This is a genomic window from Geomonas agri (genome assembly GCF_020179605.1).
GTDB lineage: Bacteria > Desulfobacterota > Desulfuromonadia > Geobacterales > Geobacteraceae > Geomonas > Geomonas agri.
Genome location: NZ_JAINZO010000002.1, coordinates 342,679 through 454,974, shown reverse-complemented (window position 1 = coordinate 454,974; position 112,296 = coordinate 342,679). Strand labels below are relative to the sequence as shown.

The 112,296-nt window shown below is 62.9% G+C and carries 109 protein-coding genes, 2 pseudogenes and 1 riboswitch (2 of these 112 cut by a window edge); of the genes and pseudogenes, 84 read left to right on the top strand and 27 right to left on the bottom strand.

Annotated elements, in window-relative coordinates:
* On the bottom strand, positions 1-1,545 hold the 5' portion of the coding sequence (locus K7R21_RS13460) for a SulP family inorganic anion transporter (RefSeq protein WP_224983815.1). The gene continues 39 nt to the left of window position 1, outside the view; only the first 1,545 of its 1,584 coding nucleotides appear in the window; the start codon lies at positions 1,543-1,545; its stop codon lies off the left edge, out of view.
* A 527-nt stretch (positions 1,546-2,072) separates the two neighbouring features.
* Here K7R21_RS13460 and K7R21_RS13455 point away from each other — a divergent pair.
* Complete coding sequence (locus K7R21_RS13455) at positions 2,073-2,843, top strand: DUF5020 family protein (RefSeq protein ID WP_224983814.1); 771 nt, start codon at positions 2,073-2,075, stop codon at positions 2,841-2,843.
* Between the two features lie 194 nt (positions 2,844-3,037).
* Entirely contained in the window at positions 3,038-4,120 is a 1,083-nt protein-coding gene (locus K7R21_RS13450) for a class I SAM-dependent methyltransferase (RefSeq protein ID WP_224983813.1), read from the top strand.
* Between the two features lie 3 nt (positions 4,121-4,123).
* Here the strand turns inward: K7R21_RS13450 and K7R21_RS13445 are convergent, their stop codons facing one another.
* Together K7R21_RS13445 and ercA are read right to left on the bottom strand one after the other, a co-directional pair.
* Positions 4,124-6,199, bottom strand: a complete 2,076-nt coding sequence (locus K7R21_RS13445) for a hybrid sensor histidine kinase/response regulator (RefSeq protein WP_224983812.1) — start codon at positions 6,197-6,199, stop codon at positions 4,124-4,126.
* Complete coding sequence (ercA, locus tag K7R21_RS13440; protein WP_224983811.1) at positions 6,183-7,343, bottom strand: alcohol dehydrogenase-like regulatory protein ErcA; 1,161 nt, start codon at positions 7,341-7,343, stop codon at positions 6,183-6,185. Before ercA ends, K7R21_RS13445 begins: the two co-directional genes overlap by 17 nt.
* A 428-nt stretch (positions 7,344-7,771) precedes the next feature.
* Between ercA and K7R21_RS13435 the strand changes: the two genes are divergently transcribed.
* On the top strand, positions 7,772-9,853 hold the full coding sequence (locus K7R21_RS13435) for a methyl-accepting chemotaxis protein (protein WP_224983810.1): 2,082 nt from the start codon (positions 7,772-7,774) through the stop codon (positions 9,851-9,853).
* A gap of 44 nt (positions 9,854-9,897) precedes the next feature.
* Here K7R21_RS13435 and cowN read toward each other — a convergent pair whose 3' ends face one another.
* Positions 9,898-10,620 (bottom strand): N(2)-fixation sustaining protein CowN, encoded by a 723-nt coding sequence (gene cowN / locus K7R21_RS13430; RefSeq protein ID WP_224983809.1) that lies wholly within the window; start codon positions 10,618-10,620, stop codon positions 9,898-9,900.
* A gap of 381 nt (positions 10,621-11,001) precedes the next feature.
* On the opposite strand from cowN, the gene K7R21_RS13425 reads away from it, so the two are divergent.
* Genes K7R21_RS13425 through K7R21_RS13415 form a run of 3 tightly spaced genes read left to right on the top strand, consistent with a single transcriptional unit; the run spans position 11,002 to position 14,856 of the window.
* Positions 11,002-11,799, top strand: a complete 798-nt coding sequence (locus K7R21_RS13425) for a substrate-binding periplasmic protein (RefSeq protein WP_224983808.1) — start codon at positions 11,002-11,004, stop codon at positions 11,797-11,799.
* A gap of 23 nt (positions 11,800-11,822) precedes the next feature.
* Positions 11,823-12,593 carry a substrate-binding periplasmic protein gene (locus K7R21_RS13420; RefSeq protein WP_224983807.1) on the top strand — a complete coding sequence of 257 codons (771 nt, stop codon included), beginning with the start codon at positions 11,823-11,825 and terminating at the stop codon, positions 12,591-12,593.
* Between the two features lie 16 nt (positions 12,594-12,609).
* Entirely contained in the window at positions 12,610-14,856 is a 2,247-nt protein-coding gene (locus K7R21_RS13415; protein ID WP_224983806.1) for an ATP-binding protein, read from the top strand.
* A gap of 14 nt (positions 14,857-14,870) precedes the next feature.
* On the opposite strand, the gene K7R21_RS13410 is transcribed toward K7R21_RS13415, so the two are convergent.
* Positions 14,871-16,457, bottom strand: a complete 1,587-nt coding sequence (locus K7R21_RS13410; protein WP_224983805.1) for a 4Fe-4S binding protein — start codon at positions 16,455-16,457, stop codon at positions 14,871-14,873.
* Positions 16,454-17,335 (bottom strand): DUF362 domain-containing protein, encoded by an 882-nt coding sequence (locus tag K7R21_RS13405; protein WP_224983804.1) that lies wholly within the window; start codon positions 17,333-17,335, stop codon positions 16,454-16,456. Before K7R21_RS13405 ends, K7R21_RS13410 begins: the two co-directional genes overlap by 4 nt.
* A gap of 300 nt (positions 17,336-17,635) precedes the next feature.
* On the opposite strand from K7R21_RS13405, the gene K7R21_RS13400 reads away from it, so the two are divergent.
* The 5 genes from K7R21_RS13400 to K7R21_RS13380 all read left to right on the top strand — a co-directional run bounded on the left by K7R21_RS13400 (position 17,636) and on the right by K7R21_RS13380 (position 20,781).
* Positions 17,636-17,818, top strand: a complete 183-nt coding sequence (locus tag K7R21_RS13400; RefSeq protein WP_224983803.1) for a MerR family transcriptional regulator — start codon at positions 17,636-17,638, stop codon at positions 17,816-17,818.
* Between the two features lie 146 nt (positions 17,819-17,964).
* Positions 17,965-18,507, top strand: coding sequence for a MerR family transcriptional regulator (locus K7R21_RS13395; protein WP_224983802.1), 543 nt, complete (start codon positions 17,965-17,967; stop codon positions 18,505-18,507).
* 90 nt (positions 18,508-18,597) lie between these two features.
* The gene (locus K7R21_RS13390) at positions 18,598-19,023 is read left to right on the top strand and encodes a four-helix bundle copper-binding protein (protein ID WP_224983801.1); all 426 of its coding nucleotides are present in this window, start codon (positions 18,598-18,600) and stop codon (positions 19,021-19,023) included.
* A gap of 60 nt (positions 19,024-19,083) precedes the next feature.
* Complete coding sequence (locus K7R21_RS13385) at positions 19,084-20,280, top strand: hypothetical protein (protein WP_224983800.1); 1,197 nt, start codon at positions 19,084-19,086, stop codon at positions 20,278-20,280.
* A gap of 51 nt (positions 20,281-20,331) precedes the next feature.
* The gene (locus K7R21_RS13380; protein WP_224983799.1) at positions 20,332-20,781 is read left to right on the top strand and encodes a YbhB/YbcL family Raf kinase inhibitor-like protein; all 450 of its coding nucleotides are present in this window, start codon (positions 20,332-20,334) and stop codon (positions 20,779-20,781) included.
* Positions 20,782-20,846: 65 nt separating this feature from the next.
* Here K7R21_RS13380 and K7R21_RS13375 read toward each other — a convergent pair whose 3' ends face one another.
* On the bottom strand, positions 20,847-21,254 hold the full coding sequence (locus tag K7R21_RS13375; RefSeq protein ID WP_224983798.1) for a bacteriohemerythrin: 408 nt from the start codon (positions 21,252-21,254) through the stop codon (positions 20,847-20,849).
* Positions 21,255-21,345: 91 nt separating this feature from the next.
* On the bottom strand, positions 21,346-21,714 hold the full coding sequence (locus K7R21_RS13370; RefSeq protein WP_224983797.1) for a hypothetical protein: 369 nt from the start codon (positions 21,712-21,714) through the stop codon (positions 21,346-21,348).
* Positions 21,715-21,920: 206 nt separating this feature from the next.
* On the opposite strand from K7R21_RS13370, the gene K7R21_RS13365 reads away from it, so the two are divergent.
* Together K7R21_RS13365 and K7R21_RS13360 are read left to right on the top strand one after the other, a co-directional pair.
* Complete coding sequence (locus tag K7R21_RS13365; RefSeq protein ID WP_224983796.1) at positions 21,921-23,027, top strand: lipid II:glycine glycyltransferase FemX; 1,107 nt, start codon at positions 21,921-21,923, stop codon at positions 23,025-23,027.
* A gap of 120 nt (positions 23,028-23,147) precedes the next feature.
* Positions 23,148-23,345, top strand: coding sequence for an ArsR family transcriptional regulator (locus K7R21_RS13360; protein WP_199390277.1), 198 nt, complete (start codon positions 23,148-23,150; stop codon positions 23,343-23,345).
* A 167-nt stretch (positions 23,346-23,512) separates the two neighbouring features.
* Here K7R21_RS13360 and K7R21_RS13355 read toward each other — a convergent pair whose 3' ends face one another.
* Genes K7R21_RS13355 through K7R21_RS13345 form a run of 3 tightly spaced genes read right to left on the bottom strand, consistent with a single transcriptional unit; the run spans position 23,513 to position 26,126 of the window.
* Entirely contained in the window at positions 23,513-25,147 is a 1,635-nt protein-coding gene (locus K7R21_RS13355; protein WP_224983795.1) for an ArnT family glycosyltransferase, read from the bottom strand.
* A complete protein-coding gene (locus tag K7R21_RS13350; RefSeq protein ID WP_224983794.1) occupies positions 25,119-25,412 on the bottom strand; it encodes a lipid-A-disaccharide synthase N-terminal domain-containing protein in 294 nt (97 codons plus the stop codon). Before K7R21_RS13350 ends, K7R21_RS13355 begins: the two co-directional genes overlap by 29 nt.
* Positions 25,413-26,126 carry a glycosyltransferase family 2 protein gene (locus K7R21_RS13345; RefSeq protein ID WP_224983793.1) on the bottom strand — a complete coding sequence of 238 codons (714 nt, stop codon included), beginning with the start codon at positions 26,124-26,126 and terminating at the stop codon, positions 25,413-25,415.
* A gap of 224 nt (positions 26,127-26,350) precedes the next feature.
* On the opposite strand from K7R21_RS13345, the gene K7R21_RS13340 reads away from it, so the two are divergent.
* The 43 genes from K7R21_RS13340 (at position 26,351) to flhB (ending at position 64,996) form a co-directional block, all read left to right on the top strand.
* Entirely contained in the window at positions 26,351-27,352 is a 1,002-nt protein-coding gene (locus tag K7R21_RS13340; protein ID WP_224983792.1) for a [citrate (pro-3S)-lyase] ligase, read from the top strand.
* Entirely contained in the window at positions 27,349-27,612 is a 264-nt protein-coding gene (gene citD / locus K7R21_RS13335) for a citrate lyase acyl carrier protein (protein ID WP_224983791.1), read from the top strand. Before K7R21_RS13340 ends, citD begins: the two co-directional genes overlap by 4 nt.
* A complete protein-coding gene (locus tag K7R21_RS13330; RefSeq protein ID WP_224983790.1) occupies positions 27,613-28,089 on the top strand; it encodes a PPC domain-containing DNA-binding protein in 477 nt (158 codons plus the stop codon).
* On the top strand, positions 28,089-29,009 hold the full coding sequence (locus tag K7R21_RS13325) for an HpcH/HpaI aldolase/citrate lyase family protein (RefSeq protein ID WP_183350205.1): 921 nt from the start codon (positions 28,089-28,091) through the stop codon (positions 29,007-29,009). The genes K7R21_RS13330 and K7R21_RS13325 overlap by 1 nt, the downstream gene beginning before the upstream one ends.
* Positions 28,996-30,534, top strand: coding sequence for a citrate lyase subunit alpha (gene citF, locus K7R21_RS13320; protein ID WP_224983789.1), 1,539 nt, complete (start codon positions 28,996-28,998; stop codon positions 30,532-30,534). The genes K7R21_RS13325 and citF overlap by 14 nt, the downstream gene beginning before the upstream one ends.
* Complete coding sequence (locus K7R21_RS13315; RefSeq protein ID WP_224983788.1) at positions 30,509-31,003, top strand: citrate lyase holo-[acyl-carrier protein] synthase; 495 nt, start codon at positions 30,509-30,511, stop codon at positions 31,001-31,003. Before citF ends, K7R21_RS13315 begins: the two co-directional genes overlap by 26 nt.
* Positions 30,993-31,808 carry a triphosphoribosyl-dephospho-CoA synthase gene (locus K7R21_RS13310; RefSeq protein ID WP_224983787.1) on the top strand — a complete coding sequence of 272 codons (816 nt, stop codon included), beginning with the start codon at positions 30,993-30,995 and terminating at the stop codon, positions 31,806-31,808. The genes K7R21_RS13315 and K7R21_RS13310 overlap by 11 nt, the downstream gene beginning before the upstream one ends.
* Positions 31,809-31,853: 45 nt before the next feature.
* The gene (locus K7R21_RS13305; RefSeq protein ID WP_224983786.1) at positions 31,854-33,056 is read left to right on the top strand and encodes a phosphatase PAP2 family protein; all 1,203 of its coding nucleotides are present in this window, start codon (positions 31,854-31,856) and stop codon (positions 33,054-33,056) included.
* A 2-nt stretch (positions 33,057-33,058) separates the two neighbouring features.
* Entirely contained in the window at positions 33,059-33,799 is a 741-nt protein-coding gene (locus K7R21_RS13300; protein WP_224983785.1) for a methyltransferase domain-containing protein, read from the top strand.
* Positions 33,800-33,939: 140 nt separating this feature from the next.
* Complete coding sequence (locus K7R21_RS13295) at positions 33,940-34,833, top strand: ATP-binding protein (RefSeq protein ID WP_224983784.1); 894 nt, start codon at positions 33,940-33,942, stop codon at positions 34,831-34,833.
* 244 nt (positions 34,834-35,077) lie between these two features.
* Positions 35,078-36,421: a TolC family protein gene (locus K7R21_RS13290; protein WP_224983783.1), complete on the top strand. Its 1,344-nt coding sequence runs from the start codon at positions 35,078-35,080 to the stop codon at positions 36,419-36,421.
* Positions 36,418-37,515, top strand: coding sequence for an efflux RND transporter periplasmic adaptor subunit (locus tag K7R21_RS13285; protein ID WP_224983782.1), 1,098 nt, complete (start codon positions 36,418-36,420; stop codon positions 37,513-37,515). The genes K7R21_RS13290 and K7R21_RS13285 overlap by 4 nt, the downstream gene beginning before the upstream one ends.
* Positions 37,516-37,527: 12 nt before the next feature.
* Positions 37,528-40,743, top strand: coding sequence for an efflux RND transporter permease subunit (locus K7R21_RS13280; RefSeq protein WP_224983781.1), 3,216 nt, complete (start codon positions 37,528-37,530; stop codon positions 40,741-40,743).
* 22 nt (positions 40,744-40,765) lie between these two features.
* Positions 40,766-41,197, top strand: a complete 432-nt coding sequence (locus tag K7R21_RS13275; RefSeq protein WP_224983780.1) for a C-GCAxxG-C-C family protein — start codon at positions 40,766-40,768, stop codon at positions 41,195-41,197.
* 20 nt (positions 41,198-41,217) lie between these two features.
* Positions 41,218-41,430 (top strand): YgaP family membrane protein, encoded by a 213-nt coding sequence (locus K7R21_RS13270; RefSeq protein WP_224983779.1) that lies wholly within the window; start codon positions 41,218-41,220, stop codon positions 41,428-41,430.
* Positions 41,427-42,257, top strand: a complete 831-nt coding sequence (locus K7R21_RS13265; RefSeq protein ID WP_224983778.1) for an MBL fold metallo-hydrolase — start codon at positions 41,427-41,429, stop codon at positions 42,255-42,257. Before K7R21_RS13270 ends, K7R21_RS13265 begins: the two co-directional genes overlap by 4 nt.
* 26 nt (positions 42,258-42,283) lie before the next feature.
* Positions 42,284-42,670, top strand: coding sequence for a rhodanese-like domain-containing protein (locus K7R21_RS13260; RefSeq protein WP_224983777.1), 387 nt, complete (start codon positions 42,284-42,286; stop codon positions 42,668-42,670).
* A gap of 209 nt (positions 42,671-42,879) precedes the next feature.
* Positions 42,880-43,917, top strand: coding sequence for a sensor histidine kinase (locus tag K7R21_RS13255; protein ID WP_224983776.1), 1,038 nt, complete (start codon positions 42,880-42,882; stop codon positions 43,915-43,917).
* Between the two features lie 129 nt (positions 43,918-44,046).
* Positions 44,047-44,409 carry a response regulator gene (locus tag K7R21_RS13250; RefSeq protein WP_199395781.1) on the top strand — a complete coding sequence of 121 codons (363 nt, stop codon included), beginning with the start codon at positions 44,047-44,049 and terminating at the stop codon, positions 44,407-44,409.
* The gene (locus tag K7R21_RS13245) at positions 44,406-44,915 is read left to right on the top strand and encodes a chemotaxis protein CheX (protein ID WP_404813655.1); all 510 of its coding nucleotides are present in this window, start codon (positions 44,406-44,408) and stop codon (positions 44,913-44,915) included. The genes K7R21_RS13250 and K7R21_RS13245 overlap by 4 nt, the downstream gene beginning before the upstream one ends.
* An 11-nt stretch (positions 44,916-44,926) precedes the next feature.
* The gene (locus K7R21_RS13240; RefSeq protein ID WP_224983775.1) at positions 44,927-45,931 is read left to right on the top strand and encodes a response regulator; all 1,005 of its coding nucleotides are present in this window, start codon (positions 44,927-44,929) and stop codon (positions 45,929-45,931) included.
* 174 nt (positions 45,932-46,105) lie between these two features.
* Positions 46,106-48,193, top strand: coding sequence for a tetratricopeptide repeat protein (locus K7R21_RS13235; protein WP_224983774.1), 2,088 nt, complete (start codon positions 46,106-46,108; stop codon positions 48,191-48,193).
* A 114-nt stretch (positions 48,194-48,307) separates the two neighbouring features.
* Positions 48,308-48,730: a flagellar basal body rod protein FlgB gene (gene flgB / locus K7R21_RS13230; RefSeq protein ID WP_224983773.1), complete on the top strand. Its 423-nt coding sequence runs from the start codon at positions 48,308-48,310 to the stop codon at positions 48,728-48,730.
* Positions 48,730-49,167: a flagellar basal body rod protein FlgC gene (gene flgC / locus K7R21_RS13225; protein WP_216508717.1), complete on the top strand. Its 438-nt coding sequence runs from the start codon at positions 48,730-48,732 to the stop codon at positions 49,165-49,167. The genes flgB and flgC overlap by 1 nt, the downstream gene beginning before the upstream one ends.
* Before the next feature lie 16 nt (positions 49,168-49,183).
* Entirely contained in the window at positions 49,184-49,498 is a 315-nt protein-coding gene (gene fliE / locus K7R21_RS13220; RefSeq protein WP_224983772.1) for a flagellar hook-basal body complex protein FliE, read from the top strand.
* A 17-nt stretch (positions 49,499-49,515) separates the two neighbouring features.
* A complete protein-coding gene (fliF, locus tag K7R21_RS13215; protein WP_224983771.1) occupies positions 49,516-51,087 on the top strand; it encodes a flagellar basal-body MS-ring/collar protein FliF in 1,572 nt (523 codons plus the stop codon).
* Between the two features lie 29 nt (positions 51,088-51,116).
* Positions 51,117-52,109: a flagellar motor switch protein FliG gene (gene fliG / locus K7R21_RS13210; RefSeq protein WP_199395774.1), complete on the top strand. Its 993-nt coding sequence runs from the start codon at positions 51,117-51,119 to the stop codon at positions 52,107-52,109.
* A complete protein-coding gene (locus K7R21_RS13205) occupies positions 52,096-52,812 on the top strand; it encodes a FliH/SctL family protein (RefSeq protein WP_224983770.1) in 717 nt (238 codons plus the stop codon). The genes fliG and K7R21_RS13205 overlap by 14 nt, the downstream gene beginning before the upstream one ends.
* Positions 52,799-54,127 carry a flagellar protein export ATPase FliI gene (gene fliI, locus K7R21_RS13200; protein WP_224984904.1) on the top strand — a complete coding sequence of 443 codons (1,329 nt, stop codon included), beginning with the start codon at positions 52,799-52,801 and terminating at the stop codon, positions 54,125-54,127. Before K7R21_RS13205 ends, fliI begins: the two co-directional genes overlap by 14 nt.
* A gap of 95 nt (positions 54,128-54,222) precedes the next feature.
* Positions 54,223-54,663, top strand: coding sequence for a flagellar export protein FliJ (gene fliJ, locus K7R21_RS13195; RefSeq protein WP_224983769.1), 441 nt, complete (start codon positions 54,223-54,225; stop codon positions 54,661-54,663).
* A complete protein-coding gene (locus tag K7R21_RS13190; RefSeq protein WP_224983768.1) occupies positions 54,660-55,157 on the top strand; it encodes a MotE family protein in 498 nt (165 codons plus the stop codon). Before fliJ ends, K7R21_RS13190 begins: the two co-directional genes overlap by 4 nt.
* A 98-nt stretch (positions 55,158-55,255) precedes the next feature.
* Positions 55,256-57,271, top strand: coding sequence for a flagellar hook-length control protein FliK (locus K7R21_RS13185; RefSeq protein ID WP_224983767.1), 2,016 nt, complete (start codon positions 55,256-55,258; stop codon positions 57,269-57,271).
* 13 nt (positions 57,272-57,284) lie between these two features.
* The gene (locus K7R21_RS13180) at positions 57,285-57,950 is read left to right on the top strand and encodes a flagellar hook assembly protein FlgD (RefSeq protein ID WP_224983766.1); all 666 of its coding nucleotides are present in this window, start codon (positions 57,285-57,287) and stop codon (positions 57,948-57,950) included.
* An 11-nt stretch (positions 57,951-57,961) separates the two neighbouring features.
* The gene (locus K7R21_RS13175; protein WP_224983765.1) at positions 57,962-58,354 is read left to right on the top strand and encodes a TIGR02530 family flagellar biosynthesis protein; all 393 of its coding nucleotides are present in this window, start codon (positions 57,962-57,964) and stop codon (positions 58,352-58,354) included.
* Between the two features lie 99 nt (positions 58,355-58,453).
* Positions 58,454-59,338 carry a flagellar hook-basal body protein gene (locus tag K7R21_RS13170; protein ID WP_224983764.1) on the top strand — a complete coding sequence of 295 codons (885 nt, stop codon included), beginning with the start codon at positions 58,454-58,456 and terminating at the stop codon, positions 59,336-59,338.
* Positions 59,339-59,807: 469 nt separating this feature from the next.
* On the top strand, positions 59,808-60,341 hold the full coding sequence (locus K7R21_RS13165; protein ID WP_224983763.1) for a flagellar basal body-associated FliL family protein: 534 nt from the start codon (positions 59,808-59,810) through the stop codon (positions 60,339-60,341).
* Positions 60,342-60,353: 12 nt separating this feature from the next.
* Positions 60,354-61,331, top strand: coding sequence for a flagellar motor switch protein FliM (gene fliM / locus K7R21_RS13160; protein ID WP_224983762.1), 978 nt, complete (start codon positions 60,354-60,356; stop codon positions 61,329-61,331).
* Positions 61,328-61,633 carry a flagellar motor switch protein FliN gene (gene fliN, locus K7R21_RS13155; RefSeq protein ID WP_199395764.1) on the top strand — a complete coding sequence of 102 codons (306 nt, stop codon included), beginning with the start codon at positions 61,328-61,330 and terminating at the stop codon, positions 61,631-61,633. The genes fliM and fliN overlap by 4 nt, the downstream gene beginning before the upstream one ends.
* The gene (gene fliO / locus K7R21_RS13150; protein WP_224983761.1) at positions 61,630-62,103 is read left to right on the top strand and encodes a flagellar biosynthetic protein FliO; all 474 of its coding nucleotides are present in this window, start codon (positions 61,630-61,632) and stop codon (positions 62,101-62,103) included. Before fliN ends, fliO begins: the two co-directional genes overlap by 4 nt.
* The gene (fliP, locus tag K7R21_RS13145; RefSeq protein WP_224983760.1) at positions 62,100-62,858 is read left to right on the top strand and encodes a flagellar type III secretion system pore protein FliP; all 759 of its coding nucleotides are present in this window, start codon (positions 62,100-62,102) and stop codon (positions 62,856-62,858) included. Before fliO ends, fliP begins: the two co-directional genes overlap by 4 nt.
* A gap of 15 nt (positions 62,859-62,873) precedes the next feature.
* Positions 62,874-63,143, top strand: coding sequence for a flagellar biosynthesis protein FliQ (gene fliQ, locus K7R21_RS13140; RefSeq protein ID WP_199390240.1), 270 nt, complete (start codon positions 62,874-62,876; stop codon positions 63,141-63,143).
* On the top strand, positions 63,144-63,929 hold the full coding sequence (gene fliR / locus K7R21_RS13135) for a flagellar biosynthetic protein FliR (RefSeq protein WP_224983759.1): 786 nt from the start codon (positions 63,144-63,146) through the stop codon (positions 63,927-63,929).
* An 8-nt stretch (positions 63,930-63,937) separates the two neighbouring features.
* Positions 63,938-64,996, top strand: coding sequence for a flagellar biosynthesis protein FlhB (gene flhB / locus K7R21_RS13130; protein ID WP_224983758.1), 1,059 nt, complete (start codon positions 63,938-63,940; stop codon positions 64,994-64,996).
* Between the two features lie 70 nt (positions 64,997-65,066).
* On the opposite strand, the gene glgP is transcribed toward flhB, so the two are convergent.
* Genes glgP through K7R21_RS13115 form a run of 3 tightly spaced genes read right to left on the bottom strand, consistent with a single transcriptional unit; the run spans position 65,067 to position 70,506 of the window.
* The gene (gene glgP / locus K7R21_RS13125) at positions 65,067-67,619 is read right to left on the bottom strand and encodes an alpha-glucan family phosphorylase (protein ID WP_224983757.1); all 2,553 of its coding nucleotides are present in this window, start codon (positions 67,617-67,619) and stop codon (positions 65,067-65,069) included.
* Positions 67,620-67,635: 16 nt separating this feature from the next.
* Entirely contained in the window at positions 67,636-69,003 is a 1,368-nt protein-coding gene (locus K7R21_RS13120) for a sigma-54-dependent transcriptional regulator (protein ID WP_224983756.1), read from the bottom strand.
* Between the two features lie 18 nt (positions 69,004-69,021).
* Complete coding sequence (locus K7R21_RS13115; protein ID WP_224983755.1) at positions 69,022-70,506, bottom strand: sensor histidine kinase; 1,485 nt, start codon at positions 70,504-70,506, stop codon at positions 69,022-69,024.
* 181 nt (positions 70,507-70,687) lie between these two features.
* Between K7R21_RS13115 and K7R21_RS13110 the strand changes: the two genes are divergently transcribed.
* The gene (locus tag K7R21_RS13110; protein ID WP_224983754.1) at positions 70,688-70,870 is read left to right on the top strand and encodes a hypothetical protein; all 183 of its coding nucleotides are present in this window, start codon (positions 70,688-70,690) and stop codon (positions 70,868-70,870) included.
* Positions 70,871-70,873: 3 nt separating this feature from the next.
* Here K7R21_RS13110 and K7R21_RS13105 read toward each other — a convergent pair whose 3' ends face one another.
* Positions 70,874-71,725, bottom strand: coding sequence for an HDOD domain-containing protein (locus K7R21_RS13105; RefSeq protein ID WP_224983753.1), 852 nt, complete (start codon positions 71,723-71,725; stop codon positions 70,874-70,876).
* 150 nt (positions 71,726-71,875) lie between these two features.
* Between K7R21_RS13105 and yihA the strand changes: the two genes are divergently transcribed.
* From yihA to K7R21_RS13045, 12 genes and pseudogenes are all read left to right on the top strand, one after another.
* On the top strand, positions 71,876-72,511 hold the full coding sequence (yihA, locus tag K7R21_RS13100; protein ID WP_224983752.1) for a ribosome biogenesis GTP-binding protein YihA/YsxC: 636 nt from the start codon (positions 71,876-71,878) through the stop codon (positions 72,509-72,511).
* 43 nt (positions 72,512-72,554) lie between these two features.
* A riboswitch (cobalamin riboswitch) is annotated at positions 72,555-72,735 on the top strand.
* Positions 72,736-72,823: 88 nt separating this feature from the next.
* Complete coding sequence (gene cobU / locus K7R21_RS13095) at positions 72,824-73,345, top strand: bifunctional adenosylcobinamide kinase/adenosylcobinamide-phosphate guanylyltransferase (protein ID WP_224983751.1); 522 nt, start codon at positions 72,824-72,826, stop codon at positions 73,343-73,345.
* Positions 73,346-73,390: 45 nt separating this feature from the next.
* The gene (cobT, locus tag K7R21_RS13090) at positions 73,391-74,443 is read left to right on the top strand and encodes a nicotinate-nucleotide--dimethylbenzimidazole phosphoribosyltransferase (protein ID WP_224983750.1); all 1,053 of its coding nucleotides are present in this window, start codon (positions 73,391-73,393) and stop codon (positions 74,441-74,443) included.
* A gap of 19 nt (positions 74,444-74,462) precedes the next feature.
* Positions 74,463-75,209 (top strand): adenosylcobinamide-GDP ribazoletransferase, encoded by a 747-nt coding sequence (cobS, locus tag K7R21_RS13085; RefSeq protein WP_224983749.1) that lies wholly within the window; start codon positions 74,463-74,465, stop codon positions 75,207-75,209.
* An 86-nt stretch (positions 75,210-75,295) separates the two neighbouring features.
* On the top strand, positions 75,296-75,892 hold the full coding sequence (locus tag K7R21_RS13080) for a histidine phosphatase family protein (RefSeq protein ID WP_224983748.1): 597 nt from the start codon (positions 75,296-75,298) through the stop codon (positions 75,890-75,892).
* A gap of 10 nt (positions 75,893-75,902) precedes the next feature.
* Complete coding sequence (locus K7R21_RS13075) at positions 75,903-77,291, top strand: cobyrinate a,c-diamide synthase (protein WP_224983747.1); 1,389 nt, start codon at positions 75,903-75,905, stop codon at positions 77,289-77,291.
* On the top strand, positions 77,288-78,595 hold the full coding sequence (gene thiC / locus K7R21_RS13070) for a phosphomethylpyrimidine synthase ThiC (protein WP_224983746.1): 1,308 nt from the start codon (positions 77,288-77,290) through the stop codon (positions 78,593-78,595). Before K7R21_RS13075 ends, thiC begins: the two co-directional genes overlap by 4 nt.
* 146 nt (positions 78,596-78,741) lie before the next feature.
* A pseudogene (locus K7R21_RS13065) lies at positions 78,742-79,465 on the top strand (energy-coupling factor ABC transporter permease); the annotation flags it as partial.
* A 129-nt stretch (positions 79,466-79,594) separates the two neighbouring features.
* Positions 79,595-79,783, top strand: a pseudogene (locus K7R21_RS20960) (cobalt ABC transporter permease); the annotation flags it as partial.
* Complete coding sequence (gene cbiQ / locus K7R21_RS13055) at positions 79,783-80,541, top strand: cobalt ECF transporter T component CbiQ (RefSeq protein WP_224983744.1); 759 nt, start codon at positions 79,783-79,785, stop codon at positions 80,539-80,541. The pseudogene K7R21_RS20960 and the gene cbiQ, both read left to right, overlap by 1 nt.
* 1 nt (position 80,542) lies before the next feature.
* Entirely contained in the window at positions 80,543-81,403 is an 861-nt protein-coding gene (locus tag K7R21_RS13050) for an energy-coupling factor ABC transporter ATP-binding protein (RefSeq protein WP_404813654.1), read from the top strand.
* Positions 81,404-81,672: 269 nt separating this feature from the next.
* On the top strand, positions 81,673-81,810 hold the full coding sequence (locus tag K7R21_RS13045) for a hypothetical protein (RefSeq protein ID WP_224983742.1): 138 nt from the start codon (positions 81,673-81,675) through the stop codon (positions 81,808-81,810).
* An 87-nt stretch (positions 81,811-81,897) separates the two neighbouring features.
* On the opposite strand, the gene K7R21_RS13040 is transcribed toward K7R21_RS13045, so the two are convergent.
* Positions 81,898-83,340, bottom strand: a complete 1,443-nt coding sequence (locus K7R21_RS13040; protein ID WP_224983741.1) for a transglutaminase-like domain-containing protein — start codon at positions 83,338-83,340, stop codon at positions 81,898-81,900.
* 371 nt (positions 83,341-83,711) lie between these two features.
* Here K7R21_RS13040 and K7R21_RS13035 point away from each other — a divergent pair, with 371 nt between their 5' ends.
* Both K7R21_RS13035 and K7R21_RS13030 read left to right on the top strand, forming a co-directional pair.
* The gene (locus tag K7R21_RS13035; protein WP_224983740.1) at positions 83,712-85,994 is read left to right on the top strand and encodes a sigma 54-interacting transcriptional regulator; all 2,283 of its coding nucleotides are present in this window, start codon (positions 83,712-83,714) and stop codon (positions 85,992-85,994) included.
* A 246-nt stretch (positions 85,995-86,240) separates the two neighbouring features.
* Positions 86,241-86,420: a ribbon-helix-helix protein, CopG family gene (locus K7R21_RS13030; protein WP_224983739.1), complete on the top strand. Its 180-nt coding sequence runs from the start codon at positions 86,241-86,243 to the stop codon at positions 86,418-86,420.
* A 96-nt stretch (positions 86,421-86,516) separates the two neighbouring features.
* Here K7R21_RS13030 and cysS read toward each other — a convergent pair whose 3' ends face one another.
* The 6 genes from cysS to K7R21_RS13000 all read right to left on the bottom strand — a co-directional run bounded on the left by cysS (position 86,517) and on the right by K7R21_RS13000 (position 93,648).
* The gene (gene cysS / locus K7R21_RS13025) at positions 86,517-87,959 is read right to left on the bottom strand and encodes a cysteine--tRNA ligase (RefSeq protein WP_224983738.1); all 1,443 of its coding nucleotides are present in this window, start codon (positions 87,957-87,959) and stop codon (positions 86,517-86,519) included.
* A 169-nt stretch (positions 87,960-88,128) separates the two neighbouring features.
* Positions 88,129-89,817, bottom strand: a complete 1,689-nt coding sequence (locus K7R21_RS13020; RefSeq protein ID WP_224983737.1) for a glutamine--tRNA ligase/YqeY domain fusion protein — start codon at positions 89,815-89,817, stop codon at positions 88,129-88,131.
* A 158-nt stretch (positions 89,818-89,975) separates the two neighbouring features.
* The gene (ispF, locus tag K7R21_RS13015) at positions 89,976-90,452 is read right to left on the bottom strand and encodes a 2-C-methyl-D-erythritol 2,4-cyclodiphosphate synthase (protein ID WP_224984902.1); all 477 of its coding nucleotides are present in this window, start codon (positions 90,450-90,452) and stop codon (positions 89,976-89,978) included.
* Between the two features lie 4 nt (positions 90,453-90,456).
* Complete coding sequence (ispD, locus tag K7R21_RS13010; RefSeq protein ID WP_224983736.1) at positions 90,457-91,152, bottom strand: 2-C-methyl-D-erythritol 4-phosphate cytidylyltransferase; 696 nt, start codon at positions 91,150-91,152, stop codon at positions 90,457-90,459.
* 187 nt (positions 91,153-91,339) lie between these two features.
* Positions 91,340-92,713 (bottom strand): L-seryl-tRNA(Sec) selenium transferase, encoded by a 1,374-nt coding sequence (selA, locus tag K7R21_RS13005; RefSeq protein ID WP_224984901.1) that lies wholly within the window; start codon positions 92,711-92,713, stop codon positions 91,340-91,342.
* Positions 92,714-92,955: 242 nt separating this feature from the next.
* Positions 92,956-93,648 (bottom strand): GntR family transcriptional regulator, encoded by a 693-nt coding sequence (locus tag K7R21_RS13000; protein WP_224983735.1) that lies wholly within the window; start codon positions 93,646-93,648, stop codon positions 92,956-92,958.
* A 145-nt stretch (positions 93,649-93,793) separates the two neighbouring features.
* Between K7R21_RS13000 and K7R21_RS12995 the strand changes: the two genes are divergently transcribed.
* Both K7R21_RS12995 and K7R21_RS12990 read left to right on the top strand, forming a co-directional pair.
* On the top strand, positions 93,794-94,846 hold the full coding sequence (locus tag K7R21_RS12995; protein WP_224983734.1) for a potassium channel family protein: 1,053 nt from the start codon (positions 93,794-93,796) through the stop codon (positions 94,844-94,846).
* The gene (locus tag K7R21_RS12990; protein ID WP_224983733.1) at positions 94,839-95,609 is read left to right on the top strand and encodes a sugar phosphate isomerase/epimerase family protein; all 771 of its coding nucleotides are present in this window, start codon (positions 94,839-94,841) and stop codon (positions 95,607-95,609) included. Before K7R21_RS12995 ends, K7R21_RS12990 begins: the two co-directional genes overlap by 8 nt.
* On the opposite strand, the gene K7R21_RS12985 is transcribed toward K7R21_RS12990, so the two are convergent.
* Together K7R21_RS12985 and K7R21_RS12980 are read right to left on the bottom strand one after the other, a co-directional pair.
* A complete protein-coding gene (locus K7R21_RS12985; protein ID WP_224983732.1) occupies positions 95,606-96,082 on the bottom strand; it encodes a DUF2127 domain-containing protein in 477 nt (158 codons plus the stop codon). The two genes, K7R21_RS12990 and K7R21_RS12985, sit on opposite strands and share 4 nt — an antisense overlap.
* A gap of 14 nt (positions 96,083-96,096) precedes the next feature.
* The gene (locus K7R21_RS12980; protein ID WP_224983731.1) at positions 96,097-96,426 is read right to left on the bottom strand and encodes a DMT family protein; all 330 of its coding nucleotides are present in this window, start codon (positions 96,424-96,426) and stop codon (positions 96,097-96,099) included.
* Between the two features lie 442 nt (positions 96,427-96,868).
* On the opposite strand from K7R21_RS12980, the gene K7R21_RS12975 reads away from it, so the two are divergent.
* The 3 genes from K7R21_RS12975 (at position 96,869) to K7R21_RS12965 (ending at position 102,774) form a co-directional block, all read left to right on the top strand.
* Complete coding sequence (locus tag K7R21_RS12975) at positions 96,869-98,314, top strand: glyceraldehyde-3-phosphate dehydrogenase (protein ID WP_224983730.1); 1,446 nt, start codon at positions 96,869-96,871, stop codon at positions 98,312-98,314.
* 166 nt (positions 98,315-98,480) lie between these two features.
* Positions 98,481-102,032, top strand: coding sequence for a DUF748 domain-containing protein (locus tag K7R21_RS12970; RefSeq protein WP_224983729.1), 3,552 nt, complete (start codon positions 98,481-98,483; stop codon positions 102,030-102,032).
* A gap of 67 nt (positions 102,033-102,099) precedes the next feature.
* Entirely contained in the window at positions 102,100-102,774 is a 675-nt protein-coding gene (locus K7R21_RS12965) for a DUF1318 domain-containing protein (RefSeq protein ID WP_224983728.1), read from the top strand.
* A gap of 407 nt (positions 102,775-103,181) precedes the next feature.
* Here the strand turns inward: K7R21_RS12965 and K7R21_RS12960 are convergent, their stop codons facing one another.
* Positions 103,182-103,655, bottom strand: a complete 474-nt coding sequence (locus K7R21_RS12960) for a hypothetical protein (RefSeq protein WP_224983727.1) — start codon at positions 103,653-103,655, stop codon at positions 103,182-103,184.
* A gap of 131 nt (positions 103,656-103,786) precedes the next feature.
* Positions 103,787-104,482, bottom strand: a complete 696-nt coding sequence (radC, locus tag K7R21_RS12955; protein WP_224983726.1) for a RadC family protein — start codon at positions 104,480-104,482, stop codon at positions 103,787-103,789.
* A 229-nt stretch (positions 104,483-104,711) separates the two neighbouring features.
* Between radC and K7R21_RS12950 the strand changes: the two genes are divergently transcribed.
* Positions 104,712-105,329 carry a DUF47 domain-containing protein gene (locus K7R21_RS12950; protein ID WP_199390205.1) on the top strand — a complete coding sequence of 206 codons (618 nt, stop codon included), beginning with the start codon at positions 104,712-104,714 and terminating at the stop codon, positions 105,327-105,329.
* Entirely contained in the window at positions 105,322-106,323 is a 1,002-nt protein-coding gene (locus K7R21_RS12945) for an inorganic phosphate transporter (protein WP_224983725.1), read from the top strand. Before K7R21_RS12950 ends, K7R21_RS12945 begins: the two co-directional genes overlap by 8 nt.
* Positions 106,324-106,386: 63 nt before the next feature.
* Here the strand turns inward: K7R21_RS12945 and K7R21_RS12940 are convergent, their stop codons facing one another.
* Positions 106,387-106,872 (bottom strand): DUF2062 domain-containing protein, encoded by a 486-nt coding sequence (locus K7R21_RS12940; RefSeq protein WP_224983724.1) that lies wholly within the window; start codon positions 106,870-106,872, stop codon positions 106,387-106,389.
* 146 nt (positions 106,873-107,018) lie between these two features.
* Between K7R21_RS12940 and proB the strand changes: the two genes are divergently transcribed.
* From proB to gpmI, 6 genes are all read left to right on the top strand, one after another.
* The gene (gene proB / locus K7R21_RS12935) at positions 107,019-108,140 is read left to right on the top strand and encodes a glutamate 5-kinase (protein ID WP_224983723.1); all 1,122 of its coding nucleotides are present in this window, start codon (positions 107,019-107,021) and stop codon (positions 108,138-108,140) included.
* 114 nt (positions 108,141-108,254) lie between these two features.
* Positions 108,255-109,541, top strand: coding sequence for a glutamate-5-semialdehyde dehydrogenase (locus tag K7R21_RS12930; RefSeq protein ID WP_404813671.1), 1,287 nt, complete (start codon positions 108,255-108,257; stop codon positions 109,539-109,541).
* A gap of 8 nt (positions 109,542-109,549) precedes the next feature.
* Positions 109,550-110,200 carry a nicotinate-nucleotide adenylyltransferase gene (gene nadD / locus K7R21_RS12925; RefSeq protein WP_224983721.1) on the top strand — a complete coding sequence of 217 codons (651 nt, stop codon included), beginning with the start codon at positions 109,550-109,552 and terminating at the stop codon, positions 110,198-110,200.
* On the top strand, positions 110,190-110,579 hold the full coding sequence (gene rsfS, locus K7R21_RS12920) for a ribosome silencing factor (RefSeq protein WP_224983720.1): 390 nt from the start codon (positions 110,190-110,192) through the stop codon (positions 110,577-110,579). The genes nadD and rsfS overlap by 11 nt, the downstream gene beginning before the upstream one ends.
* Positions 110,576-111,040, top strand: a complete 465-nt coding sequence (locus K7R21_RS12915; RefSeq protein WP_224983719.1) for a 23S rRNA (pseudouridine(1915)-N(3))-methyltransferase RlmH — start codon at positions 110,576-110,578, stop codon at positions 111,038-111,040. The genes rsfS and K7R21_RS12915 overlap by 4 nt, the downstream gene beginning before the upstream one ends.
* A gap of 82 nt (positions 111,041-111,122) precedes the next feature.
* A protein-coding gene (gene gpmI / locus K7R21_RS12910; protein WP_224983718.1) for a 2,3-bisphosphoglycerate-independent phosphoglycerate mutase crosses the window boundary here: on the top strand, positions 111,123-112,296 show its 5' portion. The gene runs 362 nt beyond the window's last position; only the first 1,174 of its 1,536 coding nucleotides appear in the window; the start codon lies at positions 111,123-111,125; its stop codon lies beyond the right edge, outside the window.

Below are 112,296 nucleotides of genomic sequence, written 5' to 3'. Positions count from 1 at the left end.
GAGCCAGAAGGTGAAGGCCATGGCGGCATAGCCGGCAGCCAGGTGCCACACGATGGGCTGGGGCGGCACCAGGGGAGAGAACATGGCGCCCGAGGCGAGTGGCGAGTGGATGATGCCGCACGCGGTCAGGACCGAGCAGAGCAGCAGGTACACGGCGGCCTTGCCCGGGCGGTGGTCGAGCACGTTGGCGAAGGCGGCACCCCACAAGAGCGAGGTGACGATGAAACCGTTGCCGAGGATGGTGGTGGCCTGCCAGGTGGCCAAAAGGTCCCCGGTGAGATCGGCGGCACTCTTGCCCAGTCCGCCCAGCATCTGCCCGAACTCGATGGTGGTGAGGCAGGCGATGACCGGGATAAAGGAGACGGCGACGGCCCGGTAGTGGCTCTGTTTGGTCGCCTCGAAGGCCTGCGCCGTGATCTCGATGCCGATGAAGATAAGGATGGGCGCGACCGCTGCCTCGGGGAGCAGGCCGACCAGGAAGGAGAGATAGCCGGTGACGGCGGCGGCGCCGATGAACAAGGCGGTGGCGACGGTGTATCCGGCACGTCCCCCCATGTCCTTGTAGGCCGGATGGCCGATGTAGGGGCAGGACTGCATGACGCCGCCGCACATCCCGGCGACCAGCGTGGCGACCCCCTCAACCAGCAGGATGTCGCGGGTGTTGTAGTCATCCCCGGCGACCGCGGCGCTCTCGGTGACGTCGACCCCGCCGACAACGGTAGCCAGGGCGAACGGGATGGCCAGCGGCAGGTAGCCGAGCGCCCGGGGGATGCCCTCCAGGAACTCGAGGGAGGGGAGCGGCAGGTACAGGGCAAACCGCGGCGCGGCAAGCGGGGCGGGCGCGCCGCCGGGAAGCAGGCCGGCCGCGCCGAGGATGTAGTAGGCGAGGGTGCCGACCACGATGCCGGCCAGGGCGCCGGGAAGGCCGAGCGGGAGACGGTAGCGCGCCAACAAGGAGATGAAGACGATGCCCAGCGAGAGGAAGCCGACCACCGGTGAGGCGAACAGTTTCAAAAAGGGGAGGTAGGCGATCAGGAGGAGCGCGACCGCGGCGATACTTCCCAACAGGCCCGCGCGCGGGATGCTCCGTCTCAGGGCGGGGCCGAAGAAGGAGGCGGCCACCTTGAACACCCCCATGAGGACGATGGTGGCCATGCCTACCTGCCAGGTGAGGTGGGCGTCTTTGGTGGCCAGGAAGCAGGGCCCGAGGACCCCGAAGGCCATGCCGAAGGTTGATGGGGTATCGAGCCCCAAGGGCATGGCGGTGACATCGCTGCGCCCGGTGCGGCGGGCCAGGCGCCAGGCGAGCCAGGAATAGAGCAGGTCGCCCAGCAGCACGCCCACCGCGCTGCCGGGAAGCATCCGGGACAGGACCAGGTCGCGCGGCATTCCGAATACGCCGGTGAGGATGCCGGCCATGATCACCAGGCCGGACATGTTGTCCAGCATCAGACCGAAGAAGGCGTTGATGTCGCCGGTGGTAAAGAGCCTGGGTTTGTTCTCGTTCATGGGATCGGCCTCCTCGAAGTCGGCCAAAATTGCCATAGTGGGTGGCTCTTTGCAAGATGAATATAGCGGGAGAGGGTCCACGGGAGGGAGTAAGGTGGGGCAATAAGCGCAGGTGTCATGATGGTTGAAAATTAGAACATCCCATCTACAAGTGAAGCTGAAAGAGATGATCCGTAAGGGCCAAAGCTCATGGAAACGCTGATGAGATGGAGAGCCTTGGTATGACCAATTTTTTAGAGTGTTTAATTAGATCAAAAAAAGGTGAACTGCGCCGAAAAACGTGCTAGTTTTACTCCGCTTTTGAAGCGGAAACGTTTGACAAGGTGAGTCGCGCCCGCAAGGGCGCAGCGGTTCGTCTCCTGCGCTGTATCCCCCTTTAGCAGAGCAACCACCCCCAGCCTGCGACTTTCCCCGAAGAGAGTGCCCCTGTCGACCCATACCGGTACGCCCACCGCTGCCCGTCACGCCGCGCTGCGCGTGTACCTCGCGCTGTCGACAATCCCCTGAAGTGCGTTTTTCAGCTACCGACAGGTAGTCAGCATGTACCACAAAAGGAGAGCACCTTGAAGAAGAGATCGATCCGTAGCGCCCTGTCCACCGGCTTGAAAGCCCTGGCCCTCGCCGCCCTGCTGCTGGCGCCTTTCACCGCCCAGGAGGCGCAGGCCGGCATGAGTGTCTGGAACGAGACCAACATCCAGACCCTGTGGGGCGGGCAGTTCAAGAACCCCTACACCGGCAACAAGGGGACCCAGTCCACCATCACCATCGAGCATGCCAACGCCTGGAAATACGGCGACAACTTCCTGTTCTTCGACGTGACCAACGCCGAGAAGGAGAACACCGGCATCTACGGCGAGCTTTCCCCGAGGCTGTCCCTGGGCAAGATCACCGGCCACGACCTCTCCGCACCGTTCGTGAAAGACGTGCTGCTGGCCGGGACCCTGGAAATGGGTCAGGGTTTCCGCAACTACCTCTACGGCGTCGGCTTCAGCCTCAACCTCCCCAAGTTCAACTTCGCCGACCTCAACGTCTACGTGCGTAACGACCCCAAGCAGTCTGGCAGCACCTGGCAGGTGACCCCCTGCTGGCAGCTTCCCTTCACCGTGGGTAAGGCCAACATGATCTTCGAAGGCTTCACCGATATCGCCGGCAGCGAAGGGAACCTCGCCTTCAACATCGACGCGCAGCCCCGCCTGCTTATCGACCTGGGCAAGTTCTGGGATGCCCCCAACAGCGTTTACTTCGGTACCGAGGTCATCTACTGGCACAACAAGTTCGGCGTGTCGGGCGTGAACGAGTTCGCGCCGCAGGCGATGCTGAAGTTCGTGATGTAGGCAGAGATCAATGGACAATTGACAATGGATAATTGACACTTGTCGCCGGTGGCGCAGACGCCGCCGGATATCAAATGGAAAGAGAAGGGGCCGGGATGTTGACGGCCCCTTTTTCCGTGGCTTTTCAGTGACGACATCAAGGTTTCTCATTGGAAGCCTTGCCAAGCCGGTCAACGCACGCTAGAGTCTCCCTCATGCCCGAAAGCGTCCGCCAACACTACGAGCTCTACCCCTACCCGGACTACCCCCTCTTCGCCTCGGTGCGCCGCCGAGATACCTACGCCAACAACCTGGGCGCGCTGTGGTCCCTTTTCAACGGGGAACTGCCTCCTCCTGCCGCACGACGCATCCTCATCGCCGGCTGCGGCTGCTTCGCACCGTATCCATTCGCGCTGGCCAATCCCGGGGTCCCGATCACGGCGCTCGACCTCTCCGAAAAGAGCCTCAAGCGGGCAAGGCTGCACTGCTTGCTGCACGGCGTCTCCGGCATCGACTTCGTGGCCGGCGACCTCTGTGACCCCGCCCTCGTCCCTGGCCCCTACGGTTTCATCGATGCCTACGGCGTGCTGCACCACCTGGAGGAGCCGCAGGCGGGGCTGCGTGCGCTGGCGGCACGGCTGGGCGAGGGGGGAATCCTGAGGATCATGGTCTATAGCCACTACACGCGCCGGGAGGAAGACTCGATCCGGCGGGCACTCAGGCTTTTGAAGGTGGGGGACCCGGAACAGGTGCGCAGGATGGTGCGCCAAAGCGGAAAGGACTCCCGCCTGAGGGGTTTCTTCGAAAAATCCGGGGAGGTTGCCAGCCGCTCCGGGCTCGCCGACGCGCTGCTGCACCCGCAGGTAACCAGCTACCGCATCGACGGCTTGCTCGAGCTGGTAGCGGAGAGCGGCCTCACCCCCCTGCGCTTCGCCCACCGCGGCGCGCTGCCGGAACTGGAGGGGGAGATCACCAGGATCCGGGCCCTGGAAGCTGAGCAGGAGGCGCCGGGAAACTTCGTGCTCTACCTGGGACGCAACTGCGCGGGCCCCTGCGCGGGGGGGCACGGGGTGTTTCGGCTTAACCCGTGCCTTGATGCGGTGCTCGCCCCCTGGCGGTTGGGGCCGCTACAGCTGCCCGGGCGGCTCGGGCACAAAAATGCCGCCCTGGACGGTGCCGAACGGCGCTTCCTGCGCCGCTTCCGCAACCCCGTCCCGGCGGCTGATCTCTCCCCCGGCGAACTTGCCCGGGCTGGCTTCTACGCCGACCGCCTTTTCCTCATGCACAGCCGCGCTTGACCGTCAGGCGTCCAGCATCTCCCGCACCTTTTTCAGAAGCTCCAACGGCCGCACCGGCTTCATGAGCAGTTCCGTCCCTTCCTCGAGCAGATCCCGACTCTTGATGATGTCCATGGTGTAGCCGCTGGTGTAGAGCACGCGTGCGTTCGGGTCGAGCTCCCTGATGGCCTTGCAGGTGTCCTTGCCGCTCATGCCGGGCATGATCATGTCCATGAGCACGAGAGAGATCTCCCTTCCCGACTTGGCGTACTGCTGCACGGCCAACGCACCGTTTTCGGCTATGAGGACGCGATATCCCGCGCCGGTAAGGATCTGCTCCAAAAGGACGCGCAGGTCCGCCTCGTCCTCGACCACCATGATGGTCTCGCTCCCCCCCTTGGGTTGTTCCACGTCTCTCAGGGCCGCCTCGGCGAGGGGACTGGTGACGCTGAGCGGCAGGTAGATACGGAAGGTGGTGCCGATGCCGGGCTCGCTGTAGACGTTGACGAAGCCGGAGTGCTGCTTGATGATCCCGTACACGATGGACATGCCGAGCCCCGTTCCCTTACCCACCTCCTTGGTGGTGAAGAAGGGTTCGAAGATCCTCTTCCTGGTGGCGTCGTCCATGCCGACGCCGGTGTCCGAGATGGAGACCACCGCATAGGGGCCGGGCTCGCCGATGCCGTTGGCCTGGACGAAACCAGGGTCGATGCGCTGCAGCGATGTCTGCACGGTGAGGAGCCCACCGTGCGGCATGGCGTCGCGCGCGTTGGTGGAGAGGTTCACCAGGACCTGCTCGATCTGGTTGGCGTCGATGTCCACCGGCAGGGGATGCCCGGCGAATACGGCCTTTAACTGCACGTCCTCGCCGATGATGCGGGACAGGAACTTCTGCACGTGCCGGATCACCTCGTTGAGGTCCGCGGTCTGGGTCTTGATCACCTGCTTGCGGCTGAAGGTGAGTAGCCCCGAGGTGAGCTGCGCCGCCTTGTCCGCCGCGTCCATGATCCGATCGACCTGCTCGCGGTGCGGCGCCGCCAGCGACTGATCGTTTTTCAGCATGCTGCCGTAGCCCAGGATCACCATGAGGATGTTGTTGAAATCGTGGGCCACCCCCCCCGCCAGCTGCCCGATCGCCTCCATCTTCTGCGATTGCACCAGCTTCTCCTCGAGCTGCTTGCGCTCGGTAATGTCCTCGGCGATGCCCAGCAGGTAGCGGGCCTTGCCCTGCTCGTCGAGCAGCGGGATCTTCTTGGTGCGCAGCACCCGGTCCCCGACCGGCGTTGAGACCACCTCTTCGGGAATCTCTACCAGTTCGCCCTGTTCCAGGGTTTCCCGGTCTTTCTGGCTGAAGAACTCTGCCTGCTCCGCGGGAAAAAGATCGGCGTTACTTTTGCCCAGGATCTCCCGCCTGGTGTAGCCGAGCAGTTCCTCGCCGTACTTGTTGATGGTGATGAAGCGCAGCAGCTGGGCATCCTTGGCGAAGACCATGGCGGGGATGTGGTCGACGATGTTCTTGAGGAACTCCTCGCTCTGGCGCAGCGCCTCCTCGACCGCGCGCCTCTCGGTGATGTCGCGGGCGACGGCCAGGACGTAGGCGCGGTCCCTGAAGTGCATCCGGTTCAGCATGAGCTCGGCCCAGAAGCTCTCGCCGTCCTGCCGGTACAGTTCGGTGACGATCAGGTCGCGCACGTCGGAATCCTCCTCGGTGCAGCGGATCAGCGAGACGGCGGCGGGGTTGTTCTGCAGGTCGGAAAGGTCGAAGAGAGACTTTTGCAGCAGTTCGGTTCGGCTCCACCCCAGCTGCCGGCTGGCAGATTCGTTGAGATCGACGATCCGGCCGGTAACCACCTCGACCAGGAAGATGGCGTCGTTGCTATGGTCGAGGAAGGCCTTGAGGCGCTCCAGTTCCTCCAGGCGCTGTTGCAGCTCGGGGTAGTAGGTCTTGCGCATGGAGGTTTCCCCGAGCCCTGCCAGCTTGCGCTGCAGCGCTTCCAGCGCGTCCTGCGGCGGTGCGGAACCGACGGAGTCGATGCTGTCGGCGGGCTCGGGGGGGGTGTCGGAGTAGCCGGGGGGGCGGGGATCAGAGGGATTCTTCATACACGACCTCGATATCCCTCTTGGAGGCGCGGCGCGGGTTGGTGGCCATGCAGGGGTCCTTCAGCGCATGCTCGCTGTAGAGCCTCAGATCGTCGCGCCCCACCCCGACTTCTGCCAGGGTGCGGCTTACCCCGGCGTCGGCCTTGAGCTTGCGCACGTGGTCGAGGAGGTGCTGTTTCTTCTGGGGTAGGGTGAGTCCGCGCAGGTCCAGCCCGAAGGCCTCGGCGATCTTCTCGAAACGCTCGGGCGCGGCATCGAAGTTGAAGTCGATGACGTGGTCCAAAAGGATGGCGTTGCATTCGCCGTGGGCCAGGTCCAGCGCGCCGCCCAAGCTGTGGGCCATGGCGTGGTTGGCGCCGAGGATGGCATTGGAAAAGGCGAGGCCGGCCTGCAGGCTGCCCATCATCACCTGGCTCCTGAACTCCTCGTTGTCGAGGTTGTGGATGCTGGGGATGAGGTTCGCCGACAAGAGCTTGAGCGCCTCCAGCGCGTGCAGGTCGGTCATGGAGGATCTGGCGGTGGAGACGAAGGCCTCGATGGCGTGGGTCATGGCGTCCAGCCCGGTGCAGGCGGTCAGGTAGGGATCCATGGTGATCAGGGTGACCGGGTCGATGAGGGCGATGTCCGGCACCACGGACTTGCTGATGATGGCGATCTTTACCCTCTCGCGCGGGTTACTGATGATGGCGAACTGGGAGACGTCGGCGGAGGTGCCGCCGGTGGTCGGGATGCAGATGAGGGGTGGCATGGGGGACTTCACCATGTCGACCCCTTCGAAGTCGAGGATGTGCTTGTGGTTGGAGGTGACGATGCCGATACCCTTGGCGCAGTCAATCGGACTGCCGCCGCCTACCGCCACCAGGGCGTCGCAATATTCCGCCTGGTACAGCGCGACGCCGGCCATGACCTCGTCCGCCTTTGGGTTGGGGGTCAGCGCGGTAAAGAGAACCCATGGTACGCCGGCGGCGTCCAGGCTGTCGGTGACGTCCTTGGTCCACCCCGCTTTGACCACGCCGGGGTCCGACACCACCATCACCTTGCGCCCGCCCAGGTTCTTCGCGTAGCGCCCTGCCAACTCGCGGGCTCCCGCTCCGAAGATGAACTCCGGGGCAAGAAACTTTCTCAGTTGCAAACCTTCCGCCATTTCCCATCTCCCTGATCGAAAGATCACTCTGTCATAGCAGATGTTAAGGATCAGCCAATGCGTGGGCAGCCTGTCTAGTTTAGCAGTAATTCTTCTTTTTTACTACGAGAAGCTGGGGCTGTCTTAGTCGTGCCTAATCGGTCATTACGCGGAAAACTTGAGGGTAAATCGGCAGGGGGCAGAAGTTGCGGCAGCCTCAACCACAGATGCCGACGTGGCTGTGAGAGTGGGAGCAGGAGAAGAAACCCCACCATCTCAGTAAAAAATAATATGAATCTAAGTATACGGAATTGCGCGCGAGCAGAGAATGTCACCATGGTCTTGGGAACTTTCGTAAAAATAAGTTCTAAACCTCCCACGTCTTGGGCCGATATCCGGAGACATCGGCTGTCAAAAAGCGAACCGTAACAGTGAATGGGAGGAGCAGGATGGACTTTTTCAGGGACCTGAAAATCGGAAAAAAGCTGTACTCGGTGTTTGCCGTCATCATCGTCTTGGTTGCAGTACTGGTTGCCGTGGCCTACATCAATCTCACGGCCCTTGGCACCGCCAACAGGATGAACGTACACACCTACCAGGTGACCGGCGAGGTGGGTAATATACTGACCGCCCTGGTCAACATCGAAACGGGCGAGCGGGGGTTCGCCCTTACCGGAGAGGACAAGTTCCTGGAGCCTCTCAATGCCGGGAAGGCGGACTTCACCAAGGCATGGGAAGAGGCCAAACGCCTCACTGCCGACAACCCGAAACAGCAGGAGCGCCTGACCAAGCTGCTGCAGTCCAAGGATGACTGGCTGAAGGTCGACGTCGATCCGCTGATTGCGCAGCGGCGCCAGGCAGCGGGGAGCGCCTCGGCCATGGAACAGGTGGTGAAGACGGTGCAGCAGGCGAAGGGAAAGCAATTCATGGACGCCATGCGCGCGGTGCTGGCCGACATGCAGAAAGATGAACTGTCGCTGCTCGCGGAACGGATGAAGACGGCAGAGAGCCTGGAGTCGCGTACCAAGCTGATCCTGGTGGCCGGAGGTATCGTCTGTGCCCTCCTCGCCTTCCTGTTCGCTAAACTGCTGGCTAACGCAATCACCAAACCTTTGGCCAAGGCAGTCGATGCGGCCAACAAGATCGCTGCGGGGGATCTGACTGCGAACCTCGACACCGAGTCTGCGGACGAGTCGGGGCAACTGCTGACCGCACTCAAGGGGATGACGGAGCGGATCAAGGCCCTGGTCCAGGACGCCAACGCGCTGTCGCAAGCGGCGGTGGAAGGGAGACTGGACACCCGTGCCGCTGCCGATAAACACCAGGGCGATTTCAGGCGCATCGTGGAAGGGGTGAACCAGACGCTGGACGCGGTGATCGGCCCCCTGAAGGTGGCAGCGGATTACGTCGAGCGGATTGCCATGGGGGACATGCCGCCTGCTATCAGGGAGGAGTACCGCGGCGACTTCAACCAGATCAAGAGCAATCTGAACCAGTTGATCGAGGCCATCGCCAACATCACGGCGGCGGCCAAGGAGGTAGCGGGCGGCAACCTCACCGTGCAGCTCACCGAGCGTTCCGCCAACGACGAACTGATGCGCTCCCTTTCCAGCATGGTGTCCAAGCTCTCCGCGGTGGTGACCGACGTCAAGGAGGCCGCCAACAACGTGGCAGGTGGGAGCCAGCAGATGTCATCCGGGTCGCAGCAGCTCTCGCAGGGGGCGAGCGAACAGGCAGCGGCAGCCGAGCAGGCCTCCAGCTCCATGGAGGAGATGTCCTCCAACATCAGGCAGAACGCGGACAACGCACTGCAGACCGAGAAGATCGCGGTGAAGTCGGCGCAAGACGCCCAGGAGGGGGGCAGGGCGGTAGCGCAGACGGTGCAGGCAATGAAGGATATCGCCGGCAAGATTTCCATCATAGAGGAGATCGCTCGGCAGACCAACCTGTTGGCGCTCAACGCGGCCATCGAGGCGGCACGGGCCGGGGAACACGGCAAAGGGTTCGCGGTGGTCGCAAGCGAGGTGAGAAAGCTGGCCGAGCGCTCCCAGCGCGCCGCCGCGGAGATCTCGGAACTTTCCTCCACCAGCGTGGAGGTGGCCGAGACCGCCGGACAGATGCTGGACCGGATGCTGCCGGACATCCAGCGCACCGCGGAACTGGTGCAGGAGATCTCCGCCGCCTGCAAGGAACAGGACAGCGGCGCGGCCCAGATCAACAAGGCGATCCAGCAGCTGGACCAGGTGATCCAGCAAAACGCCTCGGCGAGCGAGCAGATGTCGGCGACGGCAGAAGAGCTTTCCTCGCAGTCCGAGCAGCTCCAGGTCACCATCGGCTACTTCAACATTGGCCAGGAGCGCACCATGCACAAGCCGCGCTGGCAGGAGCCGGGGCAGGAGGCGAAGCCTGTGCGGAAGGACGCTCCCGTGAGGACCAAGGGGGGCAAGAGCGCCAAGCTCACCCACGCGGGCCAGTCCGCCGGTGTCGATATCAGCCTCACCGAACTCGACCAGCAGTTCGAAGCCTTCTAGGCGCAGTCATGGCGCGGCAGCCGCAACCGGCTGCCGCGCACCTCCTAGCAACTTTCCCTCTCTACCTGCTCCAGCAGCCTGAGCGCCTCCTGGTCATCGTACTCCTCGAAGATTTCACGGATGTTGTTGATGTAGGAGTGCACCAGGAACAGCTCGTCCAGGCTGCGGCCGCCGTTGTGGTCGGGCTGCCCGACCTGCGCCAGTTTCTCCTTGAACTTCTCCCAAAACGGGTTGCTCTTCTCCGGGGCGTCGATGTGCCGCCGCAGCAGCGCAATCAGCTCCTGCGAGTTCTTGTCCCCCTCGATCCCCGCGAAAGAGACGTAGCGGTCGGGGCTGTTGTGCCGGATCAGGTCCAGGCGCAGCGCGAAGGTGAGGTTGCAGCCGGCCAGCGGGTGGTTGCCGTCCAGCGTCACCGCCTCCTCGGTCACCGTGGTCACCATCATTACCCGCGCCGCACCGCCGGCGAACTCAATGCCCAGTTTTTGGCCCGGCCTGATCTCTTTTTCAGCAGGGAAACAGCCGCGCGCCACCTCGATGATGTTCTCCTTGAGGTGCATCCCGTAGGCTTCGGCCGCGCTGAGGACGATGTTCCTGGTCTCCGTCGGCCGCATACCGACGATGGCCTGCTCCAGCGCCGGGAAGAGTTCGCGTCTCCCCAGGGTCACCGTCAGCGGGCCATAGGTCTCGGTACTGTGGAAGATGGTGCCGTCGTCCAGGGTCCCGATGTAGCTGATGGTGATGGTGTCTCCCATCCTGGCTGTGGCCATTTAGTTTCTCCTTGCTTGGTCGTTTGGGTCGTCCGCGCCCGGTACACGGCAGCGGGAGCCGGAAAGGGAGGTGCAACTCCCGCACCAGTAAACGGTGTACTGGTCTCCCTGTTTTGGGTGGCCGCCGCGTCTGCGCTAAAGGTGCAGCGCCAGGCGCCCGATGTAGTAACGGGGACATCGAGGGCGTTACCGTTTGATTGTGCAGCTCTTGCCCTGGACGTAGGACGTTTGTGACGGGAGCTTTCGATTATCCTGATGGCCGTAGTAATTGTCACATCAACCGTCTGTAACATAAAATGTGATATCTTTATCGCGTAACGTATGAACAAGTCATGAGGAAGTTCCATGTGTAGGGGCAATCTGACAGCGAAAGGGGCGGCTGTGACAGTAAGGGCGAAACAACTACTCACGGCGCTTGCTCTTCTCCTCGCGCCGGCCGTTGTCACCGGCGCTGCTGAAAAGCCTGCGCTGCCGGCGGCCTGCCGGACCGTGGTCTATTCCACCAACCCGCAGTATCCCCCCTACGACTGGAGCACCGACGGCAGGAACTTCGACGGCGCCAGCATCGAATTGCTGAACATGGTGCTGCCGCCGGGGGTATCGGCCAAGCCGGCGCTCTTTCCATGGAAACGATCCATGTTCCTTGCCGAAAGCGGGCAAATCGACCTCCTGGCCAGCCTGCGCATCACGCCGGAGCGCGAGCGGTACCTCGTCTTCACCTCGCATCGTGCCTTTCCCAACCCGATCGTGTTCTTCAAGCGCAAGGATCGGGATTTTCCCTATCGCCAGTGGAAGGACCTCGTCGGTCTCAAGGGGGGGATGAGCGCCGGGGACACCTTCGGGGGCGGTTTCGACCAGTACTGGCGCAGCAACCTGCACATGGAGGAGGCTCCGAGCATGCTGGAGAACTACCAGAAGCTGGACAGCGGGAGGATCGACTACTTCGTAACCAGCCTCTACGCGGGTCAGGCCTTCCTGGCCAAACATCCGACCAGCCACGAGATCGTGCCGGTCCTCCCCGCCATCTCCAACCAGGACATCCATTTCGGCTTCAGCAAAAAGTCGCCCTGCGCGCCGCTGGCGGAGTACGTGAGCACCAGGCTGCGGGAACTCGATGCCAAAGGGGTGCCCCAGAAGCTTTTGAAAAAGCACCTGAAGCGCTACATGGAGGGGTACTGACCGAGGTCGCGAAAGGGGGAGCCATGAACGTTTCGACGATGAAGGCCTGCCTGGTCCTGACCGTACTGCTCTCGCCCGCCCTGGCCGGGGCAGCCCCCGTCGGCTGCACGAGCCTGGTCTATTCCGCCAATCCCCAGTATCCACCCTTCCACTGGGCTGCGGGGAAGGGGTTCGAGGGGGCGAGTATCGAACTGCTGTCCCTGGCGCTCCCGAAGGGGGTGACGGCGCGCCCGGTGGTGTACCCCTGGAAGCGGGTGCTGTACCTGGCCGAGCAGGGAGGGGTCGACCTGGTGGTGAGCCTGCGCAAGACGCCCGAGCGCGAGAAGTTCCTGGTCTTCACCGAGCACCGTTCCTTCCCCAACCCCGCCGTCGTTTTCGTGCGCAAGGACAGGACATTCCCGATGCGTTCCTGGCAGGACCTCAAGGGGCACAAGGGAGCCATCAGCCTGGGGGACAGTTTCGGGGAGGAGTTCGACCGCTACCGGCGCAAGGAACTCGACATCAAGGAGGCCAACACGGTGGTGGAGAACCTGAGGCGCCTTGACGCGGGAAACGTGGATTACTTCATAACCGGAAAGTACCCGGGGACCTACTACCTGGACCGGATCGGAAACGGCAGGATCGTGAGCCTGGACACCCCGGTGACCAGCAGGAGCATCTATTTCGCGTTCAGCAGGAAATCGCCCTGCGCCTCGCTGGTGGACGAGGTGAGCAGGCACCTGGAAGAACTGGAACGGGATGGCACCGCCGACAAGCTGCTGGAGAAGTACATGAAATTCCCCACTGCACCCTAGCCACCGGAGGTTCTCGATGTTGCGCAGTACGTCCCTTTCCTTCCGGATCACCGCCACCCTGGTGGCCGTGGCCACGGTCATCCTGACCATTTTCGCGGCTTCCGCGATAATGATCTTCCGCGACCGGGAGATGGGGAAACTGCGGCAGGGGGTGCAGACTGACGCCGAACAACTGGCGCCAGCGATCGCCTCGGCACTGTGGAACTTCGATAACGCCCAGCTCGACAAGGTGCTGGACGGGGGGATGAAAAACGGCAACCTCTCCGGCATCGTGGTGCACGCCGGCCCGGTCCTGGCGGCGCGCAGCCGCGGAGAGCATTGGGAGACGGTGACCCTGCCGCCGGTGCAAAAGGACACCGACATCGTGCTGCAGGAGCAGGTCTATTACGGAGACGCTCCGGTAGGCACCATGACCATCTCCGCCACCACCGCCTTCCTCGAGAAGGAGCTGCGCAGCGCGACCTTGTACTTCGCCGCCAGCATCGTGCTGCTGGACCTGGTGCTGGTACTGGGGCTGTACTGGATCCTCAAGAGGATCGTGCTGAACCCGTTGCGGCTGCTGCAGGCCTACGCGGTCGAGGTGAGCGGCGCCGGACCGGCATCGTCCACCTCCCTCTCCGGTCTCACCTTCGAGGGGGAGATGGAGGTGCTGCGGACATCCATGGCCAGGATGGTCTCCATGCTGGACGGGCGCTACCGCGAACTGCAACAGGAGGCGCGCCGCTACAGCGAGAGCGAGAAACGCTTCCGCACCGTGATCGATACCCTCCCCGACCTGCTCTGGCTGAAGGATGCCGACGGGGTCTACCTTTCCTGCAACAAGATGTTCGAGCGCTACTTCGGGGCGCCGGAGCGCGACATCGTGGGGAAGACCGACTACGACTTCGTGGACCGGAAAACCGCCGACTTCTTCCGCAGCTACGATCGCCGGGCCATCGAGGCGGGAGGTCACAGCAGAAACGACGAGTGGCTGGACCTTGCGGACGGGGAAAGGCTCCTGGTGGACGTCATCAAGACCCCCATGTACGACATGGAGGGACGGCTGGTCGGGGTGCTCGGCGTCGGGCACGACGTCACCGAACGCAGGCGGGCCGAGGAGGAGAAGGACCGGCTGGAGGGGCAGCTGCACCAGGCGCAGAAAATGGAATCGGTCGGCAGGCTGGCCGGGGGGGTGGCACACGACTTCAACAACATGCTCACGGTGATCCTGGGGCATGCGGAGATGGCCCTGATGAAGTTGCCGCCGACCCACGAGGTCTACGGTAACCTGGAGCAGATTCGCAACGCCGGCAACCGGTCCGCCAACCTGACCAAGCAACTGCTCGGCTTTGCCAGGAAGCAGACCATCGCACCCAGGGCGCTCGACCTGAACGACGCCATCGCCGGTACCCTGAAGATGCTGCAACGCCTGATCAGCGAGGAGGTGCACCTGGCCTGGCACCCGGCACCCCAGCTTTGGCACATCAAGATGGATCCGAGCCAGTTGGACCAGATCCTCGCCAACCTCTGCGTCAACGCCCGCGACGCCATCGGCGGGGTCGGGATCATCACCATCGAGACCGCGAACCGGACCGTCGCCGCCGGATACGCAGGTACCCACGTCGATGCGGTTCCCGGCGAGTACGTGGTGCTTTCGGTGAGCGACGACGGCAGCGGCATGGATAAGGAGACCGTCAGCCACATCTTCGAACCCTTCTTCACCACCAAGGCAGTCGGCGAGGGGACCGGTCTCGGCCTGTCCACGGTCTACGGCATCGTCAGGCAGAACAACGGGTTCATCAACGTCTACAGCGAGCCGGGCAAGGGGAGCACCTTCTCGATCTTTCTGCCGCGCGACCTGGAGCAGGAGGAAACACGCCAGGAGGCGGTGCGGCAGGAGGTGCGGGGTGGGGACGAGACGATCCTGCTGGTGGAGGACGAACCGGCGATCCTTGCTCTCGCCGACTCCATGCTCAAGGGGCTGGGATACCGGGTGCTCGATGCCAGCAGCCCCGCGGCGGCCCTCGCCCTGGCGGAGGAGCACCGCGGCCGCCTGCAGCTTTTGATCACGGACGTGGTCATGCCGGAGATGAACGGGCGCGACCTGTCCGAAAAGATGAAGTCGCGCTGCCCGGCCCTGAAGGTGGTCTTCGTCTCCGGGTACACCGCCGAGGTCATCGCGGAGCGGGGTGTTCTGGACCCGGGCATTAACTTCCTGCAGAAGCCATTCTCCCTCGCGGAGCTGGCCGGCAAGGTGCGCGAGGTGCTCGACGGCGCCACCTGACCTGCGGCAGTGGGCTACGAGCCTCCCCCCGCATATGGGTCGACATAGGGATCACTAACCGGGGGCGCCCCGCTGGAGGAAGCCCCGCCGGAGGAAGCCTTGAGTGGCGTCCGGTCCTTCACCCTGAATACCTCGATGGCCGCTTTACCCTCCAACGGGCAGACGTTTTCGCAGATGCCGCAACCGTTGCAGAGTTCATCCACCACGTAGGGCTGCTGCACGACTCTCTTCACCCCGTCGAATCCGGTCAACTCGACCCGCTCGGACCGGATCGCCTTGCCGGGGATAGGGCAGTGCTCCTCGCAGACGATGCAGTCGATCCTCTTGGCGAAGGGGAGGCAGTGGTTCTTGTCGAAGACCGCCTTGCCGATCACCTGGCGCTGCTTCTCTTCCTTGCCGAGATCTGGAATGGCGCCGGTGGGGCAGACCTGGCCGCACAGGGTGCAGTTGTACTCGCAGTAACCAAGGCGCGGTACCAAGAGCGGGGTGTAGAGCCCCTGCGCGCCGGCCTGGAAGAAGGCGGGGTAGAGTGCGCTTCTCAGGCAGACCTTCATGCACTCGCCGCAGCGCACGCACTTTTTCAGGAACTCATCCTCGTCGCGCACCCCCGGCGGCCGCAAGAGCTTAGCCTCCGCGGCCGGTTCCCGGAAGCGTAATCCCCTTGCCAGGACCACCCCGCCCACCAGTCCCCCGAGAAACACGCGCCGCTCCATCACCGTGCCGACCTGCGGGCGCGGGCCGGCAAACCGGAAGCGCACCCGCTGCGACGGGCAGCGCAGGGAGCACTCCAGGCAGAGGATGCATTCTTCCATTTGCAGCAGGTCCCGGTCAAAGGAGGTGGGGCAGTGTTCGCGGCAGGCCTGGCAGTCGGCGCAGAGCTTCGCGGGGATGCGGCGCAGGGGGCCGAGGCGGGAGACCAGCCCGAGCAGGGTCCCCAGCGGGCAGAGGCGACGGCACCAGGCGCGCCGTTCGTAGCGCTCCAGGAACAGGATCAGCACGAACAGGAGCGCCGATAAAAAGGCGAGCGGGTAGAGGGTTTCCCGGAAGGGGAGGAGGTAATCGCGCAGCAGGCGGTAGCCGGGGTCAAAGAGGTCGCGCCGCTCCCCGATGAGACCGTACAGTGAACGCCAGCCGCCGCGCACCGTGTCCCCGAACAGGGGATGGAAGAAGAAGGTGAGGGCGCGTAAGAGCAGCGCGATGGGGTCAAGCAGGCCGGCCAGGTTCACCCCGAGCAGGGAGGCGATCAAGAGCGGCAGCAGCAGCCAGTACTTGGCCCGTCCGGTGAGGGCGCGGATGGCGCCCACCTTGCGGATCCTGCCGGTGACCAGGTCGAGGATGGTTCCCAGCGGGCAGATCCAGCCGCAGAAGAATCGGCCCAGGAACACCGCCGCGACGAGCACGAGCAGGCCGGGTAAGAGTAGCGGCTGGTACTCTCTCGCCGCCAGCATGGTGCTCGCGGCGGTGAGCGGATTGGCGCGGAAGAAGCCGTTCACCGCGGCCACGATGCGGTCGCTGCCCCGGTACTCGGTCATCAGGAACAGGACCAGGAACAGGGCGAGGAACAAAAGCTGCGAGATGCGGGCGGAGGTTACCTTTTTCACACCCGGACGATCCTCATCTTGTCGAGGTTCATCTCGCCCAGCCCGCGCTGGTACGCGGTGCGGGTCACGGCGATGTCGGCGGGTTTGAGGCCGAACAGGGTGGTTGCGTAGGCGTCGGCGGCGACAATGTCGGTGGAGGCGATCACCCGGTTCAGAACCTTGACGTCGGCGAGGTTGCCCCCTTGCGGGCCATGGGCGGTGAGGATCCTGGTGGCGTCGATCAGGGTGAGGTGAGGGCGGAAGGAGGCGTTCACGTCGGCGAGCGCCTGGTCGATGTTCTTGTGGATGGCCCCGCGGCTTCCCCCCATGATTCCCATCACGTTCTTCATGCCCAGGGTGAGGCGGCTCAGGCCGTGGTGCTTGGCGACCGGGACGTTGATGTAGACGTCGGCGGAGAGCGCCTCGCCGTAGAGTTCCCACTCCTTGAGTACCTTGCCGTTCAGCGCTACCTTCTTGAAGCGCTCCTCCTCGAGGTGCTTCACCTCGACGCCTTTCATGCCGCGCAGGGCTGACTCGATGCCGCTCGAGGCGTAACAGCGGCGCGGGTCGTTACAGGTGCGGTCGAAGACCTTCACCCTTTTCGCCCCCGCCTTCAGGCACTCCTCCACCACCGTCTTCACCACCGTGGGGTTGGTGGTGGCCGCGTACTCCGGCGTGCGGTCCCAGCCGATGTTGGGCTTCACCACTACGGTCTGTCCCGGTTTCACGAACTGCTGCATGCCGCCCAGCGCTGCCAGTGCCTTGCGGGTGATGCCGGCGTGGTCGGTGCCTTGGGCCACGGCCACCATGGGCCCTTGCGCCGCAAACAGGTTGCGCAGCCAACCGTGCAGGAAAAGTGATGACATGCCCAATATCTTGATGAACTGCCGTCTTTCCATGGAGACCTCCCGGCAAAGATGTGAGCGGCGTGACGCCAGCTCTCATTATAGGGGCGTGCGTCGTGAATTCAACGCATGCTGGCGAAAAACCGGCACCGTCCCCGGCGTCAGCCGTCCCGCCCCTGCCCCCGCTCCCAGCTCCCGCTCACTGCGCCTCGTTCGCCCTTGGTCCCGAACCTAGCACGTAGAACGTACGACATAGAAACGTACCTTGCTTTTTTTATTGACCCGTCTACAGCTTCACGGTTTAGTATTCCTGCTGTCATGGCCATGACCCACTAACAGCACAAGGAGACGACTATGAGCAAGGTAACGGTAGAGGAGTGGACGGCCCGGTTCCGGGCGATCGGCCTGGACGACGCGGCCATGGAGCAGTGGCACCGCCTGTTCGAGCGGGAGAACCCGGAGGGGCACCAGGAATTCCTGGAGTGGCTGGGGCTTTCCGCCGAGCGCATCGCCGCCATCCGCAAGCATCACGCTTGACGAAGTGGAGGCTTCCAACATTTCCCCTCGCCCTCCGGGAGAGGGGCAGGGGTGAGGGCGCCGCACAAGCGACATCTCATCTTCGTGGCATCTTCCTCACCGCGGCCCCGGGTTCGCCCGGGGCCGCTTCCTTCGCAGGAGGCATCATGTACCGCATCAGCCAGTTGGCCCGCAAGTTCGGCCTGTCCCGCAGCACGCTGCTCTACTACGACCAGGAGGGGCTCCTGTCCCCGTCCGGGCGTAGCGAGGCGGGCTACCGCCTGTATTCCGAGGCCGATCTCGAGCGTCTGGCCGCCATCGTTTCCTTCCGCAAGGCGGGGCTCTCCGTCGAGGAGACCCGCTCCCTGCTGGAACAGGAGCAGGGGGAAACATCCGTACTCAGCAAGCGACTTGCCGCCATCGGCGCCGAGATCCGTGCCCTGCAGGCCCAGCAGCATCTTTTGGCCCGGATGCTCCGGGTGCAGTCGGAGGGAGGATTCCCCGAAAGCGTGGACAAGGAGACCTGGGTGGCCATGCTGCGCGCCGCGGGGATGGACGACCAGGCCATGGAGACGTGGCATGTCGAGTTCGAGCGGCGCGCGCCCCAGGCGCATCACTCGTTCCTGCTCAGCCTCGGCATCTCGGAGCAGGAGGCGCTGGCGATCAGGGAGTGGTCCGCGGCGGCGGGGCGGCCTGCGTCGGAGCACTAGAACTTCCCTTCCCGCGTTGAATTCTCCAGGCATATGGTTAGAATGTGCTAATTGTTTGTACGCCATTCCAACCAGACCAAGGAGAACTGCATGAAAACAACCGAGATGTTCGCTGCCCACCCCAGAAAACTCACCATGGACGTCACCGCCATCACCGAGTGCATCAACTCGCTAGTTGAGTGCGCGGATGTTTGCACCAGCTGCGCCGATGCCTGCCTAGGCGAGCAGATGGTGCAAAACCTCACCAAGTGCATCAGTCTCAACCTGGACTGCGCCGACATCTGCCAGACCACCTCCCGCATCCTTGCCCGCCAGACCGATCCCGTCCCCCAACTGCTCAGGACCCAACTCGAAAGCTGCGCCGTCGCCTGCCGCCTGTGCATGCAGGAGTGCGAGGTCCACTCCGAAATGCACCAGCACTGCCGTATCTGCCGGGCTACCTGCCAAAACTGCGAGAAAATCTGCCAGGACCTGATCTCGCGCCTGTCCGAGGGAACCAGGACCACCTTCCTGTAACAGTGCAGGGGCGGCTCAGGCCGCCCCCATTCCGAGCCGGAACAAGACCAGGAGGCTGCCATGAGCAAGCTGGCCTGTAACGTCGTTGCCTATCGACCTGACCCGGAATTGCTGGCCGCACGGTTCCAGCCACGCCAGGCGGAGGTGCTACTGGAGCAGGCAGAGGGGCTGCTGGCGCGCGCCGTGGCGGAATTCAGGGAATACGCAGCGCTGGACCGCGCCTGGCAGGAACTAAGCCACGACCTGGAGATCCTAAAGCAGGAACTGGAACTGGACCGGCGGCGAGTGCAAGGGGAGGAACCGGCGGCGGAAGAGCCCGTGTCGGAACCGGCGGCTGCCGAGGCACAGGAAAAGGAAGAGGGAGAAGCAGCACACCACGACACGGAAGGGGCGCCAGCAGAGGGAGCATCCGAGGCAGAGGCTGCCGTAGAGCCCACGGTGGCGGAGGAGCCGACTGCCATAACCAGCATGCTCGAGTTGCGTGGCGAGTCGATCCGGCGCAGGAGGGAGCTGACCGGTCCGGGAGGCCCACTGGCGCTCGATGAGCAGCGCGACCTGGTGCTCGGGCGCCTGTGCCGCGACTACGAGGAGGGGCTGAACCGGGTCGCGGTGGCGGAGGAAGGGTTGCGGCGTATCTTCGGGTACGAGGTGGCGTCGCCGCTCAGTTCCTGGTCGGAAACGCTGGGCGCCTCCCTGGCCAGCAACCTAATCTGGACCAGGAACGCACTTGAATGGCTCGCGCTGTACCGCCAGGGGGAGCAGACTTTCACCCGCGCCTTCTCCGTGCGCGCCTTGATGAACCGCAACGCCTGGGGGCAGTTGCGCCACGCCCGGGACAGCTTTCCGGTGCGACTCCAGGTCCCAAGCGAATTGTTCCAGGGCTTCGAGAACTGCCGCTTCCGCGGCGTGAGCGCGTCGCTGCTCGGCGAGGCAGGCGGAGTGCCGTGGTCGGCGCTGCTGCGGCTCCCCGAGACGGCGTACTACCTGCGGAGCGGGCAGCGGGTGGAGGTGGACCAACGCGAACTCTCAGAGATCATCCTCGGGCGGGTGGAGAACCGGCGTTCGGTGCGCCGCTCCGAGTTCTGCGGCATGGTTACCCACCTCAATGTGAGCCCGGTGGGGCGGCCGGTGAACGAGGGACAATGGCACGTGGAATTGCTGCGGCCGGTGGGTGCGGTAACGGAGCAGTTCGCACAGGTGGACGACCTGGTCATCGAGGTAAAGGTTGCCGCGGTGGCGCAGGGGAGGGAACGATGACGAGGTGTGCCAGCGCATCCGCGCCGGTACAACAGGACAAGGGGGTGACTCATGGAAAAGATGCGGTTGACCAGCCCGGCCTTCCACGACAACGGGCGCATTCCGGCCAGGTACACCTGCGACGGCGACAACATGAACCCCGAGCTGCGGTTCGAGAACATCCCGGAAGGGGCCAAGTCGCTGGCGCTGGTCATGGAGGACCCGGATGCCCCGAACGGGTTGTGGGTGCACTGGATACTCTGGAACATCGGCCCCAGGGTGACGACGCTGGTGGAGCAGGCCGAGCCGCGCGAGGTGGTGATCGGAAAGAACAGCTGGGGGCATAACCAGTACGGCGGGCCGTGCCCGCCGTCAGGGAGCCACCGCTACATCTTCCGGCTCTACGCGCTGGACACCACCCTGGAACTGGCGGGGACCGCCAGCAAGGGGCAGTTGGACGTTGCCATGCAGGATCACATCCTGGCGGAGGTTTCGCTTACCGGGACTTACAGCGAGGGCTAACAGCAGTGACAACCAGGAGAAGGACGAAGGCACCCGGTTACCATCTGCCGGGTGCCTTCTTTCGTTCAGGATTCGGTGCGTTCGTTGAGGTAGTTGGTGAAGGCGCGGTCCGTGTTCTGGATGTGTCCCACCAGCCAATCCTTGAGGAACACCAGGACGTCGATGGCGACGAAGGATTCGCCGGCTTCGGAGCGGTCCTTGAAGTTGTGGACGGAGTTGATGAACTTGCGGTGGGCGGCGGCGTGCGAAGCTGCAGCGGCATAATTGACCTGCGCCATCAGCTGCTCTTCGGTCCCAAAATGGTACTGGGTGTAATCGAGCAGCTCCGCGACCACTTCCCCAAGTTCGTGGCTGTGGTCGTGCATCATGAGTGCTCGATAGCACCGGTTCAGGATATCGACCAACTTGTGGTGATGTTCGTCTATTTGCGGCATGTCCAGGATCAGCGTATCGTCCCACTCTACCAGTATCATTGGTTACTCCACCTGCACCTGTCAAAAATAAACCTACTCAGTTATATTCTTCGGCAGCATCCAGACAAAACTGCAACCCTTTTTATTGTGGCTACTTGAATGCAATCACTTCCAGGTGACCATAGTCCCCCCGTTGTGCCTTGAGGGCGCGCCGCTCAAATTCTTTCTCCCTTCTTTGGCGCGCGACTTCTCCTCCGTCGCCGGTAGCGCCACGCGACAGCGCTCGCTGCAGCACCAGCCCACCCACCACCAGTGAGGCGAGGGCGTACTTACGCTTGTAGAGCAGCCCGAACGCGCCCCCGACCAGCAGCGCCGTACGCGGGTCGCCAAGGAATTCCAGTACCGACTGCAGCCCGAGCTTCAGGGTCAGTTCTCTGACTTGCGGGTTCAGGTTGCCCCGCTGGTCCTCCCGGTAGTTGAGGGGGAGGTCGGCCAGCCGTGCCAGTTTGTCGCTGTTCATGCGATGGCTCCTTTTACCGGGGATAACGACGACGAAGGTTATCTTAACAGCGCCGCCCGGTTCCTCAATGTCCGCCCCCGTTTTTTCACCTATGATCCGGAACGTTATGGAAGAAGGGAGCGCTAAAAGTGCCCCGCTTGACTTCGCGACCATCGCCGATAAAGTGAGGTTTTGTTAATTTACCCGAGGTGCGTGGGGGTATAGCCATGGCTGCCAACGTGCGCAGGGAGCTGGTCGAGGGGACCCTCGGCAACAGTGTCAGCATCATCGATCCGCTTCGTAACCACCGCTGGGACCGCTTCGTACTGCAGCACCCGTACGGCTGGATTACGCACCTGTCAGGCTGGAAGCGGGTACTGGATGCCAATTTCCCCCACATGACCGGTTACTACCTGGTCCTCAAGGATGCGCTGGGAGGGATCCGCGCGGCGCTCCCGGTATATGCCGTGGAGAGCTGGCTGATAGGTCGGCGGCTGGTGAGCATCCCGTTCGCCACCCTGTGCGACCCGCTGGCAACCGAGGCCGCCGACGCGGAGCTGCTGAGCGAGGCGGTGCTGCGCCTGGCGGAACGACTCGGTATCTCCCGCGTCGAGATCAGGACCGCAGCGGCGGCGCACCTGTTGAACCGGGACCGGTTCCACGCGGACTGCCTGCACAAGCACCACTTCCTGCCGCTATGCCCCGACCCGGAGCTGGTCCGGCAGCGCTTCCACCGCAGTTGCGTGCGCCAGCGCATCGCCCGCGCCGAAAAGTGCAACCTTAGTCTCATCCGGGGCAAACGCGAGTCGGACCTCAGGGAGTTTTACCTGCTGCACCGGCTCACCAGGAAGAGGAAAGGACTGCCGCCGCATCCCTACCAGCTGGTAAAGGCGCTCTGGCAGACCTTTGGACCGCAGGGGGTGGTGGAACTGCTGTTGTGCCGCCGGGGGAACGAGACCATCGGCGGACTGATTCTCTTCAAGTACAAAGAGCGCGTCTCCATCGAGTACTCCGCGATGAACGTCCTGCACAACGACTCCAGCCCGGTGCATTTCCTGTTCTGGCACGCCATCCGTGAGGCCTGCCTGGATGGGTACCGGGTGCTCGACTTCGGGCAGACCTCGCAGCACAACAAGAGCCTGATGGAATTCAAATCGCACTGGGGAGCACAGGTCACCGACCTTCCCCATTTCCTCTACCCCAACATCCCACCACGCTCCAGGGCCGAGGGGGAGGAGTCCATCGCCAAGAAATTGTTGCAGTTCGTCTGCAACAAGGCGCCCGATACGGCACTCAGCTACCTGGGCAATTTCTGTTACCGCCACCTGGGATAGCGGCAGTTGGTTTTGAAGGTTTCTCTGCTACCCTTTGTTGCGCCGGGTTAATACTTCTTAACGGCCCGGCAAGCCACCGTGGTTCTGGATCATCCCTGACCGGGATGGAAGGAGGAAGACATGGCCGAGGCAAGAAGGATCCAGATTCAAGAGGCGCGCAGGAAGGTGCAGGCGGGTGAAGCACTCTTCGTCTGCGCATACGACAGCGAGGAGATGTGTGGTGGCATTCGCCTCGAAAAGGCCTGGACGCTGGGTGAGTTCAACGCCAGGCTTCCCGAGCTGAAAAAGGACCAGGAGATCATCTTCTACTGCAATTGACCGCAGGAGCACACGTCTGCCGGTCGGGCAGCTGAATTTGCAGAGAAGGGATACACCAAGGTCTGGGCGCTGCAGGGCGGGGTGAACGCCTGGAAGGAGGCGGGGTACAAATAGGTTCCGCGGACCCGAAAAAGAGGGCCCTCCGGTTATGCCGGGGGGCCCTCTTGTTATTCAGGGGTGGATGCTGCCGGTGTGTCCTTCTTGTCCGGGGGCGCGGCAAGGTAGCTAGCGATACCGTCCCGATTCCACATAACCGCTTGCCTGCTCCGGAAGGGCTGCAGGAAGTAGTAGTACCTGGGGTCGATGTGCTCGGTGTCTTTCTCGTAGGTGATCAGCGCCACCTTGTCGTGGCTGGCCGCGTAGGCGCGGATCTCATCCTTGCCGTTCAGTTCAACCAGGGGTTGGCTCAACCTCCCCAGGAAATGGAATTGACCGTGATACTTGCCGTCGTGCAGCACCTGGTACCCCTCGGCCTGTTTCTGCCGCACCGCCTGGGCGATAGGGTGCAGGTCGTAGCGCTGGTACATCGCGTTGCCGCCAATCAGCACCAACAGGCAGCAGGCCAGGGAGGAGGTGGCCACCTGGTTGAGCAGGGCCGCCATGGTGCGAGGGCGCAGCAGGAAGAGCACCGTCCCGAGCACGATGAGGCCTACCGCGGCGATCCTGATCTCCATGAGGTCGAAGTGCTTGAGCAGTTGACCGTGCCGGATCAAGGACGCGGTGATCAGGCCGGCGCCCAAGAAGAGGTAGAGGCCGGCAATGGGGAGCCGGTAACGTGCTACCTCTCCGTGCTCCTCGCCGGCGCTTTTGGCCATGAGCAGGCTGAAGGTCGGCAGCACCGGGATCAGGTAGTGCACCTGCTTGCCGCTCAAAAGCGAGAAGATCACCAGGCTCCCCGCGCACCAGACCAGCAGCATCCTGAAGCCGGGGTCGGCGCTAAGGCGCTTCCATGCCCGCCAGGCGGGCGGGAACAGGGTCCACGGGAGCAGCAGGGTCGGGATCCAGGGGAGGTACCACCAGATGGGACGTCTGTGCGCGAACGATTTGGCCATGCGGTTCACTGTCTGCCCCCACAGGATGGCACGCCGGTAGGTCTCACTGCCGTAAAGCACGGCGGGCAGGAGCCAGAAGAGCACCACGGCGATCCCGATCAGCACCGAGAGGCCGAGCCAGCCGTACCACTTGCCGGAAAGGCGCTCCTTGGGAACCCAGAGAAAGCCGAGCAGGGCCACCGGGAGGACGTAGACCAGCACCACCGGCCCCTTGGTGAGGATGCCGCCTCCGATGGCGACGCCGAGTTGCAGGTAGCAGGCGAAGCGGTGTTCCCGGGCCGCCGAGATCACGGCCAGCACGGCGACCAGCACCCAAAAGGCCAGCACCACGTCAAACATGATCACGCTGGACCAGAGCAGGTAGGAAAGCATGGAGGCGAGGATGACCGCAGCGTGGCGCGCCACCTGCCGGTCGTCCCACAGCTTCATTGCGATGCGGTGCACCAGGGTGAGGTTGAAAAGGCTGAAGAGGAGCGGGATGAAGCGCAGCGTCCACTCGTTGACCCCGAACAGGAGCCAGTCCAGATCCAGCAGCCAGAAGAGCAGCGGCGGCTTGTGCGAGTAGGGGAGGCCGTTTTGCAGCGGCACGATGTAGGAGTTGTTGTGCCACATCTCCCACGCCACGCCGAGGTAGCGGGTTTCGTCCACCGGGAAGTACGGGAGCCGCAGGGCGAACACGATCACTGGGATGACCAGGATCGCGAAGGGAAGGCGCAGTTCTTTAATCAGCAGGCGAATCGTTTGCGCCATCTTTCTTTTCCTTGTGGATGAAGAAGAGGTTCCTGAGATAGACGGTGGTGCCGAAGGCCTGTCCCAGGATGAAGACCGGGTCTTTGCGGTACAGCGAGTAGACCAGCAGGATCAGCGAGCCGAAGATACTGAAGTACCAGAACGATTCGGGGATGACGCTCTTTCTCTTTCTCTCGGTGGCGATCCATTGCACCACGAAGCGCATGGTGAAGAAGAACTGCCCGGCCAGGCCGATGGCCACCCAGGCCTTTTCCGTTAAAACCATCTAGTCGCACCTCGTGATCTTTACGTTCTTGGCACGCATGCGCAGCCAGCACACCCCGAAGATGTCGATAATGCCGACCCAGAGGCGGTTCAGGGTGCCGTACTTGGATACCCCGGCGGTACGCGGACGGTGGTGCACCTCGACGGAGATGACGTCGCCACCCTTCATCTTGATCAGCGCGGGGAGGAAACGGTGCATGTGGTCGAAGAAGGGGAGCTCCAGGAAGGCGGCGCGGTAGAAGACCTTCAGGCCGCAGCCGGTGTCGGGAGTCTCGTCGCGCAAGAAGGAGCGGCGGTAGGCATTGGCGATCTTGGAACAGATGATGCGCCAGACGTGGTCGTCCCTTTTCTTGCGGAACCCGGCCACCATCTTGAGGTTGGGGTTGTCGCTTGCCAGGATTGCCTCAACCATCTTGGGGACGTCGGCGGGATTGTTCTGGCCGTCGCCGTCCATGGTGGCGATGATGGTGCCGCTGGCCTGCCTGATGCCGGTAGACACCGCCGCGCTCTGGCCATAGGCACGGTCATGCTGGACGACCTTGAGGGAGGGGACCGAGTTCTTCAGGGCGAGCAGTCGGGCATGGGTATCGTCGGTGCTTCCGTCGTCAACGACGACGATTTCACATTCAAACCCGGTGGCGACGATTTCCTGTACCAGGTTCCCTATGTTGTCTGCCTCGTTGTGGGCAGGTATCACGATTGAGATAGTAGTCATAATTCTCTGCTTTTTCAGATGGATACTGCGTTAAATGGGACCAGTGGACAATTCGACAACATAGCACAGCCTATGTGCGATTCATAGCTTTTTCTAACTCTATCCTTGTGCTGCTATAGAGGCGGATCACGTATCCTTACCGGCAGCACCTGCCATGATCAAGCAAAGATGAAAATTTGGTATACGCGGTTACGTTTACAACTGATTGGTGCTAGTCTTTGCGAATGGTTACTTCACTGCTTTCCACCGACGATCTCACACAGGCCCGGGCCTTGTTGGAAGCGACCGGCCTGCAGTTCGAGACACCCTATGACGATATGGTCGGCATCTTCGAGGCCGGGCGGCTGGTCGCCGTTGGCGCCCGGCAGGGGCGCACCCTGAAGATGCTGGCGGTGGCGCCGTCGCACCAAGGGGGGACCCTGCTGGACGAGGTGGTCACCGAACTGGTCGGCCGCGGCTATCAGGACGGGGTCGACTCCTTTTTCGTCTTCACCTCGCCCACCCTGGTGCCCAACTTCGAGACGCTCAACTTCAACCTGCTGGTCGCCACTGGCAAGACCGCGCTCCTGGAGTACGGCGATGGCCTCAAGCGCTACCTCGCCCGCTTCACCCGCCTCATCCGGCCCGGCAACAACGGCGCCATCGTCGCCAACTGCAACCCATTCACGCTGGGGCATCGCCACCTGGTGGAGCAGGCCGCGGTCGCCGTGGACCAGCTCTTCCTCTTCGTGGTCCGCGAGGAACGTTCCCTGTTCCCCTTCGGTACCCGCATGCGCATGGTGCAGGACGGCACCGCCGACCTCCCTAACGTCACCGTGGTGGACACCTCGTGGTACGCCGTCTCCAGCATCACCTTCCCGACCTATTTTCTCAAAGACGGTGACCCCGGCGGGGCCATCCAGATGGAGCTCGACATCATGCTCTTCGCGCAGCGGATAGCGCCGCACTTCCACGTGAAGAAGCGTTTCGTCGGGAACGAGCCCTTGTGCGGCACCACCGCCGCCTACAACGAGACTATGCACCGGATCCTCCCCCCGCTGGGTATCGAGGTGTGCGAGATAGAGAGAACATATGCGGACCAGCAACCTATATCCGCCTCCCGCGTGCGTGACATGCTGCTGCGCGGCGAACTGGAGGGGATCGCGGAACTGGTGCCGGTCAGCACCCTGGACTTCCTCCTCTCCAGCGAGGGGATCAAGATCTGGGACAAGGGAGGAGCGAAATGAAGATCGTGAAGAAGGCGCAGGCCGGGACCATGCAGTCCAGCGACCTGATGGTGTTCCTGGAGCCGGCCGAGACGCTCAACGTGACCATAGAGTCGACGGTCCTCAAGCAGTTCGGGGCGCTGATCCGGGCCAAGGTGGACGAGGTGCTGCAAAAGCATGGCATAGACGCGGGCGAGGTGCGCATCACCGACCGCGGCGCGCTCGACTACGCTATCGAGGCGCGCCTGGAGACGGCCATCATGCGGGCAACGGAGGGGTAAATGGAAGGGCTCTGGTACAAGGAGTGTAGTAACGGAAGGCGCTTCATCATCAAGATTACGCCGGGTGAAAGTCTCACCACCCGGCTTTTGCAATTCGCCCACCTGACCGACGTGCGCTACGCCATGATCGTTTCCGCGCTGGGGAGCGTCAAGAACGTGCGCCTGAGGGGGATCAAGACCGGTGCCAAGCTTCCCATCACCCCGCCGCGGGTCACCATCCACGACATCGAGGGGCCCTGCGAGCTTCTGGGGCTGCAGGGGAACATCGTTCCCGGCGAGGATGACCTTTTGGACTGCCACTTCCACATCATCATGTCCAAGTCTTCGGGCGAGGTGGTGGGTGGGCATCTCTACGACGCCGAGGTCTTCGCCACCTGCGAGATCGTCCTCACCGAGCTGGACGTCTCCGGCGTCGAGCGCCACGTTTCCAAGGTAGGGGGGATCCCCACCATCTATATCGACGAGGAGGCGCCCTGATGGCCGGCTTCAAGCTGCGACGCTCCCTGCTCTACGTCCCGGGCAACATGCCCTCCATGCTCCAGAACATCCCCATCTTCAACTGCGATTCCGTCATCATCGACCTCGAGGACGCCGTCCCCCTCTCCGAGAAGGACGCGGCGCGCCACCTGGTCAAGCGCTTCCTGTTGAACTACACCGACCGCAACAAGGAACTCCTGGTCCGCATCAATCCGCTCGATACCAAGTGGGGCTACGAGGACCTGAAGGTGGTGCTCCCGGCCATGCCTGACGGCATCCGGCTTCCCAAAGCGGATACTCCGGAAATAGTGGAACGGCTGGATACGCTTTTGACCGAGTTCGAGGAGGAGCTGGAGGTTGAGATCGGCCGCTTCGGCATCCTGCCCTCGTTGGAGAGCGCACTCGGCGTCATCAACGCGGTCGGCATCGCCAATAGTTCCGAGCGCATCTTCGCCCTCGCCTTCGGCGCCGAGGATTACACCGCCAGCATGGAGATCGAGAGAAGCCGCGGCGGCGAGGAGCTCTTCAACGCCAGGACCCGCGTGCTCTGGGCTGCGAAGGCCAAGGGGATCCAGGCGGTTGACACCATCTTCGCCGACGTCTCCGACATGGAGGGGCTCAGGGCCGAGACCGAACTGGCGAAAAGGCTCGGCTACACGGGCAAGTGCCTGGTGAACCCGCGCCAGATCGAGGTGGTGCACGACGTGTTCGCCCCCAAGCAGCACGAGGTGGAGTACGCCCTGCAGGTCATCGAGGCGATCCAGCGAGCCCGCCAACTGGGTACCGGCGTCATCGCCCTCGGCGGCAAGATGGTGGACGCCCCGGTGGTGAAGCGCGCCGCCCGCGTGCTGCGCACCGCCTACGCCCACGGCATGGTGGACACCCTGATCGACGAGGAGGCGATACATGGCGCTCAATAGCCTGGGACGGGAGATCCCGGAAAGCTACGCGGGGAAACCGCTCATACCTTATAGCGACCCGTTCGCCCTCCGCCCGCAGGGAAAGGTGGCGGCCCGCCCGCTGAAGCGGGTGAACCCAGGGGCGAACAAGCGCCTCTCATCGCTGCGGGAGGCGATCGAGGCCAGCGGGCTCAAAGACGGCATGACCATCGCCACGCACCATTCCTTGCGCAACGGCGATTTCCTCTTGAACCGGATCGTGGCCGAAATCGCGGCGCTGGGGCTCAAGGGGATCTGGATTGCCTCCTCCTCAGTGCACCCGGTGCACGCCGAGATCATCCCACACATCAAGAGCGGCGTCATCGCCGGCTTCCAGTGCGGCGTGAACGGCCTGATCGGCGAGATGGCCACCAAGGGTGAACTCTCCTGCCCCATCGTGGTCCGGACCCACGGCGGCCGCGCCCGCTCGGTCATCGAGGGGAGCGTGCCCATCGACGTCGCTTTCATCGCCGCCCCCTGTTGCGACGAGTACGGCAACATGAACGGCTACTACGGCCCCTCGGCCTGCGGCAGCCTGGGCTACGCCCAGATCGACGCCACCTACGCCTCCTGCGTCGTCGCAGTTACCGACAACCTGGTCCCCTTTCCGGTGGTCCCGGTCAGCATCCCGCAAACCCTCGTGGACTACGTGGTGGTCGTGGACCGGCTCGGGGACCCGGCCAAGATCGTTTCCACCACCACCCGCGTCACCACCGATCCCGTCGGCCTGCAGATCGCGAGCTATGCCGCGCAGGTGATCGAGGCGGCGGGGCTGTTGCGGGACGGCTTCTCCTTCCAGACCGGCTCGGGGGGCATCTCGCTGGCCGTGGCCGAGAAAGTACGTAACGCCATGCGCAAGGGCTCCATCAAGGGTAGCTTTGGCTGCGGCGGCATAACCGGTTATTTCGTGGACATGCTGGAGGAGGGGCTCTTCTCGGCGCTCATGGACGTGCAGTGCTTCGACCAGGAGGCGGTGCAGTCCATCGGGAGAAACCGCGCCCACCAGGAGATCAGCGCCGACATGTACGCCAACCCCTTCAACGCCGGGGCCGTGGTGAACCGGCTCGACTGTGTCATCCTCGGGGCCACCGAGGTCGACACCTCCTTCAACGTCAACGTGAACACCGAGTCCAACGGCTACTTGCTGCACAACACGGGTGGACACTCGGACACCGCGGCCGGCGCCAAGCTCTCCATCATCGTCGCGCCCTCCATCCGCGGGCGGCTCCCCATCGTCAGGGACCGGGTCACCACCATCACCACACCCGGCGAGACCATCGGCGTGGTGGTTACCGAGCGCGGCATCGCGGTCAACGACAAGCACGCCGAACTGAAGGAAGAACTGATCCGGAGGAAGCTCCCGGTCAAGGAGATCGAGGAGTTGCAACGCGAGATCTGCCGGGTCACCGGCACGCCGCGCCCGCTCGAGTTCGAAGACGAGGTGGTGGCGGTGATCGAGTACCGGGACGGGAGCATCATCGATGTCGTCAGACGCGTTAAGGAATAGCATCCTGGCAGCGCGGGACAGCCGCCAGGAGCTTCTGGACGGGCTGTTCCCGACCCCGTTCCCGGCCACGGTGATGCTGTCGCTTAACCTGCCGGGGGCGGAGAAGGCCGGGCCGCACGCTGAGCGGCTGTTTGCATGGGGAGAAAAGGAACTCCTCTCGGCCCTCAAGGTGACACCGGCGTTTTCCGGTGCGGATGCCCTGGGGCCGTTTGCCCTGTACCGTACCCGGCTCCAGGCCACCCAAGTGAAACGATTGGGGATGGCGCTGGAGGCCATGCACCCGGCCGGACGGCTTCTCGATCTCGACGTCTACGATCATGCCGGCCGCCAGGTCGGTCGCGCCGAACTGGACATCGCCCCCCGCAGTTGCCTGATCTGCCGCGAGCCCGCTCTCGCCTGCATCCATGCCAAGCGCCACAGCACCGAGGATTTGGTGCTGAAGGCACGGGCGGTGATCGATGCCATCTGAACTGAGGCGACTGGCCGATAACCTGGTGCGCGGTGCCTTCATGGAACTCTACCTGACCCCCAAGCCCGGGCTCGTCGACCTGAACGATGCCGGCTCCCACCACGACCTCTCCATCAGCCGCATGGAAGCATCCCTGGCAGTAGTCTCCGGTTACCTCCGCCGCCTGGCCGATTCGCTGACGCGGGGCGAGGAACTTTCGGCCCAAGTGCGTTTAGGGGTCGAGGCGGAGCAGGCGATGCTGGAGCGTGCCGGCACCAACTGCCACAAGGGGTACATCTTCTTGAGCGGGCTCCTGTTAACTGCGGCCGCCCGGTCGCATAGGGCAGGAGAGGCGGCGCTCAGCGAGGCGGTTGCGGATATCGCCGCCCGTCTTTTCGACGCACCCGGGCAGGGCGACAGCAACGGCAGCCGCGCTTGCGACAGCTACGGTGCCCGGGGCATCAGGGGCGAGGCCCTGGACGGGCTCCCGGCGCTGTTTCGGGAGGCGCTCCCCGCCTTTCGCCGGGAGCTAGCGGAGGGCAACAGGGGAAGCGCGGTGTACGCCATGCTGGGGCGCCTCATGGCCACCGTGGAGGACACCACCGCGCTGCACCGCTGCGGCAGGGAAGGGCTGACCACGGTCAAGGCGGATGGACGGACGTTGCAGCTTATGGTTGAGCAGCGCGACGACTTCATGAGTTTTCTGTCCCAGCGCAACGAGCACTACATGAGCCGCAACCTTACCATGGGTGGAGTGGCCGACCTGTTGGCCCTCTCCTTTGCATGGCTTAGCCACACTGGCGAGCTGGAGCCCACCCCGCAGTAGCCTCGCTGTTTGACAACGACAAGTTAATGATCTTTAATTTCGCCTATGGCTCATTACACCCTGACCCATAGCGCGATCGCTCTCCTCTTTTTCCTCTGCAGCGCCGCACCCGCGGCGGCCGCTGCAGGCTACTCCACCGCACCCGCACCCCAGCACTGCCAGGATGTTGTTTCCGCCGCTCCGGCGGGGGACGCGGGGTCGTTACCGTGGTCCCAACACCCCCAACCGGTTAGTTACGATTCTTCAGAATCTTCAGCGCCAGAAGCCGCTGTTTTTCCCCTCCCCCTGCGAGAAGGGGGCAGGGAGTGGGGGAACTCGCCATCGTCTCAGGAGTTGGCAGCCCTGGAGCAGTCCTCCCCTCCGCCCGAGGATTTTCTGATCCGGCCCGACGGCGCGGCAGGTTCGAGCGCCGGCGGAGCGGCCGGTGGCTCGCGTATCAGCGCGGACGTCCCCCCGCCCACCTGGCGCTGGCACCGGGCCGGGATCCCAGAATACGTGGGCGTCGCCGTTCTGGGTGCAGGGGCCATCTACGTGGAAAGCGCGCATGGCGATCCCGATCCCAAGTGGAAGGGGACCAACGGCTTCGACGAGGCGGTGCGCGACGCCCTGCGCCTGCACTCGCAAGGGGCGCGCGAGGTCGCGCACCACGTGGGGGATGCACTCATGTACGGTCTGATCGCGGCACCGGTGCTTGATTCCTTTGCCACCCTGGGGCTCCGCGACGGGGCCTGGGACACACTGTGGCAGACCGAGATGGTCAATCTCGAATCGTTCGCCTTCACCTCCTTCGTTTCCTCGCTGTCGCAGAACCTGGTGGCGCGGGAGAAGCCATTCGCGCACCACTGCAGCAACGGCAGATGCGAGGGGGACCAGCCCAACCGGAGCATGCCCAGCGGCCACGTTGCTTTCGCCTTTACCGGCGCCGGCCTGGTCTGCAGCCACCACGAATACCAGGAGCTCTATCACGACCCCGACACCGACCGGGCCGCCTGCTGGACCGGCCTTGGACTCGCGACAGCAGATGGCATCGCCCGCATCATGGCCGACCACCACTACGCCACCGACGTGATGGCAGGGACCGCCATCGGCCTTTTTTCCGGATTCCTGCTCCCCCGCCTGCTGCACTACAACCACCTCGAAAAGCCAAAAAGTGGGAAGCAAGCCAGAAACTCACTCATCAAGGAATTCTCTTTCCGTCCGCTGATTATGGCGGGGGGCGCAGGTCTTGCCTGCGAGATGAGGTACTAGCGATGGGCGCCGGCACAAGCGACGAGCACTACTTCCGGCATCCCTGGGAGCGGGCACGGGCCGGGGCGCTGGCTGCCCTGTTGGCAAACACCATCCACGATGGGGTGAAGGTTCTTGGCGTCGGCTGCGGTGACCGCTACCTTTACCGCGCCATTTTCGGCCGCCTGGCGCGCAAGGAGGTGGCGGCGGTCGACTCGGACCTGCCCACGTCGCGCCTGAACCAGCTCGAGCCTGAGCCCGGCATCAGCTACAGCCGTGAGCTTCCGCCCGGGAGAAACTGTTACGACCTGGCCCTGATCGTGGACGTGCTGGAACGGGTCGAGGATGACCGGGCTTATCTAAAGCGGGTGGTGCGGCAGCACGTAGCAGCAAAGGGGCGCGTCCTGGTAACCGTCCCCGCCTTCGATGCGCTCTACAGCGGCCACGACTGGTTTCGCGGTCACTACCGGCGCTACCGGCTGCGGCAGGTGGAGCAGCTGGCCTGGAGCGCCGGTCTGACCGTGGTCGGCTCCGGTTACCTCTTCGGCTCGTTGCTCATCCCGAGGTTTCTGTCCTCCCGGCTCTACCACTGGGGGCGGGTGCGGGACCACAGGCATTGGCGGTGGGGGCGGCTGCTGGCGTTCATGGCCGGCAAGGTGCTGTCCTGGGATAACGCGGTGATGATCGCCCTGGCGCGGGCGGGGATTCTGCTCCCGGGAGCCACCGCCTGGGCCTTGTGCGAGAACCGACGCAGCGTCAATTGACACATTGTTTTAATTTGACAGCGGGCTTGCTGATAACGTATACAGATTTAACCAAAATTACCGGGGGTTACTTGGGCATGGTTGTTTCATCAGAACAAACTGCCGGTTCGGAGCCCACCACACAGAGGACGGAAAAGTACATGCTGAATCTGAAACCGGAGGTCGTAGCCCAGCTCGAGCGCGTGCTCAGCTCAGTCGAAATGTTGCTTCCCAGGGCCGTCAAGGCGGTCAACTGGGCCACCTGCCCCGCCGCAAACTGGCGTCGTCATTCCTTTTCGGGATACCTGGAGGCGGTCAAAGTCACCGACCAGACCAGGCTCGACGACCTCCTCGGCTGCGAGAAGCAGAAAGAGATCATGGTGTATAACACCCGTCAGTTCCTGAAAGGGCTCCCGGCCAACAACGCGCTCCTTTGGGGTTCGCGCGGTACCGGCAAGTCCTCCATGGTGAAGGCGCTTCTGAACGAGTACGCCTCCGAGGGACTGCGCGTGATCCAGGTGGAGAAGGAAGACCTGATCTACCTCTCCGAGATCTTCAGCGCCGTCGAGGACCAGCCCTACCGCTTCATCCTTCTCTGTGACGACCTCACCTTCGAGATCGGCGAGCTGTCCTACAAGATGCTCAAGAGCGCGCTGGACGGCTCGGTCTATTCCGCTCCGGAGAACGTGCTCATCTACGTCACCTCCAACCGGCGCCACCTGCTGCCCCAGTACAACACCGACCTCTTGGGCGGCAAGTACGTGAACGGCGAACTGCAGGAGAGCGAGGCGATGGAGGAGAAGGTTTCCCTCTCCGACCGTTTCGGCCTCTGGGTCGCTTTCCACGTCTTTACCCAGGACCGTTACCTCGACGCGGTGCGCCAGTGCGTGGAGCGCGAGGCGAAGGCCCGCAACGTGAGCATCCCCTGGAGCAAGGAACTGGAACTCGATGCGATCCAGTGGTCGCACGACAAGACCAAACGCTGCGGCCGCACCGCGCTGCAGTTCTCCAAGCACTGGGTGGGGCGCTACCTGCTCAACCAGGCCACCGTGTAACTCCCGTTTCCTCGGCGGTTCTGATGCAATTCACGGCGCGCTCCCGAAAAGGAGCGCGTTTTTTTTCATGTGTGACGGGACCTCTCGTCTCTAAGGTGTTAAAATACGTGGGCTGTCCCAGCCTTCGGCATGCAAGATGTGCTTATAACGTTATTACCTTGACAATTGTCGTATCTGAATATATATAAGAATTCGAATATATCTCGATTCGATATTCTGACTGTACCCGCAAGGAGGTCCCCGGGTGAACCACAGGTTGCTAACGCTCATCGCTCTGCTACTCGCCTCGTATGCGGCGCCGGCCTTTGGCGAAGTGGTCACGCTGCAGGAGGCGGTGAAGCGCGCCCTGCAGAGCAACCACCTGCTCAAGGCAGCCGCACTGGATCGTGGCGCGGCGGAGCAGGACGTGGCGGCAAGCCGGAGCCGTTACCTGCCCCGCGTGGCCCTGGAAAGTGGCGCGGTCCTCTCCAACACCCCGAGCGCGGTCTTCATGATGAAGCTGGACGAGGGGCGCATCAACCCGAGCAAGGATTTCGCGGCCGACACTCTCAATAACCCTTCACCACGCGGTGACTTCAAGACCGCGGTGACCCTTGAGCAGCCCCTGCTCGATTTCGGTATCGCCACCGGGGTCGCTCAGGCAGGGAAGGGATCCGAGGCGGCCGCCCTGGTCGAAGAGGCCAAGCGCGAGGAGATCGCCTTCCGCGTCTACCTGGCTTACCTGGGCGTGCGCAAGGCGTTGGCCTACCGCGAGGTGGCCGACCAGGCGCTTCTGAACGCGCGGGAGCACGATCGCCTGGCGGCGGTGCGTGAGAAGGACGGTATCGGCCTCAAGTCCGACCGCCTTCGCACCGCGACCTTGGTCGCCCAGGCGGAACAACGGGTAATCACGGCAAAAAACGACCTGCTGGTCACGCGACTGAGGCTCAACCTCGTCGTCGGTGGAGCGCAGGGGGAGCCCCTGGATGTGGCGGAACTCCCCAAACTGGTGGAGCCCGCGCAGGAGCTGGAACAACTGATCGCCCTGGCGCGGCAGAACCGTGCGGATCTCAAGCTGGCCGAGAATTCAGAGCAGCGCGGGGAACTGGGGGTGAAACAGGCGAGGAACGCCTATCTCCCCACCCTTTACGCGCGGGGAAGCTACCAGATCAACGACCGGGACATGCCCCTCGGGACCGACAAGGATTCCTGGACCGTCGGGGTTAACCTGCGCTGGGACCTCTTCGATGGCGGCAAGCGTTCGCATGACAAAGAGAAGGCGGAACTCGTGCGCCAGAGTGCGGCGGAAGTGCTGGAAAACGAGCGCCGGGAAGTGGCGCTGCAGGTGACCGAGAGCGTGCTGCACCGTCAGGAGGCGCGCCTGAGACTGGAGAGCGCGCAGTCTGCGGTGCGCGACGCCGATGAGAGCCGGCGGCTGGTGACGCTGCGTTTCGGCAACGGCCTGTCCTCTCTGGTCGAGGTGATGGACGCGGAAAGCGCGCTCACCCAGGCCCGTGCCAACCTGGTGGAGGTCGAGAACGGCTTCCATGCCGCGACGGGAGAGATCTACTTCCGAACCGGCGTATTTGTGAAGGAGGTTCTGCAATGAGAACATACCGGGCGGCTTTGGTTGCCCTCGTGATAGCGAGCGGCTTCGGCTGCGGCAAGCAGGAAGGGCACAGCACGGCTCCGGCACCGCCGCCGGTGGTGACCGGCGCCACGGTGCAGACCCTCGCGGCCGAGGATCTGCCGGACGTCCAGGAGGCGGTCGGCACGGTGCGGGCGCGTAACAGCGCCCAGATCGCGGCCCGGATTCCCGGCAGCGTGACACGGGTGTTCGTACGTGAAGGTGAGCGGGTCGGGCGGGGGAACGTGCTGGTATCCATCGAAGCGGTGGAAAGCGGTGCCGCAGCGGCCGGTGCGGCCTCCGGGGTCGAGGAGGCGGCGCGTGCGCTGTCCGAGGCGCAGGCGCAGAAGAAGCTCGCCGACGTTACCTTCGACCGCTACTCGCGGCTCTTCGCCGAGCAGGCGGTGACCCGCCAGGAGTATGACACCAGGAAGACCGAGCAGGAAGTGGCGGCTGAAGGAGTGGCGAGGGCGCAGGCGCGCCTGGCCCAGGCCCGCCACGGCGCACAGGCGGCCGGAGTCGTGGCCGGCTACGGCAGGGTGACTTCTCCCATCTCCGGCGTGGTGGTCGCCAAGCAGGTCGAGGCAGGGCAGACCGTTTTCCCCGGCACGCCGCTGCTAACTGTCGAGGGGGACGAAGGGTTCCGCCTGGAAGTGGCCGCTCCTGAGATGCTCCTCGGCAAGGTGAAGGCCGGCGATCAGATCGGTATCGCGGTAGAGGGGGCGCCGGCGACCGGACGCGTCTCCGAGGTGGTCCCGGTGGTGGATCCCGCCACCCGCACCTTCACCGTCAAGGTTGATCTCCCCTCCAAGGGGCTTCGTTCCGGCAGCTACGGCAAGGCATTCTTCAAGACCGGCTCCCGCAAGGGCATTGCGGTCCCCGCGACCGCGGTGGTGCAGCGTTCCTCGCTCACCTCGGTGTGGGTGGTATCCCCCGAGGGGCTCGCCCGCCTGCGCCTGGTCAAGCCCGGGCGCGCCCAGGGCGGCCGCGTGGAGATCCTCTCCGGCCTCGCCCCCGGCGAGAAAGTGGTCACGGCAGGCCTCGACAAGATGGTAGACGGCGCCAAGGTACAGTAGGCGGAGAACTTCATGAACAACCTCGGCTTCGCGGGGAAGATAGCCCGCGCTTTCATAGATTCCAAGCTGACGCCGCTCATCGTGGCGGCTTCGCTCTTGATCGGGCTCTACTCCGTCATCGCGACGCCGCGCGAGGAGGAGCCCCAGATCGTGGTCCCCATGGTGGACATCTACCTCCCCATGCCCGGCTCATCCCCGAAGGAGGTCGAAGAGCGGGTGGTGACCACCTTCGAGAAGAAGATCTGGGAGATCAACGGCGTCGAGTACATCTACTCCGCCAGCCGCCAGGGGATGGGTATTATCACGGTCCGCTTCCTGGTCGGCGAGAACATGGAAGAGTCCCTGGTCAAGCTCTACAACAAGGTGATGAGCAACCGCAACCTCCTCCCTCCCGGTGCGGGCGAGCCGCTGGTGGTCTCGAAGTCCATCGACGACGTCCCCATCCTCTCGCTCACCCTCTGGTCGGACCGCTACGACCACAACGCCCTGCGCCGCGTGGCACGTGAGCTGTGCGACGACCTGCAGAAGGTGGAGAACGTCGCCCACTCCGAGATCAAGGGGGGACTGTCGCGCGAGTTGAAGGTGCAGCTCGACCCGGCCCGGCTCGCCTCCTACGGACTCACGCCGCTGGCGGTGATGGGGGCGCTGGAGAAGGCCAACGTATCGCAGCGCGCCGGCACCTTCGCCTCGGGTAACCGCGAGTACAGCCTGGAAGCCGGCGGCTTCATCTCCAATCCCGCCGATGCTGGGCGGCTCGTAGTGAGCGTCAAGGATGGCCGTCCGGTTTACCTTTCCGATGTCGCCACGGTGACCGACGGGGTGCAGGAACCAAAGGACTACGTTTTCTTCGGCCTTGGGCCCGCAGCGGCGCACAAGGACCTGAAGGGGGGTGGCGGCGACTATCCGGCGGTCACCATCGCCATCGCCAAGCGCAAGGGGGCCAACGCCACCTGGGTAGCCGAGGACCTCCTGAAGCGGGTCGAGTTCCAGAAAGGGAAACTGATTCCCTCGGAGATGCAGGTTACCGTCACCAGGAACTACGGTGAAACCGCCAAGGACAAGAACAACGAGCTGTTGTTCCACATGTTCCTGGCGGCCATCTCGGTCACCATCCTGATCGCGGTATTCATGGGGTGGCGCGCCGGCGCGGTAGCTGCCATCGCGATTCCGGTGACGCTGGCGCTCACCATGTTCATCTTCAACCGGATCGGCTACACGCTGAACCGGATCACGCTGTTCGCACTGATCTTCTCCATCGGCATTCTCGTGGACGACGCCATCGTGGTGGTGGAGAACATCCACCGCTACTTCACCACGACCACCTTCAAGCCGCTGGAGGCGGCGGTCCGGGCGGTAGACGAGATCGGCAACCCCACCATGCTGGCTACCCTCGCGGTCATTGCCTCGATCCTCCCGATGGGCTTCGTCGGCGGTCTCATGGGTCCGTACATGCGTCCCATCCCGGTCGGCGCCTCGATGGCCATGGTCTTCTCGCTCCTGATCGCGTTGATCGTCACCCCCTACTTCGCCTACCGGTTCATGAAGGGGGAGTCGCACTACGGTAGCGAGGCCGCTCCTGAAGAAACGTGGATGACCCGCTTCTACCGGCGCATGATGGGGCGACTTTTACACGATGCCAAGGTGCGCCACGGCTTCCTGGCCATGGTGGTCATCCTGCTGCTCCTATCCTGCTCGCTGATCTACTTCAAGGCCGTAACCGTCAAGATGCTCCCCTTCGACAACAAGAGCGAGTTGCAGCTGATCGTCGACGCGCCGGAGGGGACTACGCTGGAGGAGAATGCGCGCATGGTGGCCGAGCTCGGCGACGCGCTCAGGAAGGTGCCCGAGGTGACCGACTTCCAGAGTTACGTCGGCACCAGTTCCCCCTTCAACTTCAACGGGCTTGTGCGTCACTACTACCTGCGCCAGGGGCCGAGCGTTGCCGAGATCCAGGTCAACCTGGTGAGCAAGGACGAGCGCAGCAGCCAGTCCCACGACATTGCCAAGAGGATCCGCCCCACGCTGATGGCGATCACCGACCGCTATGGCGCGCGGCTCAAGGTGGCGGAGATCCCGCCGGGACCGCCGGTCCTCTCCACCCTGGTGGCGGAGGTTTATGGCCCGGACCAGCAAAGCCGCGTGGACATCGCGAGGAAGATACGAGACATCTTCAAGCAGACGCCGGGCGTGGTCGATGTGGACTGGTACCAGGAGGACGATCAGCCCACGCTGCGCTTCGAGGTGGACCGTGAGAAGGCGGCGCTTTCCGGCGTCGACGCTGCGCAAGTGGTGCAGACCCTGAAACTGGCGGTGGGGGGAACGGACGTCGGGCTCATGCACGTGCCGCAAGAGAAGGAGCCGATCCGGATCAACCTGCGCCTGCCGGTCGGTTCGCGCAGCGACGTCTCCTCGCTCTCCTCGATCTACGTGGCCGGGAGCAAGGGGAACGTGCCGCTTTCCGAGCTGGTGCGCGTGGTGCGCGGTGTAGAGGAGAAATCGCTCTACCGCAAGAACATGAAGAGCGTGGTCTACGTCATCGGCGACGTCGCCGGCAAGATCGAGGCACCGGTCTACGCTATCCTGAAGATGCACAAGGATATCGACAACATCCCGCTTCCCGGCGGTTATCATATCGAGCAGCGGGCGGCGACCCAGCCCTGGAGCGAGGAGCGCCCCGGCATCAAGTGGGACGGCGAATGGCACATCACCTACGAGGTGTTCCGCGACCTGGGCGCCGCCTTCGCGGCGGTCATGGTGCTCATCTACGTGCTGGTTGTGGCCTGGTTCCGCGACTTCACCACGCCGCTGGTGATCATGGCGCCCATCCCGCTCACCCTGATCGGCATCCTGCCGGGGCACGCCATTATGGGGGCTTTCTTCACGGCCACCAGTATGATAGGCTTCATCGCCCTGGCGGGGATCATCGTCAGGAACTCGATCATCCTGATTGACTTCGCCGAGTTGCGGCGCCGGGAAGGAATGGCGCTTGACGAGGCGATCATCGACGCCGGTGCGGTCCGTTTCCGTCCCATGCTGCTCACCGCGGCGGCGGTCGTGGTCGGGAGCTTCGTGATCCTGTTCGATCCCATCTTCCAGGGGCTCGCGCTGGCCATGATGTGCGGCGAGATCGCCTCCACCACGCTTTCCAGGATCACGATCCCGATCCTGTACTTCATGGTGCAGTCGTGGAAGGAGAAACATAAGAAGCCGGTTGAGGTAACGCCTTAACCTTGCCTTTAGGAGGTTTTACGTGTTTTGGTTGCGAAAGAATGTTGCTGAAAAAGTGAACGGCGAGTCAGTAGCCGATAAGGTGGCCAACGAGGCGGAGGGGTTCTACCGCTCCGGCAAGATGCACTGCGCCGAGGCCGTACTGGCCGCGGTGAAAAATGAGTTCCTGCCCGAGGCGGGCGACGAACTGGTGCACCTGGCTTCCGGTTTTGGCGGCGGTTCCGGCGCCGGCTGCATCTGCGGTGCGGTGGCCGGCGGCACCATGGCCATAGGCCTGGTGGTGCAGGACCGCAAGGCGGCAGCCGCGCTCACCAAGGAACTGCACCACTGGTTCAAGGAGCAGTACCGCGTCACCTGCTGCAAGGCCCTCACCGCCAACGGCAAGAAGCGCTGCGTGGAGTTCACCGCCACCACGGCGGGCAAGGTAGCCGAACTGCTGCAGCAGAAGCAGTGACCTAAGTAAAGGAGGTTCGCATGTACATCGACAGACTGTTGAGACTGATCGCCGGCACCTTCACCCTGCTCTCCTTGGCGCTGGCCCACTTTCACAATCCGAACTGGCTCTGGTTCACCGCCTTCATCGGCCTGAACCTCTTGCAGTCCGGCTTCACCAACTGGTGCCCGATGATGACCATTCTGGACAAGCTGGGCGTGCCCAAGCTGCCGCCGGCAGAGTGCCGTAAATGATCTGCCGCATCCGGGTCCTCTGCGACAACACCGCCGGGGCCATCTCCGGCACGCTCGGTGAGCACGGTTTCGCCGCCTTGGTGCAGGTGGGAGACCAGTCGCTCCTCTTCGACACCGGCGGTGGCCACACGCTGTTGCACAACGCCCAGCGCATGAACGTGGACCTGAAAGCAGTTGAGCAGGTGGTGCTCTCCCACGGCCACTACGATCATGCCGGTGGCCTCTGGCCGTTGTTGCAGGTGGCCGGTCCCAAGCGCATACTGGCGCATCCTGACGTCTTCACCCCACGCTACGTGCTGCGCGAGGGGAGCACCCGTTCGGTCGGCATACCCTACTCCCAAGATTTTTTGACCGGACTGGGCGCGACCTTCTCCTACAGTGACTCCTTCCGGGAGGTGCTCCCCGGCGTTTTCCTGACCGGCGAGGTGCCGCGCAGCACCAGCTATGAGGAGGGGGACGCCGGCCTTTTCTGCGACGAGGCCGGCTGCCAGAGGGATAGGGTCACTGACGATCAATCCCTGGTTATCGTGACGGAGAAGGGGCTGTTGCTGTTGCTGGGCTGCTGTCACGCCGGGGTCGTCAACACCCTGGAGCTCGCTCGCGAGCGAACCGGCGTGGAGCAGGTGTACGGGGTGGTGGGAGGATGCCATCTCGCCTTCTCGCCACAGACACAGATTGACGCTACCATTAAAGCCCTGAAGCGTTACGGGCTGAAGAAGATCTGTCCCGGGCATTGCACCGGGTTCCATGCCGCCGCCCGGCTCGCCACCGCCTTCCCCGGCGGGTTCAAGGCCATGCAGGTGGGGTACGTACTCGAAGTCGATTAGTTAATTTGCAAGGAGATGTTCACCAAATGAGATTTATCGCCGTACTGTTGTCCGTGTTGCTGTTGACCGCTTCCCTTTCCCAGGCCGTTGAGCCTGCCAACGTCACCTCGAAACAGGCCCAGGCATTGCTGGCCAAGACCCCCAAGATGGTGCTGCTCGATGTGCGCACCCCGGACGAGTACCGCCAGGCGCACCTGAAGGGGGCGCGGTTGATCCCTCTGGGCGAGTTGAACCGTCGTGTGCAGGAAGTTCCGCGTGACCGGCCGGTGCTGGTTTACTGCGCCGTAGGCGCCCGTTCCTCCACCGCCGCCAGCTACCTGGCCTCAAAAGGGTTCCGCCAGATCTACAATATGACCGACGGCATCGTCGGCTGGTACAACAACGGTCTGCCGCTGCAGATGGCGGGTCGCTAGCCCCTCCCACCTCTCTATCCCTCCCCCTCCGGGGGAGGGAGCAACGCCACTCCCCTCCGATTTCCCTGTTTTCCCATTATTCCCCAAAATCCCATCCCTCCCATAATTCCCATTCACTCTCCCTCTGGTAAACTTTTGCCGTTCTTTTGGCTCAAGCTATGCAGACAGTTTCCGATAAGCAAAAACAGGGCTTTGAAGCTGGAGGTAGCATGCAGGAGGAACGTGACAACCTGGCGGCGCGTCTGCTGGAAGAGGTCGACTGCGGAGCGGTCTATCTCGACGCCGGCGGTACGGTGCTTTTCGTCAACCGCAGGGCGGAGGAGATCCTGCACGTCGAGCGTGCCAAGGTGCTGGGCAAACGGGTGGACATGCTCCCGCTGCGGACCCCGATCTACCGCGTGCTCAGTGAGAATGCGCAGGACGAGCCGGTGGAGATCAGCGTCGACGGCGCCGTGATCCAGGTTCGCTCCACCCCCCTGGGGGGGGGCTCTCTGGCCGGGGAACTGTACCAGCTGCGCGACATCAGCCACGACAAGCGCGAGAAACGCCAGCGCGAAGAGTTCGTGGCCATGATGACCCACGACCTCAAGTCGCCGCTTACCGTGATCATGGGATACATGCAGGGGCTCATGGGGGAGATGCCCACCAAGATGGATCCCTCGCTGCACCTCTTCGTGAAGGAGATGGAGAAGAGCGCGGTCAAGATGCTCTCCATGATCGACGACGTGCTGGACGCCTACCGGCTGGAGGCGGGGCTTTTACAGATCGACCGCCAGCCCTGCGACGCCCGGTCGCTCCTGGAGGGGTGCTGCCGTGACGGCGAGCAGGAGGCCGCGGTGCACGGCTCCTACTTCCTGAGCGACATCTGCGACGGCATCCCGACACTCGACCTGGACGAGAAGCAGATCACCCGGGTCTTTGCCAACCTGATCGGCAACGCGGTGAAGTTCACCCCCAGGCGTGGCACCATCAGCGTCACCAGCACGCTCGAGGACGATTGCCTGCTGGTCCGTGTCAGCGACACCGGCATAGGGATCCCGGAAACTGAGCTGCCGCGCATCTTCAACAAGTACTTCCGAGCCTCGGGCGCCCAGGGGTTCAAGGGGACCGGGCTCGGGCTGACCATCAGCAAGGCGATAGTGGAGGCGCACGGCGGCAGTATCCGCGTTGAGAGCAGCGCGGGCAAGGGGAGCTGCTTCTCGGTCCTTTTGCCGCTGCACAACGAGCGCTGCACCTTCAAGTCCTGATTAAGGGTTAAAGTTCCCGCCATTGCGCGCCGATTAGGCAGTCATCGGGACTGCCCCACGCTGCGGCACCCGGAACAGAAAAAAGCCGCCCTGTGCGAGCATAGATAACCATCCAAGGAGGAGAACAGCATGGGCAACGTATTGATAGTGGACGATTCCTCGACCATGAGAAAGATCATTTCCCGCAGCCTGCGCCAGGCAGGGCTCGCCATCGACGACATCTACGAGGCCGGCGACGGCATCGAGGCCCTCTCCGCCATGGAAGGGAAAACCATCGACCTGATCCTGTCGGACATCAACATGCCCAACATGGACGGGCTCGAGTTCATCAAGTGCGTCCGCGGCAAAGGGGTCAATACCCCGATCGTCATGATCACCACCGAGGGGGGCGAGGACATCCTCAAGGAGGCGATCAACAACGGCGCCAGCGACAGTATCAAGAAGCCGTTCACGCCTGACCAGTTGAACGAGAAGCTCGGGGGGCTTTTATGATGTCCCTGAACCAGGATATCGCAGCCGCGACACACCTTGAGGAGGCGGATCTGGCATCGTATGTCATCAACGCCACCAAGGAGGTGTTCGAAACCATGGTGATGATGGCCCTCGAGGACAGCTATCCCCTCAAGGAGCCGGTCACCTCGTTCCACTGCTCGGTCACCGGGATGGTCGGCCTGGCGGGGACCTATACCGGCATACTCTCCATCCACTGCCCGCGGCACCTGGCCTTGAGGATCACCTCCAACATGCTCGGCATGGACGTGGAGGAGGTCGGCGAGGACGTCAACGACGCACTGGGCGAGATCGCCAACATGCTCGGCGGCTACGTGAAGCAGATCCTCTCCAAGGGGGGACTGGACATCAACCTCTCCATCCCGACGGTCATCTCCGGCGAGGACTACACGGTCAACTCCATGGCCGACAGTGACTGCGTCATCATCCCCTTCACCAACGAGGGTGACCGCTTCCTGGTCGGCTTGAAACTCAGGAAGGAAGTCTAGGCGGTACGGTAATGGCTGCATTCGAAAAACTACAATCCATGTTGGACGCCGCCATGAAGCAGGCCGGGGAGGAGAGCAGCATGCTCCTGGGCCAGGGCATGTCCGTGGCCGCCTCCGACGTCCTCAACACCAACCGCAAGAGCTACCTGGGCGACGAGGACAATCCCATCTACGTGGTAGGGGTGGAGTCGCGCGAGGCGTACCCGGGCTTCTTCTACCTCCTCTTCTCGCTGGGCGACACCATCGTCATGAGCTCGATCCTGCTGGGGATCCCGGGGCCGAGGATCCAGGAGAAACGCCGGCTTTCCATTCAGGAGCCGGATGACGTGGACGCCTTCGGCGAGATCGCCAACCAGATCATCGGCTCCTTCAACTCGGTGTTCCAGCCCAACCTGCCGGACAAGGTGCATCTGAAGCTCCTCCCGCCGCAGAAGTACGTTCCCGGTACCGACCCGCTCACCGACGAGCTCCCCTTCCCGGACGGCGAGTACCTGATGTACCGTGCCCCCCTGCAGATCGAGGGGCACGAGATGAACATGGTGGACATCCTGATTCCCCACCCACTGGCCAACCTGTTCGACCCGCAGCCGGAGGAGGCTGCGGTCGAGGCTGTTGCCGAGGTCGAGGCGGAGGGCGAGGAGAGCGCCGGTCCGCTCCCCTCCATTTTAGTGCTGGGGGATGACCAGGGGCGCCAGGAACTGGTGCAGGGGCTCTCCGACATGGGCCTCAACCTGATCGATGCACCACTGGGGGCCGACCTTCCAGGGCTCTTCGCCCAGGGCGACGTGCGCGCCGCCTTCATCTTCCTCAAGCAGACCTCTGACCGCGACCTGGCCATCTGCAAGCGCGTGGTGCCGATGGTGGACCGCAGCGGCGGTGCCGTGCTCCTCTCGGCTCCCGAGTGGACCCGGACCGCGGTGCTGAAGGCGCTCAAGGCGGGGGTGAAGGGCGTGGTCATGCCCCCCTATGCCCCGCACGAACTGGCGGACAAACTGGAGAAGATCCTGCACCACTGACGGCGAGTCAAAAAAACATCCCCAAGCTTCGTTTTTTTGACTGGCCGGTCTCCTTAGGCGTGCAACCGGCGCCACGGAAAATTCCCTCCTCCATAAAATGCTGTACTCCCGAGAGGTTAGCGTGTTGTTGCTGATTCGCGCCCCTACGGCATACCTTTTGCCTTGTACTCCCCCATGACCTTTACGCTGCGCATACCCGGCCCGGGGCTTTTCCTGGGGCTCGTTACGATACTGCTCGCCTGCGCCCTGCCGCACAGCGCCCTGGCGCAGCAGGAAAACCGCCTGTTGCGCATCGCGGTGCACCCCCACCAGGGCTTCACCAGGGTCAACCTCTCCTTCCAGTCGCCTCCCGACTACACCCTCCGGGTTCTCCCCGGGCGGGTCCGGCTCGAAGTGCGCGGGTCGGACTCCCCGAGTTTCAAGAAACTGCGCGCCCTGAACGACAAGCATCTCGCCGGTGTCACCACGTCCGAACTGCGCGGCGTGCTCAGCATCTCCATCCCGCTGCGCGTGGCGGACCCCGGGGTCCAGGTGGTCGACTGCGCCAACCCCAGCGTCTTGTCGTTGGACATAGGTCCCGGGGTGAAACGGGTGACGCGGGTGGACATCGCCCCCGGCCGCGAGCCGATCCTCTCCGGCACCGAGCGCTTCGTGCGCGACTTCGACGCCGATCCCGGCGGGGTTCCCTTCGCCCCCACCGACGGCAAGGTCCTCAAGGGGCTCCTCCCCGAGGGGGAAGCGCTCCTGTTCCAGCAGGGGGAAAGCCTGCTGTACCGGGACCAGGCGGAAGAGGCCATCAACGTATTTTCCCTGTTCACCAACAAGGCCACCGCCCCGAAAGCGCTGGCCTGCTTCCGGCTCGGCGAGGCGCTGGAGCGGCTGGGGCGGCACCAGGAAGCCCTGTCCTATTTCCGGCAGGGGGAAGGGCTGTGGCCCCAGTACCTGGAGCAGTCCCCGGAAGTGATGCAGCCTTACTCAGACGCGCTGGCCCGCACCGGCAACTTCGCTGCCGCCCGCGCCATGCTGCTGCGCCTCATGGACCGCTACGTGGGGACCCCGTACCAGGCGGAGCTTTTGAACCGCCTGGCCGACCTCATCGAGCGGAACGGGCAGAAAGAGGCGGCCCTGGCCATGTACCGAAGCGTGGCGGTCTACTCCGCCGGCAGCCCGGCCGCCGGCAGGGCGCGCCTGAAGCTCGCCGACCGCGAGCTCTTTACCATCTCCCGCGACCGCTACCGGGAGCTGCTGGCCAAGTACCAGGCGGTCTACCAGGAGCCCGGCGACCCCGCCTCGCGCGACGAGGCGCTCTTCAAGATGACGCTGCTCCTCTCGCTCTACGCGCCGCCCAAGGAGGCGCTGGAGACCGTGGTCACCTATGACCGGCGCTACCCGCGCGGCATCTTCAGCACCATCATCAAGAAGATGCGCGAGGAGATCCTGTTCCCCGTGTACCAGGAGACCGCTGCCGCCGGCAACGAGCAGGGGCTGGTCCAGCTCGCTCTCGACAACCGCGAGTACCTGGCCCGCTGCTTCGGCGATCCCGGCTTCGCCGAGAGGATCGCGCAGGCCTTCGAAAAGACCGGCGCGACCGCCAAGGAACTGGAACTGTTCGGCTACCTGCAGCAGAAGAACTGGGCCGCCGGCAGCGCCCCCTTCCTGGTAGCCCGCATGGTGGACGACGCCGTCGCCTTCGGCAACGTGCCGTTGGCCGAGGCCACCGCGCGCGACTTCCTGGCCCGCTTCCCCCGCGATCCGCACTTGGGGCGGGTGCGCGAGCAGTTGGGGCGCCTGGCCTTCGAGCGGGGCGACCTCCCCGGTACGGCGGCGCAGCTTGCGTTTTTGGGCGCCAAGGGGGCCCGGGCGCAGCTCCCGGAGAGCGAATACTACCTGGGCAAGGCGCTCGAAGCGGCCAAGGACCACGGCGGCGCGGTGCGCAGTCTGTCCCGGTTCACCGCGGCTGCCAAGCGCGACGACCCGCTCCTCCCCGACGGCTACTTCACCCTGGCCACGGCGCTTGCCGCCGGCAAGAATTACCAGATGGCCCTGGCGGCCTGCCAGGTGGGGGGGAGCATCGCCTCCAGCGAGATGGGTGGCCAGTTCCTCTACAAGAGCGGAGAGCTGCAACTGCAGCTGGGCGAGGTGCGCGAGGCCAGGGCGAGCTGGGACAAGGCGGCCGCGCTGGGGGGGACCTGGGGCAAGCTCGCCTCCGACGCGCTCAACGACCTGAACTGGCGTATGAAGATCGCCGGTCAGCTCCCCTGACACTGTCAAAAAGATGACCCGGCTGTTGCCCGTCGGCGTAACCTACCGATAACACGGGCCAGATGTGGGTGGTACGCCTTTTGCTGTTGCAGCTTGGCGACCAAGGAGGAAGAGATGCCAGTACAAGGATTATTCGGGACGACCGTGGAACTTCTGGGCAAGACCCTGGACCTGAGGGCGAAGCGCCAGACCATGATCTCGGCTAACCTCGCCAACGTGGAGACGCCGGGCTATACCAGCACCGACCTCTCCTTCGAAGGGCAGTTAAAGAGCGCCTTGAAGCAGGGGCCTAACGCTGGCTCGCTGACCAACCCGCGCCACATCCCGCTCAAGGGGGCCTCCGTCGCCTCGCTGGAGAAGGTGCAGGGTGACGTGGTCGAGGTGAGCTCGCGCAACATGGCGCCCGACGGCAACGGCGTGGAGATGGAGACCGAGATGGGGCGTCTGGCCGAGAACCAGATCATGTACAACGCCAGCGTGCAGATCCTCACCAAGAAGTTCGAGGAACTGAAGCAGGCCATAAGGGGTACCTTATAATGGACTTTTTCACTTCCATGGACATCAGCGCCTCGGCCCTCGCCGCCGAGCGCACCCGAATGAACCTGATCTCCTCTAACCTGGCCAACGTCAACTCCACCAGGACCGCGGAGGGGGGACCGTACCGGCGCAAGGACGCGGTCTTCACCGCTACCCCGGTCAAGGAAGGGAACTCCTTCGGCGCCGCGCTCTCCCGCGCCAACGAGGCCAGGAGCGTCCAGGTGACCCAGATCAACGAGGACCAGAGGCCTCCGAGGCTCCAGTACGAGCCGGGGCACCCGGACGCGGATGCCAACGGCTACGTGGCCTATCCCAACGTCAACGTGGTCGAGGAGATGGCCGACATGATCACGGCCAGCCGCAGCTATGAAGCGAACATTACGGCGACCAATGCAGCCAAGAGCATGGCTTTGAAGACGCTCGACCTGCTGCGCTAGGTAACGGAGGTTATACATGGAAATATCGGCACTTACCAAGGTAGGCGGACTCTCCCAGGCTTTCCCAACGCAGGAGACGCAGGGCGTCCAGGGGGCGCAGGGCAACCCCACCGTCGGCTTCGGCAAGTTTCTGGAGGAAATGGTCTCCAAGGTGAACGAGCAGCAGGGCGCCGCGGACCGCTCCATCCAGGGGCTCGCCACCGGCGAGACCAAGGGGCTGCACGAGGTGATGCTGGCGGTGGAAAAGGCGAGCATTTCCTTCCAGATGCTGACCCAGGTGCGCAACAAGGCGGTCGAGGCGTACCAGGAGATCATGAGGATGCCGGTTTAAGAGGGTAAGGGGATACCATGCCGGAAGGGCTTAAAAAACTGCTGGAACCTTTTCTCGCCATGTCGACCGGGAAGCGGATGATCGTCGCGGGGGTCGCGCTCGCGTCGCTGCTCGCCTTCGCCGCGCTGATCACCGTGGCGAACAAGACCGACTACCGTCCCCTGTTCGCCAACCTGAACAGCGACGACGCCGGCGAGATTGTCAAAAAATTGAAAGAGCAGAAGGTCCCCTACCAGATCGCGGCCGACGGCAAGGCGATCCTGGTTCCTTCGGACAAGGTGTACGACCTGAGGCTCTCCATGGCCAGCGACGGTCTCCCCCAGGGGGGCGGCGTCGGTTACGAGATCTTTGACCGCAAGAACTTCGGCATGACCGAGTTCGTGCAGAAGCTGAACTACCAGCGCGCCCTGCAGGGCGAGCTGTCGCGCACCATCTCCCAGATCGCCGGGGTCGAGTCGGCCCGGGTGCACCTGGCCATCCCCGAGAAGACCCTGTTCAAGGAGTCCGAGAAACCGGCGACCGCCTCGGTCGTGCTCAAGATGAAATCGAACCGGATGCTGCGGGAGGCCGAGGTGCAGGGAATCGTGCACCTGGTGGCCTCGTCCATCGAGGGGATGGACCCGGAGCAGATTACCGTGCTGGACAGCCGGGGCAAGATGCTCTCCGGCAACACCGCCTCCGACCCGGCCAGCAAGCTGACCGGATCGCGCCAGGAGACCCAGCGCAACTTTGAGAAGACCCAGGAGGACAAGCTGCAGACGCTCCTGGACCGCGTGGTCGGCTCCGGCAAGTGCGTGGCCAGGGTTACCGCGAACTTCGACTTCAAGCAGGTGGAGAAGTACGAGGAGCGCTACGACCCCGAGTCCGCCGCGGTGAGAAGCGAGCAGAGAAGCGAGGAGAAAGGTGGCACCACGACCACCGCCTCCGGTGTTCCCGGTGCGCAGACCAACCTCGGCCGCGCCCCCGGGGCAGCCCCCGGACAGAGCGGCGGCGGCTCCAAGACCGACGAAACCCTGAATTACGAGGTGAGCCGTTCCACCGCACGCATCATTGAGCCGGTGGGGGCGCTCTCCAAGGTATCGGTGGCGGTCCTCGTGGACGGCAAGTATGACCTCCCGGTGGGGGCGAAGCCGGGTGCCACGCCCAAGTACCAGCCCCGCACCCCGGACGAGATGCAGAAGATCGAAGCGCTGGTGAAGAGCGCCGTCGGCTTCAACGCAGAGCGCGGCGACCAGGTCACCGTGGCCAACATCCCGTTCCAGGAGACCGGCGAAGGCGGCAGCGAGGCACCCAAGTGGTACGACGCGCCTATCGTGCAGACCCTGATCAAGAACGGCCTGATCGGCCTGGGCTTCCTGGCCCTGATCCTGTTCGTGATCCGGCCGCTGTTGAAGATGCTGAAGAGCGAGAGGCCGGCCACCTCGTTCATGCCGGTGCAGGACGAGGTCGAGAACGCCCACATGCTCGAGATGCAGAGGATGGCCCAGGAGAAAATGCGGGTGACCCAGATCGAGCTGGTGGAGAAGGTGAAGCAGGACCCCTACCAGGCCGCCCAGATCCTGCAGAACTGGCTTTCGCGCAAGGACTAGATGAGAATCATGACCTTTAGAGGTGCAGCATGACCGGAGCCGAAAAGGCCGCCATACTCCTTTTATACTTGGGCCCCGAGGCGACCGCCAAGGTCTTCGGGCACATGGATGACGGCGATATCAAGCGGATCAGCCAGAGCATGTCCAAGCTCGGCCACGTCCCGCGCGAGGAGATCGCTTCCGTAGTGGAGGAGTTCACCGATATCACCAACCCGGAAACCGGTTTCTTCTCCCAGGGGGAGGAGTTCGTCAAGAAGATCCTGGAGAAGGCCCTGGGGCCGCTGCGGGCGGAGACCCTGTTGCAGGAGATCCGCACCTCCGGCATCGGCGACATGGCCGACATCCTCTCCACCATGGACCCGCGCACCATCGCCAACTTTTTCTCCCAGGAGCACCCCCAGACCATCGCCGTGGTGCTGGCGAAACTCAAACCCAAGCAGACCAGCGAGATCATTGCACTTTTGCCCCAGGAGCTGCAGGCCGAGGTGGTGATCAGGATCGCCGAGGTGGACCAGGTCTCGCCAGAGATCCTCGCCGAGATCGACGAGGTGATCCGGGTCGAGCTGACCGCCCTGGGCGGGGTACAGCGCTTCAAGGTGGGCGGCGTGGAAAAGGTGGTGGACATGTTCGCGCACCTGGACAGAAGCCGCGAAAAGAAGATCCTGGACAAGCTCGACACCATGAACCCGCCGCTGGCCGAGGTCATCAGGAAGCACCTGTTCACCTTCGAGGACATCTTCAAGCTGGACGACCGCGCCATCCAGTCCATCATGCGCGAGGTCTCCAACGACACCCTGACCCTGGCCATGAAGACCTCGGTGGACGAGGTCAAGGACAAGATCTTCCGGAACATCTCCAGCCGTGCCGCCGAGATGATCAAGGAGGACCTGGAGGTCATGGGGCCGGTGCGCCTCTCCGACGTGGAGAAGGCTCAGAGCGAGATCATCAAGATCGTCCGCAAGATGGAGGAGGAAGGCAAGGTGGTCATCGCGGGACGCGGGGCGGAAGATGTCCTCGTCTAAGATCATCAGGAAGGGGTTCGAGTCGGCGGCTTACACCCTGGAGCCGCTGGGGGGCGTGCTGGTCCCGCCGGCCGGGCAGGAAGTCTTCCGTCCCATCCAGCTCGGCGGGGAAGAACAAGCCGCTCAGGCCGAGGAAGAAGAGGAACCCGAGATCCCACCGGCCGTGATCGCCGAGGACGAGGCCCTGAGAAGGATCCAGCAGGCGCACGTCGAGGGGATCAAGAAGGGGCGGCAGCAGGCCGAGGAGGATCTGGCCAAAGTGAGCGAGGCGCTGGCCCAGGCGCTCCTCTCCACCGGCGCGCTGCGGGCCCAGCTCATGCACGACGCGGAGGAGGACCTGCTCAAGCTCTCGGTGCTGATTGCCCGCAAGGTGATGATGCGCGAGCTCTCCCTGGACCCTGGCCTGGTCGCCGGGCTGGTGCACGGGGCGGTGGAACTGGCCGCCGACGAGGGGGAGATCGTGGTGCGGTTGAACCCCGAGGAGTACCAGGTGGTGGCCTACTCTCCGCAGTTCCAGGCGCTCACCCGGGACAGGAAGAAGATCGCGCTGCGCGAGGACCCGGCCCTGGGGCCGGCGAGCTGCCTGGTCGAGACGGTGCGTGGCAACATCGACGCCGGGCTCGACGCTCAGCTCGAGGAGATCATGCGCCGGCTCTCCGAGGAGAGGAACACGCGCCGGGAGGAAGAAGATAGTGGGGATTGATCTGGCACGCTACCTGCCGGTGGTCGAGGCGGCCAAGCCGGTGCGCTTCCACGGCAAGGTGACCCAGGTGGTCGGCCTGGTCATCGAGGGGTACTGCCCCGAGACCGCGGTAGGGAGCGTGTGCGAGGTGCACTCCGAGGGGCATCCCTCCATTCCCGCCGAGGTGGTCGGTTTCCGGGAGAACAAGACCCTGCTCATGCCGCTGGGTGAGTTGCGCGGCGTGGGACTGGGGAGCGTGATCTCCGTCCGGCGCGAGAAGGCGGCCATGGGAGTGGGCCCGGCGCTGTTGGGGCGCGTCATCGACGGCCTCGGGGAACCCATCGACGACAAGGGCCCCATCGAGACCATTGACGAGTACCCGATCTACGCCCTCCCGGTCAACCCGATGAAAAGGCGCCCGATCAGGAAGCCCTTGAACCTGGGCATCCGCCCCATCAACGGTCTGTTGACCTGTGGCGAGGGACAGCGGGTCGGCATCATGGCCGGCTCGGGCGTCGGCAAATCGACCCTCCTGGGTATGATCGCCCGCTACACCGAGGCCGACGTCAACGTGATCGCCCTGATCGGCGAGCGCGGCCGGGAACTCAGGGAATTCATCGAGAAGGACCTGCAGGCGGAAGGTCTCAGGAAATCGGTCGTGGTGGTGGCGACCTCTGACCAGCCCCCGCTGGTCCGGATGCGTGGTGCCTACATAGCGACCACCATAGCGGAATACTTCCAGGCCCAGGGGAAGAAGGTGCTCCTGATGATGGACTCCGCCACCCGTTTCGCCATGGCGATGCGCGAGGTGGGGCTGGCCATCGGCGAGCCTCCCACCACCAAGGGGTACACCCCGAGCGTGTTCGCGGCGCTGCCGCGGCTTTTGGAGCGTACCGGCAACTTCCAGGGGGGGAGCATCACCGGCCTCTACACGGTCCTGGTCGAGGGGGACGACTTCAACGAACCGATCTCCGACGCGATGCGCAGCATCCTGGACGGGCACATCATCCTGACCCGCGAGCTGGCGGCCAGGAACATCTACCCCCCGATCGACCTGTTGAACAGCGCGAGCCGTGTCATGAGCGATGTGACCAGCCGTGAGCACCGGGCGCTGGCGGGGCAGTTCAAGGAGACCTTGGCCACCTACCGGCAGGCCGAGGATATGATCAACATCGGCGCCTACAAGGCGGGCAGCAACCCGAAGATCGACCTTGCCATTTCCCGGATGGACCAGATGATCGCCTACCTGAAGCAGGACGTGGCCGACCAGGTCACCTTCGAGGAGTCGATCGAGGCACTGGCCCGGATCTTCGGAGCAGGCAGCCTGAACGATTAGCGCGCCGCAGCGAAGCGGCGAACAGAAGAAGATAACAGTGAGGTTACGGGGGCTTGCCCACCGTAGCCTTGGCGAAGGTGGGCAGGGGGTAGGCCATGGCAGGACAGGAATTCAGGCTCGAACAGGTGCTCAAGTTCCGCAAGGAAGTGGAGAAGATGCACCAGCTGGAACTCGCGGCGGCCAAGCAGCAGCACGAGAGCGCCAGGGAGCGGCTGAAGAACGAGAAGGCCATGATGGAGCAGTTGGAGCAGGAATGCGCCCAGCGGCAGATGAGCGGAATCGAAGCCAAGGACCTGCAGCTCTACGGAGACTTCTCGCGCCGCAAGGCCCAGGAAATCCACCAGTTGCGGGAGAGCCTGGTGCTTTTGGAGAAGGCGGTACAGGAAAAGCGCGAGGCGCTTTTGGCAGCCGCCAAGGAGAAGAAGGCCCTGGAGGTCTTCAAGGAGAAGAAGATGCGCGACCTGCGCATGGAGCAGTTGAACCGGGAACGTGCTTTCCTGGACGAGATAGCCGTCCAGGGGAGGGGGCATAAGTGAAAAAGTTGATAGGCGCGCTGGTGCTTATTCTCATTGCCCTGCCGCTGTTATGGAACGAACGCGACATCTTCCAGGCCCAGGCGGCCGAGGTGAAGAACCCGCCCCGCTCGCTCACCAGCGAAAGCGCGGCCCTCGAGGCCAAGCGGCAGCAGTTGGCGCAGAAGGAGGCGGCGCTCGCCGCCAAGGAAGCGGCCCTGAACCAGCTCTCCGCCAAGCTGGACGCCCGGGTGGCGGAGCTGAACGCGGCCAAGAAGGGGATCGAGGAGTCTCTCACCGCCAAGAAGAAGCAGGACGACGACCGCTACAAGAAGATGATCAAGATCTACAAGGGGCTGAAGCCTGAGGAGGCGGGGACGCTGCTCAACAAGCTGGACGAGAAGATGGTGATCCAGATGTTGAACCAGATGGACCAGAAGACCGCCGTCAAGTTGATCCCTTTCATCAACCAGCCCAGGGTCCTCGAGTGGACCAGGCTGAACCTCGCCGGGCAGTGACCGGCTGACCTCTGTGCGAACCGCCGCTTGCCGCGGCGGATTTCGGCCCGGCTGTGTATCGGCGCAGCCGTATTTCAGGAAAAGGAGGTGACACACACATGATGGTTCAAAACGCAGCATTCATTCCAGACGCCATCCCGGCCCCAGCGGCGCAAAGCGGGATGGCAAACGCAACGGCAGCCCCCGGTGCGGGGGTGTTCCAGCAACTGCTGCAGGGGAGACAGACCCCGGAGCAACCCGCGATGCCGGCACGCCCGACGTCGGAGCATGCTCCTAAGTCCTCTGCCCGCGCCCACAAGGCCGACGACAAGACACGCCCGGCACAGGCGCGGGAGGCCGACTCGTCACGCACCGACAAACCGGCTCATGCAGACCATGCCCCGGCGGCTGACAAGACGGCGCTTCACCGCAAGCATCACGTTGCCAAGGACGATGCGGACCAGGACGCGGCCCAGCCGGCGCAGGAAACGGCAAAAGGCGCTGCCGGGGACGCGGAGGTGGAGCAGGCGGCAACACCGGAAACGGTTGCTGACGCTCAGGCCGCACAAGCGGCAACCGGGATGGTCCCGGAAGCAAAGCCGGACCCGAACCCGGGACTGGTCGTGGCCATGGCCGCGGTCGAGTCCAACGTGGCGGCACGGAGCGAGGAGGCCAACTCGGCAGCAGGCACCACCGCGCTCGAAAAGCTCGCCGCCCTGCAGCAGCGCATGCAGCCGCAATCGGCAGCAGGCGAGGTACAACCGGAGCTGCCGCAGCAGGCAGCGCAACAGCAGCAACAGACCACCGCCGGCACGGCCGGCAGTCAGTTCGGCCAGAAGGCCGAGTCGGCACAGCTCTCCGCCGCACAGGGGAAAGCACAGGTGGTCTCTTCGACGGGCGCGACAGAAGGAGCGCAGGTTGACCAGCCCCAGGCGCAAGGTGCGCCCGCAGCGGGCGAGCGGCAGCAAGCTCCGGCATTGCCGGATGCCGCAAAAACCACCGTGACTGCCGATCAGACCGTGGCAGCCAGCCATCTGGCAGCCAAGGAAACCGGCGCCGGGCGCTTCGTGGCCATGCCGGTCAGGAAGCAGGCCGAGCCCGCGACGGTAACCGACCCGGGCGCAACAACGGCGGGGCAGGAGCAAGCGTCGGTGCAGCAGGACCAGACAGCAGCACAGGATGCAACACAAACGCAAGACGCGACCCCGCAGCTGCAGACCCCGGCACCTGAGACGGCCGCCATGGCGAACGCCAACGGCAAGGGCGCCACGGTCCGCGAGGCCAAGCCCGAGGCGACAGCGCCCCAGGTGAAGGTACAACCGGAACAAAAGGGTGACCCGGCAGCGGTATCCCAGGAGCAGGGGGGGCAAGCCGAGCAGGCGGCGCAGCCGCAGCCTAGGGACGCACACCACGCCGAAGCCGTCACCGGGAAGCAGGTACACGAAGCGGTGCAAGCCCAGCAGGTAAACGTTGGCAAAGCTTCGGGGGATGACGTTTCCGGCACCAAGAGTGCAACGACGGCAACAGCCAACTCTGTCTCCGGACTGGAGGCGGGGCGGGATACGTCGGGCGCCCAGGGCGAGCAGGGACAGTCGCACCAGAAAGGGCAGGAGAACCAGAACAGCCAGATGCTGGGCGTGGGACTGACGGCGCAGGGGAACCCGGCCGAAGCGGTGCAGGGGGAAGCGAAGCTCTCCGGGGCCAAAAGTCAGCTGCACGAAAGCATCCTTTCCCAGGTACGGGAAGGGGTGGTGACCCACGACGGCAAAGGGAACGGCCAGATGAGCATCAGGCTGAACCCGGGCGAACTGGGAGAGCTGAAGATCCAGCTCCGCATGGACAACAACCGTCTCAACGTGGAGGTCCAGGCGGACAACCGCATGGTCAAAGATCTCCTGATGAGCAACCTCGACTCGCTGCGCGAGGCCCTCTCCGGGAAGAATCTCACCATGGAAGGGTTCAACGTCTCTACCGGCGGTGGCGGGTTCAACGGCCCCCTCAACGAGGATAGGGGCAATCAGCAGCGGCAACAGCCCCAACGGTTCGCCAGGGGGGCAGGGTACGACGGACAGGATGCACCCCGGGTCAATTATCTGACAGCCGAGGTCAACAGCCTGCTCGACGTACGATTCTAGCAAGGAGGTAAGGATGATAACCGACGCAACATCCGCAGCAACCACGGCCTCGGCCGCGGCCGCGATGAAGCAGGCGACGGGCATGAACAAGGACGATTTCCTGAAACTGTTCGTGACCCAGCTGCAGAACCAGGACCCTCTGAATCCTCAGGACGGCACCCAGTTCATCTCGCAGCTCGCCCAGCTCACCCAGGTCGAGCAGGCCTACAACACCAACACCAACCTGCAGAACATGCTGAACCAGGGGAGCAACGCCGGTACCATGGCGGCGGTCTCGCTGATCGGCAAGCAGGTGGAGGCCACCGGTTCCCAGGTGGAACTTGCCTCCGGGAGCAGCAGCGCCATCAACTACAACCTGGGCAAGAGCGCACAGACGGTGACCGTTTCCGTGCTCGATGCCAACGGCAAGGTGGTCAAGACCATCAACGCCGGCGCCCAGAACTCGGGCAGCAACACCCTGGCCTGGGATGGAACTGACAACTCCGGGGCGCAGCTCACCCCCGGCGCCTACAGCTTCAGCGTCTCCGCCAAGGACGCCGCCGGCACTGCCGTCACCGCCACGGGTATCGTGCGGGGCAAGGTGAACGGTGTCGACATGTCCGGCAGCACCCCGGTGCTTTCGGTGGGCGGGCTGAAGATCAACCTGACCGACGTTACCTCCGTGAGCGAGGCAGCCTAAGGGAGCCTAAGATGATCGACAACAGCATCTTGTTCCCCCAACCGATCCAGGCGCCGGTCAAGCCGAACCAGAATGGCGCCAAGCCGGCAGCCAAAAACACCGGCAGCGGCACCCCGTTCGCCCAGGTCCTGGACCAGAAACTGCCGGGGCAGCCGGTCAGGCTCTCCCAGCACGCCCAGGAACGGCTCAAGTCCCGCGGTATCACCCTCTCCGATGCCGACATGAAGCAGCTGGAAGGGGCGGTGGACAGCGTGGCGCAAAAGGGTGGCAAGGAATCGCTGATCCTGATGGGCGACGCGGCCCTGGTGGTGAGCGTCAAAAACCGGACAGTGGTGACCGCCATGGATCGTCAAGGGATGAAAGGGAACGTTTTCACCAACATCGACTCGGCAGTATTTTTCTAACAGCAAACGACAATTGAAACGGGCTGGCCCTCCAGAAGGAAAGCCCGCGGGACACCGACCGACTGAGGTGTCCCACAAAAAGCCTAAGGAGGCAAAAAAATGAGTGTTACTTCCGCATTGTTTACTGGCGTTTCCGGTCTGATCCAAAACGGCGAAGCGATGAACGTCATCGGCAACAACATCTCCAACGTCAACACCATCGGTTTCAAAGGGGCGCGGACCCTCTTTTCCGACATGCTGTCCCAGAATATCGGCAACGGTTCCCAGATCGGTAAGGGCGTGCAGATGCAGGCGGTGCAGAACGTGTTCAGCCAGGGTTCGACCCAGAGCTCGGAGAACGTGACCGACCTCGCCATCCAGGGGACCAGCTTCTTCGCCCTCAAGCCGCCGACCGCAACCTCCCCGGTGGCGACCCAGAACGCCGCCTACCTCTCCCGCGCCGGCGCGTTCCAGGTGGACAACAACCTGACCCTGGTGAACCCGGACGGCTACCAGGTGCTGGACACCTCTGGTAACCCGATCAAGTTCCTGAACACCGGCACCGCGCCTACCACCGACTTCGGCAAGATCATCAGCATGGACAATTCCGGCCTGATCACCTATCTCGCCACCGACGGCATCACCCAGAACTACTACAACACCTCCGGCGCCGTCGGCGTCGCCGCCACCCCTGCCAACGCGGCCACCGTGCAGCGGCTGGCCGTGGTCACCGCATCCAACCCGACCGCACTGACCAAGCAGGGGGGGGCGCTGTACCAGGCCACCGCCGGGGCCGGCGTCTCCGGGGCTGCCTTCTCCCTGGCCGCCAACACGCCCAACGGCGTCAGCGAAAAGATCCTCTCCAACACCCTCGAGCAGAGTAACGTCGACATGGCGAGCGAATTCGTGAAGATGATCGTCACCCAGCGCGCCTACTCCGCCAACTCCAAGACCATCACCACCACGGACCAGATGACGCAGGAAGTCCTGCAGCTGATCCGCTAACAGGAACAGGGGGCGCGGCACACGCCGCGCCCCCTCATCCCTGCCGTGTCAAAGGCGCCCCCGGCGTCGGAGGTCTGACACCGGGCCTGTCGGCCGGAACTCTGACGCGCCCCGGCAAAAGCAGGCTGGTTCCGGGTGCCAGGGCAGCGGTGCGTCCTGTTCCCCCCTTTTTTGCCATCCCGAAGGCCCCCGTGCGCCGTCTGCCCGGGCCCGGCCGGCATTTACGGGTCCACGGCGCGCGGTCAAAAAGTTGACCCACCCCTTTTCCCGCCCCTCCCCCCCCATGGTGGGCAATATATTCGCTCTGCCCGCAACATTCCGTAACATAACGTTTTCCCCGCTCCTTTTCTTTCCCCGGTGACAGTTCCTGAAGGCTTATCTGGCGCGGTGCTACCGATCTGGCATTTCGGTTGCAAGGTGTTCAAATCGAATACACCAGCTTGAGCTGTTTCAAAAAGGAGAACCCAGCATGGCCGAACCGGCGAAGCCGCAAGAGACCCCGGAAAAGAACAACAAGAAGCTCTTCATCATCATCGGCGCCGTGGTAGCGGTCCTTGCCATCGGAGGGGCGGCAGCCTTCTTCATGGGGGGAAGCAAGAAAGAAAAGGCGCCTGAAGGCGCCAAGGTCGAAGCCAAGGCGGAAGGAGGGGGCGGCGAGCATGGCGCGCCTGCCAAGGGAGGTGAGGGGGCAGCTGCCGGCGGCGGCACCATCTATCCCCTGGAGCCTTTCATCGTCAACATCTACGACGGCCAGGAGCTTCGTTACCTGAAGATCAAGGTCGAATTCGAGATGGCCAACCCGCAGGCGAAGTCCGAGCTCGACGCGAAGCTCGCCCCGCTGCGCGACGCCATCCTGATCCTCTTGACCACCAAGACCATGCAGGAGATCCAGGACCTGCAGGGGAAAAACCAGCTGCGCGAGCAGATTCTGGCCGCGGTATCCAAGGTGGTCCCGCCCAGCAAGGTAACCAAGGTTTATTTCACTGACTTCGTGGTGCAGTAAAAGGTGCCATCGATGGAAAAGCTCCTAACCAAGGAAGAGATCGACGCCCTCGTGGCGGCCGTTTTCGACGGGTCCCTAGTCCCCGATAACGAACTGGCCAAGGGCGGGCCTCAGGCGCAGCAGTTCGACCTGCTCGACATCGAGGCCCACCGCGCCATCCCGAACCTGGACATCGTCTACGACGGGTTCATCCGCTACAACCGGGTCACCATGTCGAACCGGCTGGGGCGCATGGTGGACATCAAGAAGGAGGAGGCGGTTCCCTACAAGTTCGGGGACTTCCTGAGCGTGCTCCCGACGCCGGTCTGCATGGCCATCTACAAGATGGACCCCTTGAAGGGGGCGGCGCTGATCGCCTTCGACAGCACCCTGGTGTTCACCATCGTGGACAGCATCCTGGGTGGATCGGGGGTGCCGTCGGGGCAGGGGATGAACCGGCTCTTCACCTCCATCGAGCTGCGTTTGGTGGAGAAGATCGTCAAGGACGCGCTGGCCGACCTGGAGCGCGCCTGGGCGCCGCTCTGCCCGGCCAGCATGAACCTTTTGCGCCTGGAGATGAACCCGCGCTTGGTCAACATCGTCCCCCCCGAGTACCAGGTGGTCACCATGAGCATGAAGATCCAGATCGAGGAGACCGTGGGCAACATGATCCTCGCCATCCCATTTTTGACCATCGAGCCGATCCGCGACAAACTCAAGCGCGGTGTGCAGATGGACATGATGGTGATGGACCCGCTCTGGTCCTACCGCCTTTCCGAGGAGCTCATGGGTGCGCCCATGGATATGTCGGTGGAAATGGGGGGCGCGACCATATCGCTGGCGGACCTGATGGGACTCACCCCCGGCGACACGATCATGCTCGATTCCAGCGGCAAGGATGAACTGGTGGTCAAGGTGGGGGGCACTAAGAAGTTTATGGGTATTGCCGGGGTAAGCGGCGGCAACAAGGCGGTACAGATCACGCGCACCCTGACAGGAGGTGAAGATTGAGCGAAAAACTCGCTTTAGACGAACAGAAGGACGTTCCGCAGCCGAAGAACCTGGACTTCATCATGGACATCCCGCTGCAGCTCACCGTAGAGCTGGGGCGGACCAAGCTCTTGGTGCGGGACGTCTTGCAACTGAACCAGGGCTCGGTGGTGGAGCTGACCAAGCTCGCGGGCGAGCCGCTGGATGTCTTCGTGAACTCCAAGCTGGTGGCGCGTGGCGAGGCGGTGGTAGTGAACGACAAGTTCGGCATCCGGCTCCTGGACATCGTGAGCCCCAACGAGAGGGTGGACAAGGTACTATGAGAAAGCTCGCGGTGGTGACAACGGCGACGTTGCTCCTCCCGGCGGCGGCGCATGCCGACAGCGGCGGCCCCGACCTGTTGGGGAGCCTGGCCCAGATGGTGGGATCGCTGATCCTGGTGATCGGCATCATCCTGGTGCTGTACTACCTGGCCGGCAAGCTGATGAAGATGCCGCAGGGGAAATCGGCGGGGTACATCCGCGTGGTGGAGACCAGGCACCTGGCCCCCAAGAAGTCGCTGATGCTGGTCGAGGTGGGGGGCGAGTACCTGCTTTTGTCCAACAGCGGCGAAGGGGTGAGCCTGATCAAGCAGGTAGAGATGCTGGAAGAGATCGAGGTGGTCGAGGAGAAAAGCGCCGCCGCGGCGCTGATCCCGGGCCAGCTCAGGAAAAAGCTGGATGCCCTGGTCGGCGGACTCCCCCGTAAGGGCGCGCCGCTTGGGCATCTCGGCAAAAGCGGTGGGTTTGCGTGAAACATAAAACGATACTGGGGGCGCTGCTCCTGGTGGCTCTATCCCTGATACTGGCGGCGACCGCGGGCGCGGAACCGCTTTCCCTCCCCACGGTGAGTGTCGGGGTCGGCAAGGTGAGCAAGCCGGCCGACGTCTCCGTGGTGCTGCAGATCTTCTTCGTGATGACCATCATCTCGCTGGCGCCGAGCCTCCTGATGATGACCACCTCCTTCACCCGGATCGTCGTAGTGCTCTCCTTCCTCCGGTCGGCGCTGGGAACCCAGCAGGCCCCCTCGAACCAGATCGTGGTGGGGCTGTCGCTGTTTCTCACCTTCTTCATCATGGCGCCGGTCTGGCAGCAGGTGAACACCCAGGCGCTGCAGCCGTACAAGGCGCAGACCATCACCCAGGAGGAGGCGCTCAAGCGCGGCGTGGCCCCCTTGAGAAAGTTCATGCTCTCGCAGGTGCGCGAGAAGGACCTGGCCCTCTTCATCAACCTCTCCAAGCTCCCCAGGCCGCGCAACGCCGATGACATCCCGACCATGACGCTGATCCCGGCCTACATGATCAGCGAGCTGAAGACCGCGTTCCAGATCGGCTTTTTGATCTTCATCCCGTTCCTGGTGCTGGACATGGTGGTCGCCTCGGTGCTCATGTCGATGGGTATGATGATGCTGCCACCGGTCATGATATCGCTCCCCTTCAAGATCCTGTTGTTCGTGCTGGTGGACGGGTGGGGACTGGTGATCGGGTCGCTGGTGAAGAGCTTCGGGTAAGGATAAGGAGTTAGTATGACCCCGGAAATGGTAGTCCAGCTGGGCAGGAGAAGCTTCGAGGCGGTGATCCTCCTCTCGGCGCCGCTGCTCATCACCGCCCTGGTGGTGGGCCTCCTCATCAGCATCTTCCAGGCGGTGACCTCGATCAACGAGGCAACGCTCGCCTTCGCTCCCAAGATCATCGCGGTCATGGTGGCCATGGTAATCTTCTTCCCTTGGATGATGATGTACATGAGCGACTTCACTCACGAGATCTACGGCATGATCGCCAATATGAGGCACTAGGTGCTCGACGCCCTCCCGCTCAAGGCCCTGGCCGACCTGATCCCCTTCGCCCTGGTCCTGGCCCGGGTCGCGGCACTGTTCATGGCCATCCCGATGTTCGGGGCACGGCTGGTACCCACCCGCATCAAGGTCCCGCTCATTTTCGCCATGGCCCTGGTCATCTTCCCCATCATTCGACTGAAGGCCGTCCCCGTCGAGACCGACTCCCTCTCCCTCATGATACTGGTGATGCGCGAAACGCTGGTCGGCCTGACGCTGGGCGCGATTTCCCAGTTCGTCTTTGCGGCGGTCGAGTTCAGCGGTCAGCTGGTGGGGACCCAGATGGGAATCTCCATCGCGGCCCAGTTCGACCCGACCACGCAGAACAACGTCCCTACCATGGCCATCTTCGAGGGGGTGCTGGCCACCCTGATCTTCCTCGCGCTTGACGTGCACCACTTCTTCATCAAGGGAATCGTGGAGAGCTACCAGCTCATTCCGCTGGGGGCATGGCACGTGAGCGGCGGCCTGCTGAAGTTCCTGGTCCAGACCAGCACCGGCATCTTCGTCATAGCGCTGAAACTGGCGGCGCCTGTCTCGGTGGCGCTTCTGGCCACCACCGTGGCGCTCGGCATCGTGGCGCGCAGCTTCCCGGCCATGAACGTCTTCATGGTCAGCATGCCACTCAACATCGGCATCGGCTTCCTGATCCTCGGCATCACGCTGCCGGTATTCCTGCGCGTCCTCAACGGGAGTTTCGGCTCTTTCGTGCAGCAGATGCACGCCCTGTTCAGGCTGCTCGCCTAGGCCTCGCCATGTCCGACGACAAACACTCAAAAACAGAGAAACCTACCAGTAAAAAGATCTCCGATGCCAAGAGCAAGGGGAACGTAGCGCGCAGCCGCGAGATGACCTCGGCGGTCACCCTGATCGCGGCCATGGTGGCGCTCTACGCCAGTTCCGGCATCATGCTGAAGACCCTGCAGGGGACCATGAGGGATATCTTCGGCGGACTGGCCACCATGGAGATCACCCCGGCCGGCGTGCACCACCTGATGATCAAGGAATTCGCCAACCTGGGCATCATGCTGACGCCGTTCATGCTGGTCTGCCTGGTCGCGGGCCTGGGCGTGGAGATCAGCCAGGGGGGGGTCAACCTCAGTTCCGAAAAGCTCAAGTTCGACCTGGGGCGCCTGAACCCGGTGCAGGGGGTAGGAAGGCTCTTCAACAAGGACTCGCTGTTCGAGGTGGCCAAGTCCTTCATCAAGATGGCGATCGTGGGGTACATGGCCTACAAGATCCTCGCCGAGGAGATGGAAGGGATCATCTTCCTGGTGGACCAGGACCTGCAGGGGATCCTGCAGTTCATCGGCCACATCGCCTTCAAGATCGTGCTGCACACATGCGGGGTGCTGATCATCCTGGCCGTGCTCGACCTCGCCTTCGTCAAGTGGCGCTTCATAGACAACCTGAAGATGACCAAGCAGGAGGTGAAGGACGAGCACAAGAACACCGAGGGCGACCCGGCCATCAAGGGGAAGCAGCGCCAGAAGGCCTTCCAGATGGCGCGCCGGCGCATGCGCCAGATTATTCCGACCGCCGATGTCGTGGTCACCAACCCGACCCACTACGCGGTGGCGCTCAAGTACGACCGCTTCAAGATGTCCGCTCCGGTGGTGCTCTTCAAGGGGATAGACCAGATGGCGCTGCAGATGAAGATCGTGGCACGGGAAAACAACGTGACCCTGGTAGAGAATCGCTTCCTGGCCCGCGAACTCTACGCCCAGGTGGAGGAGGGGTACGAGATCCCGGAGGGGCTCTTCGCCGCCGTCGCCGAGATCCTCGCCTACGTGTACAGCCTGAAAAAGAGGTGAGGCTCTCGCCTCACCTCCCTTGAACAATCAACCTACCCAAATAATCCCTGCGGGCCCATCCCTGCCGACGTCACCCCCACAGGATCAGGCCCGGGTCGTACACCGTGCCCAGCTCAGGGTGCCGCGGCATGACCCGCAACAGGAACCCGTGCCGTCCGCAGAAGCGGCATTCGAGTTCGCCGCCGAAGTGCCCCACCTTCTCCGGGTCCGGGGCGGGGTCGAGCGGCACCACCTCTCCACCCATGATGGCGCCGCGCGAATCCAGCACCCCGAAGTAGACCTCGACCGCAATCTCGGACAGCGGCACCTCGCCCGGCATGATCTGAACCGAGATGGGAACCTTCTGCCCAACGGTCACCTCCCGCTCGCACTGGGCCTGGACCGCAACGATGGCCAGCCCCCCCCATACGCCGTGCAGCCTCTCCTTCCAGCGCGCCAGTTCCACCGCGAGCCTCAGGTCGTCCCGGTTCAGCCGCTCCCAGTTCTCGAACGCGGGGAGGTAGCAGCGCCGGGCGTACTCCTGCACCATGCGGTCGGTGGAAAAGACCGGGCAGAGTGTCTGCATCGATGCTTTCATGAACGCGGTCCACCCGCGCGGCACACCGTCGCTGCCGCGGTTGTAGAACAGGGGCACGATCTCCTTCTCCAGGAGGTCGTAGATGGCCCGGCTCTCCACCTCGTTCTGGTAGGCGAGGTCGTCGTACACCTCGCCCCTGCCGATGGCCCAGCCGTTGTTGCCGCGGTACCCCTCGCACCACCAGCCGTCCAGGATGCTCATGTTCAGCCCGCCGTTGAAGGCAACCTTCATGCCGCTGGTGCCGCTGGCCTCCTGGGGTCTGAGCGGGGTGTTGAGCCAGATGTCCACCCCCTGCACCAGGCGGCGCGCCACTGAGATGTCGTAGTCCTCCAGGAACACGATGCGGCGCCGGAACTTCTCCTGCTGCGCGAGCTGCACGATCTGCCGGATCAGCTCCTTGCCTTGGTGGTCGGCGGGGTGGGCCTTGCCGGCGAAGACGATCTGCACCGGGCGCTCCGGGTTATTGAGGATCCGCTCCAGACGCTCCTTGTCGTGCAACAGGAGCGTGCCGCGCTTGTAAGTGGCGAAGCGGCGCGCGAAGCCGATGGTGAGGATCTCCGGGTCGAGTATGTTGCCGGCACGGTCGAGCTCCTTGGGCCCAGCGTCCAGCTTTTGCAGCTGCGCCTTGAGGCTTGCGCGGGCGTAGTCCACCAGGCGCTCGGTGCCGCGGCGGTGCGTGCGCCACAGCTCCGCATCGGGGATCCGGGACACCTTGCGCCAGAGCGCGTCGTCGCTCTGCTCCAGCCAGCGCGTGCCCAGGTAGCGGATCAAGAGGCCGCTCATCTCCTCAGAGAGCCAGCTCTTCTGGTGCACCCCGTTGGTGACGTAGGTGAGGGGGAGTTGTTCTTCGGGGAGATCGGGCCAGACGTCGGCCCACATGCGGCGCGACACCATGCCGTGCAGTTCGCTGACACCGTTGGAGTGCAGCGAGAGTTTCATGGCCAGGACGGCCATGCAGAAATTCTCGTTGCTGCGGCCGTGGTTCTGCATCCCCAGGGAGAGGAACTGCTCGCGGGAGAGCCCCAGATGGCGGAAGTAGTACCCCAGGTAGCGCTCCATGAGCTCGCCGGGGAAGTGGTCGATGCCTGCTTCGACCGGGGTGTGGGTGGTGAAGACGTTGCCGCCGCGGACCGCCTCGGTGGCCTCGCAGAAGCTGAGAGAGCGCTCCTCCATGAGGACGCGGATCCGTTCCAGGGCCAGAAAGGCGGCATGCCCTTCGTTCATGTGGCAGACGTTGGGCTCGATCCCCAGAAGGCGCAGGGCGCGGATGCCACCGATTCCCAGCAGGATCTCCTGCCTGATGCGCATCTCCTGGTCGCCGCCGTAGAGCCTCGTGGTGATCTCGCGGTCGGCCGGGGTGTTCTCCTCCAGATTGCTGTCCAAGAGGTAAAGCCGCACTCGCCCCACCTGGACCCGCCAGATCTGTACCCGCACGTTGCGCCCCGGGTACTCCATCTCCAGGGTGAGCGGCGTTCCGGAGGCATCCCGTTCCAGGTGCAGGGGGAGGTTGTAGAAGTCGTTCTCGGGGTAGATCTCCTGCTGCCACCCCTCTAAGTTCAGGTGCTGGCGGAAGTACCCCTGGCGGTACAGGAGCCCCACCCCGACCAGCGGCAGCCCGAGGTCGCTGGCCGACTTCAGGTGGTCACCAGCCAGGATGCCGAGGCCCCCGGAGTAGATGGGGAGCGACTCGTGCAGGCCAAACTCCATCGAGAAGTAGGCGATGCGTGCCCGCGGGTTGCCGTGCCGCTCGTACCAGGTGCGCGAGGCGAGGTACTCGTCGAGTCTCTCCTCCACCTGGGCCAGGTGCGACATGAACCCCTCGTCCAGCATCAGGCTGTCGTAGGTGGCTTGCTGCAGGCACCCCAGCATTTCCAAGGGGTTGTGGCGCGTCGCCCGCCAAAGTTCCGGGTCGAGGCGTTTGAAAAGTCCGATGGCCTCCGGTTCCCAAGTCCACCAGAGGTTGTATGCGATCCGTTGCAGCCCGGCGAGTTCCTTGGGGAGCGAGGGGACAACGGTGAAGCGGTGCAGCGTCGAGAAGAGGTTCATACCGCCTCCTCGCTACTTACTCCGGCCTCCCTATACCGAACTTCTCCAGCCGGTATTGTAGCGTTTTGTAACTCATACCGAGAAGTGGTGCTGCTTTGGCGATGACCCAGTCAGCCCGTTGCATGGCCTTCATGATCAAGTCGCGTTCCAGGTTGTCGATGGAAATCCCTTCGGCGGGGAAGTCGAAGGGGAGGGACCCGGCCAGGGAGGCGTCGTGGTGCACCTCTGCGGGCAGGTCCTCGGGTTGAATGTAGTCGCTTTCCGCCATCAGCACGCCGCGCTCGATCACGCTTTCGAGCTGGCGCACGTTGCCGGGCCAGTTGTAGTCTAGCAGGATCTTGAGCGCCGGCTTGCCAATTCCCTTCACCGAGATGCCGGAGGCCTTGCTGTACTTCTTCAGGAAGAAGTTGGCCAGGGTGACGATGTCGTTGCCCCGCTCCCGCAAGGGGGGCAGGGTGATACGGATCACGTTCAAGCGGTAGAAGAGGTCTTCCCGGAAGTGGCCGCGCTTGGTTTCCTGCTCCAGGTCCTTGTTGGTCGCGGAGATGATCCTCACGTCGACCGGGATGTTCACCTTGCCGCCGACCCGGCGGATCTCCTTCTCCTGGATGGCCCGCAACAGCTTCGCCTGCATGGAGACGTTCATCTCGCCGATCTCGTCCAGGAAGACCGTTCCCCCCTCGGCCGCCTCGAAGATGCCGATTTCACGAGTTCCCGCGCCGGTGAAGGACCCCTTCTCGTGGCCGAAGAGCTCGCTCTCGATGAGGGCATCGGGGATGGCGGCGCAGTTGATGGCGAAGAAGGCCTTGTCCTTGCGCGGGCTGCCGTCGTGGATGGCGCGGGCCACCAGCTCCTTGCCGGTTCCCGATTCCCCGTAGATGAGCACCGTGGTGGACGTGGGGGCGATCTTGTGGATGATGCGCGCCACCTCCATCATCTTCGGGTGTTCCCCGATCATGTTGGGGAGCGTCCTGGTCTCCGCCAGCTTCTTGTGCAGGACCTGGTTTTCCTTCAGCAGCATGATGCGCTCGAAGGCGCGCTGCACGGTGAGGATCAGGTCCTCGCGCTCCAGCGGCTTTTCCAGGTAGTCGAAGGCCCCCTTCTTCATGGCCTCGACCGCGGAGTCGATGGTGCCGTGGGCAGTCATCATGACCACGCACTGGGACGGGTTGTCGGAGAGCACACGCTCCATCAGCTCCATTCCGGAGATGCCCTGCATCTTTAAGTCAGTGAGCAAAAGGTCGTATTCGGCCTGCTCCAGCTCCTGCAGCGCCTCTTCTCCGCTGGGGACCGAGGTGATCCGGTACCCCTTCTTGGACAGGATTGCGCCCAGGATGTCGCGCTGCCCTTTCTCGTCGTCTACTATCAGGATGCTGCCGCTCATCGCCACTCCAGGTTTGTCTTAGTGTCCCGCTCTTTCGTTGCTTGCCGTGTTCGTCAGCGCCACCTGCCGCCCGTCGTCGGCGCAAGGCGCCGCCGAGCCTGCGATCGCGCTCGCGGGGAGGATCACCGTGAAGGTGGTCCCTTCCCCTTTGCGACTTGCCACGCTGATGCGCCCGCCGTGCTCCTTGACGATGCGCTCGGTGATGGCAAGTCCCAGGCCGATCCCAGCCTCGCGGGTGGTGAAGTAGGGCTGGAACACCTTCTCCAGGTCCTGCTCGTCGATCCCCACGCCGCCATCGCTGAAGCTCAGCCGGCACTCCCCGCTCTCCGGGTCGACCTGCGCGCCCATGGTGATGGTGCCGCCGTCGGTCATGGCCTGCATGCTGTTGCTGATGAAGTTGCACAGGCAGTTGCGCATCAGCTCCGGGTCGATGTGCATGGCCGGCAGGTCCGTGGGGATCTCGCGTACCACCTGCATGTTCCTTTCGGTGAGCCGGTCCTGCATGATGTGGATCGCCTTGTCGACCAGGTCGGCGTAGCACACCCGCTGCAGTTTGAGCTTGAGGGGCCGGCCGTAGTTCATGAAGTTGAGCACCATGTAGTTGGCCTTGCGCACCTCTTCCTTGATGTTGTCCGCGATGGACTCGAGCTCGCCCCCCTTTCCAGGGCAGGCAGGGAGCAGCTCGCTTTTCAGGTGGTCGATGGCGAGGCTTATGTAGTTTAACGGGTTCCTGATCTCGTGGGCGATGCCGGCGGCCAGCTGTCCCACCTTGGAGAGATGTTCCGCCTCGTAGAGCCGCTTCTCCAGCTGCTCCTTTTCCTTGAGCTTCTTCACCATCTCGTTCAGGTTCTCGGCCAGTTCGCCGATCTCGTCGCCGCTTTCCGCATCGAAGGTGACGCTCAAATCGCCTGCGGAGACGTTGTTGACCCCGGTGGCCAGGCGGTGGATCGGGCTCGTGTAGCGCCGCGCCAGGAAGATGATCAGTATCATGCCTCCCATGAACACCAGGACCGTGGCGGAGAGGCGACGGACGAAGTTCGCGTGCTGGATGTCGCGGATATTGTCCAGGAGGAGGTTGATCTGCACGTAGCCCAACTGCTCGTCACCCACGATGACCGGGACCACCAGGTCGTACGGCTTTAGTGAATTCACCCCGCCGGAGCCGCGGCGCTTGAGCCCCTTCTCCAGCTTCTTGATCTCGCGCTTCTTGCCGACCTGCGCCGGGTCCGAGGAGTTGATGATCTCCCCCTCGTTGTTGATGATGTTGATCTCGTTGACGCCCTTGTTCTTGGCGTGGCTGAGGTACTCCGAGAGGCGGGTGGATTCCTCTTCCGAGGTCAGGTCCTCGACGCTGAGCTGAATGGCCTTGGAAACCACGGTGGAACTCTCCTGGATTTCCTGCACCAGGTCGTTCTGGCTGAACTGGTTCAGGACGAAGAGGATCAACGTGGCGACTACCAGCATGGTGAGCATGATCATCACCAGCTTCGTGTTCAGTTTCATGACGTTGTTTCCAATATATGAGTTTTCACTAAGGCCGCAAGTATACAGTACCCCCCTTGGCTAGACAAGGGCGATATGCGGGGTGTGGGTGGTGCCGATTAATTGTCTTCCATTAGCTTGGGCTTGCTGATAAGATGCCGGGCGTTGTTATGCGCCAAGACTAGGAGCGATGGGAGGAGGCATGAGCTACAGCGTCGACAGGATTTCGGGTGGGCTCAGGATCGACCCCGATGCCGGGGGGCAGGAGCAGCAGCGCAGGCGCGGCAGGTCGACCCAGAAGTCGGAGCCGACCGACAGCGTCAGCATCTCCGAAGAGGCGAAGAAACTGCTGGAAAAAGCAGAAACCGAGGACGCCTCCGAATAGCCCCTAGCTGGCGAACAGGGCCTTGTCTTCGGCGAAGGCCTTGTCGAAAACCTCCAGCATCTCGTCCGCGTTCTCTTCCGTGATCTTCAATAACTGGCCTGCCTTGGAAGCGGCGATATCTATCTCTTCCTGGGGTTCCCTGATTCCGATGCCGAGCTTGAGGCAGAACTGGTCCGCCAGCGAGGTCACCGCAGTCAGGTTGATCAGTGCCGGGTCGTCCAGTTCGCTAAAGTCCAGTTGGTGGTGCTGGAGGATCGCCGTGGTCAGGATCTCCGGGAAGTTCCACTTCTTGATCACGTACGCTCCCACCTCGTCGTGGGTGAAGGGATACACCCCTTTCTCCGCCTGCCCGAAGGAAATCCCCTCGTTATAACAGTGCTGCATCACCTCCTGGAACTTGTCGTGGTCCAGGGTGTTCATGATGATTTTGCCGATGTCGTGGAACAGCCCGGCCAGGAAGGCCTCCTCTTCGTTGGCGGCGCGGGTGCGGCGAGCGATGATCCGGGCCGCGAGCCCGGCGGCGAAGGAGTGCTCCCAGAGCATTTTCTCGGTCAGACCGTAGGGCTTGTAGACCTGCTTCACCGATGCGGCCACCACGAGGCTTCTCAGGGTGCTGAAACCGAGGATGACGATGGCGCTGGAGAGAGTCTGGATCTGCCGGCGGCAGCCGTAAAAGGAGGAGTTGGATATCTTGAGGACACGCGCCGCGACGGCGGGGTCGGACGATACGATCTTGGCAAGTTCTTCGGCGGTGGCGCTGTCACTTTCGATAAGCTCCATCACCTTGATGGCAACGATGGGAATAGTGGGCAGGTCCGCTGCGGTCATGATCGCAGTTTCGAGTTCTTTATTCATGCCTTGAAATCCTTCCGTTGGCTGGGGCCGGTTCTGGTCAGGTTCAAAAATATACCAAAACGTTAGCTTTAAGCAAGCTCGGATTTAATGATTGAAAGGGGGCGCGTCGGGGTCTATACTGCCCTGAAAAAACAGGAATAAGGTTTCACATTGATTGTAAAAAATACTGAATTCATTAAAAGTGCCACCCGCCCCGCCCATTACCCAGAGGGGAACCTACCCGAGATAGCCTTCGCTGGGCGCTCCAACGTCGGTAAATCCTCGCTAGTGAACGTGCTGGTGAACCGGAAGAACCTGGTGCGCACAAGTTCCACCCCCGGCCGTACCCAGCTGATCAACTTCTTCCAGGTCAACGACGACTTCATGCTGGTCGACCTCCCCGGCTATGGCTACGCCAAGGTGCCGCTGGCGGTCAAGAAGGACTGGCGCCCCATGATGGAGACCTACCTCGCCAAACGAAAGAACCTGCGCGGGGTGGTGCTGATCCTGGACATCCGCCGGGTCCCCAATGAGGACGACCTGCAGATGCTCGCCTGGCTGCGCGCTTACTCCATCGCCCCCATCATCGTGGTCACCAAGTGCGACAAGCTCTCCAAGAACGAGCGGGCCCGCCAGACCGCAGTGATCTGCGCCAGCCTCGGAGTGAACAAGCAGGAGCTCACCTTTTTCTCCGCTTTGAATAAAGAAGGCAAGGACGCCGTCTGGGCCCGCATCGACGCGGCCCTCGCCCCCGGAGAGGGCGAACCCGGTGAATTTGCAGAGGAAGCAGTGCCGGTTAGTGATTGACTTTACCGGTGGCGTCTGTTACTAAACACCTCGCTGTAAAAAATACATAAACATTCGTCTTGGTGCCCCGAGAGGGGTTAAAAGGGAAGAGGGTGTGAATCCCTCGCTGTCCCGCAACTGTGAACGGAGATGAAAGCCGCAACAACGCCACTGATCGCATCGGGAAGGCGCGGCGAGTAAGACGACCCGTGAGTCAGGAAACCTGCCAGGATGAGAAGCTTGTTGAACCTCCGTGGCAGAGGGGCTAAAGCCGGAATCGCACCTGTAGTGCGTTTTTGACCCGCCTTCCGTCATGGGAAGGAGGGTTTTTTTATGTCCAAAGTGGTCCTGGTCACCGGCGGTGCCCGCAGCGGCAAGAGCCGCTGCGCCGAAGGGCTGGCCGACACGTACGCGCCGCTGCGGGGCTACCTCGCCACCGGCGAGCCGGGCGACGCCGAGATGGCCGACCGTATCACGCGGCACCAGGGGCGACGCGGCTCGGAATGGCAGACCGTGGAGGAGCCGCTTGACGTGGCGGAGGCGATCCGGACCCACGAGGGGCGCTTCAACGTGATGCTCTTGGATTGCGTCACCCTCTGGATCTCCAACCTCATGTTCCGCCGCCCCGGTGGAGCCGCCGAGGCCCTGGCCGAAGTGAAGGGCTTCGCCGGGAGCTTCGCCTCACTCAATACGCCGCTCATCATCGTCACCAACGAGGTGGGGATGGGGATCGTCCCCGAACACGCGCTCTCCCGCGCGTTTAGGGACCTGGCCGGCGAGGCCAACGAGTTGATCGCCGCCGCGGCCGACGAGGTCTACGTCACCATCTCGGGACTGCCGCTCAGGCTGAAGTGATACTGCCATGACATGTGAAATGCCATGAAATCCAAGGAGGAACCGATGCAACTGCTCGAAACAACTCTCGCCAAGATCCAGCCCGTGGACGAGGCGCTGCTCGCCAAGGCCCAGGCCAAGCTCGATAACAAGACCAAGCCGCTCGGCTCACTTGGGCGCCTGGAGGAGGTCGGTCGCCGCTTCGCCGCCATCACCGGCGACTTCGCACCCGACACGGCCAAGAAGGTCATCTTCACCTTCGCCGGCGACCACGGCATCGTGGAGGAGGGGGTTTCCCTGTTCCCGAAAGAGGTCACCCCGCAGATGGTGCTCAACTTCCTGCGCGGCGGCGCCGGGGTCAACGTGCTTGCTCGCCACAGCGGCGCCGAGGTCCGCGTGGTCGACATCGGTGTCGACTACGACTTCGAGCCCGCGCCGGGCCTCATTATCCGCAAGATCGCCAAGGGGACCCGCAACTTCGCCAAGGGGAGCGCCATGACCCGCGACGAGGCGGTCGCCGCCATCGAGGTCGGCATCGCTCTCGCTGACGAGGCCAAGAAGGAAGGGGTCGCCATGGTAGGTACCGGCGAGATGGGGATCGGTAACACCAGCCCCTCCTCCGCCATCATCGCGGCCATCGCCGGTTGCACCGTCCGCGAGGTAACCCACCGCGGCACCGGCATCGGCGATGCAGCTTTAGAGAATAAGATCAAGGTGATCCAGGCCGGTCTCGACCTGAACCGCCCCGAGCCGCAGGACCCGCTGGATGTCCTCACCAAGGTCGGCGGTCTAGAAATCGCGGGGATCGCGGGCCTCGTGCTTGGTGCCGCCGCCAACCGGATGCCGGTGGTGGTCGACGGTTTCATCTCTACAGCAGGCGCGCTGATTGCTTCCGAGATGCACCCGGCCGTGCGCGACTACATCTTTACCGCCCACACCTCGGTCGAGATCGGCCACCAGATGATGCTGGAGCGCATCGGCGTCAAGCCGCTGCTCGACCTGCAGCTGCGCCTGGGTGAGGGGACCGGCGCCGCGCTGGCCATGGGGCTGATCGAGGCCGGCGTCAAGATCCTGAAAGAGATGGCTACGTTCGAAGAGGCCGGGGTGGCCTCCTCCTAGCCGGTACCGAGGTGACTGCATGAGGTTATTCATCATCGCCTTCCAGTTCCTGACCATCGTGCCACTGCCGGTTTCGGTGCGCTGCGAGGAAAAGGACCTGGGCCGCTCCATGGCGCTGTTCCCGCTGGTGGGGCTCGCCCTAGGCGCGCTGCTGGCCGGCGTGGACTTCCTGCTGACGCCGCTTTTGCCCCGCTCCGTGGCCGACCTGCTGTTGGTCGCTATCCTGAGCGTGGTCACCGGCGCTTTGCACCTGGACGGCCTGTCCGACGTCTGCGACGGTCTGGCCGCGCGCGGTTCGCGCGAGCGCTTCCTGGAGATCATGAAAGACTCCCGGGTCGGCGCGGTGGGGGCGGTCGGGCTGGTGCTGGGTCTCATGCTCAAATACCAGGCGCTGCTGGCCCTCCCTGTCGAGTACAAGCGGGAAGCGCTGCTGTTCTTCCCGATGGCTGCTCGTTTCGCCCAGGTGCAGATGACGGTCGGCTCGCAGCGGGCCCGCAAGGACGGCCTGGGCCATGCCTTCGTCGGTGGGGCCGGAACGCTGCAACTGGTGCTGGCCGGCGTCTGCACGGTCGCAGTCGCGGGGGGGCTGCTCCACTTGTCCGGCCTCATCACCCTGCTGTTCCTGTTCCTGCTGACCTGGGGCGTCAAGGGGTGGGCGCACCGGAAACTCGGTGGTGTCACCGGCGACGTGATCGGCTGCGCCAGCGAATTGAATGAGATCTTCTGTCTCATCTTCCTGCTGGCGCTGTTAGGCAAGCTCGGGTAGTTGGAGGGGGACTGGGAAAGGGGACTGGCTCCGCCAGGTGCCTGTCCCCGGCCTTTCGGGGTTCCCGCCAGCATCTAGGAGAACGCATGATCGAGAGAACCAGGATACACCTGATCCGCCACGGCGAGGTGGAAAGGGCCTACTGCTACAACGGCCACTTTGACGTTCGCCTCACCCCGCGCGGCGAGGAGATGTACCACCAGCTGAAACCGCGCCTCGACCCGGACCGGATCAGCGCCCTCTACACCAGCGATCTGCAGCGCACCGTGCGCGGCGGCGAGATCCTGGGCCCCTACCTTGGGGTTGAACCGGTCACGGTGCCCGCCCTGCGCGAGCTGAACTGCGGCGTATGGGAAGGGCTCTCCGTGGCGCAGATCCAGGAGCAGCGCCCCGACGAATGGGCGGCGCGCCTGGCTGACCTGGAAAATTTCTGCGCGCCCGGCGGAGAAAGCCTCGGCGAACTGGCGGGGCGCGTGCTCCCCGCCCTCAAAGAGATCGTGGAACGGCACCGGGGGGAGGAGGTTCTGGTGGTGGCGCATGGCGGGGTGAACCGCATCGTCCTGCTGGACGCGGTCAAGGCGCCGCTGGGTTCCTTCTTCAGCATCGACCAGCAGTACTGCGCCGTGAACATCATCGACTACTGGGCCGATGGCAACACCGTGGTCCAACTGGTCAACGGCTGACGGAGAGTTGATGAAACGCATCGTCATCGCAGCGCCGCACAGCGGCTCCGGGAAAACCACTGTGACCCTCGGCATCATGGCCGCGCTCAAGCGTCGCGGGCTCAAGGTGGCGCCGTTCAAGGTCGGGCCGGACTTCATCGATCCCGGCTACCACGCCCTGGTTACCGGTGCCCCGTCCATCAACCTGGATGGCTGGATGTGCCCCCTCGATTTCGTCAGGGACACTTTTGCCCTGCACGCGGCAGCCGCCGACATCGCGGTTGTCGAAGGGGTGATGGGGCTCTTCGACGGTATTGACGGCAGCTCCGAAGCAGGGAGCACGGCGCAGATTGCCAAGGAATTGGCGGCGCCGGTCGTTCTGGTGGTAGATGCCCGTAGTCAGGCTCGCAGCGCCGCTGCCTTGGTGAGCGGCTTCACTGGTTTCGATCCCGGGGTGAAGGTCGCGGCGGTCGTCTTCAACAATGTGGCGAGCGCCAACCATGAGAGGATACTGCGCGAGGCGATGGCGACGCATCTCCCTGAGGTCAGGGTGCTGGGGTGCATGCCGAGGGACCCGGGGCTTGCCATCCCGTCGCGCCACCTGGGACTGACCACGGCCGAGGACAACCCGCTCTCCACCGAGTTTCTGGACCACTTGGTCGAGGTCGTCGAGCGGCATCTCGACTTGGGCGCGCTCCTCGAAGTGGAACAGTGGGAACTTCCGTCCTTGGCGCAGTCGGCAGTTTTTGGAGCTGAGGTGGGCGGTGCTCACGGGCCCGTGCGTATCGCCGTGGCACGCGATGCCGCGTTTTGCTTCGCCTACCCGGACAACCTGCGGCTCCTTACCGAAGCGGGCGCCGACATCTGCTGCTTCTCCCCCTTGGAGGACGCAGCCTTACCGGATGGCATCGGTGGCATCTACCTCCCCGGTGGCTATCCGGAACTCTTCGCCGAAAAGCTCGCTACCAACGAGCCGATGCGGCGGGTGATCCGCCAAGCGGTCGAGGCGGGTGTGCCGGTCTACGCCGAGTGTGGCGGCTTCATCTACCTGACCGAAGGGGTGGCGGGAGACGCGGGAACGGCCCCATTTGTCGGTGTCTTCCCCGTGCGAACCCGGATGCTGCCGCGCCGCAAGGCGCTCGGGTACCGGGAGATCGAACTCGAGGCCGACGCTGTCATCGGCACCAAGGGCACCAAAGCACGGGGACACGAATTTCATTATTCAGAGATGGAGGAGATGCCGGAGAATTTCGAGCGGCTCTACCGGGTCAGCAGGAAGGGTGCCGACCTCGGGCTGGAAGGTTTCCGCTACCGGAACTGCCTGGCCTCCTACATCCACTTACACTTCGGCAGCTCGCCGGGTATCGCACGGGACTTCGTGAGGCACTGCAGGGCATACCGGACCAGGAGTCTCACATGAAAACACAGATCGAATCGGCACGCGCCGGGATCATCACCCCGCAGATGGCACAGGTGGCCTTTGATGAGGCACTAACACCGGAGTACGTCCGGGACAAGGTAGCAGCGGGGCAGATAGTTATCCCGTGGAACCACGTCAGGAAGCCCAGGGTGGCCGGCATCGGCACCGGGCTGCGCACCAAGGTCAACGCCTCCATCGGCACCTCGTCGGACATCATCGACTACGAGGCGGAGGTGCGCAAGGCGCAGGTAGCCCAAGAGGCAGGGGCGGATACTCTCATGGAGCTTTCCGTCGGCGGCGACCTGGATCGGGTGCGGCGCGAGGTGATCGCGGCGGTCGACCTGCCGGTTGGCAACGTGCCGCTCTACCAGGCCTTTTGCGAGGCCGCGCGCAAGTACGGCGATCCCAACAAGCTTGACGAAGAGATGCTCTTCGACATCATCGAGCGCCAGTGCGCCGACGGCATGGCCTTCATGGCGGTCCACTGCGGCATCAACCTCTACACCCTCGAGCGCCTGCGGAAGCAGGGGTATCGCTATGGCGGTCTCGTTTCCAAGGGTGGCGTGAGCATGGCGGCGTGGATGATCGCCAACAACCGCGAGAACCCGCTCTACGAGAAGTTCGACCACGTGGTGGAGATCCTGAAACGCTACGACACCGTGCTCTCGCTCGGCAACGGCCTCAGGGCCGGAGCCATCCACGACTCCAGCGACCGGGCCCAGATACAGGAACTGCTGATCAACTGCGAGTTGGCCGAGATCGGCCGCGACATGGGTTGCCAGATGCTGGTTGAAGGACCGGGCCACGTGCCGCTGGACGAGGTCGAGGGGAACATTAAGCTGCAAAAGAGGATGAGCGGCGGCGCCCCTTATTATATGCTGGGCCCCATCTCCACCGACGTCGCCCCTGGCTTCGACCATATCACCGCTGCCATCGGCGCCGCCCAGTCCTCGCGCTACGGCGCCGACCTGATCTGCTACATCACCCCCGCAGAGCACTTGGCGCTTCCCAACGAGGAGGACGTCAAGATGGGGGTGAAGGCGGCCAAAATCGCGGCCTACATCGGCGACATGAACAAGTACCCCGAGCGGGGCAGGGAGCGCGACAAGGAGATGAGCAAGGCACGCCGGGACCTGGACTGGCAGCGCCAGTTCGAGCTGGCACTGTTCCCCGAGGATGCCGCCGCCATCAGGAAGAGCCGTGTGCCGGAAGACGAGCAGACCTGCACCATGTGCGGCGACTTCTGCGCCTCCCGCGGCGCTGGCAAAATCTTCGCCGCAGACCTGCGTGGGGACAAGATTTGATGCTGCGTAAGTTTCTGAATAACCCTCTCCCCCTGGGGGAGGGTGGCCGAAGGCCGGGTGAGGGGGGTGCCATGGGGGAAGATGGTGCTTGCCGCGAGGCCCTCACCCCGACCCTCTCCCGGAGGGAGAGGGAGGTAGGTGTGCCACTGGCGCGGGGCGTTGCACTGCTGACAGGTGGAGTGATCTCATCACTGCTCGTCCCGGCCCCCGCCCACGCCATGCACATCTCCGAGGGGATCCTTCCCTTTTCGTGGGCTGTCTCGTGGTTCCTGGTGTTGGTACCGTTTCTGGCCCTGGGCATCAGGCAGTTGAACATCCTGGCGCGGGAGGACCTTTCCATGAAGCCGCTGGTCGGGTTGCTCACAGCCGTCGTCTTCATCATCTCCTGCATGCCGATCCCGGTGCCGACCGCCGGGACCTGCTCGCATCCCTGCGGCACCGGGGTGTCGGCCATACTTGTGGGACCGCTGGTCAGCATCATCATCGCTGCCGTCTCGCTCCTGATCCAGGCGCTGTTCCTGGCCCACGGCGGCCTCTCGACACTGGGCGCCAATACCCTCGCCATGGGCGTGGTCGGCTCCTTCGCCGGCTGGTTTACTTTCCGGGCTCTGCGAAAAGTCGGTGGGAGTTTGGCTGTGGCTGGATTTATCGCCGGGCTTATGGCAGACTGGGCCACCTACGCCACGATCTCGCTGCTACTCGCTCTCGGAATCCGGGGGGAGTCGCCGCTGTGGCCCCTGTTCGCGAAAATCGTATTGGCGTTTCTCCCCACCCAGTTGCCGCTGGGTATCCTGGAAGGGTTCATCACCGCGGGCATGGTGACGCTTTTGTATCGTAAGCGCCCGGACCTGTTGGTGAAAATGCGTGTCATCACGGAAAAGGAGGTTGCCGGCAATGCCTGATAGAAAACGCAGGTGGAAAGTACTGCTGCTGCACACCGTGATGCTGCCGACGCTGTTGTTCGCCTTCTACTTCTTCTCCCTCGCACCGAAGTCGTACCAAGGCGTGGACGAGGCGGTGGTGGAGAAGATCGCCAAGGAGCACGGACGGGAGGCCAAGGCACCGCTCATCGATCCGGGCTCCGGTGACCTGCTGCTGTTCGCCTTCCTGGGCGCGGGCGTTGTGGGCGGCTTTGCCGCCGGATATTACTGGCGTCAGTTGACCGGGAAAGACAAGAAGGAAAGTTGATGCACCATCACTTCAACGCATACCGCCACCACGCGGCCCATCCTCTGGCATTGGTCGATGCGCGGGTGAAGCTGCTCAGCGCGCTGGCCCTCCTGGTCATGGTGCTGAGCTCGCATGGTGTGGCGTTTCCCCTGGCTGTGGCGGCCCTCGGGCTCGCGCTCTGCCTGCACTTGGGCACGCCGGCGCGCATCCTCGTGCTGCGCTTCTCCGAGCCGCTCTTCATCGCGGTCATGGTGCTGGCGCTGAAGACCTTCTTCTCCGGCACAGTTCCGCTTTTCAGCATCGGCCTGGGCGGCTGGGAGCTGATCGGGCACCGCGACGGGTTGGCGGCGGGTGGCCTCATCGCCGGGCGCATCTTGGGCGGGGTCTCCCTGCTCGCCGTGGTCGGCTTCTCCACCCCCTTCACGGAAATGATGGCTGCGCTCTCGTGGCTCAGGGTGCCGCAGGTACTGGTTGACATCGCCCTCTTCGCCTGGCGCTACCTGTTCCTGCTCCTCGAGGATGCCCAGGTCGTCTATAACGCCCAGAAAAACCGTCTTGGCTACGTCGGTTGCCGGCGTGCCCTCTCTTCCTTGGGGACGCTGGCCGGCGTGTTAGTAATCAAGGCCTTCGACAACAGCCAGAGCATTACCACCGCCATGGTGCAGCGCGGCTATGACGGAGCCATGCCCGCGTCCGTGCACCGGCCGCTACGGCTGGTCGAGGTCGGCTCCGCGCTGCTGTTCGTCGGCGCCATGGCCGCCATCAGGGCACTGTGAAATGAAGGAACCGTCCGTGGACCAGACCAGAATCTCCGTCAACCTCGAGAGTTACCAATACCCCGACGGCACCGTCGCGCTGGCCGACCTCAACCTAAAGATCGCCCGCGGCGAGTTCGCCGGCATTCTCGGCTCCAACGGCTCGGGTAAGACGACGCTGCTTAAGATCATGGACGGACTGATCAAGGGGTATCGCGGCGAGGTGCTGCTGGACGGCGACAACGTGCTGCGGCTGCACCCGCGTGACATCTACCGCAAGGTCGGCCTCGTGTTCCAGAACCCCGACGACCAGCTCTTCGCGAGCAACGTTTTTGAGGACGCCGCCTTCGGCCCGCGCAACATGGGGTGCACCGAGACCGAGGTGAAAAGCCGTGTGGAGGCCGCACTGGCAAGCGTGGACATGTCCGAGTTCGCCGGGAAAGGGATTCACAACCTGAGCTATGGCCAGAAGAAGAGGGTCTGCATCGCCGGCCTCCTGGCCATGGGGCACGAGATCCTGCTCCTGGACGAGCCGACCGCCGGGCTGGACCCGATGGGCGAGTACCGGATGATGGAACTGTTGACCCGGCTAAACCGCGACCACGGCGTCACCATCGTCATGGCCACCCACAGCGTCGACCTCGTTCCCATCTTCCTGCACCAGCTTCACATCCTGAGCAAGGGGCGCCTGGTTCGCGGCGGCGCCCCCGAAGAAGTCTTCACCGCCCCGGAGGAGTTGGCCAACGTCAAGCTGCGCCTCCCCCACATCGCCGAACTGATCTACCAGTTGAAGCACGAGGAGGGGCTCCCCTTCAGCCGCCTTCCCCTCACCATCGGCGAGGCACGCCGGGAGATGGTAGACGCGATGTCTCGAAAAAAATGATTCTTCCACCACTTCACCCACAGGGCGACCCCACCGGTCGCCCTTTTTCGTGTCACGTGCAACACCCTCGTTAGCTATTGAGACAGTTTAGCGTCCCACTTTCGCACAGGTCTCGGCTGCAAGCGCCACAGGTCGAGACTTAACCGCTCGAATTTACACTCATCCCTCCAGTGGGAGGCCAGCGGCATGCATCCTGCTCATTAGAATGTGCGCCTGCCGGTCGAGAATGTCCTCTGCCGTGGCGAATTCAATACATGGGAGCGAGACAGATGGGTGGTTTCTTTATTGCGGTTGGAGTGGTCTACGTGTTGGTGATACTGGTTCAGATAGCCTGCTACAGGAGCAGCGTGAAGAAAGCTGCGCGGGAGAATGGGCTCAGCGTGGCTGCGGCTCAGGCCTGCCACTAGGCGCGTGCTAGCCGAGGCAAGTACGAAAAAAGCGGGGCGGATCTGGTGATCCGCCCCGCTTCGTTTTTAAAGTGGCTTGACTGACGTTTAACGCTTCTCCAGAACCTTGGCCCGTGCCCTGCCGATCATGCCGGCGATGCTCCCTATCTCGTCCAGCGACTCTCCCTCAACCAGCTTGATGTGGGTGAGGTCGGCAGGGACCTGGTTAAAAGTGGGATCGACCGAGACCCATCTCCCATCCAGGTAGCTTTCCGCCCAGCTGTGGTATAGGAACCCGTCCCCCTGGTACACCAGGCCCGACACGAAGCGGGTAGGGATGCCGGCGGCCCGCGCCAGGGACACGTAGAGCCGGGCGTGGCTCTGGCAGTTGCCGCGCGCTTTCTGCAACGTTTCCAGTGGCGACTGCGAGTCGATCACGTCGGCCTTGATGTTGCCGGCGACCCACGCCGCCAGGAGAGCGACTCTTTTGGCGGGATCCTTCTCGTCCCCGACGATCGCTTTCATGTGCGAGACGATCTCGGGATTGTCGCTGGGCGTTCGTTCGCCGGGTTGCAGGTCCGCCTGGGTGGGGACTTCTTCAGCGGCAGGGCCGGGGTTGGGGAGGATGATGATGACGCTGCCGTCCGGCTGGCGCTCCGCACTTTGCCACTTGCCCTGCAGCAAGCGCTGCTGTGCGGGGATGCCCGTTATCTGCAATACCAGTTTCTGCAGCCGCTCCGGATGCTCCAGGGGAGGGGTGACCCGTATCAGGCTGAAGTCGTACACCAGGTCCTTCTTGCCCATGGCCGCTTCCGTCAGCTCGGCCCGCGCGGTTACTTCGTCCCGCGCCACCGTGAGCACCAGCCCGTCCCGCACCGATTCTTTCAGGACGTTGCCCGCCATGTCTACCCAGATGTCGTTGTCCACCATGGTGTAGAGGTCGTTTTTCAGGTGCACCACCTGCTTGCCGTCCAGGGTCTCCGGACCGACTACCTCGACCTTGGCCTGTTTCACCTTCACTGCTTCCGGGTCGAGGTACTGGATCTTGTAGGTCTTGCCCGGCACGGCCCCTTGCATGAGCGGGTACAGGTTCAATGCGTGCGGCGGGTAAACCGCCCCTTTCACTTTCAGGGTTCGGTCCTTGTTACCGTTGGCCGACCGTGTGTGCACCGTGATCCCCTTGGGGGTCACTGCGCCGTCGATGTCGACGAGGCTGCCATCGATCCGATTCTGCACCTGGAACGAGCGCAGGGTCAGGTCGGGAGCCACATGGTACGATTCGGTGGAGCTTGCCTCGCGGGAGAAGCCCATGACCTTCATCTTCACGCTGCCGCGCGAGGAGATCTGGTAGCCGTCTGCGGTGCGGGTAACGGTGGTCTGGCCGAAGCCGACCTGTTCGTCGCCCATGATGATGCTGAACCAGCGCTCGCCTTCGGGCGGGGCAGCCAGCTTGGGGAGAGGGGGTGCCGCGAAGAGCTGCAGCGGCAAAAGTACCAGGGCCAGTACCGCTATGAGCCGGAGTGTAAAACGAAAACGTGCCGTGGTTGTCATACTTCCTCCTGGGCTGAGTGCGCGGTAACTTATACCACATGAATTGCGCCCGATGCAATGCGCCAACCATCTCTTTTTCTTATGAAACGCGGCGTCTGTGAAACTCATGAGATGTTGTATTGAAAGAGTTCCTTTATTAATTGCAGTTAAGCTCTTGCAGTCTTTTTAGCACCTCAGTATAATGTGAATATAGATAAGAGTTGCGGAGGATCGTAGGGTCCTCCTTCCCCTAGCCGACTTGCCCTCCTAGTCGCTAGGGTTTTTTTTTGTACCTACTGTGTCAAAAGTGTGCCAACTGTTGCACACTTTCCGCGATTCCTATACAATCCCACCTGATCTGCAATTCCATCCGGCTGTGCCTGCGAGGACCGATGTATCCTATCGTAACTATTACCGATCAATGTCGAAAATGCTATTCCTGCGTGCGCAGCTGCCCTGTCAAGGCGATCAAGGTGGAGAAGAGCTACACCGAGATCATCTTCGAGCGCTGCATCGGCTGCGGCAACTGCCTGAGCAACTGCCCCCAGCACGCCAAGGTCATCGCGGACAACGTTGTGGTGACAGAGGCACTGCTCACCTCCGGTGATCCGGTAGTGGCCGTTCTGGGCTGCTCGTTCCCCGCCTTCTTTCACAACTGCTCCCCCGGTCAGCTCTCCGCCGGCCTGCGCCAGCTCGGCTTCGCCGAGGTGCACGAGGGTGCAAGCGGCGTGGAACTTATCGCGGAAGAGTACAGAAACGCCATCGAAAAGGCCGAGTTGCCGCTCATCTCCTCCCATTGCCCAGCCGTCGTCGACCTTGTGGAGCGGCACTACCCGCAACTGATCGAAAACCTGGTTGGGGTGGTGACGCACATGGTGGCAATGGGACGCTACCTGAAGCAGGTGCTGGGAGAGCAGGTAAAGGTAATCTACATAAGCTCCTGCATCGCCGGCAAGTTCGAGGTGCAGGCCGATCAGACCAAGGGAGCGGTGGACGTACTGCTTACCTATCGGGAGCTGGAATCGATTTTCAAAGAGCGCGGCATCGACCTGGGCTCCCTTCAGGAGGAGCCCTTTGACGGCCGGACACCGCACATGGGGCGGGTCTTCTCGCTCTCCCAGGGCTCGTTCCAGGCTTTCGGCATCAACCCGGACCCGCTCGATACCGAGATCGTCACCGCCGAGGGCGAGGTGAACGTAATGGGGATCATTAAGGATTTGGCGGCTGGGCGCATCAGCCCCAAGCTGGTTGATCTCCGTTTCTGTTACGACGGTTGCATCGGTGGCCCAGGGAGGAACAGGGACCTCACCGAGTTTTCCAGGCGCAACATGGTCATATCCCATTTCAGGAGCGAAATCCCGTACCGCGTGGCACCGCATTACCAGAAGCAATGGGACATCGATTTCTCCCGCACCTTCTCAGACAAATACGCGAAGCTCCCCACTCCGAAGGGGGGCGACGTCAAGAAGATCCTGCAGGCAACCAACAAGTTCACCCAGAAGGACGAGCTCAACTGTCGCACCTGCGGCTACCGCACCTGCCGCGAGTACGCGGTTGCGGTGTTCCAGGGACTCGCGGACCTGGAGATGTGCCTGCCGCACAACCTGCAGCAGTTGGAGGAGGAGCGCGGCCGGCTTATCCAGAAGTATGAACTGGCCAAAAGGGAGTTGGACCGCGAGTACGGCGACGAGTTTATCGTGGGGAGCGACAGTAACACCCTGGAGGCGCTGGACCAGATCAAGCAGGTGGGGCCGACGCCGACCACGGTGCTGATCCGCGGCGAGTCCGGCACCGGTAAAGAGCTGGCCGCCCGCGCTATCCACCGCTACAGCAAGAGAAACGACAAGCCGCTGGTAACGGTGAACTGCACCACCATCACCGATTCCTTGCTGGAGAGTGAACTGTTCGGCCACAAGAAGGGTTCCTTCACCGGCGCCATCACCGAGAAGAAGGGCCTTTTCGAGGCGGCCGACGGGGGCACCATCTTCCTGGACGAGATCGGTGACATCACCCCCAAGCTGCAGGCGGAGCTGTTGCGCGTGCTCGACCTGGGCGAGGTCCGACCGGTGGGCGGCACGGTGGCACACCGCGTTGACGTCCGCCTGATCGCGGCCACCAACAAGTCCTTGGAAGACGGCGTGCGCGACGGCTGGTTCCGCGAAGACCTCTACTACCGCCTCAACGTCTTCTCGATCACCATGCCGCCGCTGCGGGAGCGGGTGGAGTCGATCCCTCAGCTCGCGCACTACTTCCTGGAGAAGGCGCGCAACAAGCTGAACAAGCACATCATCGGTATCGAGGAGCGCGCCATCAACGCCATGGTGAAATACCCCTGGCCGGGCAACATCAGGGAGATGCAGAACGTCATCGAGCGCGCTGCGGTCCTTACCCACGACGACATCATCAAGCTGGGTAATCTGCCGCTGGCCTTCGCTGAAAGCTACGCTGACGAGGGAGAGGATGTCATCGACCTACGCTCCTTCAAAAAAGAGCGGGAACCGCACGTACTGCGGGTTGAGAAGAAGCTGATCCAGCGCTACCTGGCCGACGCCGGTGGTAATGTGTCAAAAGCGGCACAACTTGCCAACATCCCTAGAAGGACCTTTTATCGTCTTTTAGCCAAGCACGGGTTGAAAGGACGCACAATTCGCGCACGCGAGGAAGAAGATGAGTAATTTGTCACGCTGGGAGCGGATCCACGGTGGCCAAAATGATACAAATGGGCACAATTACGCACTGTGTGCCAAAAGTGGCGCACTTTGTATACACAGTTGGATTAAATATTTCTAACGCAAAATTAAGGGTATACGTGAAAACAGTGGGTTACGGAGCAGGTCTGCTCTTTTTTGAGGTTGGCACGCATATAGCAATATTGTAGACATCGTGTCACCAATTTTGAGCAGTACAAGGAGAAGAAGCAGATGGGCAGAATGAGAGAGAACCCCAGGTACAATGTCATTTCCATGAGGATCAGCGACGCAGAGCGTGAGACCCTCGAAGCAATCATGGACTCCACCAAGAAAAGCGTTTCCGACATCATGAGGGAAGCGATGGAACTCGTGAAGGCAAGGAGCGTCGAGCTGAACCAGAAGGCGGCCTAGGCCGCCTCGCATCACCCCGCCGAAACATAAAAAACGGCCGCGTTAAGCGGCCTTTTTTTATTCCTGCAGTTTCCGGTTCCCCGAATATTTCCTTACCTATTTCACCTTCCAGGTGGTTCCCTGCGCGCTGTCGAGGAGCACGATGTTCTTCTCCAGCAGCAGGTCCCTGATCTCGTCTCCGCGCTTGAAGTTCTTGGCCTTGCGGGCCTCGGCGCGCTCGGCGATCAGGGCTTCTATTTCTTCGACCGGGATCGCCATCTCCGAGGTCTTGCGGTCCTTCATGCGCTGCAGGAATTCGGCAGGAACTGAATCGCACACCCCGAGGGTCGCGGCGATCTGTGCCACTTCCTGCTTCACGCGCTTGAGCAGTTCCAGCGGGGAGACCGGCAGCGCGCGGTTGATGTTGCGCACCAGGTCGAAGAGATGCCCGAGCGCCATCGCCGTGTTGAAATCGTCATCCATCGCCTCGCTGAAGCGGTTCGCGATGCTGCCGCACTTCTCCTCCAGCTCCGCGCTCTCCTCGGTGGGTGCGTGGTCGGTCCCGGCGGCCAGACGCTCGTCAATGCCGGTCAGGGCCTTGTAGATCCTTTCGAGGCCGAGTTCGGCTTCCTTCAGGTTCTGGTCCGAGAAGTCGATCGGGGAGCGGTAGTGGGCCGAGAGCAGGAAGAAGCGGAGCACCTCGGCGTCGTAGCGCTCGAGGACTTCCTTGATGGTGAAGAAGTTGCCCAGCGACTTGGACATCTTCTCGGAATTGATGTTCACGAAGCCGTTGTGCAGCCAGTACTTGACGAACGGTTTGCCGGACGCGGCTTCCGACTGGGCGATCTCGTTCTCGTGGTGCGGGAAGATGAGGTCCTTGCCGCCGCCGTGGATGTCGAAGGTATCCCCCAGGAACTTGGAGCTCATCGCGGAGCACTCGATGTGCCAGCCCGGCCGGCCCTGGCCCCACGGGGATTCCCAGTACGGCTCGCCCGGCTTGGCGCCTTTCCAGAGCGCAAAGTCCATCGGGTGTTCTTTCTTCTCGTCCACCTCGATGCGCGCGCCGGCCTGCATGTCCTCCAGATTCCGCTTGGAGAGTTTCAGATAGCCTGCGAAGCGGTCGACGCGGAAGAAGACGTCGGAGCCGGACGCGTAGGCGTATCCCTTCTCGATCAGCCGCTCAACTAGGGCGATGATCTCGGGGATGTGCTCGGTCGCCTTGGGCTGGAAGGTCGGGAGTTGCAGCATGAGCCGCGCCATGTCCTTGTCGAACTCCTCGATGAAGCGCTCGGAGATCACGTTGTAGGGTACGCCGTCACGGTTGGCGCGGTTGATGATCTTGTCATCGATATCGGTGTAGTTGCGGACGTAGGTGACGTCGAGCCCCTTGGCCTGCAGGTAGCGGTAGATCATGTCGAAGACGACGTTGGCGCGGGCGTGCCCGATGTGGCAGTTGTCGTAGACCGTTACGCCGCAGACATACATGCCGACCTTGCCGGGGTTGATCGGTACGAATTCTTCCTTGCTGCCGGTAAGGGTGTTATAGACGCGTAAAGCCATGTCTGATCCTCTTTTTCTGAAGTGTTAAGGCCTTTAGACCGTTATATGTTGCCGATTGCAGCTGCCTTCCGCTGGTAAAGTTCCCCTTTACGAAGGAGGGCTTAGGGGAATTTAGCTTTCGTATGGGAGAGGGCAAATCCCCCTCCGCCCCCCCCTTCAGCATACTTCCTTACTTCTTCCCGTCGTTCCAGGAATCGCGCAGCGTCGCGGTCCGGTTGAAGACCAGGGCGCCGGGGCGGGAATCCTTCATGTCCGGGCAGAAGTAGCCCAGGCGCTCGAACTGGAAGCGATCCTCCTGCGTGGCCGCGCCGAGCGAGGGCTCCAGCTTGCAGTCGGCGAGCACCTCGATGGAGTTCGGGTTGATGGAGGTCCGGTAGTCCGGCTCGTTTTTGCCGCCCGGGTTAGGGGTGCTGAAGAGACGGTCGTAGAGGCGCACCTCGGCGTTGATGGCGTGCTCGGCGCTGACCCAGTGGATGGTCCCCTTGATCTTGCGGCCGTCCGGGGCGCTGCCGCCGCGGGAGCCAGGATCGTAGCTGCAGCGCACCTCGATCACCTCGCCGTTCTCGTCCTTCACCACCGACTCGCACTTCACGATGTAGGCGTAACGCAGGCGTACTTCCTTGCCCGGAGCCATGCGGAAGAACCCTTTGGCCGGCTCCTCCTGAAAATCGTCGCGCTCGATATAGACGGTCTTACCGAAAGGAACCATGCGGCTTCCCATCTCCGGGTTGTTCGGGTGGTTGGCCGCCTCGAACTCCTCGGTCTGACCTTCTGGGTACCCCTCGATCACCACCTTGAGGGGGCGCAGCACGGCCATGGCACGCGGGGCACGCAGGTTCAGGTCCTCGCGCACGGCGTCCTCAAGGATGCTCATGTCGATCAGGCTGTCGCTCTTGCCCACGCCGATGGTCTCGCAGAAGGCGCGGATCGACTCCGGGGTGAAGCCACGGCGCCTGATCCCGACCAGGGTCGGCATGCGCGGGTCATCCCAGCCGTCCACGAGCTTCTCCTGGACCAGTTCGAGAAGCTTCCTTTTGCTCATCACCGTGTAGTTCAGGTTCAGGCGCGCGAACTCGATCTGGCGCGGGTGGCAGGGGACCGGGAGCTGGTCCAGCACCCAGTCGTAGAGCGGGCGGTGATCTTCGAACTCCAGGGTGCAGATGGAGTGGGTGATCCCTTCGATGGCGTCGGAGATGCAGTGCGCGTAGTCGTACATCGGGTAGATGCACCAGGCATCGCCGGTCCGATGATGGTCAACCTTCTTGATGCGATAGATAACCGGGTCGCGCAGGTTGATGTTGGGGGACGCCATGTCGATCTTCAGGCGGAGCACCTGGCTGCCGTCCTCGAACTCGCCGGCGCGCATGCGGGCGAAGAGGTCGAGATTCTCGGCGACGCTGCGGTTGCGGTACGGGCTCTCTTTGCCGGGCTCGCTCAATGTGCCGCGCATGGCGCGGATTTCGTCAGCGGTACTGCTGTCGACGTAGGCCAGCCCCTTCTCGATCAGGATCAGCGCGTACTGGTAGAACTTCTCGAAGTAGTCCGAGGCGTAGTACATGTGCTGGCCCCACTCGAAGCCGAGCCACTTCACGTTCTCCTTGATGGAGTCCTCGTACTCGATGTCTTCCTTGGTGGGGTTGGTGTCGTCGAAACGGAGGTGGCAGCGGCCGCCGAAGTCGCGAGCCAGGCCGAAGTTGAGGCAGATCGACTTGGCGTGCCCGATGTGCAGGTAGCCGTTGGGCTCGGGCGGAAAGCGGGTGACGATGGTCTCGTGCTTGCCGTTTTTCAAGTCGTCGGTGACGATGTTGCGAATGAAGTTGGCCGCCTTTTCGACGGTCGGGGTATCTTCTGTAGTCATATCAGATGTCCTGTCCGCAGCCGGCATGTACCCGGCGCGTTGAGATATTAATTAATATAGCAGCCGCCTGGCGAAGCGGCTGTGGCGGGCAAATGATTGCCCCGACAGGGGAAACGCTGAACTGTAGGGGCGAATAATCATTCTCCCAGATCTTACCCTTACGCTTTTTTCGCCAAAAGTGCCACCGAGTATGCGGCGATACCCTCGCCCCGACCGGCGAAACCAAGCTCCTCGGTGGTGGTCGCCTTGACGTTGACCCGGTCTTCCTCGGTGCCCAGCGTCTCGGCGATGTTGCTCCTCATCTGCTGGATGAAGGGGGCGAGCTTGGGGCGCTGCGCCACGATAGTAGCATCGACGTTGCCGATCTGGTACCCCTTGCGCTCCGCGAGATCCATCACGTGACGCAGGAGCTTGCGGCTGTCCGCTCCCTTGTACGCCGGGTCCGTGTCGGGGAAGTGCTTGCCGATGTCCCCCTCGCCGATGGCGCCCAGGATGGCGTCGGAAATGGCGTGCAAGAGTACGTCCGCGTCGGAGTGGCCCAGGAGCCCCTTCACGTACGGGACATCAACCCCTCCCAGGATCAGTTTGCGCCCCTCCACAAGTCGGTGTACGTCGTAGCCGTGTCCGATGCGCATCATGTCAGTTCTTCTCCTTCAAAAACGCCTCGGCGAGGATCATGTCCTCCGGCGTGGTGATCTTGATATTGCGATAGTCGCCCTGCACCACCCGGACCGGTTGCCCCTGCCATTCCATGAGCGACGCGTCGTCGGTGCCGAGGAAGCCTTCGGCGGCGGCCTGGTCGTGGGCGGCGCGGATAAGGTCGTAGCGGAAGCCTTGCGGGGTCTGGGCAAGCCAGAGCGTTTCCCGGGGCGGCGTGGCGGTAACCACACCTTCACGAACCACCTTCACCGTGTCTTTCACGGGAACCGCGACTACGCAGGCGCCACCCTCGCGGGCTGCAGCGGTGGCGTCCTCGAGCATCTGTACCGAGACGAAGGGGCGCACACCGTCGTGGATCAGCACGATGTCGTCGGGCTGAATCCCTTCGATGGCGCGCAGCCCGTTGTACACCGAATGCTGCCGTTCGCTGCCGCCCGGCACGATCGCGCGTACCTTTGTGAAGCCGTAGCGTTCGACGACCTCGCTGCGGCAAAACGGGATCTCCTGCTCCGGGGAAACCAGGTAGATCGCGTCAATGCAGTCGGCTTCCTGGAAGGTCTGCACGGTGCGGGCGAGGATCGGCATGCCGTCCAGCATGAGGTACTGCTTGTTGGAGCCTGCCCCCATCCTCTTGCCCATACCGGCGGCGGGGATGAGCGCGATTGTTCTGGCCAAAGTTACCTCGAAGAAAGCGGGCGTTCCCAAGGGGGAAATCGCCGAATTATACAGTTTGGCTGTGAAAAAACCAGTTAATTATGACCAAAGTTGGCGCTGTCACTGATGCGTGCCTCGGTCATTGAACCAACACCGTGCCCTCACCCTGGCCCTCTCCCGGAGGGCGAGGGGGCTTGGACGAGAAGTCTTAGACCGCGAGCGCGCTCAGGGCGGCAGCGAGGTCGTCGAGGTCGGCGTCCTGCAAGGTCCGCGGATCGAGCAGGAAGGCGTTCTTGTTGATGCGCCCGATGACCGGGATCTCCATGCCACGGAGCCTTGCCTCGATGTCGTTGGGAGTGAGCCCCTCCACTGCCACCTCGATCAGCACGGTGGGGAGGTTCAGCAGCGGCAGCGTCCCGCCGCCGGCCTGGGAGAATCCCTCGCTGAGCTTGAAGCTGACGGCGTCCGGCGTGCGGCGGCGCAACCGGGCGGCGATCTTCCTGGCCCGCGCGGTCAGGTCGGGGAGGGTGGCGGTCAACATGCGCAGCGTCGGCACTTCCTTGAGTGCCACCATTTCGTCACGGTACAGGGCGAGGGTCGCCTCCAGGCTGGCCAGGGTGAGCTTGTCCATCCTGAGCGCACGCAGTAGCTGGTGCTTCTTCATTGCCTCGATGAAGGGCTTCTTGCCCACGATGATGCCGGCCTGCGGACCTCCGAGCAACTTGTCGCCGCTGAAGGTGATCACGTCGACGCCGGCGCGGACGAAATCCTGGACCGTGGGCTCGGGGCAGGGGAGCCGGTTGGAAAGGTCGACCAGGTTGCCGCTCCCCATGTCGGCCAGCACCGGCACGCCGGCCTGATTGCCCAGTTCGACCATCTCCTCAGCGGTGACTTCCTTGGTGAAGCCGAGCACGGCGAAGTTGCTGCAGTGCACCTTGAGGAAGACGGCGGTGTTTTCGTTGACGGCACCGAGATAATCCTTGGGATGGGTCCGGTTGGTGGTGCCGACTTCCTTCAGGGTCACGCCGGAGAGTTTCATAACCTCGGGGATACGGAAGGAGCCGCCGATCTCAACAAGCTCGCCGCGCGACACCACCGCCTCGCGCCCCGCTGCCATGGCGCTCAGGGTGAGGAGGACGGCGGCGGCGTTGTTATTCACCACGATGGCCGCCTCGGCGCGGGTCAACTCGCACAAGAGTGCCTCGACATGACTGTAGCGGCTGCCGCGTACCCCCTCGTCGAGGTTGAATTCGAGGTTAGAGTAGGAAAAGGCGATCGTGTTCAGCGCCTCGCGCGCCGCCTCGGGGAGGATGGAGCGCCCGAGGTTGGTGTGGATCACGATGCCGGAGCCGTTGATCACCCGCTTAAGGCTGGGCTGGGTCAGCAGCCGCAGTTCCCGCGCAACCTCGGCGCAGACCGCAGCTTCGGCGAAGGCCGAGTCGCTCAGGCGGCCGGCACGGGCGCCTGAGCGCAGCTGATCGAGCACCAGGCGGACCGCCTTGAGGACCAGTTCCCTCGGGTGGCCGGCCAAGAGCGCGCGCACCGCCTCCCATTCCAGTACCCGGTCCACTTTCGGGATCATTTTCAACTGCTGCACGGCGCCTCCCTGTCCAATGAAATGGCAACGCGCTAATTTAGCGCAAAGTGAGGCGTGAGGCAAAGAAAAACCACAGGTTGAGGGGGGATGGGGAGCAAAGCGTGGGGGAGGGGGCGGACGGAAATATGGAGGGCGGCGTGACAATACCGGGCAGATTCGCCGGCACCGAACGCCGAGGAAAGACCGGCCCCGCACCCCTGGGGCGAGACGGGACCTTCTTGAATTATTTAGAGATCGAGACCCTTGCTGGTCCAGGCTTCCGCTGCGGCGGTGTCTTCGTCGATAAGAACCTTGCCGCCATACTCGGCATTTTTCTGAACCAGCATCTCGGCCATGACCGGATCGCGCTTGCGGAACGCCTCGATGATCTTCTCGTGCTCCTCAACCGAGAGCTGCATCCGGCCCGGCTTCATGAGGGAGGCTAGGCGCAGCCGCTGGAACTTCTTGAGCAATTGGGCGATCATGTCGTGCAGCTTCTCGTTACCGGCACCCTTGATGAAGAGGTCGTGGAAGCTGTTGTGCACCTTGAAGAAGTGGCGCACATCCCCTTCCGCCGCAATCTCGCGCAGCTTCTCGTTGATAGCTTCCAGCTTGTTTATTTCCCTGGTGCTGAGCAGGCTGCAGGCCTTGCGGGCGGCGTACCCTTCGAGGATGCTCTTGATGGCGTAGAACTCTTCGACGTCTTTCGGCGAGAAACTGGCTACAAGCGCTCCTTTGCGCGGTATTACGGAGAGGTACCCTTCAGACTCCAACTGGCGGAATGCTTCGCGGATGGGGGTGCGGCTGATACCGAAGCGGGCTGCGAGTTCGGGCTCAGCTACCTTTTCTCCCGGCTTGAGGGCGCCCGACATGATGGCGTCGCGGATCGTCTCAAGTATCCGTTCTCTAAGGGTAAGGTGCTTCTCAACGTTCTTCTTCATGCGGCCCCCTTCAATGATCGCCGTATTGTATACAGTATCCAAAGATTGTCAAGAACTTCCCTCTTCAAAATGGTGGGGTTGCACATGAAAAAGCTTGTAATCTCCCAGCGCCGTCTGTATGTTGCGACGCTGAGGGAGTTTAGCTATGGACCCGGTACGCCATTTCAAGATCTCAATTTGTGTGCTGCTGCTACTGCTCACCGTCGGTACCTGCGGCTATATGTCGCTGGAGGGGTGGAGCCTGCTCGACGCCCTGTACATGACGGTGATCACCCTGGGCACCGTTGGTTTCCGCGAGGTCCACGACCTGAGCCACATCGGCAAGGTCTTCACCATGATGCTGATCTTCTTCGGGGTCGGCGTTATCGGTTACATCGTCGGCAGCCTGGCCCAGATCATGTTCGAGGGGCAGTTCCAGCGCATCATCGGGAGGAAAAAGGTGGAAAAGGCGATTGCCGCCCTGGACGGGCACTACATCATCTGCGGTTTCGGACGCATCGGCTCACTGATCTGCAAGGAGTTTTCTGCCAAGCCGCTGCCATTCGTGGTGGTGGAGAAGGATATCGAGATGATCTCGCAGATGGAGCAGGACGGCCACGGCTACCTGTTCCTGCCGGGTGATGCCACCATCGACGACGTGCTGCTGAGGGCCGGCATCAAGAAGGCCAAGGGGCTGATCTCGGTGGTCACCTCCGACACTGAGAACGTCTACATCACCCTGACGGCGCGGGGACTCAACCCCGACCTTTTCATCCTGGCGCGTGCCGGTGAAGAGGGGAGCGAGATCAAACTGAAGCGGGCCGGCGCCAATAAGGTGGTATCTCCGTATCTGATCGGCGGCTCCAGGATGGCGCAGGCTATCCTGCGCCCCACCGTGGTCGACTTCATCGAGATCGCCACCGGTCGTGAGCACATGGAACTGCAGATGGAGGAGATCCTGATCCCGCCGCATTCCGGTTTCATCGGCGAGACGCTGGCCAGTTCCGGCTTCCGCAAGGAGACCGGCGTCATCATCGTCGGAGTCAAGAAGCAGACCGGGAAGATGGTCTTCAACCCCGAATCCCACACCAAGATCGAGGCGCACGACACGCTGATCGTGCTCGGAGAACCGGCGGCGATCCAGAAGCTGGACCAGTTGGTCCGCTGCGACAGCTGCGCCGAGGAACTGATCAAAAAGCACAGGAAAAAAGATGAGTAAAAGAGTCTTCGCCCACGTCCCTTACAGCCAGATCAATGAGCATTTCCCCTACATCCTGGAACGCAAGCTGAACCCGGAGATCTACCTTTCCGCCGACGCGCTCGACGCCGCCACCCCGGCACAACTCGCGGAAACCGCGCGGACACTCGATGGGGAGGGCCTTTCCTGCACCATCCATGCACCGTTCATGGACCTGAACCCCGGCTCGCTGGAGCGGATGCTGCGCGATGCGACCATGCACCGCTTCGGGCAGGTGCTGGACGCCGCGGCGATACTGCGCCCGGAGGTCATGGTATTCCACCCCGGTTTCGATCGCTGGCGTTACGGTGAAGCACAGGGGCAGTGGCTCGATTTGAGTGTTGCGGCCTGGCGGGAGGTGCTGCGGCGGACCAAGGGGATCGGCACGGTGGTAGCGGTGGAGAACATCTTCGAGGAGGAGCCGTCCACCCTGAAGGCGCTGTTCGAGGCGGTTCAGGATCCGGCATTCGGGCATTGCTTCGACGTGGGACATTGGAATCTGTTCAAGCGGGTGGGGATGGAGGAGTGGTTCGAGGCGCTGGGGGGATGGGTCCGGGAGGTGCATATCCATGACAACAGGGGCACCAAGGATGATCATGCGCCTCCGGGAGAAGGTGCCATCGACTTCGCGCTGTTCTTCAAGCTGATGGAGCAGTACGCGCCGGACGCCGCTTACACCATTGAGTCGCACAGCAGACCGCACCTGGAGAGCTCGCTGCAGGTGCTCGGCCCTTACCTGGACTAGCGGCGGGACTTCCTGGAGCGCTTCAGGGCCGAGGCGAGGTAGCCAACCACGCCGACGTTCACCAGGAAGACCGCGGTGCGTGCCCAGTCCGGTTTACGAAAAATCTCGAAGACCTCGACGGGGAGGTAGATCGCGCCGGAGAGAAAGCCGAACCACTCCGCCCATCTTTTCTCATGCCACAGCCCATAGGCTTCCACCAGTCGGGCCGCCGCGAAGGCCAGTGCGGAAGCCGCCAGCATCCAGAGTTGTACATCGGTAACGCGATTGGCGGCGTCGATAAAGATGCTGGGGTAGTGGCGCGCCGGGTTCATATGCAGGACAAGCACCAGTCGCACCGCGATGTCGTGCACGTTCTTGTGCACCAGTGTCAGCGCGCCGCACCCTGCCAGCAGTACCACCACGCCCTTCAGGGCCTCAAAGACCGCCACTACGCGCAGCCCGCGCCCTTTTGCACTTCTTGCCTTCGGCGGCATCCGCAGTTCCCCCGTTACCCGCGAAAGATGAAGAAGACGGCCCCAGCCATGCACATCCCCGCCCAGAGGTAGTCCAGCTTGAGCGGCTGCCCCATGTAGAAGACAGCGAAGGGGACGAAGACCGACAAGGTGATCACTTCCTGCATGATCTTTAATTGTCCCAGGCTAAAGGTTCCAAAGCCGGCGCGGTTCGCCGGAACCTGGAGCATGTACTCGAAAAGGGCGATGCCCCAGCTCGCCAGGATAGCAACGTAGACCGGCGCGCTGCGCAGGTCCTTGAGGTGGGCATACCAGGCAAAGGTCATGAAGACGTTGGAAAGGATCAACAGTACGATGGTTCTCATAGCTTTTCCAAGTAAGGATTTTGCCCCGTTGGGCACGGGTGGCGCACCCGGCGCCGGTGCGGTTGTCGAGGTGTTGAGCAGTGATGTCGGCAACGGGGACTGGCAAGGATAACATGATAACTGTGTCCGGCGCAAAGGTTGTGGCTGCAGAAAATGCAATCCAGAGATGTTTTGAAGTATTATTGGCTGCGAATAATTAATAAAAACATTACTTGTTTATCTCCCTGAAGTTTCAATTGTTTACATCACAAAAATACTGTAGTATGCGGGCGTTTTGGCCGTTCCTGCTACTGTCGTTCTGTCAACCGCGAAATGATTCGGTGTACTTAGGCGATGCCTTGGTGTGCAATTGACAGTGGCGCGTCGGCCGTTTTGTACGCTGAGTTTTGCGCCGGAGGCGCCTCAAAGTGTCCGGTGTTATTTTCTGCGAAGGGACGGAACTATGAAGATTGAGAAACAGGAAGCTTATTTGAAGGAATGGCAGGGCCATGAGGAACTTGCCGAGCGCATGCTCCCGATCATCGGCCATCTTTACCGCGACAACAACATCGTCACCACGGTGTACGGTCGCTCCCTGGTAAACAGCCCGACCATCGAGATCCTCAAGGCGCATCGTTTCGCTCGTCTGATCCTCGACGGCGAACTGACCGTCCAGGAGACGTTCCCGGTCCTGGAAGCCCTCGCCAAGCTGGACCTGGCGCCGGCGCGTATCGACCTCGGCAGGCTCGCGGTCCGCTACCAGGCCGTGCAGGACAAGGTCTCCATCGATGATTTCGTCGCCAGCGAGCTCGCCTCGGTTAACACCGGCCGCACCTCGCTGCTCGATGAGCCGCAGGACATCGTGCTCTACGGTTTCGGTCGCATCGGCCGCCTGCTCGCCCGCATCCTGGTCGAGAAGTCCGGCAGCGGCGAGAAGCTCCGCCTGCGCGCTGCCGTGGTGCGCAAGGCCGGTCCGGATGACCTGGTCAAGAGGGCGAGCCTCTTGCGCCGCGACTCCGTGCACGGTCCCTTCAACGGCATCATCACCATCGACGAGGAAGAGAACGCGATCATCGCCAACGGCAACATGATCCGCATCATCTACTCCGATGCCCCCGAAAACGTCGACTACACCCAGTACGGCATCCACAACGCCATCGTCATCGACAACACCGGTAAGTGGCGCGACCGCGAAGGCCTCGGCCGTCACCTGAAGGCGCCCGGCGTCTCCCAGGTGCTGCTCACCGCCCCGGGCAAAGGTGACATCCCCAACGTCGTCGCCGGCATCAACAACGAACTAATCGTGCCGGAAGAGACCATCTTCTCCGCCGCGAGCTGCACCACCAACGCCATCGTTCCGGTGCTGAAGGCGGTCAGCGACAAGTTCGGCATCGTCAGTGGCCACGTCGAGACCTGCCACTCCTACACCAACGACCAAAACCTGATCGACAACTACCACAAGGCCGACCGTCGCGGGCGGAGCGCCCCGCTGAACATGGTCATCACCGAGACCGGCGCCGCCAAGGCCGTCGCCAAGGTGCTCCCGGAACTGACCGGAAAGCTGACCGGCAACGCCATCCGCGTACCGACTCCGAACGTTTCGTTGGCGATCCTCAACCTGCAGCTTGGCGCCGAAACCGACGTGGTGTCGCTGAACAGCTATCTGCGCGCCATCTCCCTCGATTCGCCGCTGCAGAACCAGATCGACTTCACCAACTCTCCGGACGTCGTCTCCAGCGACTTCGTCGGCTCGCGGCATGCCGGCGTCGTTGACTCCCTGGCTACCATCGTGCAGGGCAACCGCTGCGTGCTCTACGTCTGGTACGACAACGAGTTCGGCTACAGCTGCCAGGTCGTGCGCATGGTCCAGAAGATGGCGGGCCTGGAACTGCCGGCGCTTCCGGCCTAGTTCGACGCGGCAAAACTTGCTAGACAGTAAAAGGGGCACCCATGCCGGGTGCCCCTTTTTATTTTCCCCCTCACTAACCCTCCCCCTCCTGGGGCGGGGACTGGATGCTGTCCTTGCCCATGGCGGCGAAGCAGGGTAAAGTTCACGCTGCACAGGAAGGGAGCACATGAGAGAGGTTGGCGACAGAAACTTAATTCCGGAGGGACCGGTCAGGATCCTGGCATATGTCGGTGCAGGGCTCCTCGGCGTGTGCCTGTTCGCCTTCATCCTCCTGGAGATCTACCTCGCCACCCCGCTCCCCGCTCGCCAGATCTCTCACCTGGTAACCTCCACGCTCAACCAGCAATTCATCGTGCAGCGCGTCTCGTTTTCAGACGGCACCATTGTGTTGAGGGGGGTCCGGCTAATGAACCCGAAAGGCTTTGCCGGCCCCGACCTCGTAGCTGCCGACACCGTTGAGGTCAAGCCGCAGTGGCTCGGGTTTTTGCGGGGGGAGCGCCGGTTCGATCTTATCGCCGTCGACGGCGGTAGTGTCAACCTTCTTAAAAACGGCACCGGGGCCTGGAACTTCAGCGAACTGCAACGTAGGCTGGCCGCCAGGAAGCCGGCGAAGCCCACCCCCGAGACGGTGATCAGCAAGCTGCTGGTTCGTAACGGTGCGCTGACGGTGCAGGGGGAGGGGGTGCGAGGTCTCGATGTCAAGCTCTACAACCTCACCAGTGGAGGGTCGCGCAACGCACAGGTGGAGCTTGCCTTTGAGGATGCCGGGCATAACCGCTACCAGTTGCAAGGGACTGCTAGGCCGGGCGAGCAGGCTGCCGTTGACCTCACCCTGAGCGCGCCGATCCTGTCGTTGCGCAAGGTTGCCGGTTTAATGAAGTTGAAAAACCCGCAGCCGCTGGAAAAGGCGGGGGGCTCCCTGACGGTGAATGCTGTGCTGGCCAACGGGGAACTTCGCAGTTCAGGCACCTTCCGTTTCAGGGACGTGCTGCTGCCGGCTGCCCGCGGCAGTTATCCCATTGCCGGGACGTTGCAGTTCAACGGCACGTACACACTTGCCGAGGATCGTGCGGACCTCAATGACGCGACCCTGGCGATCGAGAAGGTTGCTCAACTCCATGCCGAGGGGAGCCTGACCGGGGTAAGAAAGGAGCGCCGCTACGCCCTGCTGTTCAGCGTGGACCAGGTCGACCTCGCCCTGCTCAACGTGCTGCTCAACGACGAGGCCCGGCGTGGCCTGCTGCTTGCCGGGAAGCTGCGCTGCGAATCTTTGCGGTTGGAGGGGACCGGCACCGGCGGTGTGGAAAGCGCAGCCGGCCTCCTGCTGCTCCAGGAGGGCTCACTCTCGAAGGGGGAGCTGCTGGTGACAGGACTTTCCGGAGAGGCAGCACTGTCGCGCAAGGGCAACGGTGTCGCCGCCGTCGGCGCTCTCGCGGTCGTCCAAGGGACGGGTGGTGCGGTCATCGAGGCACTCAATCTCCCCTTCGACCTCACGCTCTCTCCCCGGTTGAAGCCGGTGCGGGTCCAAAGCAGCGGCTTCAGCGTCCATGCATTTGGGATCCCGGTTGTCGGAGATCTCTCTTATGATCTGCAACGCCTGGAGTCGCTGTCGGCCACCCTGAGACTCGTGCAGGCGAAGCTTCCCTCACTGAACCCGTTCCTGAAACGCTACAACCTGCAGGCCAGCGCCGGCACTGCGTCAGGGACGCTAGCGCTGACCGGAAAGGGCGCGCAGGACCTGAGGCTCTCAGGCAGGATCGCCCTTGCCGACTTCGTGGGGAAACGCGGGGACGAACCGATGGCAGTAAAGGATGGGGCCGCTACCGTCGAACTGCGACAGCAGGGAGGACATCGGCAGGCGTTAGGCGAGGCGCGCATGGCCGGGATGACGGTTGGTTCCCAGCACGGCGATGCCCGTTTCGGCTACCGGGTAGAGGACGACAAGGTCAACCTGGAGGGGGTGCAGGCACGGCTGGGAACGGCAGGGCTGGTCGCCTCCCGCATCGCCGGCCGATTGCCGCATCCGGGAACCCCGGCAGGACGCACCCCGCTACAGTTTGAACTGGAGGGGGGTGCCTTGCGCCAGGGCGACCTGGAGTTGACGGGCCTATCGGGGCGGATTCAGGGGAACCTGGTCACGGCAGCTACGGAAAAATGGCTGGAGGGTTCTGCCGACGTTTCCTCCCGTGCCGTCAGCTTTAAGAATAAGGGGGGAGGGGGCGTGGTCCTCCGTGCCAGCTTTGCCAAGGCGGGTGGCCGCGCCGATTTGAGTGGCGACCTGCTGGGCGGAAAGCTCTCCGCAGAGGCTGCCTTCCGCCCCTTTGCTCTCGAGTCAGGCGTCGCATTCAAGGCTGCGCTGGATCATGCAAGCGCGGCCCAGGTGGCCTCTTTCCTGCCGGAGACCGCGACCGTCCGCCCCACCGGCGGGCAGGTGGACCTGCACGCCGCAGGAACCTACTCGGGGAAAAGGGGGCTGGAGTGCCGCTTCGATACCAAGGGGCGCGGTCTCGCCCTAGCCAAAAGCGGCAAGGCCGCACTTTCCGGGGCATCTCTCTTTCTGACGGGAAGCTACGGCGCGGGGACGCTCTCGATCGGTGAGGGGCTGTTCTCGCCTGGCAAAGGGGTTGCCCTCAGGGCGCGGGGCCAGGTGGCGGCCGCCTTCTCCCCCAAGCGTCGCGGTACCATCAGCTTTGCGCTCCCCGGGACCCCGGTCGATGTCTTGGTTGACGCGACCGTCAACCTGATGCCCCCGGCGCTCCAGGAAGCGACGGTGAAAGGGGCGGTTGCCGCGACCGGCACCCTCGACTTCCGGGACGGACGGCAATTACTGGAAGGCGGCATTGACCTGCAAGGGGGCAGTATCGAATCTCCTCCCCAGAAGCTGGCGGTCACCGGCATCAACGGCAGGATTCCGGTTTCGCTTGATCTCTCCGGCAAGAGCGCCGCGCTGCCCAAAGAGAGCAGGGAGTTCAGCAGGTCCAACTATCCGCGTGTGCTCGGCCAGTTGCGGGATCTCCCGGCGGCAGGTGACCAGCTGACGGCGGGGAAAATCGTTTTCGGCACCCTTGAGTTGGGCAAGCTCACCCTGCAACTGCGCGCCTCCCAGGGGCTCATGGAGATCTCCCCCGTGCGCACCACCCTCTACGACGGCGTCATCCTCGGGACGGGGTACCTGGCAGTGAGAGAAAAGACGACCTATCGGGCCGACCTCTTGGTGAACGGGCTCAGCCTGAAGCAGCTCTGCCGCAGCATCCCCAGCGTGCAGGGGTACATCTCGGGCCGTGTCGACGGAGTGATCAGTTTCCGGGGCATGGGAGGCGGCGTCGCGGGAATGACGGGGTTCGTCGACCTCTGGGCCCGTGAGGGGGGCGGGGAGAAGATGCTGGTCAGCAAGGAGTTCCTGCAGCGCTTGGCCAAGCAGAAGCTGAGCGGCTTCTTCCTGAGCCGGGACCGCGACTACGATCAGGCGGAGATCAAGGCGACCCTGCAGGAGGGGGACCTGACCTTCAACACGCTGAAGATCGTCAACACCAACTTTTTCGGGGTAAAGGACCTGAATGTGAACATCGCACCGACGCAGAACCGGATCGCCCTGGACCACCTGCTGGAATCGATCAAGGAGGCCGCGGTGCGTGGCAAACCCGCAACGGGCGAATCGCCCGCCGGGGCGGCACCGGCTAAACCGGAACCGGTGCCGGAGTTCAAGTGGGAAGAGTGATCCTGCTGTGTTATATTCGTGAAGTGCCGTATCTTGAGCAGACCAATGAATCCGACGGGGGTATCCCATGAAAACGAAATTGATCAAGTTGCTGCTGGCCCTTGCCTGTTTCTCCCTTGCCGCCTGCGCGGTGATCACGGTCAACGTCTACTTCCCCGAGAAGGCCGCCAAGGAGGCGTACAAGTCGCTGGACGACATGCTCCTGAAGAGTGGCGAAAAACCAGGCGCCCCTGCTACTCCCCCGGGCCTGCCGCCTGCTGCGCCCCAGGACAAACCACAGAGTCGGCTTTTTGACAGCCTGCCGCAATTTCCCCTGGTGAGTGAGGCCTATGCCGCGGATACAGACGCCGACGCGGACGCCTTGGCCGTCGAGATGTCCAGCATGCCGGAGGTCCTGAAGGCCTACGACGACATGAGCAAGCGGCTCCCCAGACTGAATGCGCTCTTCTCTAGCGGCGCGGTTGGGTTGTCGAAGCAGGCACTGGTGGTGGTCCCCCCATCAGCCAAGGGGAAACTCGCCCCCCAGGATGAGGCGCTGGTTGCTGCGGAGAACCAGAGCCGCAAGACGGTGGTAATGAGCATGGCGAAGGCCATTCTAAAGCTGCAGAAGCAAAAAGAGAGCAAAGAGGCGCTGAACCAGGTCATGGGTAAAGCGGCGGCCACCTATGCCGAGACCAAGCGGGAAGCGGCGCAGCCGGGGTGGTGGGTGCAACTGCAGAACGAACGCTGGGTGCAGAAGTAGTTCCTGGGCGGGCAATGTGAAAGCGAAAAGGCCGCAGAGTTTTTCTGGCGGCCTTTTCTTTGTCCGGAATCCGCATTGACGGGGTTCTGACGGCTGTGCAAAATTTGAACTGCTGCTCAAACTGTGAAAGTGGTCGATTTCGCACAATTTTTGAGGTGAATGGTGTGTACGGGGTGTCATGGCTGTTCAGTTGCTGGACCGGTCGTGCATCATGGATGTTAATGCGGTAGCCGGAAAACTGGTGGAGAAACAGCTATTTAAAATTTTTTCGTGCTAGCCATGAGTTTGGCACCGCTCTTGTAATAATGAAAGACAAAGCGGCACAGCAAATGCCGCTTGCCAGAAAACCCAACTTTTGCGCCGATGATGGATCTCCTTATCCTCTTGGCGCTTTTTTTTTGTTCCGGTCACGCCAGCAGCAGTCTCCCCAGCGACGCCTTTGCCGCCGATCCGGAGACGTCGGGCATGATCTCCAATTCGAGCGTAGTCACCCCGTCCAGGTCCACCTGGTATTCCTCCTGCTCCGTGGTGGTGCCGGGAGGAGCGAAAGTGAACTGCTGGCGGACGATCTCCCGGAAACTGTGGCCATGGTACTGGGCGTAGCGTAGTACGAACTCCTGGGTCCGCGATACTTCCTGTTCGTTGATCAGGAGGTAGATTCGCTTCACCTTCTGCGGAGCGTCGAACAGCAGGCGGATAATCTGCGGGCCGGACTCCGCCGCCCGCCATCCCGGGGCTCCGACCGGCTGCAAGGCTGCCTCGATGGGCTGGGACGGGTCTTCCGAGGATATTTCCACACGGGCGATGCTGTCGACATCCAACCACTGGGCACTTTGGTCGTGGTGCTGCTGGACGTGGCTTTTGACAACGGTTTTGCGCATCTGATTCTCCTGTTCCGCCGAGGCGGCGCCTGCACCGGGTGGTCCGGCACCGGCTGTAGTGGAGGGTTCAAAGCCGCAACACGGCGACCCACCAGGCGATCAAGGCCGCTTCCAGGGCTTCTCCGGAGCGGCTAGAGTTGGCCGTGATCGGCGAAGCTGTAGAACTCGTTCTCGCCGATGATAATGTGGTCCAGCACCCTGATCCCCATGATCTGACCGGCGTCGCAGAGCCGGCGCGTTACTGCCAGGTCCTCGGGGCTCGGCGCGGGGTCGCCGCTGGGGTGGTTGTGCAAAAGAATCATCGCCGCCGCAGACTGGCGCACGGCGGCGTTGAACACCTCGCGCGGGTGCACGATGCTCTGGTTCAACGATCCTTCCGAGATGAGGGCGCGGCTGATGATGCGGTTCTTGCCGTCCAGAAGCAGTGCCATGAACAGCTCGGTGTGCCGGTCCCGGTATTCGTGGTTCAGGTGCTCGAAGACCTGCGCAGCTGATGTGAAACGGTCGAAGGACTCGATGGGGCGCCGCTCCTTCTCACGGATGCGCCGGGACAGGTCGAGCGCTGCCAGTATGCTGATGGCCTTGGCGGGCCCGATTCCCTTCACCTGCTGGATCTCGCGCCAGGAGGCGTCGGCCAGCCCGCGCAGGGACTTGAACTGGAGCATCAACTCGCGCCCCAGGTCGAGGGCGCTCCGGCCGCTGGCGCTGTTGCCGCTGCCGAGGATGATGGCCAGCAGTTCCGCCTCAGAAAGCGCCGACGGGCCACGTTGCATCAGCTTCTCGCGGGGACGTTCCGTTTCGGGCCAGCATTTTATTCCGCCGCTCATGAACCGCTCCTGGTGGCGATGGGATCGATGGCAAAAAAATTAACGCTTAATAATACCCGCGGGTGCCGCGTTCGCCAGTCCGAAATCGTCGGGGTGGAGTAAACAGCACCCACCTAATTAGTTTGGACGAATTACTTATTTCATGGTTTTATATTTGCTGGGGATGTGTTATATCTCCACAGTTTGCAACTAGATACCGGCCCGCGGCCGGGACCTTTGGAGGGACTAAATGTTTGGGTTGATGCCAAAAGATGAAAAGTTTTTCGCCATGTTCAGGGAAATGTCCCACAACATTATCGAAGGAGCCCAGCTCCTGAAGGACATGCTGGACAACTTTGACGACCCTGTGGCCAGCCAGCGCAAGATAAAGGACGTCGAGCACAAGGGCGACACCATCACCCACGATATCATCAAGAAGCTGAACAAGAGCTTCATCACCCCGTTCGATCGTGAGGACATCTACGCACTCTCCGCCGCTCTGGACGACATCCTCGACCTGATCGACGCCTCCGCACAGCGCTTCGTCATGTACAACGTGCAGAAGCCCACGCCGGAGTCCAAGGAACTCGCCTTCCTGATCCTGAAGTCCTGCCAGACCATCGACAAGACCGTCGCCGTCCTGGGGGGCAAGCTCGAGCCGATCAGCGCCTACTGCATCGAGGTGAACGCCCTGGAGAACGAGGCGGACCGCGTCTGCCGCGAGGCGATCAGCCGTCTCTTCGCAGAGGAGAAGGACCCGATCCAGCTCATCAAGTGGAAAGAGATTTACGAGACGCTGGAGACCGCAACCGACAAGTGCGAGGATGCCGCGAACATCCTGGAAAGCGTGGTGGTAAAAAATGCCTGAGGTCACACTGGTCCTGCTGGTGGCCGTCATCGGCGCGGCCCTGTTGTTCGACTACATCAACGGCTTCCACGATACCGCGAACGCCATTGCCACCTGTGTCTCCACCCGCGCGCTCACCGTCAGGACGGCGATCTTCATGGCAGCCGGCCTGAACTTCCTAGGTGCGATGATCTCGACCAAGGTTGCGGCGACCATCGGCAAGGGGATCGTCGATGCCAACAACATCACGCAGATGGTGGTGCTGGCCGGTATCCTGGGCGCCATCATCTGGAACCTGATCACCTGGTACTACGGTCTTCCCTCCTCCTCCTCGCACGCCATCATCGGCGGCCTGGTAGGATCGGTGGTGGCCCATGCCGGCAGCGGCGCGCTGCACTGGGCCGGCCTCAAGAAGATCATCACGGTGCTGATCGTATCCCCGATCGTTGGCGCCTTCTTCGGCTTCATGTTCATGGTCGGTATGATGTGGGCCTTCAGGAACAGAGCACCCTACAACCTGAACAAGTCGTTCCGCAAGCTGCAGATCCTCTCCGCTGCGGTCATGGCCTTCTCCCACGGCACCGCCGACGCCCAGAAGTCGATGGGTGTCATCACCATGGCGCTGGTCAGCTACGGCTCCCTCGCCACCTTCGAGGTGCCTAACTGGGTCAAGATGTCGTGTGCTATCGCCATGGGCCTTGGCACCGCAGCGGGCGGGTGGAGGATCATCAAGACCGTCGGCCACGACTTCGTGAAACTGCAACCGGTGCACGGCTTCTGCGTGGAAACCGCTTCGGCGGGCGTCATCCTGGGGGCTTCGGCCATGGGCCTTCCCACCAGTACCACCCACGTGATCACCTCGTCCATCCTGGGGGTCGGCCTGACCAAAAGGATCTCCGCGGTGAACTGGGGCGTCGCCTACCGCATCGTCACGGCATGGGTGATCACCATCCCGGCTTCTGGCTTTGTCGGGTTTGTCAGTTACATCGTGTTGTCGCCATTCCTGGGTAAGTAACGGGGGGGGAGACATCGGGAAAGGGTCGGGGGCGGTCTGTGGACTGCTCCCGATTTTTTTTGGCTATTCCAGTTCTTCGCCCACCTCGGTCATCTCCTTGGCCAGCTCGGCCTGGGCGGCGTCTTTGGCACGGAAGCGGAGCACGAGGTAATAGCAGAGGAAATAGGCGATGATGGCGGCGAAGAAGCCGAGGATCGAGGAGCCGAGGATCAGGGACTTGGCGTAGCGCTCCAGGTTGTGCCACTCGAGACCCGCGGCAACCGGGAGATCCTTGATGGGGCGGCCGCGCAGGAAGGCGCCCAGCTTATAGCTGATCCCGAGGATGGGAACCACGGTGATCGGGGTGTTGACCCAGGCTCCGGTGATGCAGGTAAGTTTGTTGAGTCTCAGGAGAAAGGCTGCCGCAATGGCAAGGGGAGTGTGCAGGCCGAAAAACGGGGTGAAGCTGATGAAGACACCGACCGCGAATCCGGCGGCGATATGCCCGGGATGGCTGTCCAGCGACAGGATGCCATAGATCTTTTTTTTCCAGTGCTCTTTGTTCAGCAACAGTCACCTCGAGTTGGCGCTCAGTCTAAAGTTCGGACCAGCCTTTGTCAATGAGTTTGACTGCTCTGGCTCTTTAAGAAAATTGCCACAGGTGGGGAAACGTGTTAGTATCCTTGCCTTTACTAAACAAATAGACGGAATCCGTTATGCGTAAGGAACTGCTCAAAAAGGTAAAGAGAATCGTGGTAAAGATCGGCTCCGGCGTCCTGACCTGCGAGGATAACGGCATCGATCCGGCTTTCCTGGACGGTCTCGCCTCGCAGATTGCGGGGTTGCGCGCGAAGGGCATCGAGGTGGTCGTGGTCTCCTCTGGTGCCGTGGCTGCGGGGCGTCCGGCGCTGGGTCTGCCGGACCGGCCGAAGACCCTGCCGCAGAAGCAGGCGGCGGCCGCTATCGGTCAGTCGCGCCTGATGCGCGCCTACGAGGAGGCCTTCTCCGCCTACGATCTCAAGGTCGCCCAGATCCTCTTGACCCGCGACGACCTCGCTAACCGGCGCCGTTTCCAGAACGCCCGCGGCACGCTCGACACGCTGCTCTCCTGCGACATCGTCCCCGTCATTAACGAGAACGACACCGTCGTGGTGGACGAGCTGAAGTTCGGCGACAACGACAACCTTTCCGCCCTGGTCACCAACCTGGTCGAGGCGCAGCTCCTCTTGATCATGACCGACATCGACGGCCTCTACACCTCCGACCCGCGCACCGACCCCAACGCCACCCTGATCCACCAGGTGGGCGCGGTAACACGGGAAATGGAGCGCGGCGCGGGGGGGAGCGGCACCAACGTCGGCACCGGGGGGATGGCGACCAAGCTCGCCGCCGCCAAGAAGGTGGTGAAGTCGGGCGTGGCAGCCATCATCTTTGCGGGCAAGGGAGACGGCAACCTGGCGCGAGTCATGAACGGCGAACTGCTCGGCACCCTGTTCCTGCCCGCGGGCGAATCGTTGAACCGGCGCAAGCACTGGATCGCCTTCACTATCAAACCGGCCGGGAGCCTGGTGGTGGACGCCGGAGCGCGGGGGGCGCTGGCCACCCACGGCAAGAGCCTGCTCCCCTCGGGGATCGCGAAAGTGGAGGGGCGCTTCGACCGCGGCGCCTGCGTGAGGGTCGTGGACCCGGACGGGGTGGAGTTTGCGCGCGGCATCGTGGATTACTCCAGCCAGGAGATCGAGAAGATCAGCCGCCACAAGAGCAACGAGATCGAGCAGATCCTCGGTTTCCGCTACGGCGATGATGTCATTCACCGCGACAATCTCGTCCTGCTGTAAAACAAGACGCTTTAACAGGGATAAAAGGGATACAGGGGATAAAACCGAAACAATAAATTATTGGTTTTCCCAGCCTTTCCGCTTTCATCCCTTTTATCCCTTTTATCCCTGTTAATTGCCTTAGGGCTTCTTACGGAGGTACGTATGTCAGTAGCCGAACAGATCCGCAGCATCGCAGTCGAGGCCAGGCAGGCTTCCTTCGCCATGGCGAAACTCTCCTCCGCAGTGAAGAACGAGCTCCTGCTGGACATGGCGCAGGGGCTGATCAACAACGCAGAGGAGATCGTCGCCGAGAACAAAAAGGATCTTGCTGCCGGCAAGGAGCGGGGGCTTTCCTCCGCCATGCTGGACCGCCTTATGCTGAACGAGGCGCGCATCAAGGGGATGGCCGACGCCATCCGCGAGGTCGCCGCGCTCCCGGACCCGGTGGGCGAGGTGACCGGCATGTGGAAGCGCCCCAACGACCTCATGGTCGGCAAGATGCGCATCCCGTTGGGCGTGATCGGCATCATTTACGAGTCCCGCCCCAACGTCACCTCCGACGCGGCCGCCCTCTGCCTGAAGAGCGGCAACGCCGTAGTGCTGCGCGGTGGCTCCGAGGCGATCCACTCCAACCTGGCCATCGCCACCGTGCTCAAAGGCGAGTTGGCCAAGCGCAACATCCCGGCCGCGGCGCTCTCCCTGATCCCGTTCACCGAACGTGAAGGGGTCACCGAGATGCTCAAACAGGAAGAGTTCATCGACGTCATCATCCCGAGGGGGGGCGAGAGCCTGATCCGCTTCGTGGTCGAAAATTCCAAGATCCCGGTCATCAAGCATTACAAGGGGGTCTGCCACATCTTCGTGGACGCCTCGGCCGACTTCGCGATGGCGCGCGAGATCATCATCAACGCCAAGGTGCAGCGCCCCGGCGTCTGCAACGCCCTGGAGACGCTGCTGATCCACAAGGACATCGCCGATAAGTTCGTGCCGTTCATCTATCAGGCGCTCGACGCGCAGAAGGTCGAGATCCGCGGTGACGAAACCTTCCGCAGCTTCGCGCCGCAGGCCGTGCCGGCCACCGAGGACGACTGGTACGCCGAGTACCTGGAGCTGATCCTGGCGGCACGCGTGGTGGACGGGATGGATGCCGCCATCGACCACATCAACCGTTACTGCTCGCTGCACACCGAGTCGATCATCACCGGCGACTACGGCAACGCGCAGCGTTTCATCCGCGAGGTCAACTCGGGCGTGGTCATGGTGAACGCATCGACACGCTTCTCCGACGGGAACCAGTTAGGTCTGGGTGCCGAAATCGGCATCTCTACGACGAAGCTGCACTCCTTCGGCCCGATGGGGCTTACCGACCTGACCACGACCAAGTTCATCGTGTACGGCTCAGGTCAGGTGAGGCCTTAAAGACAACAATGAAAACGGGGATTCTGGGGGGGACCTTCAACCCCATCCATAACGCGCACCTGCGCATCGCCGAGGAGGCGCGCGACCTGTTCCAACTGGACCGGGTTGTCTTCATCCCCGCCGCCACGCCGCCGCACAAGCCGCAGGTGGGGGAACTCTCCTTCGCCAGTCGGCTGGATATGGTGCGCCTGGCGGTCGCGGGGAACCCCAAGTTCGAGGTCTCCGACATGGAGGCGGTGCGCGGCGGGCGCTCCTATTCGGTGGACACGCTGCGCCAATTGCACGCGGAACGACCTGACGACGAGCTTTTCTTCATCGTCGGGGCCGACTCCTTCAACGACATCTCCACTTGGCACCAGTACCAGGCCATCTTCGGCCTGTGCAACATCGTCAGCGTGCAGCGTCCCGGTTCCACCATCGCCAGTCTCGCCCAGGCCCTCCCTGTTGCCATAAGTGGGGAGTTCTGTTATGATTCGGCGGCTAAACGCCTGAACCACAGTTCAGGCCACTGTGTCTACGCGCTCGATGGGGTGCTGCTTGATATCTCATCCAGCCATATCCGGCAGCTGGTCAAAGCCGGCCGCTCGATCCGGTACCTCCTTCCCGAGGCGGTCGAGCACTACATAAAGGAACAAGGGTTATACGTTGATGCAAGATAAGGAAGTAATGATTCCGGCCGTGGAACGCGCCGTGAAATGTGCGGCTTTCGCCCTGGACAAGAAGGCCCTCGACGTCAAAGTGCTCGAGATCAAGAAGATTTCCAGCATCGCCGACTACCTGGTGCTGGCCACCGGGCGCTCCGACCGCCAGGTGCAGGCCATGGCGGACTCGGTTAAGCAGGGACTCAAGCCGATCGACAAGGCTATCGACACCGAGGGGTACGACGAGGGGCGCTGGGTGGTGGTCGACTTCGGCGACGTGATCGTGCACCTGTTCCAGGAAGAGGTGCGCAAGATCTACAACCTGGACGAGCTCTGGAGCCGTGCTCCGCAGATCGAGATCCCCGAGGAATATCTCTGGGAGCATAAAGAGAAATGAGACTGAAGCTCCTTTGGGTCGGCAAGACCCAGGAGAGCTGGGTCCGCACTGGCATCGAAGAGTACGCGGGAAGGGTCAGGCGGTACGCACCGCTGGAGATCCTGGAAGCCCGCGAGGAAAAAGGGGCGCAGGCCGCAACCATGCGGGAGCGCGAATGTGAGCGCCTTGCCAAGCTGATCCCCAAGGGGGGTAAGCTGGTGCTCCTGGACGAGAGGGGGGAGCAGATGAGTTCCCCTGAACTCGCCACCTTCCTGTCCAGGAATCGTGACCAGGGGACCCAGGACCTGGTCTTCGCCATCGGTGGGGCCTACGGCTTCACTGACAGCTTCCGGGCCCAGGCTTTCAAAACCATTTCGCTCTCCCGCATGACGCTCACCCACCAGATGGTGAGGGTGTTCCTGCTGGAGCAGATCTACCGCGGCTTCACCATCATTAATGGTGAACCGTATCATCATGAGTAGGTAACTGGTTGTTTCAAAGGTGAAGACGTTCTGCTTCACCTTTTTTAATTGGATCTAATAACTCTAATGAGGGAGAAATGCCATGCCGAAAAAGCCTCTGCTCTTGATGATCCTCGACGGCTGGGGGATCAACCCCGAACAGGAAGCCAACGCCGTCGCCCAAGCAAAAACACCCAACATGAACCGGCTCACCGCCGAATACCCCTCCGGCCAGATTGACGGCTCCGGCCTCGCGGTCGGTCTCCCATCCGGGCAGATGGGTAACTCCGAGGTCGGGCACACCAACATCGGTGCCGGCCGCGTGGTCTACCAGGACCTGACCCGGATCAGCAAGTCGATCAGCGATGGCGATTTCTTCACCAACCCGGCATTGCTGGACTGCATGGCCAAGGCGAAGGCGGGAAGTGGCAGGCTGCACCTGGCGGGGCTTCTCTCCGACGGCGGGGTACATTCCCACAACACCCACCTCTATGCGCTGATCGACATGGCGAAGCGGCAGGGCGTCTCCCAGGTTTTCGTGCACTGCCTCATGGACGGCCGCGACACCCCGCCCCAGAGTGGCGCCGACTACATCCAGCAGCTGGAGGATGAGATCAAACGCATCGGGTTCGGCAAGATAGCGACGGTGATCGGGCGCTACTACGCCATGGACCGTGACAACCGCTGGGACCGCGTGGAGAAGGCATACCGCGCCATGGTTCTCGGGGAAGGGAACCCGTACGCCAGCGCCGATGCCGCTATGAAGCAAAGTTACGCCGACGGGGTCACCGACGAGTTTGTGCTGCCGAGTGTCATCATGGCGGGCGGCGAGCCGGTGGGCAGGCTCTCCGACGGCGACGGCTTCATCTTCTTCAACTTCCGCTCCGACCGCGCCCGCGAGATCACCCGCGCCTTCACCGATCCGCAGTTCAACGGCTTTCAGCGAGAGGTGTGGCCCAAGCTTGCCTCGTACGTCTGCATGACCTCTTACGATGAAACCTTCGGCCTTCCCATCGCCTTCGGACCGGAGGACCTGGCCAACATCTTCCCGGAAGTGATCAGCAACGCCGGACTGACCCAGTTGAGGATCGCCGAGACCGAGAAGTACGCCCATGTTACCTTCTTCTTCAATGGCGGCCGCGAGGAGGCCTTTCCCGGCGAAGACCGCGCCCTGATCCCGTCGCCCAAGGAAGTCGCCACCTACGACCAGAAGCCGGAGATGAGCGCGTACCTCGTCACCGAGGAACTGATGAAGCGGCTCGACGAGGACAAGTACG

Coding starts and splice junctions, on each gene's coding strand:
- K7R21_RS13450 (WP_224983813.1), top strand. CDS start 3,038: ATGCCCGAAAGCGTCCGCCAACACTACGAGCTCTACCCCTACCCGGAC.
- K7R21_RS13445 (WP_224983812.1), bottom strand. CDS start 6,199: ATGAAGAATCCCTCTGATCCCCGCCCCCCCGGCTACTCCGACACCCCC.
- ercA (WP_224983811.1), bottom strand. CDS start 7,343: ATGGCGGAAGGTTTGCAACTGAGAAAGTTTCTTGCCCCGGAGTTCATC.
- K7R21_RS13435 (WP_224983810.1), top strand. CDS start 7,772: ATGGACTTTTTCAGGGACCTGAAAATCGGAAAAAAGCTGTACTCGGTG.
- cowN (WP_224983809.1), bottom strand. CDS start 10,620: ATGGCCACAGCCAGGATGGGAGACACCATCACCATCAGCTACATCGGG.
- K7R21_RS13420 (WP_224983807.1), top strand. CDS start 11,823: ATGAACGTTTCGACGATGAAGGCCTGCCTGGTCCTGACCGTACTGCTC.
- K7R21_RS13415 (WP_224983806.1), top strand. CDS start 12,610: ATGTTGCGCAGTACGTCCCTTTCCTTCCGGATCACCGCCACCCTGGTG.
- K7R21_RS13405 (WP_224983804.1), bottom strand. CDS start 17,335: ATGGAAAGACGGCAGTTCATCAAGATATTGGGCATGTCATCACTTTTC.
- K7R21_RS13400 (WP_224983803.1), top strand. CDS start 17,636: ATGAGCAAGGTAACGGTAGAGGAGTGGACGGCCCGGTTCCGGGCGATC.
- K7R21_RS13395 (WP_224983802.1), top strand. CDS start 17,965: ATGTACCGCATCAGCCAGTTGGCCCGCAAGTTCGGCCTGTCCCGCAGC.
- K7R21_RS13390 (WP_224983801.1), top strand. CDS start 18,598: ATGAAAACAACCGAGATGTTCGCTGCCCACCCCAGAAAACTCACCATG.
- K7R21_RS13385 (WP_224983800.1), top strand. CDS start 19,084: ATGAGCAAGCTGGCCTGTAACGTCGTTGCCTATCGACCTGACCCGGAA.
- K7R21_RS13380 (WP_224983799.1), top strand. CDS start 20,332: ATGGAAAAGATGCGGTTGACCAGCCCGGCCTTCCACGACAACGGGCGC.
- K7R21_RS13375 (WP_224983798.1), bottom strand. CDS start 21,254: ATGATACTGGTAGAGTGGGACGATACGCTGATCCTGGACATGCCGCAA.
- K7R21_RS13370 (WP_224983797.1), bottom strand. CDS start 21,714: ATGAACAGCGACAAACTGGCACGGCTGGCCGACCTCCCCCTCAACTAC.
- K7R21_RS13365 (WP_224983796.1), top strand. CDS start 21,921: ATGGCTGCCAACGTGCGCAGGGAGCTGGTCGAGGGGACCCTCGGCAAC.
- K7R21_RS13360 (WP_199390277.1), top strand. CDS start 23,148: ATGGCCGAGGCAAGAAGGATCCAGATTCAAGAGGCGCGCAGGAAGGTG.
- K7R21_RS13355 (WP_224983795.1), bottom strand. CDS start 25,147: ATGGCGCAAACGATTCGCCTGCTGATTAAAGAACTGCGCCTTCCCTTC.
- K7R21_RS13350 (WP_224983794.1), bottom strand. CDS start 25,412: ATGGTTTTAACGGAAAAGGCCTGGGTGGCCATCGGCCTGGCCGGGCAG.
- K7R21_RS13345 (WP_224983793.1), bottom strand. CDS start 26,126: ATGACTACTATCTCAATCGTGATACCTGCCCACAACGAGGCAGACAAC.
- K7R21_RS13340 (WP_224983792.1), top strand. CDS start 26,351: ATGGTTACTTCACTGCTTTCCACCGACGATCTCACACAGGCCCGGGCC.
- citD (WP_224983791.1), top strand. CDS start 27,349: ATGAAGATCGTGAAGAAGGCGCAGGCCGGGACCATGCAGTCCAGCGAC.
- K7R21_RS13330 (WP_224983790.1), top strand. CDS start 27,613: ATGGAAGGGCTCTGGTACAAGGAGTGTAGTAACGGAAGGCGCTTCATC.
- K7R21_RS13325 (WP_183350205.1), top strand. CDS start 28,089: ATGGCCGGCTTCAAGCTGCGACGCTCCCTGCTCTACGTCCCGGGCAAC.
- citF (WP_224983789.1), top strand. CDS start 28,996: ATGGCGCTCAATAGCCTGGGACGGGAGATCCCGGAAAGCTACGCGGGG.
- K7R21_RS13315 (WP_224983788.1), top strand. CDS start 30,509: ATGTCGTCAGACGCGTTAAGGAATAGCATCCTGGCAGCGCGGGACAGC.
- K7R21_RS13310 (WP_224983787.1), top strand. CDS start 30,993: ATGCCATCTGAACTGAGGCGACTGGCCGATAACCTGGTGCGCGGTGCC.
- K7R21_RS13305 (WP_224983786.1), top strand. CDS start 31,854: ATGGCTCATTACACCCTGACCCATAGCGCGATCGCTCTCCTCTTTTTC.
- K7R21_RS13300 (WP_224983785.1), top strand. CDS start 33,059: ATGGGCGCCGGCACAAGCGACGAGCACTACTTCCGGCATCCCTGGGAG.
- K7R21_RS13295 (WP_224983784.1), top strand. CDS start 33,940: ATGCTGAATCTGAAACCGGAGGTCGTAGCCCAGCTCGAGCGCGTGCTC.
- K7R21_RS13285 (WP_224983782.1), top strand. CDS start 36,418: ATGAGAACATACCGGGCGGCTTTGGTTGCCCTCGTGATAGCGAGCGGC.
- K7R21_RS13280 (WP_224983781.1), top strand. CDS start 37,528: ATGAACAACCTCGGCTTCGCGGGGAAGATAGCCCGCGCTTTCATAGAT.
- K7R21_RS13270 (WP_224983779.1), top strand. CDS start 41,218: ATGTACATCGACAGACTGTTGAGACTGATCGCCGGCACCTTCACCCTG.
- K7R21_RS13265 (WP_224983778.1), top strand. CDS start 41,427: ATGATCTGCCGCATCCGGGTCCTCTGCGACAACACCGCCGGGGCCATC.
- K7R21_RS13260 (WP_224983777.1), top strand. CDS start 42,284: ATGAGATTTATCGCCGTACTGTTGTCCGTGTTGCTGTTGACCGCTTCC.
- K7R21_RS13255 (WP_224983776.1), top strand. CDS start 42,880: ATGCAGGAGGAACGTGACAACCTGGCGGCGCGTCTGCTGGAAGAGGTC.
- K7R21_RS13250 (WP_199395781.1), top strand. CDS start 44,047: ATGGGCAACGTATTGATAGTGGACGATTCCTCGACCATGAGAAAGATC.
- K7R21_RS13245 (WP_404813655.1), top strand. CDS start 44,406: ATGATGTCCCTGAACCAGGATATCGCAGCCGCGACACACCTTGAGGAG.
- K7R21_RS13240 (WP_224983775.1), top strand. CDS start 44,927: ATGGCTGCATTCGAAAAACTACAATCCATGTTGGACGCCGCCATGAAG.
- K7R21_RS13235 (WP_224983774.1), top strand. CDS start 46,106: ATGACCTTTACGCTGCGCATACCCGGCCCGGGGCTTTTCCTGGGGCTC.
- flgB (WP_224983773.1), top strand. CDS start 48,308: ATGCCAGTACAAGGATTATTCGGGACGACCGTGGAACTTCTGGGCAAG.
- flgC (WP_216508717.1), top strand. CDS start 48,730: ATGGACTTTTTCACTTCCATGGACATCAGCGCCTCGGCCCTCGCCGCC.
- fliE (WP_224983772.1), top strand. CDS start 49,184: ATGGAAATATCGGCACTTACCAAGGTAGGCGGACTCTCCCAGGCTTTC.
- fliF (WP_224983771.1), top strand. CDS start 49,516: ATGCCGGAAGGGCTTAAAAAACTGCTGGAACCTTTTCTCGCCATGTCG.
- fliG (WP_199395774.1), top strand. CDS start 51,117: ATGACCGGAGCCGAAAAGGCCGCCATACTCCTTTTATACTTGGGCCCC.
- K7R21_RS13205 (WP_224983770.1), top strand. CDS start 52,096: ATGTCCTCGTCTAAGATCATCAGGAAGGGGTTCGAGTCGGCGGCTTAC.
- fliJ (WP_224983769.1), top strand. CDS start 54,223: ATGGCAGGACAGGAATTCAGGCTCGAACAGGTGCTCAAGTTCCGCAAG.
- K7R21_RS13185 (WP_224983767.1), top strand. CDS start 55,256: ATGATGGTTCAAAACGCAGCATTCATTCCAGACGCCATCCCGGCCCCA.
- K7R21_RS13180 (WP_224983766.1), top strand. CDS start 57,285: ATGATAACCGACGCAACATCCGCAGCAACCACGGCCTCGGCCGCGGCC.
- K7R21_RS13175 (WP_224983765.1), top strand. CDS start 57,962: ATGATCGACAACAGCATCTTGTTCCCCCAACCGATCCAGGCGCCGGTC.
- K7R21_RS13170 (WP_224983764.1), top strand. CDS start 58,454: ATGAGTGTTACTTCCGCATTGTTTACTGGCGTTTCCGGTCTGATCCAA.
- K7R21_RS13165 (WP_224983763.1), top strand. CDS start 59,808: ATGGCCGAACCGGCGAAGCCGCAAGAGACCCCGGAAAAGAACAACAAG.
- fliM (WP_224983762.1), top strand. CDS start 60,354: ATGGAAAAGCTCCTAACCAAGGAAGAGATCGACGCCCTCGTGGCGGCC.
- fliO (WP_224983761.1), top strand. CDS start 61,630: ATGAGAAAGCTCGCGGTGGTGACAACGGCGACGTTGCTCCTCCCGGCG.
- fliQ (WP_199390240.1), top strand. CDS start 62,874: ATGACCCCGGAAATGGTAGTCCAGCTGGGCAGGAGAAGCTTCGAGGCG.
- flhB (WP_224983758.1), top strand. CDS start 63,938: ATGTCCGACGACAAACACTCAAAAACAGAGAAACCTACCAGTAAAAAG.
- glgP (WP_224983757.1), bottom strand. CDS start 67,619: ATGAACCTCTTCTCGACGCTGCACCGCTTCACCGTTGTCCCCTCGCTC.
- K7R21_RS13120 (WP_224983756.1), bottom strand. CDS start 69,003: ATGAGCGGCAGCATCCTGATAGTAGACGACGAGAAAGGGCAGCGCGAC.
- K7R21_RS13115 (WP_224983755.1), bottom strand. CDS start 70,506: ATGAAACTGAACACGAAGCTGGTGATGATCATGCTCACCATGCTGGTA.
- K7R21_RS13110 (WP_224983754.1), top strand. CDS start 70,688: ATGAGCTACAGCGTCGACAGGATTTCGGGTGGGCTCAGGATCGACCCC.
- K7R21_RS13105 (WP_224983753.1), bottom strand. CDS start 71,725: ATGAATAAAGAACTCGAAACTGCGATCATGACCGCAGCGGACCTGCCC.
- cobU (WP_224983751.1), top strand. CDS start 72,824: ATGTCCAAAGTGGTCCTGGTCACCGGCGGTGCCCGCAGCGGCAAGAGC.
- cobT (WP_224983750.1), top strand. CDS start 73,391: ATGCAACTGCTCGAAACAACTCTCGCCAAGATCCAGCCCGTGGACGAG.
- cobS (WP_224983749.1), top strand. CDS start 74,463: ATGAGGTTATTCATCATCGCCTTCCAGTTCCTGACCATCGTGCCACTG.
- K7R21_RS13080 (WP_224983748.1), top strand. CDS start 75,296: ATGATCGAGAGAACCAGGATACACCTGATCCGCCACGGCGAGGTGGAA.
- K7R21_RS13075 (WP_224983747.1), top strand. CDS start 75,903: ATGAAACGCATCGTCATCGCAGCGCCGCACAGCGGCTCCGGGAAAACC.
- thiC (WP_224983746.1), top strand. CDS start 77,288: ATGAAAACACAGATCGAATCGGCACGCGCCGGGATCATCACCCCGCAG.
- cbiQ (WP_224983744.1), top strand. CDS start 79,783: ATGCACCATCACTTCAACGCATACCGCCACCACGCGGCCCATCCTCTG.
- K7R21_RS13050 (WP_404813654.1), top strand. CDS start 80,543: ATGAAGGAACCGTCCGTGGACCAGACCAGAATCTCCGTCAACCTCGAG.
- K7R21_RS13045 (WP_224983742.1), top strand. CDS start 81,673: ATGGGTGGTTTCTTTATTGCGGTTGGAGTGGTCTACGTGTTGGTGATA.
- K7R21_RS13040 (WP_224983741.1), bottom strand. CDS start 83,340: ATGACAACCACGGCACGTTTTCGTTTTACACTCCGGCTCATAGCGGTA.
- K7R21_RS13035 (WP_224983740.1), top strand. CDS start 83,712: ATGTATCCTATCGTAACTATTACCGATCAATGTCGAAAATGCTATTCC.
- K7R21_RS13030 (WP_224983739.1), top strand. CDS start 86,241: ATGGGCAGAATGAGAGAGAACCCCAGGTACAATGTCATTTCCATGAGG.
- cysS (WP_224983738.1), bottom strand. CDS start 87,959: ATGGCTTTACGCGTCTATAACACCCTTACCGGCAGCAAGGAAGAATTC.
- K7R21_RS13020 (WP_224983737.1), bottom strand. CDS start 89,817: ATGACTACAGAAGATACCCCGACCGTCGAAAAGGCGGCCAACTTCATT.
- ispF (WP_224984902.1), bottom strand. CDS start 90,452: ATGCGCATCGGACACGGCTACGACGTACACCGACTTGTGGAGGGGCGC.
- selA (WP_224984901.1), bottom strand. CDS start 92,713: ATGATCCCGAAAGTGGACCGGGTACTGGAATGGGAGGCGGTGCGCGCG.
- K7R21_RS13000 (WP_224983735.1), bottom strand. CDS start 93,648: ATGAAGAAGAACGTTGAGAAGCACCTTACCCTTAGAGAACGGATACTT.
- K7R21_RS12995 (WP_224983734.1), top strand. CDS start 93,794: ATGGACCCGGTACGCCATTTCAAGATCTCAATTTGTGTGCTGCTGCTA.
- K7R21_RS12990 (WP_224983733.1), top strand. CDS start 94,839: ATGAGTAAAAGAGTCTTCGCCCACGTCCCTTACAGCCAGATCAATGAG.
- K7R21_RS12985 (WP_224983732.1), bottom strand. CDS start 96,082: ATGCCGCCGAAGGCAAGAAGTGCAAAAGGGCGCGGGCTGCGCGTAGTG.
- K7R21_RS12980 (WP_224983731.1), bottom strand. CDS start 96,426: ATGAGAACCATCGTACTGTTGATCCTTTCCAACGTCTTCATGACCTTT.
- K7R21_RS12975 (WP_224983730.1), top strand. CDS start 96,869: ATGAAGATTGAGAAACAGGAAGCTTATTTGAAGGAATGGCAGGGCCAT.
- K7R21_RS12970 (WP_224983729.1), top strand. CDS start 98,481: ATGAGAGAGGTTGGCGACAGAAACTTAATTCCGGAGGGACCGGTCAGG.
- K7R21_RS12965 (WP_224983728.1), top strand. CDS start 102,100: ATGAAAACGAAATTGATCAAGTTGCTGCTGGCCCTTGCCTGTTTCTCC.
- K7R21_RS12960 (WP_224983727.1), bottom strand. CDS start 103,655: ATGCGCAAAACCGTTGTCAAAAGCCACGTCCAGCAGCACCACGACCAA.
- radC (WP_224983726.1), bottom strand. CDS start 104,482: ATGAGCGGCGGAATAAAATGCTGGCCCGAAACGGAACGTCCCCGCGAG.
- K7R21_RS12950 (WP_199390205.1), top strand. CDS start 104,712: ATGTTTGGGTTGATGCCAAAAGATGAAAAGTTTTTCGCCATGTTCAGG.
- K7R21_RS12945 (WP_224983725.1), top strand. CDS start 105,322: ATGCCTGAGGTCACACTGGTCCTGCTGGTGGCCGTCATCGGCGCGGCC.
- proB (WP_224983723.1), top strand. CDS start 107,019: ATGCGTAAGGAACTGCTCAAAAAGGTAAAGAGAATCGTGGTAAAGATC.
- nadD (WP_224983721.1), top strand. CDS start 109,550: ATGAAAACGGGGATTCTGGGGGGGACCTTCAACCCCATCCATAACGCG.
- rsfS (WP_224983720.1), top strand. CDS start 110,190: ATGCAAGATAAGGAAGTAATGATTCCGGCCGTGGAACGCGCCGTGAAA.
- K7R21_RS12915 (WP_224983719.1), top strand. CDS start 110,576: ATGAGACTGAAGCTCCTTTGGGTCGGCAAGACCCAGGAGAGCTGGGTC.